We start from the raw sequence: 115,343 nt of genomic DNA on the forward strand, positions 1-115,343 counted from the left end.
CACAGTGGGCACGGTGGGCACGGTAACTCGAGCAGCGGCACGGTAACCACCGAAAACGCAGACACTGCGTTCCAGACCGGCCGCCGCGAAGGCCTCACTGGCACGCTTGAACTGGTACCGCCGAGTGAAGCAGGTCAGGCGTGGACCGTTAGTGAACCACGCCAAGCGTACAAGCTGCACAACGATGCGATCACCGTCGACGGGGAAACTGGCGCGGTCATCGACCGCCTTCCGTTTAGCTCCTGGCCCATCGCAGCACAGCTGACGAGCTGGATCATCCAGCTACACATGGGAACGCTGTTCGGCCTGATCAGCCAAGTTGCTCTGGCGCTGCTAGCGCTGGGAATCGGCACGATTGTGGTCTACGGCTACATCATGTGGTGGCGCCGGCGCGGCGGCAAGAACGGAGGCGCCCGCGTAAACCTCAGCGCACTGACCTGGAAGCACTGGGTGGCCTTGGCTGTCGTGCTGGGTGGCTATTCCCTGCTGGCACCGCTGTTTGCGGCCAGCGGCGCGATAATTTTCGCCATTGCCTGTGCACTGGACTTCTGGAAAGGCACAAAACCTGCCCCGCTACTCGACGAGACGGACGACGGGAAGAATAAGAAGGAGGAACTCGTCGCTCTCGAAAGTCATTAAAGAATATTCACATACTCCGATATAATCCACTGTATGAAACATAGCCACCCGCGCTCTCTGGCTCGTACAGTGGCCAAGGGCACCCTTGCGATCCTCCTTTCGGTATCGCTGGCGGCGTGTGTGACCAACGAGGAACTCGGCAACCCGGAAGGCTGGGAGCCAATTCTCCCGGCGACAAACCCCGAGCTCGCCGCCCTCGTGCCCAAGGACATTCAGGCCAAAGGGGCAATCACCGTCGGCACCAACCCACCCTATGCGCCCAACGAGTTCAAAGATTCCGACGGCAACATCATCGGCTTCGAGATGGACCTCATTCGCGCTGCAGGCTCCATGATGGGTCTAGACGTTGAGGTGCAACAAATGGACTTCAACCTGATCCTGCCCGCCATCAGCGCAGGATCAGTAGACGTTGGAGCCAGCGCCTTCACCGATACCGAAGACCGCCAAGCGAACTACGACTTTGTCGACTTCTACAGCGCCGGAATCTCCTGGGCCACACAGCCTGGCAACGAAGACACCCTCGACCCTGACAACGCCTGCGGCCTAAAGGTCGCCGTGCAAAAAGGCACTTACTCCGACACTGACGAGGTGCAGGGCCGCTCCGAAGAGTGCGAGGCCCAGGGAAATCCCCCGATTGAAAAGCTCGTCTATGAGAAGGCCGACGCAGCTGCCACCGCTACCATCCTGAAAAAAGCCGATGCGTATAGCTCCGACTCGCCAGTGATCGACTTCGCCGTCGCGCGATCGGAAGGCAAGCTGGTGCGGGTCGGCGAACCGTTTGATACTGCCCCGTTCGGTATGGGCGTCAAAAAGAAAAACCCGTTAGGAAAAGCCCTGGCCGCGACGATGCAGACCATGATGAATGACGGCACCTACGAGGCCATCCTCAAGCAATGGGAACTCGAAGACGGCGCGCTAGACGCCGTGACGTTCAACCTCAAGCCCTACCAACTGCCCCGCACGCTCAAATCGAAAGAAGGCACCAAGTGAGCACCCCGAACGCTTCCACCGCCTCTACCGCCACACAGCGTGGGCGCCCGACCGACAACAAGGCGATCCCGCTACGGCACCCCGGCCGCTGGATTGCGGCAGTGATCCTCCTGGTGCTCGTGGTGTGGTTCATCATCTCCGCAGCCCAAAACGAGGCATACCACTGGGATACCTACTTCCAGTACCTGCTGGATACGCGCATCGTTAAGGCAGCCATGCACACCATCGCGCTGACTATTCTGGCGATGATTATCGGTGTGGTCATCGGCGCGATCGTGGCAGTACTGCGCATGTCACCAAACCCGGTGCTGCAAGGCATTGCCTGGCTGTTCCTGTGGATCTTCCGCGGTACGCCGGTATACGTGCAGCTCGTGTTCTGGGGCCTGCTGAGCTCCCTGTACCAATCCATCAATGTAGGTATCGCCGAGATCGACCTAGAGACAGTACTGCAAAACGCCTTCGTGCTGGCCGTGTTGGGCCTGGGTCTGAACGAGGCCGCATACATGGCAGAAATCGTCCGCGCTGGCATCCAAGCAGTGCCGGAGGGGCAATCCGAGGCCTCGAAGGCGCTGGGCATGACCTGGAGCCAGAACATGCGCCGCACCGTGATGCCGCAGGCCATGCGCATCATCATCCCGCCGACGGGCAACGAATTTATCTCGCTGCTGAAAACAACCTCGCTGGTCATCGCAGTGCCCTACACCGCCGAGCTGTACGGCCGTGCCACCGACATCTCGAACTCACTGTTCCAACCCGTGCCCCTGCTGCTGGTTGCCGCCACGTGGTACCTGGTGATCACTAGCTTGCTGATGATCGCGCAGTTCTACGTGGAGCGTTACTTCTCTCGCGGGTCGTCGCGCCAGCTCACGCAGCGCCAACTCGCTGCTCTTGCGGACGCCGAAGGCGTGCCCCCGCGCAATGTCACCGTCGGGCCGAACGAAAAGAAAGACTAGGAACCACCATGTCTGACAACAACACACCGATGATCGCCATCAAGAACGTGTGGAAGCGCTACGGACGGCTGGACGTTTTGAAAGGCATCGACCTGGAAGTCCCCCGCGGCGGCGTGACCTGCCTGATCGGCCCCTCCGGCTCCGGAAAATCCACCCTGCTGCGCTGCGTGAACCACCTGGAGAAGGTAACCTCCGGCCGGATCGAAGTAGACGGCGAGCTCATCGGCTACCGCGAGAAAAACGGCAACCTCTATGAACTCACGCCGAAGCAGGCCGCCGGGCAACGCGTGGACATCGGAATGGTGTTCCAACACTTCAACCTTTTCACCCACCGAACTGTGCTGGAAAACATCATTGAAGCTCCCGTGCAGGTACGCCGCGAGGACAAGGACGCGGCTATCGAGCACGCCCACAAACTGCTGGAGCAAGTGGGGCTGGCGCACAAGGCCGACGCCTACCCAGTGCAGCTCTCCGGCGGCCAGCAGCAGCGCGTGGCAATCGCCCGTGCGCTGGCAATGCGCCCGAAGCTGATGCTCTTCGACGAGCCGACGAGTGCCCTAGACCCCGAGTTGGTGGGCGAAGTGCTAGGCGTGATGCGTCGGCTGGCCGATGACGGCATGACGATGCTGGTAGTGACCCACGAGATGGGGTTCGCCCGCGAAGTCGCCGACGAGGTGGCGTTTATGGACGGCGGCGTGATCGTGGAGCACGGGCCGTCCGCGGAAGTCATTGGAAACCCGCAGCACGAACGAACCCAAGAGTTCCTATCGAGCCTGCTCTAGGGGGTAAACGAGGGGGCGTCGATAAGAAGGGAGAGGGGGTGTCCGAGGCCGTGTGTAAGGTAAGCGGTGCTCGGACACAAAGGGGGCAAGAATGGATGCCGACGAGATGCGGCGAATGTGTAACAGGGTCGACGCGGCATATGCGTACAGCGTGATCGACGACCCGACCGTGGCGCGGATACAAGCACTACGGAAGGCGGGGACGGCAGATGCGATAGTGTTCGCGCATGCGGCACAGATACTCGCAGTGATGAACATGCTAGGGCTGGCTGCACTGAAAGCCGGAGTGATCGGCGTGCGGCACCTCGAGCAAGTGTGGCGCGTACGAAACGCCTATGCAGCACAGCTGACGGAGCCCGACGAGGCGGGTCAGGCGATCATGGACACGGAACAGTTCAACCGCTACCTGGAAAAACACGCGGTGGACTGCATCAGCGCACGCGAGGAAGGTCCAACAGCGAAGGAACTGGGCGAATACCTGTGCGAAGTGATTGCGCGGGACTTTCCCACACCATTTGCCGAAGGTGAGAAGGTGGCGGCGGAGGAACGCTCCGCGACGCGGAGTTCGGTGGCAACGCTGGGCGGAGCAGCGGAGTTTTCGCGCTGGACACTAAACATGCCGAAGGATCAATCGCAGCGGATGTGGGAGGCGGTGACCAAAAAGGCGAAAGTGCTGGCCGGGGAGCTAGACTGCGACCTCGCACAGGCACGGATGGATGTGATTGCAGGACTGATCGGCGGCGAGGAGACCAATACCGTGGTGCACGTGCACGTGTTCCGGTGGGAGCATGGGCCCGGGTTCATCCCCGGTGTTGGCGCAATCAGCACTGAGCAGGCCGATTTCTACGAGAGCTTTGCCACACGGGTAGATCGCGTGACGGTGCCGCCGGCCGTGGAACAGTACACCCCAAGCAGGGAGATGAAAGAGTTCCTGGTTGGAAGGGATGGAACGTGCCGATTCCCCGGGTGCGAACACCCGGCGCCGATGTGCGACAAGGATCATATTGTTCCGTACAACCACACGGAGCCTACGGAAGGCGGGCCGACTGATGTGCGAAATATGCAGTGTTTATGCCGGGCCCACCACAATCTGAAAACCAATGGCCAGTGGAGGGCGAGTACGCAGGACGGCGGCTGGACAATCAGTTGGGTGAACCACCACGGGGAAGAATTCACCACACACGCGAGGGGTGTTATACCGAAACCACAGTGACGTGCCACGGCACGCGGGGCGAACCGGGATCGTCGTGGACCTGACGCAAGATCGGCTCGGCGGGTTCCTTCTCGCGGGTTGTTAGGAGCTCCGCGAAATGCATAGCTAGACCGGAGACGGAGCCCATGTCGTAGCGAGCGACGTCGACAGTTAGCTCGGCACCCACGGCGGGGTCGCTGCCCTCGTCGGGACTCGCGCCGAAAAGCTCCACCCACGTCGTGACCAGTTCGGGGTCTGCAGGAAGCCCGGACTGGAGATTCAGCGTGCCCTCAAACGCTGCGCCGAGGGCAGAGATCATGGAACGGAAATCCTGCTCGATGGCGGCAAGCTGCTCCTGGTTGGCCAGCAGCCGAAAAATAATCTTTGGCATTCCCCTAGTCTGGCAGCACACAACGCATAACACCAAGCACGGTGTGGGGCTAGCGGTGCGATCGGCTGAACTACAAACCGACTAGAATGTGTGCCGTGATTGGTTCCCATGCTTCGCACCCCGCGCCCGTACCTCCTCTGACCACCCTGCCGGACGGAACGATCAAACAGGTCAATCCGTTTTCCGGCACTGAAGTGTGGACCGTACCCGGCCGCGGTAACCGCCCCATCGCCGAACACCGCCCAGAGGTGCGCACCGTCGCCGACCGCGACTCCGCCACCGCATTCGGCCTGAACCGCAAGTTAGACACCCCACCGGAAAAGGCGCGCCTGGTGCTGGATGAGGACGGGCAAGCGCACATCCTGCGCGGGCTACCCGTTAGCAAGCTGGAGGAAACCGAACCGCTGTTCCGCCGCGTGGCCAACCTCTTCGAGATCCTGACTTACGACTACTGGCTTATGAACTACGGCTACCGGATGAACCCTGCCGCCGCTAAGCACATGACCGACTACCTGGCCGAGGAGGCTGGCCAGGAACACGTCGAGCAGATCCTGCGCGCCAAGTGGTCCGCAGGAGGAACGACCCAGGAAGAACTCGACGAGCTGTTCTCCCCCGATAACCGACTGCAGACCCTCTACGACAAGAGCGCCGGGCTCTTCGCCGGTGGGCACGACGTGATCATCGCGCGTGACCACTACGTTCCTGGCGCAGAGACCACCGATCAGCTGGCTTCCAGTGGAACACTCGGCTGGGAAAACCACCGGCACTTCATCGCCTTCACCGTCGACGGTATGGATCGCCTCTACCGCGCTAACCGCTACGTGCGCTACGTCGCTGCCTTCCAGAACTGGCTGGCACCGGCCGGCGCCAGCTTCGAACACCTCCACAAGCAGCTCGTCGCCATCGACGAGCACGGACTGCAAAACGAGCTCGAGATCGCCCAGGTACGTGCCAACCCGAACATGTACAACGAATGGGCCGTTGACTACGCCGCCCGCCACAACCTGGTCTTTGCAGAGAACGACCATGCCATCGCCTTCGCGGGCTTCGGGCACCGTTGGCCGACGCTCGAGGTGTTCTCCAAATCCGCCACGACCGAGCCGTGGCTTATGTCCGACGCCGAACGCGATGCCGTCTCGGACCTAGTTCACGCCTGCCACGTCGCCGCCGGGCCTCACGTCTCCTGCAACGAGGAGTGGCTGCACCGTCCCCTCGACGTGGACGTGCCTATGCCCTGGCGAATAGTGATCAAGTGGCGTGTATCCACCATGGCAGGGTTCGAGGGTGGCACGAAGATTTACATCAACACCATTTCCCCGACGGATCTGAAACAGCGAGTGCTAGATGCCCTGTACACCGCCCAGGAAGAAGGCCAGTTGGCCCCGGGCATCCGGCTGGGCGAAGACTGCGCCACCCGCCCGAACATGCTGAAGTACAACCCAGCTATCCGCTAGGAAAGGACAGGAACGCTATGCACAGCCAAGCGAATACAGCGAATACCGCCAACCCAGCCAACATCGCCGAGTTCATCTCGAACCACGGAGTAGACCTCAGCTGGCAAGACAGCTTCTACCAGTGGATGCACGAAAATCCTGAACTGTCTCTGCAGGAGGAGCACACCGCGAAGCACATCACGGCGCGGTTGGCGCAGATGGACTGCGAGGTGACTACGGGTATCGGTGGCTATGGTGTTACCGCCGTATTCCGTAACCCGAGCAGCGAGGCGACCAGCGCAGAAGAGCCCACCATCCTCATGCGCGCCGATTTCGATGCCCTCCCAGTGCAGGAAACCACTGGCTTGCCTTACGCTTCGAAGAATGATGGCGTGATGCACGCCTGCGGCCACGACATGCACGCTACGGCGCTGATGGGGCTCTGCGCCGTATTGGACGAGCGCCGCGACGTCTGGCACGGTACCTTCATCGCACTGTTCCAGCCCGCGGAGGAGGTCACCGCCGGCGCCAGCAATATGATCAATGACGGTCTGGCACACAAGATCCCCACCCCGGATGTCTGCCTGGGCCAGCACGTTCTGCCTGGCCGGCTCGGTACCGTCATGTCTGCGTCCGGCCCGGTGCTGGCGGCGTGCGATACGATCACGATCACCCTGCACGGCAAGTCTTCCCACGGCTCCCGCCCGCAGGAATCTATCGATCCGACGTTCCTGGCTGCGATGATCGTGGTGCGTCTCCAGGGCATCGTCGGCCGCGAGGTCGCGCCATCTGACTTTGCCGTGGTCACCGTCGGCACGTTGTCGTCTGGCCACACCAACAACACCATCCCCGAAGATGCCACGCTAGTGTTGAACTGTCGCTTCTATGACACGGCGGTGCGAGACAAGACTTATGCCGCGATCGAGCGTGTTGTCCGCGCCGAGTGCGATGCCTCCGGCTGCGAGGTTCCTCCTGAGTTCGTGTATTCTGCCCGCGGCGAGCTCACCGACAACGACGCGGCCACTTTCGGGCATGTTCGTCCCGTGTTCGATGCGGTCTTTGGGGAGGATTCTATTGACGCCGAACCCTGGACAGCCTCCGAGGACTTCTCGGAAATTCCCCGCCACTTCGATGTGCCGTACCTATTCTGGACGGTCGGTACGACGGATCCGGAGCTGTGGGCCTCCGGCGAGCCGGTGCCCGGCAACCACAACGGAGCCTTCGCCCCGCGCATCGAGGCTTTAAGCACCTGCACGGACGCGGCGCTGGCCGCGACCCTGAGCTACCTCTTTCGCTCCTGACCCAGCAGGTGCACCTGGATCATGTTGGTGTTGCCGGAGATTCCGGGCGGGAGCCGGCGACAACAACCATCATGTCGTCGTACTTATACTGCGGCATGGTCAGCAGGTGGTGATCGACGGTATCCATCATCTCGTCGGTGGACTTCACGTCTTCGATGAGGAACGTCTCCACGCCCCACGTCAGCGCCAGCTGCGAGCGCACGGCCTGCGACGGGGTGAACACCAGCAGTGGAAGGTGGGAGCGCAGACGGGCCACACGCTTAGCAGTATCACCGGATGAGGTAAAGGCCACCAGGGCCTTAGCGTTTAGGCGCTCGCCGATATCCTTCGCAGCGTAGGAGATCACGCCACGGCGGGTGCGCGGGCGGTGCGTCAGGGGTGGCACTTCCCCATCGATCTCGGCGGCGCGCACGATGCGCGCCATCGTCTCGACGGTGGTGATCGGGTGCTTGCCCACAGAGGTTTCTCCAGAGAGCATCACGGCATCCGCGCCGTCGAGCACCGCGTTGGCCACGTCGGAGGCCTCGGCGCGCGTCGGGCGGGAGTTCTCGATCATGGAGTCCAGCATCTGCGTCGCCACAATGACCGGCTTCGCGTTCTCGCGGGCGATCTGGATGGCGCGCTTCTGCACCAGCGGCACATCTTCCAGCGGTACTTCCACACCCAGGTCACCGCGGGCGACCATGATCGCGTCGAAGGCCAGGATCACCGGCTCCAGCGCGTCCACAGCCTCCGGCTTCTCCAGCTTGGCAATCACCGGCACGCGGCGCCCGACCTCGTCCATGATGTCGCGCACCAGCTCCACATCGGAGGGGCTACGCACGAAGGACAGTGCGATGAAGTCCACGCCCAGCTGCAGGGCGAATCGCAGATCTGCGGTGTCTTTCTCGCTCAGCGCCGGCACGGAGATGTTCATGCCCGGCAGAGATACGCCCTTGTTGTTAGAGACGGGGCCGCCCTCGGTGACCTCGCACACGACGTCGTTGCCGTCTACTTCCTTGCACACCAGCGCGATCTTGCCGTCGTCGACCAGCAGACGGTCGCCGGGGCGTGCGTCGCGGGCCAGACCCTTGTACGTGGTGGATACGCGATCGTGCGTGCCCTGCACATCGTCCACAGTGATGCGCACGGTCTCGCCAGTTGCCCAGACGGTCGCCCCTTCTGCGAAGCGCCCCAGGCGGATCTTCGGCCCCTGCAGGTCAGCGAGCACGCCGACCGCCTTGCCGGACTCGTCGGTGGCCTCTCGAACCCAGTTGTAATTCTGCTCGTGGTCTGCGTGCTCGCCGTGGGAAAAGTTCAGGCGCGCAACGTTCATTCCTGCATCTACGAGTCCGCGAATCTGCTCCTTCGAAGCGACTGCGGGACCCAGGGTGCAAACAATCTTGGTTCTTCTATTCACGGGTTCGAGGATAGCCCCGTGCGGTAGTCCTCGCTACTTCGCTGGTTCTTTTTGGACGCCCACAGCCGTGCGCTCCTTCACCGTCCACCACACGAACAGCGCTGTTGCGGCCAGGAACACCACTGCCGAAACCACAACGTTGATGCGTATGTCCCCAAAGACGGTGGTGGCCGGGTCGGTGCGGATGTTTTCAACGAAGAAGCGGCCGAAGGTGTAGCCCATGACGTAGAGGGTGAACAGTCTGCCTCCGCCCACGCGCCACAAGCGCTCCGCCACGAGCAGCAGAACCACCACGAGCAGGTTCCAGATCAGCTCGTACAGGAACGTCGGCTGCACGGTGGCTAGCACCTCCCCGGTGGAGTGTCCGGTGATGGGGGCAGAGTAGCCATTGGCATCCACGCGGCGGTAGATCTCCAGCGCCCAGGGGGAATCGCTGGGCCCACCATAGAGCTCCTGATTAAACCAGTTGCCGAGCCTGCCGATGGCCTGTGCCAACGGGATGGTCGGCGCGACTGCGGCGGCGAACGTACCCAGCGGCAGCTTCTTCGCCTTGAACAGTATCCACACGGCCAGGGAGCCGAGCACGACTCCGCCCCAGATTCCCAACCCGCCGTTGGTGATGTTGAAGACTTGTGTTGGGTCTTTACCCTCGCCGAAGTACTTATCGTGATCGGTAATCACGTGGTATATCCGGGCTCCGATGATGCCCGCCGGAATTGCTACGAGAAGTGCGTCGACGGCCACTTCCGGGTCTCCGCCGAGCTTTGCGTAGCGGCGGCGCGTCCAGAAGTAGGCCACAATCACGCCGGTGAGGATGCACAGCGCGTAGGCCCGGATGGGAATGGGGCCTAGCTCCCAGACCCCCTGCGGTGGCGAAGGAATGGCCGCCGCGATCATGCGCGGACGCCCCGCGCCAGCTCTGCGGCCAGTTCGCCCAGCGTGCCTGCCGCGGCAGCCTGGATCAGTGCGGAGCCAACAATCACGCCGTCGGCGTAGGCGGCGATGTTCGCCGCGTGCTCGCCCGTCTTCACGCCCAGCCCCACTGCCACCGGCAGATCCGTGGCTTCGCGGACGCGAGCGACCAGCTCCTCGGCGGAGTGGGAAACCTCGTCCTGCGCACCCGTTACCCCCATGTGGGATGCGGCGTAGATGAAGCCATCGCCGGCGTCCACAGTAAGGGCCATCCGCTCGGGCGTAGTAGAGGGCGCGACAAGATATACCGGCGACAAGTCGTTGGCCTTGCAGGCTTCCGCCCACCGCCCCGCTTCCTCCGGCAGCAGGTCCGGAATGATGGACCCCAATCCCCCGGCAGCGGCCAGGTCCTCGGCGAATTTCTCGGGGCCGTACTGCAGGATCGGGTTCCAATAGGACATGATGACGGCCTTGCCACCGGCCTCGGTGACGGTGCGAACCACATCCATCGTGTCCTTCACTCGGAAACCATTGGCCAGAGCCTCATTGGCTGCATCCTGGATAGTGGGACCGTCCATCATCGGGTCGGTAAAAGGAACGCCTACCTCGATAAGGTCGGCGTGCCGAGCCAGCTCGGTGACAAGCTCCTTAGATTTAGCCACCGTGGGATAGCCGGCGGGGAAATAGGCCACCAGCGCAGCCCGCCCCTCGGCGCGGGCGTCGAGGAACACCTGGGAAAGTCGGGAGGTCATGCCTTAGCCATCCTTCTCGCTTGTCTGATCCAGAATGTCGAACCACTTCGCGGCGGTGTTGACGTCTTTGTCGCCACGGCCGGAAATGTTCACAATCAGCGTGGCGCCCGGCTTCTCCGCGGCTACCTTCACAGCAGCGGCAACGGCGTGGGACGACTCGATGGCGGGAATGATGCCCTCCAGGCGGGTCAGCTGCTTAAAGCCGTCCATCGCCTCTGCGTCGGTGATCGCCACGTAGCGGGCGCGCCCCTCCGCATGTAGCTGGGAGTGCTCCGGGCCCACGCCCGGGTAATCTAGCCCGGCGGAGATGGAGTGCGACTCGATGATCTGTCCGTCCTCGTCCTGCATGAGATCGGAGAACGCGCCCTGGAACACACCTTGCAGGCCCAGGTTGATCGGCGCGGCGTGGCGCCCGGTCTCCAGGCCGTCGCCGGCTGCCTCGGCGCCGACGATATCCACGCCCTCGTCCTCAATGAAGGGGTGGAACAGGCCTATCGCGTTGGACCCTCCGCCCACGCAGGCGATCACGGCGTCGGGCAGCTTGCCGGTTTCCGCCAGCAACTGCTGGCGGGCCTCCACGCCGATCACTCGCTGTAGGTCGCGCACCATCTGCGGGAACGGGTGCGGGCCGGCGGCGGTGCCGAAGCAGTAGTACGTGTCGTCGGCGTTGGATACCCAGAAGCGCATGGCCTCGTTAATCGCATCCTTCAGGGTGCGGGAGCCAATCTGCACTTCCTCCACGTGGGCACCCAGCAGGCGCATGCGAGCAATATTGAGGGCCTGCCGTTCGGCGTCCACAGCCCCCATGTAGATCCGGCAGTCAATGCCGAGTAGCGCACAGGCCGTAGCCGTGGCCACGCCGTGCTGGCCCGCGCCGGTTTCGGCGATCACCCGGGTCTTGCCCATGCGCTTGGCCAGCAGCACCTGGCCCAGCACGTTGTTGATCTTGTGCGAGCCGGTGTGGTTCAAGTCTTCGCGCTTCAGCCACACATCCGCGCCCACTGCCTCGGAGAAACGTGCGGCGTAGTACAGCGGCGAGGGGCGGCCGGTATAGGTGCGATGGAGCTCGTCGAGCTGATCCAGATAGGCCTGGTCGGACCGTGCCTTCGCCCAGGCGTCGGTGATCTCCTCGATCACCGCCATCAAGGCCTCGGGGACATAGCGGCCACCGTAGTCTCCCCAGTGTCCGCGTTCGTCGGGCTCGTGGTGGGTGGCGGTGCCCAGGATCTCGCCTACCGTCGGCAGTCGTTTACCCTGCGCGTCGGCGTTCTTGGAGGTCTTCTCGGTAGTCACAGTGTTACATGCTATCGGTTAGGAACTGTTCTGTGGGCAAGCAGGGTGTTTCCCTGCTGCAGCGAGGTCTCGGCACGCCTGTGCGGGGTTACCTGCGGTGACGAGCCCCTCGCCCACCAGTACTGCGTCCGCCCCCGCTGCGGCATAGGCGTTGAGGTCGTGCTTATTCTTGACGCCCGATTCTGCGATCTTCACCACGTCGTTTGGAAGCATCGGGGCGATCTTGCCGAACACCTCCGGATCGACGTCCAAGGTCTTGAGGTTTCGCGCATTTACACCGATGACTTTGGCCCCAGCAGCAACGGCACGCTCTGCCTCCTCGGCGGTGTGCACCTCCACCAGTGCAGTCATTCCGAGGGATTCACTGCGATCCAGCAGGGATTCCAGGCGCTGCTGGTCCAGGGCGGCGACGATCAGCAGGATGATGTCCGCACCGTGCGCTCTGGCTTCGTGGATTTGGTATGGGTTCACCATGAAGTCCTTGCGCAGCAGCGGAATATTCACCGCGCGACGCACCGCGTCGAAGTCTGCGAGGGAACCCTTAAAGCGGCGTTCCTCCGTGAGGCAGCTGATGGCGGTTGCACCGTTATCTTCGTAGGCCTTGGCTAGTACTTCGGGCTCGGCGATCTCGGCCAGGTGCCCCTTCGAGGGGCTGGCGCGCTTCACCTCGGCAATAAGGCTGACTCCCGGGGAGGCTAGCGCAGCGTGGGCATCGAGCGCCGGTGGAGCGTCCAGAGACATGGCCTTGATCTCCTTGTAAGGGATCTTGGCTTCCCGCTCGGCCTGGTCTTCTAGCACCCCGGCGATGATCTGGTCGAGAACAGTCATGTGTGTCACATCTATGAGCTTATCGCCCGCGCTTGGTGCGGGAGAAATCGGATTCTTCGGTCGGATCCACCCCCGCGTCCAGGGCATCCCACAGCACTCGGGTTGAATCGGGGTTCTCCGCCAAGTCCTCCTCCGCGTCGGCGCGGCGCACCTCGGGAGTCTCATAACGGCTGTGCCCCTTGGACTGCTGGCCGGGGCGCAGAATCAGAATCGCGCCCCCCACCACGCCCAGCGCCGCGGCGACGAGCACCAGCACAATGCCCAGTGAGTGGACCTGTCCACTGATCACCTGCGCCCACTCGGAGATCTGCACCGGATCGGATTCCTTCTGCGTGGCCGCACCACTGCTCAACAGGCTCTTAGCGCGGGCTAGATCCACGTCGCTGCTCAATAGCTGCACGGCACGGAAGCTGGCTATCGCCGACAGCGCAACAATTACCACGCCCAGTACTCGGCGGATCATGGGCTGCACGGCGATCGACAGGATCAGCGCGGCCACCATCGCCAGCGCAATCGGCACAAGTGCCGGGTCCCACACAGAACCCACGAGCTCCTTGGTGGAGGCCCCGGCCTTATCGTCGTCGACTGCCACGGTCACGAACTTCAGGCGGCTCGCGCCCCATAACCCCGCAGCGCTCAGCACCACGAACAGCAGCGCAATCTGGCGGATGCGCTTGGCCTTCTGGGTTAGGTCGCCAGCCTCTGGGCTGGACACTGGACCGGTCTCTAGCTTGCTCGCCGTACTCTTACTCAACTGCTTTACCCTTACACTCGGAAGCGATTGCCATCGTCTCTGCCGCCGCAACCGCCCGCAGCACCGCCGCGGCCTTGTTGCGGGTCTCCAGGTCCTCGGCTGCTGGATCCGAGTCGGCGACGATTCCACCGCCGGCCTGGACGTACACGGTGCCGTCCTTATACAACCCAGTGCGAATGGCGATAGACTGATCCGTGTTGCCCGAGAAGTCGAAGTATCCGACCGTACCGCCGTACACGCCGCGGCGAGTGTCCTCCAGCTCATCAATAATCTTCAACGCCGAGGGCTTCGGCGCGCCGGATAGTGTTCCCGCCGGGAACGTTGCATTAAACGCATCCACCGCCGTCTTCCCCGCTGCCAGCTTGCCGGTCACACCGGAAACCAGGTGCATCACCGCGGAATAGCGCTCCACGTGCCGGAAGTCGTGCACCTCCACCGTGCCCGGCTCGCTGACTTTACCGAGGTCGTTGCGTCCCAGGTCTACCAGCATCAGATGTTCCGAGTTCTCCTTCTCGTCATTGACCAATTCACGCTCGAAGGCGAAGTCCTGCTCCACCGTCTCGCCGCGCGGCCGGGACCCTGCGATGGGGAACGTTGTGACATTGCCGTCACGGACCTGCACCAGCGATTCCGGGGAGGAGCCGATGATGTGAAACGCTGTGGCGTCAAAATCCTCGGTAGGCACGTTGAGCAAGAACATGTACGGCGAAGGGTTCGATACGCGCAACATGCGGTAAATATCGATCGCGTCGACGTCAGTGTCCATCTCGAAACGCTGCGACAACACCACCTGGAACGCATCGCCAGCCTTGATATGCTCTTTCACCTTGCCGATGCGCTGACGGTGGTCGTCGTAGGTGCGCTGTCGACGGTAGTCGGGCGTGGGGTTGTGATAGGTGGTGACGCCCCCTGCTACTCCCGTGGCCAGCCGTTCCACCATGGCGTCGAGCCGTTCCACTGCCTCGTCGTATGCTTCGTCCACGCGCTCGTCGGAGTTATCCCAATTGATCACGCTAGCGATTAGCCAGATGGTGCCCTCGTAGTGATCCACGACGGCCATGTCCTCGACGAGGAGCTGCACCATATCGGGAATATTCAGATCATCGGTGCAGGTATCAGGCAGGGACTCGATGTAGCGGATCATGTCGTAGCCCATGTACCCCACCAGGCCACTGGTTAGCGGCGGCAGACCCGGCATCGGGGCGGTCTGCAGTTGGGTAAGGGTGCTGCGAATCGCCTCGAGGGGGTCGGTGCCCTCCGGAATGTCCACCGGGGGCTGGCCGATCCAGCGCGCCGCTCCGCCGTCCACGCTGCTCTTGACCATCAGTGCACAGCGGGCGCCCGTGCCGATGAAGGAGTAGCGATCCCACGACTGCCCGTGAGCCGCCGATTCCAGCAGGAACGTGCCGGGGCGGCCGTCGGCGAGCTTACGGTAAGCGGACAGCGCAGTCTCTCCGTCGGCGAGGACCTTGCGGACGACTGGCACCACGCGGTGCTTTGCCGCAAGCTCCCGGAAGGTCTCGCGGCTCGTCACGTCGCCGGTCAGGTGGCCGGTGGACTGGCTAGAAGTGTTGTCACCCATGTCTGTCATGTTAGGCCAAGCGGTCGGCGTCAAAACAAGTGCGGTTGCCGGTGTGGCAAGCCGCACCGGTCTGCTCGATTTTCAACAGCACTGTGTCGCCGTCACAGTCCAGGCGCACCTCGACGACGCGCTGGGTGTGGCCGCTCGTTTCGCCCTTGATCCAGTAGGACTGGCGGGAGCGGGACCAATAGGTGCCCTGCTTGGTCGCCAGAGTGTGAGCCAGGGCGTGGTCGTTCATCCAGGCCATCATCAGCACGTCTCCGTTGGTAACGTCCTGCACGATGGCGGGAACCAGGCCGTCCGCGTTAAAGCGGACGCGCTCGGCGATGGCGGGATCTAGCTCGTAGGTAGCTGGGTCGGTGTTGCTCACAGTCGTACCTCGTAGCCCGCGTCGGCCAGGTCCTGCTTGACCTCACGGATCTCCACCTCGCCGAAGTGGAAGATGGAGGCCGCCAACACGGCATCGGCGCCAGCCTCTACCGCAGGCGGAAAGTGCTCCGGGGCGCCCGCGCCACCGGAGGCGATGACGGGGATAGTCACGGCCTCGCGCACGGCCTGCAGCATCTCAATATCGAAGCCAGCCTTGGTGCCGTCGCCGTCCATGGAGTTCAAAAGGATCTCCCCCACGCCCAGCTCCTCGCCGGTGCGGGCCCACTCGACGGCATCCAGCCCGGCGGACTTACTACCGCCGTGGGTGGTGACCTCGAAGCCAGAGGGGTACTTGTCTACCTCTTCGGGGTTCTGCACGCGACGCGCGTCCACCGACAACACGATGCACTGCGCACCAAAGCGCTGCGACAGCTCGCGCAGGAGCTCGGGGCGGGCGACGGCGGAGGAGTTCACGGAAACCTTGTCGGCGCCGGCGCGCAAAAGGGAATCTACGTCCTCTTCACTGCGCACTCCCCCGCCCACGGTTAATGGAATAAACACCTGGTCAGCGGTTCGGCGAACGACGTCCAGCATGGTGCCCCGGCCGTCCTTAGAGGCGGAGACGTCCAGGAACGTCAGTTCGTCAGCGCCCAGTGCGTCATAGCGCTTGGCTAGCTCGACGGGATCCCCCGCATCGCGTAAGCCCTCGAAGTTCACGCCCTTCACCACCCGGCCGTTGTCTACATCCAGACATGGGATGACGCGCACGGTGACGCTCATCGGATGCCCCCTCGGTCGCGGATCTCCTGGGCATTGCGGGCAGCTGTGCCGATCGGCACGGCCTGGATGTGCTGCAGGAGGGTGGCGTGCACCTCCGGCTCGCCCGCGACCAGCCCGGACACGCCCGGGCGCCACGGGTTGCCCGCGAAGTCAGTGGCGATGCCGCCGTTTTCCTGCACCGCGAGGATGCCCGCGGCGTTGTCCCACAGGTTCGGACTGAAGGTCACCGTGCCGCCGAACACGCCGGCAGCGGTGAAAGCCAGGTCGATGCCCACCGAGCCGGTCACGCGCATGCGCGGGTAAGACTTACCAATCTCGTTCAACATGTCCTGGCGGTAGGAAATCGGCAGGTTACCCCTACGCTGGGAAAGAATAGAGCCGAAGCTGATCTGAGTAACTCCGGGATCCGACGGTGGCATAGCACGGGCCGGGTGGCCGTCCACCAACAGTCCCTCGCCACGCCGGGCAGTAATGCGCTTGCCCAGCAGCGGCATCTCGGTCACGGAAACCATGGTCTGACCCTGATGCACCAGAGAAACCAAGATGCAGGCAAAGGGGTTGCCCACCGCGTAGTTAGCGGTGCCGTCGATGGGGTCGACCACCCAAAACGTCTCCGGCAGCTCCTGGTCGCCAGCCTCTAGAGACTTGCGGCGCGGGCCGTCCAGGCCGTCCGCCATCGCATCGCTGGGGTTGGGCTCAGTGATGTTCTCTCCCGGGATTTCGCCGGGGCGCACGGTACCGAATTCCTCGCCGTGTACGGGCAGACCGGTGTACTGGGTCAGCAGTGTGCGCAGCTGACGTTCCACGGTCAGATCCGCCTCGGTGGCGAAGTCTCCGGGGGACTTAATAACCTCCGGCTCCGCGCCAACGGCGGCGGTAAACGTCGTCTCAGCCTCGTCCACTGCAGCCTCAGCGATAGCCAGCAGCGAGCGTGTATCCAGTTCCTCTGGGGACAGTCCGTGGAAGGCCGTCATTAGCTATCAGCCCCCCGTGCTGCTTCCAAAGCCTGCTCCAGGGTGAATTTGCCTGCGTATAGAGCCTTGCCCACGATCGCGGAGTCCACTCCCTCGTCTACTACTGCAGCCAGGGCACGGATGTCATCCAGGCTGGAAATTCCGCCCGAGGCCACAACCGGCGCGTCGGTGGCAGCCGCCACGTCGCGCAGCAGGTCGATGTTCGGCCCATTGAGCATTCCATCGCGGCTTACGTCGGTGACAACCAGACGGGAAACACCCTGGGAATCGAGGCGCTCCAGGACCTCCCACAGCTCGCCACCGTCGGACGTCCAGCCGCGGCCGCGCAAGCGCCATTCACCGTCGATCTCCCGGGTATCCAGGCCGATGGCTACCTTGTCGCCATAGCGGGAAATAACGGACTCGCACCAGTCCGGATCCTCCAGCGCAGCGGTGCCGATGTTCACGCGACGGCAGCCGGTGGACAGCGCGCGCTCCAGCGACTCGACGTCGCGAATACCACCGGACAGCTCCACGTTCACGTCCAGCTGGCCGGTGACCTCTTTCAGAAGCTCGAAGTTGCTTCCCCTGCCGAAGGCTGCATCGAGATCCACCAGGTGGATCCACTCCGCACCCGCATTCTGCCAGGCCAGGGCAGCCTCGATCGGCGCACCGTAGCTGGTCTCCGTACCCGCCGCACCCTGCACTAGGCGAACGGCCTGGCCGTCGGCCACATCGACGGCGGGAAGCAGGGTCAGGGCACGGGAATTATCAGTAGAAGCCATAGGGAGAATCCTAACGTGTATAGAGCTCGGCGACGCTTAAATGGTGGAAAACTAGTGCTATTTCTAGAGCTAGAGCGTCTCCACCCAGTTACGCAGCAGCTGCAGCCCCGCATCGCCGGACTTTTCCGGGTGGAACTGCGTAGCCCACAGCGGGCCATTTTCCACCGCCGCGACAAAGCGACTCCGCCCATGGCTGGCCCAGTGCACCAGCGGCGGCTCGGTACGACCGTCGGTCATCAGCTCCCACTCGCGCACGCCGTAGGAGTGGACGAAGTAGAAGCGCTCGGTCTCCTTGATCCCGGAAAACATTCTTGTCGGCTCGCTGGCGGGCTGACCTAGGGCGCTGGCCGAGGATCCATCACCGACCGCAACAGTGTTCCACCCCATGTGCGGCAGCACGTCGGCATCCAGCTTCTCGACGGTACCCGGCCACTCGCCCATCCCCTCCGTAAAGGCGGAAGAGCCCTCGTCCGCCCCCTCTGCGAACTCCACTCCCCGATCGAACAAGATCTGCATGCCCACACAGATGCCCAGCACCGGGCGCCCGCCGGCCAGGCGCTGGCCAATCAGGCGATCGCCGTACACACTGTGCAGCTGCTTCATGCACGCACTGTAGGCTCCCACGCCCGGCACCAGCAGTCCGTCTGCGCGCTGGACGGTCTCCGGGTCGCGGGTTACCTCGACCTCGGCGCCTGCCCTTTCCATCGCCCGCTGGGCGGAGCGCACGTTTCCGCTGCCGTAATCCAGGAGGGCGACATGTGGGCGTCGAGAAGAAAGAGAAGAAGTCATAGCTAGCTAGTCTAGCCGGACTTCCCCGGGCGCAATTCACGCTGTCGCACACGACGCAGCGTCTCGCGAACGTTGCCGTATTCGGTAACGCGGTGGCGCCCCACAAATCGGTCGAGAACCGCGACCACGAAGCCGAACAGGGCCACCGCACCGGCGGCGATGAAAGCCCCCTGGTACGTCAGCGCCCCCGCGACGAAGCCCAGCAAGATTGCGCCCACGCCGGTTCCGCCATCGAAGGTCATGTTCCACAGCGCCGAGGCCTTGGCGGACTCGGCTCGCGGCAGGCGATCGAACATCATCAGCAGCGCCTCGGTCTGGTTAATGCCGAAGCCTGCACCGAAGAACGCCGCCGACAGCAGCGACCAGATCAGTAGCAACCCACCGGTGGGATGCACGGCCAGCATGATCGCGGCCGAAGCCAACCCCACCACGCATAGCACCAGACCGATCGCGTTCAGTCGGCCTGGCTCGCCCACGCGGTCGGCGTACCAACCGCTGAACAGTCGCGAGCCGATCTGCATCAGCCCCACCACGCTGAGCGCCAGACCGGAGATGGTGGCGGCAACGCTCGCATCGATCTCGCCCGCGGCGGGCGCCAAGAACGTGCTGAATCCGGCGAAGCCAACGGCGGCCGCGCCGATGGACAGCCCCGGTACTGTGACCAACTTCCACGTAGCCACCCGCGGGGCGGCCGGCGTGTAGTCCGTCTGTGAGGTCGCGTTATCGGGAATGTCGGCAGCCACGCCGGGAGAATTCTCGCGATCCACCTTCGGCAACCGCAGCGCTGCCAGGGCGCCCACGGTGGAGTACACCGCCGCAGCCGTGCACACTCCCAACAGGCCGAAGCTGCCGTACAGCCACATACCCAGCGGGAAACTGATCAGCTGGGTCACGCCCACCGTCGCTCCGAATACGCCGGACGACCGCCCCACCAGGCGGGGTGGCACGAGCTCTGCGATCAGCGCGGCCTCCGTCACCGTCACCGCACCAAAGCCCACGCCACGCACTGCGGCGACGGCCAGCACCGTAGCCGCGGACATGTCCGCTACGTACACCAAAGCCGGGAAGCCCAGCAGCAGCGCTGCCCCCAGCATCACGGGCGCATAGCCCACGGCACGCAGCAGGCGCGGAGTGAAGGCCTGCGTCAGAACCGTGGCGGCCATGAACACACCCGTGGACAGGCCCGCCACGCTGTCAGTTCCGCCCCCATCGATCACGGCCAGGGGGATAACCGGCAGGAGTAGCGCCCAACCACCGAACGCACAAAAAACCGACACCAGTGTGGCGATCAGGCCCGGAGCCTGCCACACGGAATCGATCTTTTCGAGCTCTTCAATGGTCAGCGCCTTCGGGCGCGCCACTACAGCGCTCCCTTGGTCGACGGGACCCCACCCACTCGCGGATCGTCCTCTACGGCGGCACGCAGCGCGCGCGCCACGGCCTTAAACTCTGCCTCGGTGATGTGGTGCGGGTCGCGGCCGTATAGGCAGCGCACGTGCAAAGCGATGCGCGAGTTCAGTGCCAGCGTCTCGAAGAAGTGCTGGTTAATGACGGTGGCGTAGTGCCCCCCAATCACCGTGCTCAGCATCTGCTCTGGCTCTCCCACGCCCACGTAGTACGGGCGCCCCGAGACATCCACCGCAGCATGCGCGAGCGTCTCGTCCATCGGGATGAAAGCATCGCCAAAGCGGCGGATGCCCCTCTTGTCTCCCAGTGCCTCCGCCAAGGCTTGCCCCATGACGATGGCCGTATCTTCCACGGTGTGGTGAGCGTCGATCTCCACGTCGCCACGAGCGTGCACGGTCAGGTCGAAGGACCCGTGTGCGCCGAGGGCGGTCAGCATGTGGTCGAAGAACGGCACACCCGTATCGATGTCGGTCTGCCCGGTTCCGTCCAGGTTCCATTCGACCTGGATGTCTGATTCTTTGGTGGCGCGCTGGGCCTTCCCGATGCGCGGGGTGGGGTTCGTTGCCACGGTGGCTGTGTACCTACCTTTCCGTCTGTAATTTGTCTTTTCCTCTTGAAGTGTCTGCCTAATCGTCCATCATCTGGGCCGCGGCGGCAAGAAATGCGTCGTTTTCCTCCGGCAGGCCCACGGTGGTACGCAGCCAGCCGGGCACGCCGACGTCGCGAATCAGCACCTCTTGGTCCAGGAAGCGCTGCCACACTGTGTGCAAATCGCCCAGCTTCTCGAAGTTGCCGAAGAATACGAAGTTCGAGTGCGAGTCGATCACGTCGTAGCCCAGCTCGCGCAAGCGTCCGACCACCCGGTCGCGTTCCTCGCGCAGTTTCTCCACCGTCTGCAGCGTGGCCGCGGAGTTCTCCAGTGCCACCTCAGCCGCTGCCTGCGACAGCGTGGCCAGGTGGTACGGCAGGCGCACTAGCATCACAGCCTCGATAAAGGCCGGGTTCGCCACGAAGTAGCCCAGCCGCCCGCCGGCGAAGTCGAATGCCTTGGACATGGTGCGGGAAACGACCAGCTTGGCTGGGTACCGCTCCAGCAGGCCCACTGCACTGGGCTCATCGGAAAACTCCGCGTAGGCCTCGTCCACAATCACAATGCCAGGAGCCGCCTGCACGATCCGCTCAATGTCGGCCAGCGGAGTGCTGTTGCCGGTGGGGTTGTTGGGCGTCGTAATAAAGACAACATCGGGTGCGTTCGTGGCGATGGCTCCCAGGGCCTCGTCCACGTCGATGTCGAAGCGATTCTCGGGGCGGCGCTCGACCGTCACGAACTCCGTCTGCGTGCCCGCCGCCAGGATCGGGTGCATGGAATAGCTCGGTACGAAGCCCATCGCACTGCGCCCGGGCCCACCGAATGCCTGCAGCAACTGCTGCAAGACTTCGTTGGAACCGTTGGCTGCCCATACCTGTTCTTTAGTGACGCCCACACCCGTCTGCTGTCTCACGTACGCCGCTAGGGCCTTGCGCAAGCCGACCGCGTCGCGGTCGGGATAGCGGTTCAGCTGCTTACCCAGCTCAGCCACGCGCCGGGCGATGCCCTCGACGATCTCCGGCGACGGCGGATAGGGGTTTTCGTTGGTGTTCAGCTGGTTCGCAACAGTCAGCTGCGGGGCTCCGTATGCAGACTTGCCGCGCAGTTCCTCGCGCAGCGGCAGGTCGGCCAGAGAGATCTGCTTGTTCTGCTCAGCCATGGTTTAGGCTTCCGTTCCTTTGGTGTTTGCGGTGTTGGTGCGTGCTGTGTTTGTACGTGCACTGATGGCTTCGCCGTGGGCGGGCAAGCCCTCGGACTTCGACAGGGTGATTACCGTGTCGGCCACGCCCTGCAGGCCTTCTTCGTTGTAGTCGATGACGTGCACGGACTTCAGGAACGTCAGCGTGGACAGACCCGAGGAGTGCCGCGCCGTGCCGGAGGTCGGCAGCACGTGGTTGGAACCGGCGGCGTAGTCGCCCAGCGGCACCGGGCTGAAGCGGCCGATAAAGATCGCGCCGGCGTTGGTGATCCGCTCTGCGACCTCGTGGGCGCCCTCGGTGTGGATCTCCAAGTGCTCGGCGCCGTAAGCGTTCGCCGCGCGGATGCCGGCGGCAATGTCGTCCACCAGCACCACTCCGGACTGCTGGCCGTTTAGAGCCTCGGCCACGCGGTCGGAGTTCTGGGTGATGTGGTAGCGCTCGTTCATCTCAGCCACCACGTCGTCGGCCAGTTTCTCGCTGTCTGTGATCAGCACGGAGGCCGCCATCGTGTCGTGCTCTGCCTGACTAATCAGGTCGTAGGCGATCTCCACCGCATCGGCAGTGCCGTCCGCCAACACGGCGATCTCGGTCGGTCCCGCCTCGGAGTCGATACCCACCACAGAACGGCACAGGCGCTTGGCGGCGGTGACGAAGATGTTGCCCGGGCCGGTCACCATGTCCACCGGCTCCAGCTCCTCCCCGCCCTGGGCGGTGGAGCCGTGCGCCAGCACTGCTACGGCCTGGGCACCGCCGACAGCCCAGACCTCGTCCACGCCCAACAGCTTGCAGGCCGCCAACACGGTCGGGTGCGGCCAGCCGCCCTCCTGCGGCGGGGAGGCCACCACGAGGGACTCCACACCTGCCTCCTGCGCCGGCACGACGTTCATGATCACGCTCGACGGGTACACCGCGTTACCGCCCGGCGCGTACAGGCCTACGCGCTGGACAGGGATGAAACGCTCCGTCACCACGCCACCCGGCGCGACCTCCACCCTCTTGTCCTCAGGGCGAATGGCGGAGTGGAAGGCACGCACCCGCTTGATGGCCTCTTCGAGTGCCGCGATGACGTCGTCTGCCAATGTCCCCACAGCAGCGTCGATAACCTCGGCCGGAACCCGCACCGAATCCGGGGTCACGCCATCGAAGCGCTGCCCGATCTCCAGCGCCGCGCGTGCACCGCCCTCGCGCACCTGGTCAACGATTGGTGCGACGGTGGGGATCACCGAGTCCACATCCGTGCCACCGCGGGGCAGGCGATGGCGCAGCTCGGCGGTAGTCGGGGTCTGTCCCCGCAGGTCGATCCGGCTAAAGTCCAGCTGGGCGCTAGTCATCGTGTACGCGGCTTCCTTACTGAATGATTATGTGCGGTTATGTGCTGGGCTAAAGTTTACGCCATGGCTCAGACACTCCTTTCACTGCTCCACGAGAGCAGCGCTGCCGCGCGTTCCGGCGCTTCCGCGGCGACGAGTTGGCGCCTGGCCAGCGACTTCGCCCGGCAGTACTGGCTGGCGACCCCTGCTGAGGTGCCGGATGAGCTGGTGGGCGAGTTCTACAGCATGCGGGCCAGCGCCGCGGATCACCTGGGGCTGGCCGACGAGGCCATCGCTGCCCTGCGCGACCTGCGGGCATGGGCGCGCAGCCACAACAACCACGCATTGGCCCTGGAGGCTCTAGCCTTGCTGGCTCATCAGGCGCTGTCGATGGAAGATCGACGGGGTACCCTGGCCGAGCTGCACTCCCCGCAGGAAATGCTGGCACAGTTAGCGCAGGGATTCGCCGACTTCCGCCCGGATCCGGATTCCCCCACGCTGGCCGAAGCACCGCACATCACGCACCGCGACCTGCCCACGGCCGTTTCCGCACGTTTAACCTCGGCCGCGACAACGGGCTTTGCGGTGGCCACTAATCTTTCTGGTTCGTTTGGGAGCAGCGCCACGGCCTCACCCGTTGACTTCGCAGACACCTTCGCCCAACTGGTGCGCAGATTCGGCTCCAAACCCCCGAGCGCGGCCGACCGCCAGCTATGGTTCGCGCAGGAGGCTTGGTTCCGCGGACGGCACGAGGAGGCGTTCGAGCGGGTAACGGCCCTGATCGACAGGCTGGAGGAAGACAGTGCAGTTGGGTTAAACGGCACCGGTGCACAGACGGTTGCCCTCTACGAGGCGCATGACATGCTGGCGCACTTTGAGATGTTTCGGGCGACCGAAAACGCGGCGGCCACGTCCAGCACCAGCGAGGCCTCTCTGGCAGCTGTGGCGGAACACTGGGCGGTGTGCGTGCGCCTGGCCGACACACTGGGCGCGGGAGTGATCGCGCTGCAGAATGCAGGTCTGGCAGCGATGGCTCTGCTCGGCGAAGGCCGCGAAGGCGAAGCCTGGGAGCTTGCCAGCGTGGCGCTGGATGCTGCCGAGGGTTGCCCTTTGTCCCCCGCCATCCTTAATCTGCGCTACACCCTGGCCGAAGCCGCCCTGAACTGTGGGCTCTTCGACGAGGCCCTGGCTAACGCGCGACTGGTGGCAGAGTGGTCAGAGTTCAGCGCGGATGATGAACGCACCATCGGCGGTTACACCATGGCATTGGTGGCCGCCACGGAGCTGGGTTACGCAGAGATAGCCACGGAGCTGGACCAGCGCCGACGCGCGGCGCTGGATCGCTGGGAATCCTAATCCAGGCCGATGTCCAGCGCCCGCACGCTGTGGGTCAACCCACCCACGGCTACGGACTCCACGCCCGCGGCTGCGTAATCCCCGGCGACGTCCAGGGTAAGCCCGCCGGAAGATTCCAACAGCACCTGCGGGGCTAGCTGGTCGCGCAGCTCCACGGCCTTGCGCGTGTCCTCCACTGTGAAGTTATCCAGCAGCACCTGCGGCGGGTGAGGCTTGCCTTCCGCCAGCAGGTCGGAGAGTTGGTCTAGGGTATCCACCTCGACCTCCACCCACGTGATGGCGGCCTCCCCCAGGAAATCCCGCACCCGCGCGTACGCCTCAGCCGCGCTCGAAAGCTCCACGTGGTTGTCCTTGACCATCACCTGGTCGCCCAGGTTGTAGCGGTGCGGGTAGCCACCACCGTGGACTATCGCGCGTTTTTCCAGCATGCGCATGCCGGGCAGGGTCTTGCGGGAATCGCGGACCTTGCAGCCGCGCGGGCTGGTGGCCGTGGCCTCGACCGCATCGACCCACTCGCGGGTCTGCGTGGCGATGCCGGAGGCGTGGCTCAGGATATTCAGCAGGGTGCGCTCGAGCATGAGTATGTGCTGGATCTTGCCCTCCACCCGTGCGACCTCGACCCCGGCCTCCACGCGGTCACCGTCGGCGACCAGCGGGGCGAACTCGACGTGCCGCTGGTCGGCGACTTCCGCGACAATGGCCAGCGCATCCAGTCCGCTGATCACGCCCGCCTGCCGGGTGCGCATAACCTTCGTACCGGTGGCGTCGGCGGGCACGGTCGCCAGGGTGCTGACGTCCGCGCCATCGCCGAAGTCCTCCTCCAGCGCGACCTTGGCCATGCGCAGATAAGCGGCGCGGACACGAGACGAGTCGGTGAGCTGTGTGGGATAGGGAAGTTCCACTGCTACTCCCCGCTTCCCGGGTTACCGATGGCGATCATGCGCTCTACGGAACGGCGGGCCGCGGCGGCGGTCTCCTCGTCCACCGTCACCTCGTCCTCACCCAGCGCCAGGCAACGCAGCAGAGCCGCCGGGGTAATCATCTTCATATACTTACAGGCCGCGCGGTCGTTCACAGCACGGAAGTCCACCTCGGGGTTGGCCTGGCGCAGCTGGTGCAGCATGCCGACCTCGGTGGCCACCAGCACGGTGGACTGGTTGGTGGATTTGGCCTGCGAGATCATGTCACCGGTGGAGAGCATCTTCACCCGCTCCGGCTCCACAATCCCCTCGCCGGCCAGGTAGATGGCGGAGTTGGCGCAGCCACACTCAGGGTGGATGAACAGATCCGCCGCCGGGTTATTGTGCGCCTGTTGGCTCAGCTCCTGGCCGGAGATGCCCGCGTGTACGTGGCACTCGCCCGCCCAGACGTGGATGTTGTCCCGTCCGGTCTCACGGCGCACGTGGGCGCCGAGGAACTGGTCGGGTCCGAACAGCACCTCCTGATCCTCCGGCAGGCTGGCTACCACATCCACCGCGTTGGAGCTGGTGCAGCAGATATCCGTCAGGGCCTTCACGTCGGCGGTGGTGTTTACGTAGCTGACCACCACGGCCCCCGGGTGCTCGGCCTTCCATTCGCGCAGTTCGTCTGCGGTCAGGGAATCGGCCAAAGAGCACCCCGCGTTAGCGTCCGGAATAAGCACCGTCTTTTCCGGAGACAAGATCTTCGCCGTCTCGGCCATAAAGTGCACACCGCAGAAGACGATCACGTCAGCGTCCGTCTCCGCCGCGATGCGCGACAGCGCGAGGGAATCACCGGTGTGGTCGGCGATGTCCTGGATCTCCGGCAGCTGGTAATTGTGCGCCAGTATCAGCGCATTCTTCTCTTCTTTTAGTCGGCGAACTTCCGCGGCCCACTCGTCGGTGGAGATGCTATCCGGCATAGTCCAGAGGCCATCCACGCGAGTGATACTCTCTATGGTTTTGTTAAGCACTCCCCCACCTTAGTACCTAACAAGTCCATTGCAGCGCGTTTTGTTTCTAAAGCCCCCCACTTGTCCCCGGCTAGTCCCCAAAGTCCTCCGGGTTCGCAAAGGTCGCCGCAATCCAGTAAACAATCAGCGCCAGCGCCGGAGCTACTACCAGACCCACCGAGGGATTAACGGTCTCCAGGATGTGAAAAACATCGCCCGCCCGTGGGTTCTCCGGGATTGGGTCGGCGTGTAGCTTATCGGCCACACTGACACCCACCGTCCAGGCCGCCACGGTTCCCCACAGCACGGACAGAGCTGTCCACAGCATCATCAGCAACCCCCGCATGCGGGTGCGAAACGCCCACAGCGCCACAGCAATTCCGCCCAGCCCCGTCAGGCCTACGTAATAGGAGTAGGCGCGGAACGAAGCGTCCTCTGTGCCCGGCACCATATCCGCACCACCGTCCGCAGCCACTCCCAGTTCCGCAGTCGGGTGGATCGCGCCCCACAGCACCCCGAGCAGCAGAAAGCTTACGAGCGTAATAAAGAGAACCTGCGCCGCCTCCCCCACGGGGCGCGGGATCTTAGGAACTCCGCTCAACGCGCTAGCCCTGCTCGGCACCCTGCGTTCCGACACTGTGGCAGAACTTCCACTTTGCATCCTCACGCTTGAAGTACATGCGGTTGGTGTCGGTGCGCTCGCCTTCCGCGATGGAAACCATGGCGTGTGCGTTGTCGCCCTCGGCCATCACGTCCTGAATGTCGGTGATGTTTGGCGCCCCGCCCGGCTGCTCGTCGAAGTTGCCGCGGCCTGCGGAATCGTTGGCCTGCTGGCGCGCGGCCTCCTCCCCGCCTTGTTCGTCGATGTCGGCGCGGCAGGTGTTGTCGATGGTCCAGTGTAGGTACTCGTCCATCGGACGGGAGCCGTTGCTCAGCCCGTGCAGCAGATCGACGATCTGCTGTTTATCCTCGTCGCTGGCTGCGCTTTCGTAAACCGGCCCCTCCGGTGCCTTCTCTCCAGGCTCGTCAGCTGCTGCGCTTTCTTGGTTCGCCTGGTTCGATTCTCCACCGTCGCTCGCGTCATCGGATCCGCACGCTGTCAGCGCAAGGGGCAGGGTGCAAAGTACGGCAACACATGTCTTACGAATCTTCATGTGGATCACACTACGGCAATTGCGTCCACTACCCTTGAACACCGTGCAGTTAAACCGCAAGAAAATCGTGAGTACCGCCGTCGACATTCTGCAGCAGTACGGCCTTGCCGACCTCACGATGCGGCGGCTCGCCCGCGCCCTCGACGTCGCGCCCGGCGCCCTGTACTGGCATTTCCCCAACAAGCAGGCCCTCCTCGGAGGCATCGCCGAGTCGATCCTCACTGCCGTACCTGCTCGCCCCGGCAGCCCTGCGGATTATTGTACTTTTCTTTTCGACGCCCTCACCTCCCTGCGCGACGGTGCCGACATCACGCTCGCAGCCGTGGCCAGCGGCACGCTCGACCGGGATCTCGCCGCCGAACTCGGCGCCGAACTCAGCGCTCAACACACCCGGTATGAGGAAACTCACGAACCTGTCTGCAGCGCTGTAGACGACGCGAAGCTGCTGCTGAGATTTGTTTTCGGTTCTGCTCTGGAACTCCAAGCACGGCAAAGCGTGGCAAAGAATTTGGGCACGCCAGCGGACAAGCCGGAAATAATCGCGACGTCCCACAGCCACGCACGGCGGGAAGTAGTGCTGGGAGTAGAAACAATACTCCGCGGTTTTAGCCGTTAGAATGGTGCTCATGACTTTCGGACTGTCAGATAAAAGTGGATTGCGTGCGCCCGGCGAGCCTTTGGTGGGGTGGCCTGGAAAGCCCTACCCGCTCGGCGCCACCTTCGACGGCAATGGCACCAACTTTGCCCTATTCACCGAGGTAGCAGAATCCGTCGAACTCTGTCTTTTCGATAGCCAGGGCGCGGAGACTCGAGTGAAAATGGAAGAGGTCGACGCGGACATTTGGCACTGCTACCTGCCCGGCATTGTGCCCGGCCAGCGCTACGGCTACCGCGTATATGGCCCGTGGGATCCCGCCAAGGGGCTGCGTTGCGACCCCTCGAAGCTGCTGATGGATCCCTACGGCAAGTCTTTCGACGGTGACTTCGATGGCGATGCCTCGCTGTTCAGCTACGACATCAACGACCCGGATAATCCAGAGAAGCGCAACCAGGAAGATTCCGCCCCGCACGCCATGCGTTCGGTGGTAATCAACCCGTACTTCGACTGGCACCACGACCGCCGTCCGAACATTGAGATGCACAAGACCGTCATCTACGAGACCCACGTCAAGGGTCTGACAATGACGCACCCGGACGTCCCGGAGCACCTGCGTGGCACTTACGCTGGCTTGGGTCACCACTCCATCGTGGAGTACTTCAAGGACCTGGGCGTAACAGCCGTGGAGCTGATGCCGGTGCACCAGTTCGTCCACGACGACCGCCTGCGCGACCTTGGTCTGCGCAATTACTGGGGCTATAACACCCTGGGCTTCTTCGCCCCGCACCGCGACTACGCAGCCTCCCCGAGTGCCGAGGGTGCTATCGCCGAATTCAAGCAGATGGTTCGCAGCTACCACGACGCGGGCATCGAGGTGATCCTGGATGTGGTGTACAACCACACCAGCGAGGGCAACCACATGGGTCCCACCCAAAACTTCCGTGGCATCGACAACGCCGCCTACTACCGCCTGGTCGATGGCGACGAGGCGCACTACATGGATTACACGGGCACGGGTAACTCCTTGAACGTACGCCACCCGCATACCCTGCAGCTGATCATGGATTCCCTGCGCTACTGGGTGACGGAAATGCACATCGACGGCTTCCGCTTCGACTTGGCCTCTACCCTGGCTCGCGAGTTCCACGACGTCGATCGACTGTCCGCCTTCTTCGACCTGGTACAGCAGGATCCGATCGTCAGCCAGGTCAAGCTCATCGCTGAGCCGTGGGATGTCGGTGAGGGCGGCTACCAGGTGGGTAACTTCCCTGCCCTGTGGAACGAGTGGAACGGTAAGTACCGCGACACGGTTCGTGACTTCTGGCGCGGCGAGCCGTCCACGCTCGGCGAGTTCGCCTCTCGCCTGACGGGCTCCTCGGATCTGTACACGGGCCGCCGCCCGACCGCGTCGATCAACTTCATCACCGCCCACGACGGCTTCACGCTAAACGACCTGGTGAGCTACAACGAGAAGCACAACGACGCTAACGGTGAGGAAAACCGCGACGGTGAGAGCCACAACCGTTCTTGGAACTGTGGTGCGGAAGGCCCGACGGAGGACGAAGAGATCCTGCAGCTACGCAACAAGCAGCGCCGCAACTTCCTAACCACCCTGCTGCTATCCCAGGGCACGCCCATGATCTCCCACGGCGACGAGATCGGCCGCACCCAGGGCGGCAATAACAACGTCTACTGCCAGGACAACGAGATCTCCTGGATGGACTGGGAGAACAAGGATGAGGAGCTGCACGCGTTTACGCGCTACCTCATCCACCTGCGCCAGGCTCACCCGGTGTTCCGCCGCCGACGCTTCCTGGCGGGCGGCCCGCTGGGTCAGGACGTAGCCAAGCGCGACATTGCGTGGCTGACCCCGGATGGCTCCCTGATGTCCGACTCCGATTGGAACGCGGACTTCGGAAAGTCCCTGATGGTGCACCTCAACGGCATGGCCATCGAGGAGCCGGACCCGCAGGGGCGCCCGGTTGAAGACGATTCCTTCATGTTCTGCTTCAACGCCCACCACGAGCCGATCACCTTCACCCTGCCGCGTCGCCACAAGGTGATGCACGTTGAGCCGAGCGACGAGGAAAGCTGGACCGTCGTGGTGGATACCGCAGAGCCGACCGGCGTGCCGGAAGAAAACCGCACCCTCTTCGGCGGCGACACCCTAGAGGTGCCGGGCCGCAGCACCGTCGTTTTGCAGCGCCCGATCTCCACGGAGGTCAAGCTTTAAGCATGGCCGCTGGTTCCTTCCCCGCCCGCGGCGCGGAAGTCACCGTCTCTACCCAGGAGATCCGGGTGACCCGCTCGCCGCTGGCATCTTCGCTACACCCGGATGTGGTTCGTCCCGCTGACGAACTAATCGGCTGGTACAAACAGACGCCCGAAGGCTGTTCACCGGGGTATATCCAATTGCTTTTCCAGGCCGAACGCCCTCGCGTGAACTTTTCTCCGTCACAGGCCGACGAGTTCGCCGCACTGGATCGCCAGCTCACCAATCTGCAGGCGGGCTACCCTCTAGCAGAAGGCGCCACGGCTGCAGCAGGTGACAATCAGAAGATCTCTGCGGCTGACTGGGTCAGCTCCGCTGAGTCCGCGGTCCACGGGGACGAAGGGGCGTCACCAAAGAAGAAACAGAAGCGCGCTCCGGCGCCGTGGGCAAAGGTCGCAACCCCGGACGAGGTGCCGGAGGCGAACGAGGAAGCAGACATCGATGGCCCCATTTACGGGCAGACGGTGTGCGTGACCGGCGACGTAGAGCCTTACGACAAGGGCGACGTGTGGGACATGATTGCCTCCCGCGGCGGCGTGGTGGCCAAGAACGTGACGAAGAAGACGACCATGCTGATCGTCGGCGAATGGCCGTCCGTGACCTCGAAGGAAAAGCGTGCCCGCGAACTGCAGGGCAAGGGCCAGGAGCTACAGATCATTGGCTTCGACGAGTTCCTGCAGCTGATCAAGTAGGCAAGTAGCCTAGAGGGCATGTCAGCGACCTATCGCCTTCAGCTCCGCGGACCTGGATCCGACCCTGCCCAAGCCTTCACTTTCGCCGACGCGGAAGAGCACCTGCCGTACTTCTCGCGGTTGGGTGTATCGCACCTCTACCTCTCCCCGGTCATGCAAGCGCCGGAAGAATCTACCCACGGCTACGACGTGACCGATCCCTCGACCATCAACCCCGAGCTCGGCGGCCTCGAGGGGCTACGCTCCCTGGCTGAGAAGGCACACGCGGAGGGCATCAAGCTACTGCTGGACATCGTCCCGAACCACGTGGGCGTGGACGATCCGCAGCTCAACACCTGGTGGTGGGACCTGCTGAAGAAGGGCAAGGATTCCGAATACGCCGAGTACTTCGACGTGGATTGGTCTGCGGACAACGGCGCGGACGGGCGCCTGGGCCTGCCGGTACTGGGCAGCGAAGAGGACGTGGCGGAGCTAAGAATCGAACAGGGCGACGGCACGGACGGCGAGGGCGAGGGCGCGGAGCCGATGCTGTGCTACTACGACAACTGCTTCCCCATCGCCGAGGGAACGCTCGGCGGCACCCCGCAGGAGGTCCACGATCGCCAGCACTACCGTCTGATGTTCTGGCGCGACGGGGTAATCAACTACCGCCGCTTCTTTAGCATCAACGGCTTAGCGGGCTTGCGGCAGGAAGACCCGGTGGTGTTTGAACACTCCCACCGCATCCTCAACCAGCTGATCGCCGCGGACATCATCGACGGCGTGCGCGTGGACCACCCGGATGGTCTGGCCGATCCATTCAACTACTTGAAGCAGCTGCGCAAGCTGATCGGCGACCAGCGCTGGCTGTTGGTGGAGAAGATCCTAGGAGTCACCGAGCCGCTGGATCCGCGCCTCACCGTCGACGGCACCACGGGCTACGACGCACTACGCGAGCTGGACGGCGTGTTCGTCCACCGCCCAGCCGTAGGCACCATGGCCAACCTGGCGCTGGATATGACGGGCTCCAAGTGGGATGCAGAGGCATTCGAGGAGGCCGAATACGCGCTGAAGAACGAGGTCGCTCGCCAGGAGCTCGCGGCGGAGGTGCGCCGCCTAGCCCGCGCGGTACGCAGCGATAACTGGTCCACCTCCGGCGAAGCGGTCTCGGATGAGGAGCTACGCGAGACACTGATCGACCTGATCGCCGCGATGCCGGTCTACCGCGCGGACTACGAATCGCTATCCCGCGTAACCAGCACCGTGATCGCCCAGATGATTATCCGCTACCCGGAGCGTGCCGACGCGCTGGATCTCATCGCCACCGCACTGATCTCCCGCGGCGAAGCGAATGTACGCTTTGCCCAGGTCTGCGGCGCCGTGATGGCCAAGGGCGTGGAGGATACCGCCTTCTACCGGGGTTCCCGCTTGGTGAGCTTGCAGGAAGTCGGCGGAGCGCCGGGCCGCTTCGGCGTATCCCCCGCCGAGTTCCACCTGCTGCAGGCCGAGCGGGCGCGCCTGTGGCCGAAGGCCATGACCGCACTGACGACACACGACACGAAGCGCGGCGAGGACGTGCGCAGTCGCATTACCTGCATCACCGAATCCGCCGAGCGTTTCGCCGAACTCTGCGACAGCATCGAGTACATCGACGGCGGCACCTGCCACTTCCTACTACAGAACATGATCGGCGTGTGGCCGGTGGATGGCCACGTCACCGACGAGCTGCGCGAGCGCCTGCACGCCTACGCCGAAAAGGCCATGCGCGAGGCCGGGGTGCACACCACCTGGTTCGACGTGAACGAGGAATTCGAAACCTCCATCCACGAGTGGATCGATAACACGATCGACAACAACGGCGAGGAGATCACCTCCTTCGTCGCGCACATCGCCCCGGCTGCAGAGACGGTCTCGATTTCCAAGAAGCTGCTACAGATCATGGGCCCGGGCATTCCGGATATCTACCAGGGCACGGAGTTCTTTACCGACTCGCTGGTGGATCCGGATAACCGCCGAAAGGTGGACTTTTCCGAGCGCATGGAAGCCCTGGACCGCATTTCCCGTGGCGACGTGCGGGGCACCGACGACGAGCGCCTGTACGTCATCGCCACCGCCCTGCAGATCCGCAACCAGTTCGACCTGGACGAGGCCAGCTACCTGCCCGTCATGGCCACCGGAACCATGGAACGGCACGTGCTGGGCACCCTGCGTGGCAACGATGTGATCACCTTGGTCACCCGCCGTCCCCTGGATGTGCTCCGCGACGGCTGGGCCGACACGACCGTCGCCCTGCCCGAGGGCGTGTGGGAGGATCGCCTCTCCGGCAGCATGTGGGAGGGCGAGGTTCTACTGAGCAAGCTGTTTAGCGAGCGTGGCCAGGCTATCCTCACGCGCTTGGGAGCCTAATGGCGGCCACGTCAGCGCTGCAGGACTACGACGCCTGGATTCATTCCCACCCCACCGTCGCGGCCGACCTAGAGGCGCGCATCATTGATTTTCTTGATGACGCCGGCCTGACGTTTGACCGCGTGAGCGTCCGCATCAAGGACCGAACGAGCTTCGCCCGCAAACTATCCAACGAGGCCTACCCGGACTACCACTCGTTCACCGACGCGCACGACGTCATCGGCGTGCGCGTAATCACCTTCCACTCGACGGAGATACCGCAGCTCAAAGAGGCACTTTCCGACCTCTTCAAAGTGGTGCGAGTGATCGACAAGGCGGCGGAAACCGCCCGCGAAGGACGATTTGGGTACGCCAGCCAACACCTCATTGTCTCCGCTAAGGACGAGCCGTGGGCGGCTGAAAAAGGGGCGTCACCAAAATACATAGAGATACAGCTACGCACCGTGCTGCAGCACGCATGGGCCGAGTTCGAGCACGACGTGCGTTACAAGAACCTGGAACATCCAGACTCCAGCGCGCCCGAGGTGCAGCGAGCATTTACGCTGGCCGCGGGGCTGATCGAGCTGGCAGACGAACAGTTCGACAAGATCGCGGCGATCATCGACACCCCCGGGGAAGCCGTGGAAGGCACACTGGACGCGGCCTCGCTGCCGCGGGTGCTCTCCAGCATCGTGGGCGAAAAATACCCAGCCTCGCGCGTGGAGTACTACCGCTACGCCATCGACATGCTTGCCGCCCACGACATCTCGACGGTCGCGCAGCTGCGCGACCTGCTGGCACCGAAGCGGCTCAAGGCCCTGCGCAAGGCTATGAAATACCCTTACTACCCGGGCCAGGTGCGCTTGATCGACGACATGCTGCTGTTCGCCTACGGGCGCGAGCACATCCGCAAGACGGTGCACATCGGCGACAACGCGCAGTCGCGCCCCGGTAGGCTAGGTCACAGGTGGCAGCAGTTGGGGCAGAAGACGGGCTAAAATTCGCCGCGCTTAAAGCGTTCCAGCTGGCGGCGCTCCCGCTTCGTCGGGCGGCCCGCTCCCCTATCCCGGCGCGGCATCGCGGGAATCACGGGCGGGGGCGGCGAATGGTCAATGTAGGCCTTGCGCGCCAGCTCGGCGCCCACCCGCTTGGAAAGTAGCTGAGTGACCTCCACGACGTGCTCGCGGTGGTGGATCCACACGCGCACGGTATCCCCTACCACCACGGGCTGGGCGGGCTTCACGGAAACGTCGTTGATTTTCACGTGCCCGGCGCGGCAGGCAGCCGCCGCTTGAGAACGGGTCTTGCACAGTCGAACGGCCCACACCCAAACGTCGATGCGAACCTTGCTAGAAGTTGGGTTGTCCAACGGGGTACGTCACCACTGATCTTTGTGCTCGACGATGCCCTTGATCTTAAAGCCGCTGTAGGCGATGAACACCACGGCCAGGATCGGCACGACGACAGCAAAGAAGGTGGTGGGAAGGATCGTCAGGCCGCCGACGAGGCTGACTACACCCACGGCACCAGCGATTTGGATGTTGCGGGAATGCTTGCGTACCTCGGCCTTGCGCTGAGCTATAGGGTCGGCGCCCGGGCGGCGGGTGGGCAGGTTGCCGTAATTACTCATGGTTACCCAGTCTAGTTAATTGGCTACAGCGCGTCCTCGATCCACCGCTGCCCCTCCAGGTGTGGCTCCACCGCCCCGCTGGTAACGCTGGCTAGGAAGTCCGGCAGCGGCGCGCCGGGTTCGCAAGCGATGGATAGTTGCGCGGCGGCGCCGTAGTCCACGCCCACCACGGTGTACCCGGCGGCGCGAACCTCTGCCTCTACGCGCCCGGCATCCGCGTGTGGCACATCGCAGGTATATAGGTCCAGTTGGCGGCGCAGCGCCAGCGGCACGCGCTGCAGTGCCTCACGGGTAGCCTCCTGGTAGGCGCGCACCAGCCCACCGGTTCCTAGCTTCACCCCGCCGAAATAGCGCACGACCACCACGGCCACGTCCTGCAGCGGCTCACGGGTGTGCCAGCCCTTCAGGACCTCCAGCATCGGCTGGCCGGCGGTTCCGGCGGGCTCGCCGTCGTCGCTGGACCGCTCGATCGGCTGGGCAGCGTCCACGTGCACCACGAACGCGCTGCAGTGGTGGCGCGCATCCGGGTATTCGCGACGGATGGTGCTGATGAACTCGCGCGCCTCTTCTTCGTCCGTGCAGCGGCTGGCCAGTGCGATGAAACGGGAGCGCTTGATCTCTATCTCCGCGGTAAACCGGCCCAGCTGGGGGCGAACATATGGGGGTTCTGGATTTGGGGCGTTTTTTGGAGCGTTGTGTGGCTCAGTATCGGCGGGCATTCTCCCATTATCGCAGCTAGGGTGGAACCCATGTATTCCGTGTGGGCTCCTCTGGCCGAAAACATAGAACTAGTCCTGCGACCTGCAGAAACTGGCGCTGATTCCGGCGCCGAACAACGCATCCCCATGACCCGCGAGGCCGATAATTGGTTCCTAGCCGACGTGCCCGCCACCCCTGGCGACCGCTATGGCTTTTCCGTCGACGGCTCGCCGGTATTCCCCGACCCGCGCTCGAAGCGCCAGCCCGATGGCATTCACGGGTTGTCGGAGGTCTGGCAGATCGACGAGCCTCGCAAGCCGCTGGGGCGCCCGCTGCGCGGCGAGGTTCTCTACGAGCTGCACGTCGGCACGTTCACCGAGGAAGGAACGTTCGACGCAGCAATTGAAAAGCTTGACGAGCTGGCAGCTGTGGGCGTCACCGCCATTGAGCTCATGCCCGTGCAGCCTTTCGGCGGCCAGCGTAACTGGGGCTACGACGGCGTGATGTGGCATGCTGTCACCGACGTTTACGGTGGTCCGGACGGGTTGTTGAGGCTTATTGACGCCGCCCACGACCGCGACCTGGCCGTGGTGTTGGACGTGGTCTACAACCACTTCGGCCCCGACGGTAATTACACCGGGGTGTTCGGCCCCTACACCGCGGGCGGATCCACCGGCTGGGGTGATGTGGTGAATCTGCAGGGCCGGGATTCTGACGAGGTACGTACCTACATCCTGGAGGCCGTACGGCAGTGGACCCAGGAGTTCGGCGTGGACGGCCTGCGCCTGGACGCGGTGCATGCATTGGACGATACCGGCGCGGTGAGCATCATCGAGCAGATCCGCGACGCAGCCGAGCCCGCCTGGATCATGGCCGAGACCGACCAAAACGATCCCGTGTACACCGAGGGCTACAAGGTCGCGCAGTGGAACGATGACATCCACCACGCGATCCACACCGCAGCTTCGGGCGAGAACCACGCCTACTATTCCGACTTCGGCACGGTGGAGGTGCTGGCCACCACGCTCCAGCGGGTGTTCTGGCACGACGGCCGTTTTAGTTCCTTCCGCGGCCGCACGCACGGCCGTCCGGTAACAGACCCCGAGCCGTGGCGCTTCGTGACGTACACGACTACCCACGACCAAACCGGCAACCGCGCCGCCGGCGACCGGCCGAGCATGAACCTCTCGGTAAAACAGCAGCTGGCCAAGGCCACCTTGGTACTAACCAGCCCGTTTACCCCGATGCTGTTTATGGGCGAGGAATGGGGCGCCTCTACCCCATTCGCGTTCTTCGTGGACCACGAAGACGAGGAACTTAACCAGGCCACGCGCGAGGGGCGCATGCGCGAGTTCGCCCGCGCGGGGTGGAACCCGCAGGAGGTGCCTAACCCGGCGGCGAAGGAGACCTTTCAGGCCAGCGTGCTCAAGTGGTCTGAGCGCACGGAATCTCCGCACGATGAGGTTCTGCGCGGCTACACGGACCTGTTGGAATTCCGCCGCACCCACCGCCTGGCCGAGGCCGAGCTTGTAGACGTGAACTGGTGGGCGGACGGCGAAGACGCGGTCAGCGAGGAGCTGGCGGGAGTGAACCCGACGGTGCCACCGATCGATGCGGACGGCGAGCGAGCAGGCAGCACTCCGGGGCTCGCGCAGGGTCGCTGGATCGAGCTGACCTATCAGGCGCCGGACACCCTGGTGAAGGTTGCCGTGAACTTGAGCGACGAACCGCAGCAGGCGCTGGATCTGGGGCCGTGGGAAGCGCGCTACAGCGCCGAGTAGCAGCCGAGTAGCAGCCAACCAGCCGCAGGCTAGCGCCAGCTGCGCACGTGGTGCAGCAGCATGCGATTCTTACGCTGCGAGCGGTCCATCTTCGCGCCGATCTCCCGCAGAATCCCGATGGCCTCCGGGATGTGCGGCCCCTTGTTCAGCATGATGCACTCAGCGCGCAGCGCGAAGGCCACGTCGGTGATCTCCGCGCGCGTCGGCAGGCCGGACTTCGCCATGGATTCCAGCACCTGGGTTCCGACAATCAGCGGTACGTGCGCGGCCTCCACCATCGCCAGCACCTGCCCGGGCACCTCCGCCATGCGGGAAAAGCCCAGCTCCACGGCCAAATCACCGCGCGCCAGCATTACTCCGAACTTTGCGTGCCGCATGCCTTCCAGCAGGATGGTGGCTAGGTTTTCAAACGCTGGGATCGTCTCGATCTTCAGCACCAGCCCCAGGTCATCCGCGCCCAACTCGTGGAATCTATCCAGCACGTAGGACACGTCCTCGCGGGTGCGGATGAAGCTCACGGCGGCGATGTCCGCGTACTCGGCCACGAACTTCAGCGCGGCCTCGTCCTCGTCGGTCAGGCTCGGCAGCGGCAGGACGGTATCGGGCAGGTTAATGCCCTTATACTCGGCCAGCTTCGCGCCGCCGCGGGTGATCTCCAGCTCGGCTTCCACTGTGCTTTCCATGCCCGCTGTGTCCCCTGTGTCCTCTGTGTCCTCTGCTTCCCGAATCTCTACTACCTTCGCCGCGATCGCCCCGTCATCAAAGAGCACCTGCTGGCCCACCTGCAGGCTCTTCACGGCCTCCGGCAGCGTGCAGCTGATCGTCGGCACCCCTCCCGCCCGTGGGTCGCACTCCACGTCCGCGCTGGTCAGAATCATCCTTTCGCCGGTCTGTGGCCGCAGTTTTTGCAGCGTCGGCGGCACCGATCCCACCGCCGTGGTCGCTTGGCCCGCCCGCAGCTCCGCCCCGAGCTGCAGGTAGATGTTCTGTTGCCCCTCCGCCAAGGCACCTTCGCTCTCTTTATTTGTGACGCCCAGCTTCCGCCGCTTGCCGCGTGCATCCACCACATGAATCGTCTCCCCGACCTCGAGGGCATCGAAGAATGCCCGGGACACATGAACACTCACGATCGGTCGGCCTTCCGTGGTGGCGGCCATTGGCGCGTCGGCCAGTTCGCGATCTTCAGGGATCATCCACAGGCGACAGGGCTGAATCACCCTGCCCGCATCGTCGCGTTGCACACGCACGCGCACCACTGCCGGCCCCGGCGCGATGCGGCCAGTGCGGATCTTTGGCCCGGCCAGATCCATGCTGATGGGGATAGTCCGGCCTACGGCCTGGCCAGCTGCGCGGACGTTGTCGATCATCCGCTTCCACACCTCCGGCCCGTCGTGGGCGCAGTTGATACGCGCCAGCTCCATGCCCGAATCCACCAGGCGGGCCACGAGCTCCTCATCGACAGCGGCCTCGGCGGGCAGGGTGACCATGATGCGCGATGAGTCCCCTGGTAAATCCCGCTGTCCGAAGAGAGCTTCGGTGTGTTGTTCAAGCAGCTCATCGGCCCCCACGATGGCGTCTGCAACATCGTCCGCATCGAACTGTGGCGCGCGACCATCGAGGGCAGAGACCACGTTGTGCGCGGCCTGGAGGCGCGCCTTGACCGCTGGCTCGGCGGTGGATAGTCGCGTGGCTCCCAGGCTTTCCAGGTTGCCCTGCAGGCCTCGCCGGTCATGGGTGCGCAGCGTCATGTAGTGCACCAAGTTGCGGGCGCCGACAAAGTGCGTGGGTGCGGTGGAACGGATCTCGGGATACCAGTGCAAAGTCTGGCTATCGAGGTCGTCGAGGAGTTCCTCAATGGCTTCTAGGACCGCTTGCTTGTTGACCTGCATGGTGAAGAGGTGTCTCCTTGGGAAGTACGCAGCCGCGTAGACGAGTGCGCCGACGGCCGCGAAAATGTTGTGGCCCCTCTATCGTGACAGGTCGGCCGGGGTTATGCTCGGCGAGCCGACAGGTGGATGGTGGCGAATGTCCGGCTAGGAGAAGATCCCCTCCCACGTCGAAGCCTTGAGGGCGCCCATGAGCGACGGAGATTTGTTCACGCGCATTTCCGAGCCAAGCAGGAACTGGACTTCCTCCTCGCCATCGATGAGAGTCAGGTAAACGTCCGAATCGCCCTTGTTCTGGCTAAGCACGCGGCGCAGGTTGGCCATGTTGCCGGGCGTGGCCTGATCCACGCGGATGTTCAGCCGCAGCGGCACGCCAGAGCCCGCGCCGACGGTGAGCTCAGCGGATTTGAGATCCTGGCAGAACAGGCGCATGTCGTCTTCGCGGTAGTTGATCTTGGCCTTGGCCAGCACGATGTTGTCCTCGACGATCTGCGGGGCGACCATCTGGTAAGTCTTCGGGAATACCAGCAGCTCCACCTGCGCGCCGTGCTGATCCTCCAGCGTGGCGATTGCCCAGGGGTTGCCGTTGCGGTCGATGCGACGCTCAACGGCCGAGATGATGCCGCCGATCTTCAGATCCTTGTTGTTCGGCAGCTCGCCGGAAAGCACCGTAGTAAGCGGGGTATCCACCTGCGCATCCAGGGCGTCTTCAAACCCATCCAGCGGGTGGCCGGAGACGTAGAGGCCCAGCATGTCGCGTTCCAGTGCTAGCTGGTGTTTGCGCTCCCACTCCTGGTCGGGAACCTCTACGCGGAAGACGTCGCCCGCGCCCTCGTCCCCGCCCAAACCGGCGAAGAGGTCGAACTGGCCCTTGGCTGCGGCCTTCTTTGTGGCGGTAACGGCATCCACCGCGTCCTCGTGCACCAGCACCATGCCCTTGCGCGGATGACCCAGAGAATCGAAAGCACCGGCCTTGATGAGCGACTCGGTCACACGCTTGTTCGCTGCGGCGAGGTCGATCTTGTCCAGGTAGTCGGAGAAGTCGGTGAACGCGCCCTTTTCCTCACGGGAGGCGATGATAGAGTTCACCACGTCCTCGCCCACGTTACGCACTGCGCCCAGGCCGAAGCGGATGTCCTCGCCAACGGATTGGAAGGTGTAGCGCGAGTCGTTGACATCCGGCGACAACACGCGGATACCCAGGTGGCGGCAGTCGGCCAGGTAGATGGCGGACTTATCCTTCTTATCCGCCACGGACGTCAGCAGCGCAGCCATGTACTCCGGCGCGTAATTTGCCTTCAAGTAGGCGGTCCAGAACGAAACCAGGCCGTAGCCCGCGGCGTGGGATTTGTTAAACGCGTAGCCGGCGAACGGCAGAATCGTATCCCACAGTGTCTTAATGGCGTCGGCGGAGTATCCATTTGCCTTCATGCCGGACTCGAAGGTGACGAACTCCTTTTCCAGCACCTCCGGCTTCTTCTTGCCCATGGCCTTACGGAACCCATCGGCCTGGCCCGCCGTGTAATTCGCGACCTTCTGGGAGATCTTCATGATCTGCTCCTGGTACACGATCAGGCCGTAGGTCTCCTCCAAGATTTCGTGCAGCGCTTCTTCCAGCTCTGGGTGGATCGGCACGATGGGCTTGCGGCCATTCTTGCGGTCGGCGTATTCCCAGTGCGCGTCCACGCCCATGGGGCCCGGACGGTACAGCGCCAACGCGGCGACGATGTCGTTGAAGCCCGTGGGCTTCATGCGCTTCAGCAGCTTCTGCATGCCCGCGGAGTCCAGCTGGAACACGCCCAGCGTTTCGCCGCGCGCCAGCAACTCATAGGTGGGGTCATCGACCGTGTCGAGGTTTTCCAGATCGAGCTCGAAGTCGCGGTTGGTCTTGATGTTATCGAGGGCGTCGCCAATAACCGTAAGGTTTCTAAGCCCCAGGAAGTCCATCTTCAGCAACCCGATGGCTTCGCAGGCAGGGTACGGCCAGCCCGTGATCAGCGCGCCGTCCTGCTTGCGCTTCCACATGGGGATGCAGTCCAGCAGCGGCACGCTCGACATAATCACGGCACAGGCATGCACGCCCGCCTGGCGGATCACACCTTCCAGGCCGAGGGCATCCTTGTAGATCTTGGACACGTCCGGGTCGGTCTCGATCAGCTGGCGAACCTCGGCGGCCTCCGGGTAGCGCTCGTGCTCCGGGTCGGTAATGCCGTGCAGCGGAATGTCCTTGGCCATGATCGCCGGCGGCAAAGCCTTGGTGATCCGGTCGGCCATCTGGAAGCCCGCCTGGCCGTAGTGGGCGCGCGCGGAGTCCTTAATCGCCTGCTTCGTCTTCACCGTGCCGAACGTAATCACCTGCGCGATCTTGTCCTCGCCCCACCGGTCGGAGGCATAGCGGATCATCTCTCCTCGGCGGCGATCGTCGAAGTCGATATCGATATCGGGTGCCGACGGGCGTTCGGGGTTCAGGAAGCGCTCGAACAGCAGCCCGTGCTCCATCGGGTCGATGTTTGTGATGGTCAGGGCGTAGGCGACCAGCGCGCCGGCGGCCGAACCACGCCCCGGTCCCACACGGATACCCACGGAGCGGGCGTACTTAATCAGCTCAGCAACGATCAGGAAGTAGGACGGGTAGCCCTTCATGTCGATCACGCTGATCTCATATTTCGCGCGGTCGATGTACTCGGCGGGCACCTCCTTGCCGGGGAAGCGGTCTTCCAGCCCCTTCATCACCTCGTGGGTCAGCCACGTCGTGGGAGTGTGGCCCTCCGGCACGTCAGCGATGGGCATGCGGTCGTGCGGGTGCTCCTCCCAGATCTCGGAGTAGTCTTGCACACGCTCGGCCACCCACAGGGTGTTGTCGCAGCCCTTCGGTACTTCCTTGTCCCACTGCGCACGGATGTCCTCGGCGCTGCGCACGTAGTAGCCGGAGCCGGAGAACGCGAAGCGCTTACCTCCCTGGTCCAGGGTCGGCTCATCCAGGGTGGAGCCAGTTTGCACGCACAGCATCACCTCGTGCGCCGGGGCCTGCTGCTCCAGCACGTAGTGGCAGTCGTTGGTGACTAGCGGCGGCAGTTCTAGCTTGCGCCCGATCTCCAGCAGGTCGTCGCGCACCCGCTTTTCGATCTCCAGGCCGTGATCCATCAACTCTAGGAAGAAATTGTCTTTGCCGTAGATGTCCTGCCACATTCCCGCGGCTTCCAGCGCCTTGTCGAACTGCCCCAGGCGCAGGCGGGTCTGCACGTCGCCGGAGGGGCAGCCGGTGGTGGCGATAATGCCCTCGGAGTGCTGGGCGATCAGCTCGGCATCCATACGCGGCCACTTGCCCAGCTGGCCTTCGTAACTGGCCATCGAGGACAGGTAGAACAGGTTCCGCAAGCCCGTGGCGTTCTCCGCGATCATCGTCTGGTGCAGGTAGGCGCCGGAGGCCGACACGTCGTCAGACTTCTGCTCCGGCTTACCCCAACGCACGCGCTGCTGGTTAAAGCGAGATTCCGGGGCGATGTAGGCCTCGATGCCGATGATGGGCTTAACCCCCGCGGCGGTCATGGCCCGGTAAAAAGCGTCTGCTCCGTACATGTTTCCGTGGTCGGTCATGCCGACTGCGGGCATTCCCTGCCGCTCTACCTCTTTGGCCAAGAGATCGACCTTAGCCATTCCGTCGAGCATGGAGTATTCGGTGTGGTTATGCAGGTGGACGAAGGAGGAACCGCTCATGGTTGGCCATCATAGCGCGTCCTAAAAATCGCATTTTCCGGCACGCGGTAATCGTTATCGCTATAAAGTTACTTTTCATGAAGAAATATCTCCGTCGTGCAGTGGCGCACCTGGACGCACCCTTCGCAGTGCTGGATTTGGATGCCGCCAAAGCCAACGCCGAAAACATGGCGCACCGCTCCCGTGGTACCCCGATCCGGGTGGCCAGCAAGTCGCTTCGCATCCGGTCGCTGATCTCGGAGGTTCTCTCCCTCCCCGGCTATCGCGGAGTCTTGGCCTACAACCTCAACGAGGCGCTATGGCTATGTGAGGAACAGGTCACCAACGACATCCTCGTCGCCTACCCCTCTGCCCACCGCGAGGCGCTGCATCGATTGATCCACGATGCACGCGCCCTGCAGTGCGTCACCCTCATGGTCGATTCGGTTGCTCACCTGGACTTTATAGATGCCGTGGTGCCGCCCCACGAGCGCGGCGACATTCGGGTTTGTATTGATATTGACGCCGCATTGCGCGCCGGCCCCGTTCACATCGGCGCTTTGCGCTCCCCCCTGTACACGGTGGAGGAGGTTCGCGCCGTCGCGCGGCAGGTTCGCCAGCGCGAAGGCTTCCGCCTGGTCGGCCTCATGGCTTACGAGGGCCAGGTGGCCGGGACCACCGACACCTCCCCGGCGATCGCGGCGATGAAGGCGCTGTCCGTCCGCGAGCTTGCCAGCCGCCGCGCGAAAATCGTGGCCGCCGTGGCGGAAGAGCTGCGCGTGGCGGGGCTGCCTCCCCTGGAGTTCGTCAACGGCGGCGGCACCGGTTCCATCGAAACCACCAGCGCCGAGGCCGCCGTCACCGAGATCGGAGCGGGCTCCGGCATTATCGGCCCGGCTCTGTTTGACCACTACCGGCAGTTCCACCCCACCCCGGCGGAGTGGTTCGTGGTGCCGGTCGTGCGCCGCCCAGCAGAACAGACGGTGACAGTCGCCGGTGGCGGTCGCATCGCCTCCGGCCCGGCGGGCAAGGATCGTCTACCGGTTGTGGACTGGCCACGCGATCTAAAGATGGCGCCGCTGGAAGGCCCCGGCGAGGTACAAACCCCGCTGACCGGCCCGGCCGCCCGCAACCTACGGCTCGGCGACCACGTGTGGATGCGCCATGCGAAGGCCGGCGAAGCAACCGAATACATCGATAGCGTGCTGGTCGTCTCGGCCGGCGAAATCATCGCGGAATGGCCCACCTACCGCGGCGAAGGAAAGAGTTTTGTCTAATGACCACCACTAAAACCCGCAAGCCTGCCTACTACTCCCGTTGGGTCAACTGGTCCGGGGTCTCTACCGCTCAGCCGCGCAAGCGGATCTCCCCGCGCGACGAGGCGGAGTTGGTACAGCTGATTCAGCGCGCCGCCGCGTCCGGCGAAAAAGTCAAGCCGATCGGCGCGGGCCACTCCTTCACCAGTGTCGCAGCCACCGAGGGCATTCAGGTGAGCCTGGACAACCTGGCCGGGCTGATCCATTTTGACCGGCAGAAAATGACCGCCCGCCTGCGTGCCGGCACCCGGCTGCGGGACGTGCCGGGCATCCTCGCTCCGCTGGGCGTGGCGCTGGCCAACCAGGGCGATGTGGATCCGCAATCCCTGGCAGGAGCGATCGGCACCAGTACCCACGGTACGGGTCTGGGCTTCACCGGCTTCGCTGGAATGCTGCGGGCCTTCCGCATCATCACTCCGGACGGCCAGGCGCACGAGTGTTTCCCCGGTGCGGAAGGCATCGCCGGTGAACTCTACGACATCGCGCGCGTATCCCTGGGCGCCTACGGCATCATCACCGAAGTCGAATTGGACGTGGTGGAAACGTTCGTGTTGCACGCTGTGGAGCGAGCTGAGCCGAACGCGCCGCTGGTGGAAAGCTTCGCCGACCGCGCACGCCAGGAGGATCACCTGGAGTTTTACTGGTTCCCTGGTACCGACGTAGCCCACGTGAAGACGAACACCCGTCTTCCAGGCGACACTCCCACCCATCCGATCCCGCGGTGGAAAGAGGTGCTGGACGACGAACTGCTCAACAACGGCGCCTACCGGGTAATGAATGATCTAGCTCACCACTTCCCCAGCCTCACCAAACCTTTCGCCCACCTCAGTGCAAAGACCCTGGCGCAACGGGAGTACTCCAACGTTGCCCACGGCGTGTTCGTCAGCTCCCGGCGCGTGCGCTTCAACGAAATGGAGTACTCGGTGCCGTTGACGGATGCCCGCGAGGTCCTCCGCGAGGTCCAACGCACGATGAACACCTGCGGCGAACGCGTACTCTTCCCCATCGAAGTGCGCGCCACTGCAGCCGACGACGTGCCGCTATCCACAGCCAAGGGGCACGAATCCTGCTATATCGCCGTCCATCGATACAACAAGGACAGCCACCAGGCTCTGTTCCGCCACGTGGAGCCGATCTTCAAGGAGGCACAGTCAGGCCGTCCGCATTGGGGCAAGCTACACACCCTCACGCACGAGGATCTGCTGGAGCGCCACGAGGACCTAGCCCGGGCCTGCGAGGTTCGCGCAAAGGTGGATCCCCAGGGGATGATGCGCAACGCGATGATCGACCGCGTTTTCGGTCTGGCCTAGCTCTCTTCAGCCTTTATAAGCCTTTATACCGAGGCACCGAGCTTCTTCACCCGCCGCACCCGTGGCGGCCGGTGGCTCAGCAGGTCGATAACGAAGACGATCACGGCAATCCAGATCAGCACGAACCCGACCCAGCGGGCGGGCTCGATGTGCTCGCTGTTCACAAACACCGCCCACAGCATCTGGATCACCGGGGTGATGTACTGAACCATCCCCAGACTGGTCAGAGACATTTCTTGCGCCGCGCGCGCAAAGCACAGCAACGGCAGGGCGGTCACCACGCCCGCCAGCATCAGCAAGCCCGCGTGGCCAGCGCCCAGCTGGACGAAAGTGTTGGTTCCTTGGGATTGCAGGAACCCCAGATAAATCAGCCCTACCGGCGCCAGAACAAGAGTCTCGGCGGTGAGGGACTGAATGGGCGTCAAACTAACCTGCTTTTTGACCAGCCCGTAGAACCCGAAGCTAAAGGCCAGACCCAAAGAAATGATCGGCGGCTGACCTAGCGCGACCGTCAACACCACCACTGCGACAGTGGCGATGCCCACGGATACCAGCTGCAAACGGCGCAGCTTCTCCCCTAGCACGATCACCCCCAAAAGCACGCTGACCAGGGGGTTGATGAAGTATCCGAGGGCGGCGTCCGCGACATGGTGGTTGTTCACGGCGTAGATATACAACCCCCAGTTCACACTGATCAGCACCGCGGCGGCCGAAACAATCCACCACTGGCGGGCCGTGATGTTCCGTAGCTGCTTAAACCCGCGCACGGTGGCCAGCAGCACCAGCATAAATACGAGCGTCCACACAAAGCGGTGTGCCAGAATCTCCGTCGGCGTGGCCGACTGCAGCAGCGGGAAGAAGGCGGGGAACAGCCCCCACATCAGGTAAGCCGCCAACCCCCAAATCATCTATCTCACTCCTATCGGTCGGATTCCAATGCGGCCGTAGACCGCCCCCGGGTCCGCGGGCTCCACGGCGTAGGCACGTTGGGCGAGCACGCGGAGTTGCTCGGGCACAGCGTGAACCAGCACACCGTCAATCCGCAACTGCTCCGGTTCACTCTGCGCGCCACGAGCCATCCGCCCCACCGCTTGGTTAATCACGTCGGCACGAGTACGCCCCACCGCAGGCTCTGGCAACACCGCCTGCGCAGTCGCACCGAAATAAAGGGTACTCACGCGCGCGTCGATGCCCTGCAGCAACTCGATCACCTGCCGTGCATCCCACAGATGCGTGGGCTCTGGGGAAACTAGCGCCCAGCGAGGCTCGTCGCCGGACATCCGATCTAACTGCTCGCGGGCGTGGGCGCGGTACTGCGCCGGGGTGCCGTCGAAAGCCCCCAACTGGTCACCGTTGATGTTCGGCGGTTTGGCAGTCAGGTCTGAGGCACTCATGGCGATCACCCCGAACCCCATCGCGATGAGGCAGATGCCGGACAGCCACGCCACCCAGGCTGGCCGACGCGTATCTTCCCAATCCAGCTGGCGCTGCCGCTTCTTGTTTGCTTTCAGCCGCTGGGGGTTGCGCCCCTGATACTGCTGTTCTCTGCTCACGGATGCTTCCCTTCCCCGGCACCCGGTGCGGCAACGCCGTTGGCATCCCGCAGCCGGTCAAGAGCCTGCTGCAGATCCTCCGGGTATGACGAGCGGACGGTTTTCCACGACCCGTCGGGGTGCGGGAAGCCCAGTTCCACGGCATGTAGCCACTGGCGGTTAAGGCCCAGCCTCTCCGACAGCTTTGGGTCGCTGCCGTACATCGGGTCGCCACACAGCGGGTGGTGCAGGGCGGAAAAGTGCACGCGGATTTGGTGGGTACGGCCCGTCTGCAGCTTCACCTCAAGCAGGCTGGCCTGGCGGTGGGCCTCCAGCGTGTCGTAGTGAGTAATAGCGTGCTTGCCATCCTCGCGCACGCTGAAGCGCCAGCCCGCGGACGGGTGACGGCCAATCGGCGCATCTATAGTGCCCGAGGTTGGATCCGGGTGGCCCTGCACCAGCGCGTGATAGGTCTTTGAAACCTCCCGGTCGCGGAAAGCGTTCTTCAGTACCGTATAAGCCCGCTCGCTCGCGGCGACGATCATCACCCCAGAGGTGCCGACATCCAGACGCTGGACAATGCCCTTGCGCTCCGGCGGGCCAGAGGTGGAAATGCGGAAGCCAGCGGCGGCCAAACCGGACGTCACAGTGGGGCCCTCCCAGCCAACGGTAGGGTGCGCGGCCACGCCGACGGGCTTATTCACCACGATCACGTCTTCGTCGGAATAAAGGATCTCCATGCCCTCCACGTGGCGGGCGGGCTCGGCGGCTAGATCCCGCGGCGGGGCAGGCAAAGTCACGTCCAGCCACGCGCCCGCGACCAGCCGGTCGGACTTCCCCACTGGGGCTTGATCCTGCAGGATGTCGCCGTCAGCCGCTAGCTCCGCCACTGTGGTGCGGCTAAGTCCCAGCAGTTTGGAAAGGCCCGAATCCACGCGCATTCCCGCCAAACCGTCGGGCACCGGCATCACTCGATTCTCGCGGGTCACAGGCTCGCCTCCTCTTTGGCCTTGTCCGCCCGCTCTTCACGCACGTGATTCGCCGGCTCAACGAAGAATGCGTAGATAAGGTAGCAGACCACACCGACGGTAATGGCGGCGTCCGCAACATTAAAGATCGCGAAGCTACCGAAAGAAAGAAAGTCCACAACGTGCCCGTGCATACCTCCCGGCTCGCGAAAGATACGGTCCAGAAGGTTGCCCGCCGCGCCGCCACCGATCAGGCCGATCGGCAGTGCCCCGGCCATGTAGCGGGTGCGCAGGGCCAGCACGATGCACGCCGCGAAGGCGACCAGCTGGAAGATAGAGAAGACGATGGTGGCGTTTGTCCCCATGGAAAAAGCCGCGCCGGGGTTGCGCACCAGATAGAGGCGGAAGAACTCGCCGATCACGGGATACGCCCGCTGTGGCTCGAGGTTCTCGACGACCGCCCACTTAGTGATCTGGTCGACGGCGATGATCCCGAACATCAGGGTCAAGGCTGCGAAAGATGCACGTTTCGAAGTCACGCTTATTCAGTCTAATGTCCGCCTGTTACGCTGTGAACTTGTGGGTATTTCTAGCAAGTCCGCGCTGGCTGTCTGCAGCGCCATAGGCCTGGCCTTCACGGCCGTTGCATGCTCCGATTCCGAGCAGCCGCAAGCACAGCCGGCAGATGTCGCTGTGCCGGGCGTGAAGGTGGAGCTACTAAGCCGTGGCACCACCCCGCAGGAGCCGATCGCCTGGTTCTCGCAGGAGGGCAGCCAGGAAGTCACCTTCCACGCCACCCAGGGCTTCGCGCAGCACACCGTTGGTGCTGCGCGTGACTCAAAGGCCAACTCAAAGGCTAAGGATGACGCCACCACGTCGACCGCAGCAGCCTCAGAGACGGCGAAGGCTGACGAGCAGCCGGATGTTGCGGAGCTGGACTACGACGAAGTCACCATGAACCTCCCACTATCCGCCGAGGTGTCGACCGACGGCGTGGAGCGCCAAACCACGGTGACCGTCGGCACGCCCAGTGGCACCAACGACAAGAAGAACGAGGACATCGAGACGGCTGAGGGCTTTAAGATGACCACGGAGCAGGAGGTGGACGGACGAGCCACCTCCCGTAGCTACACCGCCCCCGACGGCGCCAGCCAGACCGCCCGCGCGAGTGTGGAATCCGCACTGAACCAGATGAACGACTACCCCCTGATCTTCCCCACCGACCCCGTGGGTGTGGGCGCGAAGTGGACCGTGGCCAACCGCGTGGACGGCGATATTTCGATGTCACAGAAGATCACGTACACACTGCTAGAGCGCCAAGGGCAGAGCGTCTCTTTGAAGGTGGAGGTCACCCGCACCCCGGCCGTGGGCACGCTGGCACAGACCGACCTGAAGGTGTTGGATGTCAGCACTCAATCGACCGGCCAGATCGCGCTGGATCTCAATAAGGTGCTGCCAACCCGGGGGCACATCAACGTGGAGACGAAGATCACCTACGGGCAGGACAACTCCCCGGTGCGTGTGGTGCAAACTACCACGTCGAAGTCTAAGTGGAGCCCCAAACAATAAAAGCGGCCCCCGGGGTATGGGAGCCGCTGGTTGAGAGTGGAGACTAGAGCTCCTTACACATCGGCGGTACCTGATCCGGCAGAACGTTTTCTACCAGGGTGCAGGCCCAGCCCTGGTCCAGCTTCCACTTGCCGTCCTCGTTGACGAACTCCACGTCGCTGACCACGTGCGGCTCCTGGTCAGGCACGGTCAGGTTCACGGTGGCGTTGACGTTGCCGGGGTTCAGGCTCGGCAGCACGGGCTCTACCACCTCAAGGGTCGCGCCGGATTCGGTGCGGGACTTCGTCAGGGCGTCAAAAAGTTCCGGCGCTTTGTCGCCGTTGACGACCGTGTCTACCTTCTCCTCCGTTGGAACCTTCGGGTCTACGGCACGGTTCAGCACAGCCGCCAACTCCTCGACCGTCGGGGTTTCGTCCTGCGCTGCGGTGGACTCTTCGCCGCTGCTCTGCGCTGCCGAGGAAGACGAGGAGGTGTTGTCGGAGGAATCGTCGTCGTTGCCACAGGCGGAAAGGGTCAGTCCGGCTGCCAGGGCGACGGAGACGGCCGTTGCGCGAGTAAAGACTTTATTACCGCGAGAGTTGCGCAGGAAAGAACGCACGAAAATGCTCCTTCAATGAATAGACATGGTTGGGCATGGATGGGACTATGTGGCGCTGATAAAGGTGTGTAGTCAGCGGTACAGCCCGCAAATAAAGGGGAACTAGTTGTCAACTATACAAGCCATGCTGTTGCAGATGTTATTTGTGTGACTTGCTGGAAGAGTATGCCTGTCCCTTCACCTTCACAACTATTCTGCGGTGTTCATGCGTTGCCGAGCAATCTGACAAATTAACGCCATCAAAGCTACGCCTGCCGCGGAAGCACAGAGAACGGTCGGCGTCGCGTGTACAGAAACAAGTAGCGACCCGAAAATGGCCCCCAGCGCGGATCCCAAGTAGTTGGCGGAAGCATTTGCAGCCACGGCTGTGGCACCGTCGGTCGGGTTCGTCTGCAGCAGGATATGTTGCTGGGGTGCGAGCGATGCCCACCCGCACATTCCCCAGACAAACAAGCTCGCGACCATGATCCAGGCGGTCTGACCTTGCGTCGTGCCAAGCAGCGCACACGTGAGGACCACGAGAATGACCACGCTCAGGCGAAGCGGGTCGCGTCGGTCCATAAGTCGGCCAATACCTAGCGCTCCCACTGCTCCCCCAATACCCCACACCCAGATCGCAAGAGTCTGGTGGGACGCGAGGCTTCCCGCTGACAAGATCACGGTCATGTACGTGTAAAGCCCCAGAGAAGCGACGCCAGTCAGCAGAGTAACGGTGACCGTGAGTAAGTTCTTGGGTCGCGCAATTGATCTCAGGCGCTTGCGGGCACCCGAAGCGGGGATCGCTGGCAGCTCAGTTCCGCGCAGAGCAGTTCCCGCTAGTGCGGCACCACCAATAGCTGCGATCAATAGTATGGCGGCTCGCCACCCCCAGTGCTGTGCTAGTGCCAGACCGGTTGGGACGCCAAATACGGTACCGACCGCCAAACCTGCAAGAACTAGCGCCAATGCACGTCCGCGATGCGCTTCCCCTGCGATCTCCGCCGCAACTGCGGATGACAGCGGTGAGTACACGCCCGCAGCTGCGCCAGCCACCACTCGGGTGGCTAGGAAAAACGCAATAGACGGCGAGAGCGCCGTGGCCAGGTTTGCCACGGTGAAGATCAGCAAGGACGCAATCAGACTCTGGCGTGACCGCCTCCCCGCATGTCCGGCCAGTAAAGGCCCTGCTATCGCATATGCCCCTGTGAAAGCCGCTACTCCCAGGCCGACAGTGGCCTCGCGCGCATCCAAAGATGCGGCGATAGTGGGAAGGAGACCCGCGACGACATAGGCGTCTAGTCCGAGCGCGACACTGCCCATTACAAATGGCCAGAGCCGCCCCATCATGCCTGTCCCTCCTCAGGGACAGCATTGGCCACGACAGCAGAAAGAAGACCAGGGAATAAGCGATCGAGGTCCTCACTCCTCATTCGGATTAGACATGCGCGACCTTCACCTCTGGTCCATGTAACCCCTGCCTCCCGCAACATTCGGGTGTGGTACGTCAGTGTCGACCGTGGCAGGTCGTCCGCAAGCTCGAGACTATCGTGCTCGCGCCCGTCAGCCAGACGACGAATCATTTCGAGACGCGTGGGGTCACTCAAGGCAGCCAGCACCCTGGCCAGGGTGATTTCATCAGTCTCTGGGTGGTGATATTTGCGAGGGGACATGGAACCTCCTTGGATCGTGCAGGAATACTTGCATGTTAATCATGCAAGTATTCTTGCACAACTCCATCCGTTTTAGCGGCCCGTAATCCACGCCTCCGGAGAGACACGCCTAGGCGTCGCGTACATTAGGCACATGACTTCCAGCGCCTCGCGAAATCGTCCACAGATCCCCGTCCTCAGCACCGGTGGCACCATCAGCTGCATTCACTCCCCCGACGGCGACCTTGTACCTTCGCTGACCTGCGCGGACATCATTGGTCAAGCTCATATTCCCCAGGAAGTCGAGCCCGTCGCGCACGACATCATGAGCATCGATTCCAGCTCGATCACCCTCCCCCAAATCGATGAGCTCATCGGCCACATCAACAGCTTCTGCTCCCCTGCCCCAATCGGCATTGTGGTGCTGCACGGCACGGACACAATGGAGGAATCCGCCGTCGCCGCTGCATGCGCACTGCGCCTACCGTGCCCCGTCGTGTTTACGGGCGCTCAGCGCCCTGGTGATGACGCCGCACCGGACGGGCCGGCCAACCTTTCCCGCGCGCTAGCAGCGCTGGCCACTGGGGAACTCGATCCGGGTGTTCATATAGTCTTTGGAGATTCCATCGTTGCCGCTCGTGGAGCCTATAAGGCTCACACCACTGCGGATACCGCCTTCCGTAATGCCCTGGCGGATTCCAACGTGGCGCAGGATTCAGCATCACGTCCTTTTAGGTCCTCCGGCGCACCGAATCCTCCGCGGATCGCCGGTCTGTTCGTGCCCATCATCACCACGTTCGCAGGTGATGGCGGCCAGCTTCTCCGTGCCTTGCACGAACGGGACACGAAAGAGGGCACTGTAGATGGTCTAGTTTTGGCCGCACTGGGGTCGGGCAATATTCCCACCGCCGTGGCCGAAGAGCTGGCGGCCTGGCGTGCCAGTCGACATGCGCTGAACCGCGCCGACCTGCCTGTGGTGGTATGCAGTCGCGTGCCCACGGGAGGGGTTTCCTTCGTCTACGGCGGTACAGGCGGCGGGGCACAGCTGGCGCGAGATGGCCTCCGAAGTGGAGGCGCATTGCGCCCCAGCCAGGCACGGATCGAGCTGCTATACGAGCTTGCTGCTACTCCTCCATCAGGCCGCTGAGATCCCACCCCAAGCTGTCCAGCGGGTCAGCAGGGCTAAGGTCCGCATCATCAATGCGGAAGGTGCGAGTCTTCCCCGGCCCGGTCGCAGCGGTTTCGAAGCGCACGCTGACCACCCCGTTGCCGGCTCCCTGCACCCACCCGTGCCCGAACTCCACGTGGGAAACATCCTGGGTGGCACGCCATTCGGGGCGGGCCGTGGTGGCGTCATCAGTAAAAGCAGCAACACCCGAATCAGTAGCCTGATCAGCGACGATAGGTACCGGCGGGCCGTCGAGTTCGGGGAACAGCAACTCCTGGCGATCGGCCACCAGCCCGGAGACGCTCACTCCGACCAGACGAAAAGCGCCGGCTTCCTCCGGACGGGGCATGAGGCGCTGGGCGAGGGCGAAGATCTTGTCGAAGTCTTCCGTCGGGGCGGGCAGCCCGGCGGACTTCGTGTGCAGTTGAAAGTCGGTGGTGCGCGTCTTGACGGTCACGGTGCGAGCAGCGCGGCCATCCTTCAGCAGGCGGCGGTGCATGGCCAGGGCAGTCTCGTGCAACACGCGCATGGCCTCAGCGGTGGTGCGCGCGTCTACCTGCAAAGTCCTTTCCGCACTGACCTGCTTGGCGGGCGCGCGGGGAGCGACGGGCCGCGGGTCGTCGCCGGCAGCCATGCGCTGCACCTCCACCCCAACCGAGCCCAGCGCGCCGCGCACGTCCGTGGTGTCGGCGGCGACGAACTGGCCGATCGTATCGATCCCCATCGTGTGCAGCTTGCCTTGAGCGACCTTGCCGATCCCCCACACGTCGCCGACGGGCCGGTCGGCAAAGACCTCCATGCGCGCCTCGGGCGGCACCACAAACACCCCATGGGGCTTGGCCAGGTCGCTGGCCATCTTCGCGTCCAGCTTCGTGGCGGCCATGCCAACGGATGCGGGAAGCCCCGTCTCCTCCTCCACCCTGGCCTGCAGCTTTTCCGCCCAGGCGCGGGCCTCCGCAGTGCTTTCCAGCCCCTGTGGTTCGGCGAAGCCCTCGTCTACGGACAGCTGCTCCACCACCCCGGTGTAAGCCCGAATGACCCGGAAGATCCGGCGGGAAGCGGCCGAGTACACCTCTTTGCGCGGAAGCACGACCACCGCGCGATGGTTGCATAGTCGCACGGCCTGGCCCATCGGCATCGCCGATCGCGCGCCGAAAGCCCGGGCCTCGTAGGATGCGCCTGCCACGACCCCACGCCCGCCCAGCCCGCCGACCAGTACCGGGCGACCGCGCAAAGTGGGCCGGGTGAGTTGCTCGACGGAGGCGAAGAACGCATCCATGTCGATGTGAGCCACCCAGCGCATCTGCGTACCCTGCGGGTTTATTTCTTTAAGACGCCACCGCGATGTCAGCCGAGCAACCGTCGGCGACGTCGTGGCTAAGCTGCTCGCCAACCACAACCTTCACGTCCGTGGCCAGCACTTCCTTGCCGATGGTGTCTGCGTGGGTGCGAGCCCACTCTTCCTTGTCCGCAGGCACGGAAAGGGTCAGGTGGATCCGGTCGCTTACCTGCAGATCGGCAGCCTTGCGGGCCTCCTGCACACCACGCACACGGTCAGCCGCCCAACCCTCGGCCTCCAGCTCCGGGGTGGTCTGGGTATCCAGCACCACCAGCCCGTCCTGGCCGGATACCTCGGCAGTGTGATCCGGGTCGGCGGCGACGAGTTTGCGGGAAAACTCCCCATCTTGCAGCTCGATGCCGTCTGCGGTGACCACACCGGCCTCATCGACGGTGTAGTTGCCAGACTTCACCGCCTTGATCACACGCTGCACGTCCTTGCCCAGGCGCGGGCCTGCCACGCGAGCGTTCACGACCACCTCGAAGCCGCCGACCTTATCCACGTCCTCGGTCAGCTCTACCTGCTTGACATTCACCTCATCGGCGATGATCTGCGTGAAGTCAGCCAGCGCATTGGCGTTTGGCAGGGCGACAGTCAGCGTCGGCAACGGCAGGCGGTTGCGCAGCTTGTGAGCCTTGCGCAGGGAGCTCGTCGCGGAGCTTACGGCGCGCACGGCATCCATAGCGGCGACCAGCTCGGCATCGGCGGGCAGGTCGTCTGCCTTCGGGTAGTCGGCCAGGTGCACGGAACGCTCGCCGGTCAGACCGCGCCAGATAACCTCGGTGGTCATTGGCAGCAGCGGCGCAGCGGCGCGGGACAGAGTCTCCAGCACGGTGTAGAGGGTGTTGAAGGCCTCGGGGTGCACGGTGTCGCCCGCCCAGAAGCGGTCGCGGGAGCGGCGGACGTACCAGTTGGTCAGTGCGTCGCAGAACCAGCGAATCTCGTCGCAGGCGGTGGCAATGTCCGTGTTGTTCAGCGCGTCGGTCACGCCCTGCACCGTGTCGCGCAGCTTCGCCAGGATGTAGCGGTCCAGCACGTTGGTGGAGGTCGTATCGTATTTCGCGGGCTGAGAGGCGTAGAGGCGCAGGAACGAGTAGGCGTTCCACATCGGCAGCATCGCCTGGCGCACACCCTCGCGGATGCCCTGCTCAGTGACGATCAGGTTGCCACCACGTAGAATCGGCGAGCTCATCAGGAACCAGCGCATAGCGTCCGAACCGTCGCGGTCGAACACCTCGTTGACGTTCGGGTAGTTGCCCTTGGACTTACTCATCTTCAGCCCGTCGTCGCCCAACACGATGCCGTGCGCGACGACCTTCTTAAACGCCGGGCGATCGAATAGCGCCGTGGACAGCACGTGCATGGTGTAGAACCAGCCGCGGGTCTGGCCGGAGTACTCCACAATGAAGTCCGCTGGAGAGTGGCTATCAAACCACTCCTTGTTCTCGAACGGGTAGTGCTTCTGGGCGAACGGCATAGAACCGGACTCGAACCAGCAGTCCAGCACCTCGGGTACGCGCCGCATGGTGGACTTGCCCGTTGGGTCGTCCGGGTTCGGGCGGGTCAGCTCGTCAATGTCGGGACGGTGCAGCGAGGCTGGCTTGCGGCCGAAGTCGCGCTCCAGCTCTTCCAGGGAGCCGTAAACGTCCATGCGCGGGTACTCCTCGGAGTCGGAGACCCACACCGGAATCGGTGCGCCCCAGTAGCGGTTACGCGAGATGTTCCAGTCGCGCGCGCCTTCCAGCCACTTACCGAACTGACCGTCGCGGATGTGGGAGGGCATCCACTCAATCTGCTCGTGGTTCAGCTCCACCATGCGGTCGCGAACCTTTGTCACGGCGACGAACCAGGACGGCAGCGCCATGTAGATCAGCGGCTCGCCGGAGCGCCAGGAGTGCGGGTAGGAGTGCTCGATCGTCTGGTGGCGCAGCACGCGCCCCGCTGCCTTCAGATCCTTAATGATCGCCTTGTTCGCGTCGAAGACCAGCTGTCCCTCGTACTCCGGAGCCAATGCGGTGAACTTGCCATCCATGTCCACCGGGATCTCCAGGTCGATACCCGCGGCCTCACAGGTGAACATATCGTCCTCACCGAAAGCCGGAGCCTGGTGTACCACACCGGTACCGTCGGCGGTGGTGACGTAGTCAGCGCACAGCACGCGGAAAGCGCCGGCCCGGCGCTGGCTGCCCTCGCCGCTACCCTCGTCGGCTACCTTCTCGCCCGCGCGCTCCGCAAAGTAGCCGAACAGTGGCTCGTAGGTCATGCCTTCCAGCTCCGCACCGGTGAAGGTACCCAGTACCTCGGCTTTCTCGCCAAGCTCCTTGGTGTATGCTCCGCGCAGGTCGTCGGCCAGCACCACGGTCTTGCCGTGCATGCCCTCTGCGCCGTCGGCACCGGCGGCGTCATCCCCAATCCGCACCGCCGCATAGGTCACCTCAGGGTGCACTGCTAGAGCAAGGTTCGCCGGCGTGGTCCACGGGGTGGTCGTCCAGCCGATAAACGCGGAATCGGCCAGCTCCGGGTGCTTCGCCAGGGTCTCTACCGAAGCCGTGCCTTCAGTAGCGCCGGTGATCGGGAAGGTCACCGTGATAGTCGGATCCTGGCGCATCTTGTAGGAATCGTCCAGGCGGGTTTCCTGGTTGGACAGCGGAGTGTGCTCGGCCCAGGAGTACGGCAGCACTCGGAAACCCTGGTAAATCAAGCCCTTGTCGTACAGGTTCTTAAAGGCCCACATGACGGACTCCATGAAGCCCGGGTCCATCGTCTTGTAGCCGTTGTCGAAGTCCACCCAGCGGGCCTGACGAGTGACGTATTCCTTCCACTCATCGGTATAGCGCAGCACGGAGGACGCGCAGTATTCGTTGAAGGAGCGCATGCCCATCTCTTCGATGCCGGCACGGTCCTTGATGCCCAGCTGCTTTTCCGCCTCGAGCTCGGCGGGCAGGCCGTGGCAGTCCCAACCGAAGACGCGGGCGACCTTCTTGCCCTGCATGGTCTGGTAGCGCGGGACGATGTCCTTGACGTAACCCGTCAGCAGGTGGCCGTAGTGCGGAAGGCCGTTGGCGAAGGGCGGGCCGTCATAGAAGACGTATTCTTCGTTGCCCTCGCGTGCGGCGACGGATTCGTTGAAGGTCTCATCCTTAGCCCAGTACGCCAGCACGTTTTCTTCGAGTGCGGGGAAGGCGGTCGAGCCGCCGTTGGACATATCGACGCGCGGGTAGGCGCCGCCTGCTGGGGTTGCTTCGCTCATGGTGGTTCCTGTTTCTTCGCTGTTATTGTTGACGCCCACAGCTCCGCTGCCGACGCTGTTGTGGCTAAAAACAGGGACGCATGGGATTTTAAAGGCCCTGCGCGGTACCACCCTGATTGGCGGGGATTCGCCCACTTCTTCACTTACGGCGATAACGTGCCGCGACTCCGCCTGGTTCTAGTAAGCACCCGGTACTCCCTTCAAGGAGGATAAATCGGCTGCCGTTCTTCCAGGAACGCTCCCCGGTGATGGCCGGATCTCAGCGTGTGTTTGACGGGGTTATTCAATTACGGCTCCTACCCTACACTTCAGCAGTCGGGCTAAGAGCGCTTGCCCCCTTGGGGATTATTTGCTGCGCCGCGAGCGCTTGCGGTGGCGGAGGAGGTCGTAGGCGAACAGTGCCACGCCGATCGCGGCCACAACCACGCATACCCAGGCCCAGGTAGTGGACCCAACGGCGAGGCTGACCACAAGGGCTGCAAAACCGACAACCGCCAGGAGGATCGCTGCGAAAAGCATCGTGGAATTCCTCCTGGCGGTCGTCGTAGAAGCGTTGGGGCTGGAGCTACTAGTTGTTCTCGCCCTCGACCTCGATGGAGCCGGCCGGTGCGGCGGTGCCGCGGCTGTTCAGCTCTTCCAGCTGAGACTCCAGGAAGGTCTTCAGGCGGGTGCGGTACTCGCGCTCGTAAGTGCGCAGCTCCTCAATGCGTGCCTCGAGGGTGGTCTGCTGCTTCTTCACCGTGTTCATGATCTCGGTGTGCTTGCGCTCTGCGTCCTGCTGCAAGGCATTTGCCTTCTCCTGTGCGGAGCGGATCTGCGCCTGGGACTGTGCAGTAGCGTCGGAGATCATGACCTCGGACTTCTGCTTGGCGTCTGCCAGCTGTGCGTTGGACTTCTCCTCGGCGTCGGCCAGCATCTTCTCGGAGCGGGTCTTCGCGTCGGACAGCTGAGCCTCGGAGCGCTTCTGCGCATCGGCCAGGGTGGTCTTGGAGCTGTTGTCTGCGTCGTCGATGGTCTTCTTGGCGGTGGCGCGAGCCTCTTCCAGCATGCTGGAGGACTCTGCCTTAGCGTCGCCGGTCAGGCGGTCAGCCATCTCCTGCGCCAGGGACAGAACGCGAGCTGCCTGCATGTGGGTCTCCGCGGTAGCTACGCCCGACTTGCCGTCGCCGGTAGCGGCGGCAGCGGAAGCCTGGACCGGTGCCTGCTTCTTAGCCTCCTCGGCCTGCTTCTCGGCCTTAGCAGCGCGCTCCTCGGCGGCCTTGAGCTTGGACTCGTAGTCGGCCTTGATCTTCTTTTCGATCTCGGCCACGTTCGGCTGACCAGCGCCAGCGCCGTGCGGCTGCGCGGAGCCCTGCTGCGCCTGCGCCTGCGCCTCTGCGCGGGCATCCTTGCGCGCCTGCTCCAGCTTGGTGGAATACTCGGAATCGAACTGGCGGCGCAGATCAGACTCGATCTGGCGGCGCAGTGCAGCCTCGTCTACCTGAGCACCAGCAACACCTGCACCGGCGCCCGCGGCACCGGCACCGGCAGCACCGGCCGCGTTAGAGGAGCCGGACTCCAGCTGCTCGACCTTCAGCTTGAGGTCGGAGTTCTCGTCCTGCAGTTCCGCAAGAGTGTCCTCCACGAGATCCAGGAACTGGTCGACCTCGTCCTCGTTGTAACCACGCTTGCCGATCGGCGGCTTGCTAAAAGCTACGTTGTGCACATCAGCCGGAGTGAGTGGCATAGGTTGTCCCTTTCCCTTTCGGATTGCCTCAAAGTGCTAGAAGGCGTTCGCAACAGTAATGAACTATTGATGGTTTATGAAACAGATACAAAGCATACCAGCAACTGCTGGGTCAGTCTCAACTTTAGATCGAGATTTATCCCATAGCTCAGCTTTAACGTTAGTTTACTTCTGCCACATCAGCACCACAGAGAGAACTTCACCCCCCCTTTTTCACCCCCACCGAGGGTTAATTCCAGCTATTACACCGGAGGACGTAACGCCCGACCCTCACCAACGATGTAACAAGTGACGGATAGAGAAAACCGCCACCAGCCAAGACCCACATTCTCGACCGGCAGCGGCTTTCGTCACTACACACGACATCTCCGCAGCCTCACTCACTTACCGCGAAGATGTCTCTATATTAACGTCATGAACAGGTATTCACAACAGTTGATTGAATATCCGTTACATCTCTCCCCCACCAGCTACCCCCTTAGTTTTATAGCTTTAAGAAAGGCGCTGGAAGTAGCCTCAATAGGGAACTTTACTTCACCTCTGCAACTCGATGGGGCTATGTGGAAACGACTCACGGGCAGCTGGTTTGTCACCCAACTGCCCGCGCTTTCCCGCGATTCGTTTTCGCTTTATTAGCGAATAAGTCCCCCCAAAACCATGCTCAACAACTGCAGACCAAAGAAGAGCACCAGTACGGAAACATCCAATCCCACTCCCCCGAGTTGCACCGGCGGAATGAGCTTACGCAGTGCCTTAACTGGCGGATCCGTCACCACGAACAGCGGTTCGGCAACGATACTGAACCAACGCTGCGGTCGCCAATTGCGGGAAAACGACTGAACCATCTCAATGATGATGCGCAGAATCAGAATCAGCACATAGAAGCGAATCAGCCATATCAGCAGAAGCAGGATCTCGTTCACTTAAAAAGCTCTCTCCACCTCATAGAGCCCCCGGTCGTTCAATTCCGACGCGGACTCTTAGAAGGTCACTAACGGTTAGCGGCGTTGTCTAAAAAGATACCGAGCGGCTACTAGATGGTCTCCGCAATGGCATCCAGCTGGTCCTGCGCCAGGGTCACGCCCTTCGGAAGCAGAATGAAGTTACGTACACCCTTCAGCTTCTTTAGCTGTGCATCCAGGCCTCGGCTCAGACCGGCGGCGAAATCCAGCACGCGCTTAGCCTCGCCCTTTTCCATACCACCCAGGGAGAAAACAACTACCTCACGAGCCTTGAGGTTCTCGACGAGCTCACCGGCCTGGGTGTAGGAGCTCAGAGTGAAAGACACAAAGGCCGAAGGATCCTTGTCCTCGGCGATAGCGTCGGCGTGAGCGGAAGCGTAGCGGGACTCATAAGTGGCGTCCGAACCAGAAAGGCTGGAGCCACGAGAAGAGAAACGATCCTCGCGGTCGCCGCGGTCCGCGCGGTCAGCGTACTCGGAACGGCCGTAGCGGTCACCCCGGTCGGCACGGTCGGCACGGTCCCGCTGAGAGCGGTAGGAAGGCTCGCGGTCATCGCGCTCAAGACGGTCGGCACGGTCAGCACGGTCGCGCTCGCGGGAGGCGTAGCTATCGCTGTAGTAATCCGCATCGTAGGATTCCACGGGATCAAAACCGAAGAAACGCTTGGTCTTGTCCATAAAGTTGTCTGCCATTGCTCTAAAGGAACCTTCCGTTGCTTGATTTTCTCAGGGTGATTTATAGACTACGTGGTTTAAAGTACTGGTCGCGCGCCCATGATATCCGTACCGACACGCACCAGCGTGGAGCCTTCCGCGATGGCAATCTCCAGGTCGCCGCTCATTCCCGCGGAGTAAACAGGAGCACCCATCACGCGGTCGGTGATGCGTTCAACGAGCTGCCGTCCGCGTGCGAACACGGCGGCCGGGTCGGCTTCCAACGGCGGCACCGTCATTAGCCCGCGCAGCTCGAGGTTCTCCGCCGCGGCCACGGCATCGGCCAGCTCGTCTATATCAGACTCCACGGCCCCACCACGCTGCGGGTCGCCGTCAGCGCTGAATTGCAACAGCACCGGCAGTGGTACCTCTCGATCGCCGCGTTCCAGGGCCAGCCCCGCACCACGATCCAAGGCCTGCAGCAGCTTTAGGGAATCCACCGTGTGCACCGCGGCCGCCCAGCGCGCCACGGAGTTCGCCTTCTTTGTCTGCACCTGCCCTACCATGTGAAACTGCAGACCCACATCCGCCAAGGTCGCGTGCTTGTCGCGCGCTTCCTGCTCGCGGTTTTCGCCGACGGCGGAAACACCCAATTGGGCCAACAGTGCCACATCCTCCGCAGGGTGGAACTTGGTGATCGGCAACAGATCTGCTCCCCCGGCCACCGCGATGCGGCGACGCACACTAGCTAGGTTGTCCGCGATTTCCTGTGCGCGGGGGCTGAGATCTGCCGCGCCACCGGGCAGATCGTTCTGCTCCTGGTTGTCGCTTGTCTGCTCAGTCATGGCATCCACACTACGCCCGCCTGGCGGCCGGTCGTTCCCTCGCGGCGATAGGAGAAGAAGCGCTCGTAGTGCTCCGGTGCGATGGTGCAACGCGGGTCAGCATCGATACTGCGCACCCCGAGGGAGAGCAACTGTCGGGTTAAACCAGCACGAATGTCCAACCCGTGGGTGCCCTTGGCTGTGGTGGTTGCTGAACCCGGAAGCTTGGCCTCCACGTCTGCCGCCATAGACTGCGGCACCTCGTAGTTCTCGCCGCTGGCGGCGGCGCCGAGCAAAGCGTGAATGTTGCTGGGTACTGCTCCCAAATCTTCCATGCGGGCAACGGTACGGCGCAGGATGCCATTGCGGGCGCCCATGCGGCCGGCATGGACGGCCGCGATCACCCCTGCGTGTTCATCAGACAGCAAAACCGGAACGCAGTCTGCGGTGAGGACGATCAGGGCGGTGCCGCGCAGGGTGGTGATCAAGGCGTCGGTGGCCTCGATCACCGGGGAGGAACCGGCCGACAGGTGGTCGGCCGTGACTTCTGTGACATTCGGCGAATGGATCTGCTCCATAAACACTAGGTGTTCCACGTTCAGGCCCAGCACATCAGCGAGTCGTTGACGGTTCTGAGCCACCGCCGCCGGATCGTCGCCTACGTGGTCGCCCAGGTTGAACGACGCGTACGGGCCGGTGGATACCCCTCCATTACGGTCGGTAAAGACCTTCCGCACCTTGGGGCTCTGGTCGTGGCTCAAAGAGATCTTCTCCTAGTGGGGGTGCTTCCTGCCGGTGCTTAGTTGAAGTCCGGCAGATCCAGGTCGTCCTCGTCCTCCGTCAGATCCACACCAGTGTTGCCGTGGGCCTGCGGCTGCTGCGAAGCGGAAGTGAACAACCCGCCGCCCTGGTTAGCCTGCGGCTGGCCCGGCTGAGCCTGCTGGGTGTGCTGCGGCATGGTGCCTCGACGCTGCGCGAAGCTGGACTGTGCGCCAGCCTGCTGTGCCGGGTCGGCCTGTACCTGCTGCGCCTGGCCAGCCTGCGCGGCCTGGGCTCCGCCCGTCTGCGGGATCTGCTGACCCTGAACTGCATACTGGGAGCTCTGGCCCGCCTGCGGGGCATCCTGACCACCAAACAGATTAGTCGGCTGGGCGGCACCGGCTGCAGTAGCGTCGGCGCCCTCCGGAGCACGGTGAGCACCGGTGCGCTGGTTAGCAGAGGTCGCAGACGGCGAATCGTCGAATCCGGTAGCGATAACGGTAACGCGAACCTCGTCGCCCAGCTGGTCGTCGATGATGGTACCGAAGATCAGGTTGACGTCCTCGTCGGCCTTCTCCTCCACCAGGTCGGCAGCCTGGGACACCTCGAGCAGACCCAGGTCGGAACCACCGGCAAAGGACAGCAGCACACCCTTGGCGCCTTCCATTGTGCTCTCCAGCAGCGGAGAGTTGATGGCGGCCTGGGTGGCCTTCACGGCACGCTGGTCGCCACGGGCGGTGCCGATACCCATCAGGGCGGAGCCGGCGTCGGTCATGACGGAGCGCACATCGGCAAAGTCCACGTTGATCACACCCGGGGTGGTGATCAGCTTGGTGATTCCCTCAACACCGCTCAGCAGCACCTCGTCGGCCTTGCGGAAGGCCTCCATCATGGACAGCTGCTCCTCTGACATCTTCAGAAGCGAGTCGTTCGGGATAACGATTAGCGTGTCGCAGACCTCGCGCAGAGCCTCGATGCCCTCCATGGCCTGCTTGCTGCGGCGGCGACCTTCGAAGCCGAAGGGGCGGGTCACCACACCGACAGTCAGTGCGTTCTGCTTCTTGGCAATGTTAGCCACAACCGGGGCTGCACCTGTACCGGTGCCACCACCCTCACCTGCGGTAACGAATACCATGTCCGCACCGGCCAGGATCTCTTCGATCTGATCTTTGTGATCCTCGGCAGACTTGCGGCCGACATCCGGGTTTGCGCCGGCGCCCAGGCCGCGGGTCTCCTCGCGACCGATGTCCAGCTTGATGTCGGCGTCGGTCAGCATCAGAGCCTGTGCATCGGTGTTGATCGCGATGAACTCCACGCCCTGCAGCTGCTCGTCGATCATTCGGTTGACGGCGTTTACTCCGCCGCCACCGACACCGACCACCTTGATCTCGGCGAGGTGGTTTCCAGGATTCGTCATGTGCGTTTGTCCGCCTTCCTAAAGAATTTTTGTGCTTTGCGGTTTACCGGTTTGCTGTTGCGTCCATCTTCCTAGCCGTCAAGCATTTAGCGGTGCACATTTTTGGTGGCGTGTCGTATCCTTAAAGTTCAACTTAAAGCTTAAGCTGGGGTTTCTCCCCTACTTCAGCCCTTCCTGACAGTGGGCATAGCGGGGTTCGAGACGTTCCAATTGCCCTCGCGCCCCAGCACAATACGGGTCGCCTCAGCCTTCTCGTCCGCCCTCTCGGAGGAACCCCAATACACAGCCTGATGAGGGAAAAACAGCCGAATACTATCCGCCGTTTCGGCCTCGATGCCTTCCAACTTGCCACGCAGATCGTCCGGCAGCGCGGTTAGCACCTTCGTCGCAGAATCGATGGCCCGCGCGTCGTCCGCCTTGGTCTTCTTGAACTCTAAAGCGCCTTCGGGCTTCACACCCGTCAGGAACACCTGCCCATTTTCATTCACCACGTGTGGCGTGTCGCCGTCCATCACATAGCCAATGGGCTGGTGTTCAGTCACGTCGACCGTCACGGTCGTGGGCCAGGAACGCTTCACCGTCACTTTCTCTACCCACGGCACCCCGGACACACTCTGGGCGGCCCCGGCCATGTCCAAGCGCAGCATGTTATCGCCCGCGTTGATGGTGCTGGCCTCACGGATGGCCTGCGGATCAGCGTTCGTCGTGCCCTGCACGTCGATCTGCGAAACCTTGATAATCGGCACCGCGTACACCAACACCCCGAGCAGCACCACCAGCGCCACCAGCCCCGCGACGAGCCATTGCAGGCGCTTCTTGGGCGCCCCGTTGCCCTTCTTGCGCGGCCCGGTGTTGCCCTTCTTTATTCTGGACGCCCTACTCACCCGCGATCACCGTGATCCAACTGCAGCAAAATCTCGTCCGCCAGCATCGTCACGGTACCCGCACCGATGGTCAGCACCATGTCACCCGGCTGCGCCAGGTTGGCTACTACCCCCGCCACGGCGGAAAAGTCGGGCTCAAAAACCCACTCCGTAGAGGCGTCGATCTTGTCGCCGATAATGCGAGAGTCCACGCCCTCGACCGGTTCCTCGCGGGCTCCGAAGATATCCAGCAGTACCACCTGGTCTGCCAGCGACAGTGCCTCCGCGAACTCGGAAGCGAAGTTCATCGTGCGGGAGTACAGGTGTGGCTGGAAAACTGCCACAATGCGCCCGCCCCGAGCCTGCACGCGCTGGCGCGCAGCCGACAGGACTGCCGCCACCTCGGTCGGATGGTGGGCGTAGTCGTCGTAAACCTCCACATCCCGGCGGGTGCCGTGGAATTCGAAACGGCGACGCACGCCGTCGAAACCGCTGATGCCCGCGATGACTTTCTCCACGTCCGCGCCCAGCAGCACGCTGCCCAACACAGCCGCGGTGGCGTTGAGAACCATATGGATCCCGGGGATGGCGACACGCAGGGAATAAGTGCCCGCGATCTCTCCGGCAGCCTCATTGACCCCCTCGGTGAGGCGCAGCGTAGAAACAGTCCCCTCGGCGGTCACCTCCGTGTTTTCGATAATCGCTGCTGGGGGCACGGAAGAGTGGGTTCCGCAAGCCTCGGCAGTGCCATAACCCACAATGGTAAAGGGCAGGGACTCGCCATCCGCCGCGGTGGCCACAAGCCCCTCGGCGAGCGCAGCCGAACCCGGATCGTCTAGGCAGGCGACAAGGTAACCACCCGGGACAATGCGATGCGCGAACTTCTCGAAGACCTCCCGATAGGCCGCCTCGGTCTTGAAGTAATCCAGGTGATCCGGCTCGATGTTCGTGACCACCGCAACCTCGGGTGAGTAGGACAAAAAGGAGCCGTCGGACTCGTCAGCCTCGGCGACGAAGATCTCGCCCGTGCCGTGGTGGGCGTTCGTGCCCGCACGGTTCAGCTGGCCGCCGATGGCAAAGGAAGGGTCCTGGCCGGCGGACTGCAATGCCGCCACGGCCATCGAGGTCGTCGAGGTCTTACCGTGGGTGCCGGACAGCAGGAAGGCGCGGCGGTCTTGCATCAGTAGTGCCAACACATCGGACCGGCGAATCACCGGAATGCCAGCGTCACGCGCGCCGACGAGCTCCGGGTTGTCCTGCGGGATGGCGGCGAAGGAAGTAACGACCACCGTCGGCATCTTCCCCGACAAGCGCAGGTTGTCTTCCGAGTGCCCGACCTGAATCCGTGCGCCACCGGCGCGCAAAGCCATCACGCTCCGGGATTCCTTCATATCCGAACCGCTGACCTGGTAGCCGCGATCCAACAGAATACGGGCGATGCCGGACATGCCGGCACCGCCGATGCCCACCATGTGCACGCGGGTGAGGTCCGTGGTCTGGGGCTGCTCGCTCATCGGGGAAGAAGGTGCCTTTCTAAGAGGTGTGGGCTGAATCGGTGAGTGTCAGTGGGTGTCGGTGGGTGTCAGTGCGCCTCGGCTGCCGCGATGACCTTCGCGGCAATCTTTTCGGCGGCATCGCGGTGCCCGGCAGCAAGAGTTGCCAGGCTGGCGGCCTGCCAGCGCGTTTCGTCGCGTAGCAGCGGAATAACCTCTTGGGCCACGCGGTGCTCGGTGAGCTCGGCATCCTTGATGATCACACCGCCTCCAGCGTGGGTGATCGGTCGGACGTTCAGCTCTTGCTCGCCGTTGCCGTGCGGCAGTGGCACGTAGATGCCTGGCAGACCGACGGCGGAGACCTCGGCGACAGTCATCGCGCCCGAGCGACACAGGATGGCATCGGCTGCAGCCAGCGCTAGATCCATGCGCTCGATGTAGGGCACCGCGACGTACGGGGGCTGGCCTTGCTGGACTTCCTTGGGCAGCTCAACCGTATTCTTTTTGCCGTAGGCGTGGAGCACGCCGATCCCCGCATCCTGCAGGGTCTTTGACGCGTTTACAACCGCGGTGTTGATACTGCGCGCACCCTGGGAACCGCCGGTGACCAGCAGCAGCGGCGCGTCCGGGTCCACGCCGAAGAACTCACGGGCCTCGGCACGCAGTGCTTGGCGGTCCATCTTCAGCACGGCATCGCGCACGGGGATGCCCACGACTTCGGCCTCCAGACCGGAATCTTCTACAGCTGCCAGCGCCGTGCCGCCCATCTTTACACCCAACTTGTTAGCCACACCCGCGCGGGCGTTAGCTTCGTGAACAAAGAACGGGATCTTTAGGGAACGCGCGGCCATATATGCCGGGGCAGAGACGTAGCCGCCGAAACCGATGACTACGTCGGCCTCGACCTCCCGCAGTACCCGTTTGGTCTCCTTCAGAGCCTTGCCCAAACGTAGGGGCAGCGTGGCCAGATCCTTATTGACCTTGCGAGGAACCGGTACCGGTGGGATTAGCTGCAGATCGAAACCGCGTTTAGGCACCAAGTTGGTCTCTAGCCCACGAGATGTGCCAAGTGCGGTTATGCGCGCTTCGGGGCGCTGCACGCGAATGGCCTCGGCCACGGCCATGGCGGGTTCAATGTGCCCGGCTGTACCGCCGCCGGCAACGACGACTGATAGCTTCCGGTCGGCTTCTGGCTTCGGATTCACTTTGGCTAGCGCCTCCTGTGTCTATTATCAAGGGTTCTGCGAGTCTTGCGGGCTCTTCCTTGCCCGGCCTCGTCCGTCCGGCGGTGGCTACGCGGTATCGGCTTCGGGGTGGCCGTAGGCGGAAGGTCCTGCCTTCGTACCCCATCGTAGCCACGCAAACGCGACTCGCCGCCGACGCGGCGAATGGACTGCTCCACCCGGTCGCGTTCGCGGCGAACGTCCTGGCTGCCGCGGCCTGCGCTCGCCCGCTGGCGAGTAACCGGCTCGCCGTAGCTGTAGGCGGTCTCGCGGCGCTCGTTTCGGCGCTGCTCCCCCGCCCTGTAGCCCTGCGGCTCCGGAAGCATCAGAATGCGGTCGATCAGCGGACGGCCTTCATGCTGCATCGAGGAGACGGTCTCCGGCTCGTTGCGTGCACAGTTACACAGCAGCCCCATGGAAAGCAGAGTGATGATTGCCGATGAACCACCAGCGGAAATCAACGGCAGCTGGATGCCCGTCACCGGCAGCAAACCCACAACGTAACCGATGTTGAAGAAAGCCTGCACGGAAATACCGATTGTCAGCGTTCCGGCCAGCAGCCGCAAGAATGGATCCTTTTGCGCCAGCGCGGTTCGCGTACCGAACCAGGCCAAAAAGCCGAACAGCAACACGACGAATACCGCGCCGAACAGACCCAATTCCTCGCCCACAATGGCGAAGATAAAGTCGTTTTTCGCCTCCGGTAGGTAGAACCACTTCGCGCGGGACTGCCCCAGGCCGGTTCCCATAAGCCCGCCGTCGGAAAGCGAGAGAATGCCCTGGTGGGATTGGTAAGCCGCTCCCTGAGTAGTCGTGTCGCCGAAGTTCAGCGTCAGTGCGTCCCTCCACGTCGTAATACGCGCTCCGCGGAAGCTTTGCCGGAAGATCGCCAACACGCCAAGGGCGGCGATCACGCCGAGCATGGTAACGAAGACCTTGCGCTTCACGCCCGCGAAGAACATCAGCGCGGCAACCACAATGCCCACGGAGAACATCATGCCGAGGTCCTTCTGCAGCAGCACCAGCACCAGGATGATGGCGCTCACGGCAAGGAACGCACCCATCCCGCTATTCAAACGCTGCGTGGCACGTGCACGATAGGAAACGGTCGCCGCGCCCCACACAGCCAGCGCCAGCTTCGCTACCTCGGAAGGCTGCACACCGATCGGGCCGATTCGGATCCACGAGTTGGAACCGACCTCATCGCCACCGACACCCACCCCGGGGATCAGGACGGCCATCAGCATCAAAATGGCGAACACCAGTAGCCACGGGGAATATTTACGGATCGTCTCCGGGCGCATGCGCAGCGCTACCCACATCACCACCAGGCCGATGACCACGACCATGGCCTGCTTGATGAACTCGCCGAACACACTCGCGCCACTGGCGTAGGAAGTCACCATGGACGACGAAAGCACCATCACCAGGCCAAGACCAGTCAGGCAAAACGTCACCACAAGTAGCACCTTGTAGTCCAACTGCGGGGTATCTAGCTGTGCCTTGACCTTGCGGTGCAGCGAGCTCAGGCCACGCTCGTCGCCCGCTTCCTGCGGTGCCTTCCGGGGTGCTTCTCGTGTCGACCGCTCGCCTTGCGCGTCGTCATTCACAGTCCCGGGTATGCGACCGCGCTTCGGGTTGGACGACCTCGAGCTGGCCGACCTCGAACCGGCCGACCTCGAGTTGGACGGCTTAGAGTTGGACGTCGGAGTAGACATCGCGTGAACCTACCCCCTTTCCTGTGTCGCTTGCTCGGCCTCAGCATAAGCCACTGCGTACTGGGCGAACAGGTCGCCACGCTGACTCATACCGGTGTACATGTCTAGCGACGCTGCCGCCGGGGCTAGCACGACACTATCGCCCGGCTCCGCCAGCCCATGGGCGGCTTGCACGACGGCGCGCATTGCTTCTTCTGGATCGGTGGCGTCAATAACAGTGACCGGCAGGTCGGGCAACTGCCGCGAAACTTCCGCGACAAGTTCGGCGCGATCCACGCCGAGGGCCACCACCGCTTTCAGGGCACCGCCGATCGCGCGGATCAGGCCGTCCACCGCGGCGCCCTTGAGCTGCCCACCGGCAACCCAAATGACGTTGCGCTGGCCGCGCAGCGCTGCTTCGGCGGCATGCGGATTCGTTGCCTTGGAGTTGTCGATCCAGACCACGCCCTCGTGCTCCAGTACGACCTGCCCGCGGTGAGCCTGCACCTTAAAGCCCGCCAGCGCTGCTTCGATGGCCTGCGGCGCCACGCCCAACGCACGCGCCATCGCCGCGCTCGCCGCTGCATCCGCCAAGCCCGCCGGCCCGGGAGGGCTGATTCCCTGCACCGGGGCCAAGTTTGTGGTCTGGCTCGGGTCGCCAACGACGATCTCGACCAGCCGCCCGTCGCGCACGCCGACTACTCGCTGTTTGTCTTGGGACGCCACCTTTTCCGGGTCCTGAATCGTGTATCCGCGTGGCGAGACCACGTGGCGGGCGCGTGCGGTATTTCGCACATGGGCATCGTCCAGCGCCAGCACCGACTCCGGCGCGGTCAAGACCTGTGCCTTGTCCGCACAATAGTTCTCGTAGCTCCCGTGCCAATCCAAATGATCCTCTGCAAGGTTGAGAATGCAGCCAACGGTGGGCACAAACATCGGCGCCCAGTGCAGCTGGAAGCTGGAAACTTCAGCGACGAAGACGTCGGAGCGGGGCTCGCCTCGATGCTGGGCGGCAAGAGCTGCCGCGGGGGCGATGCCGATGTTGCCGACTGCCAGCGCGGCGCGCCCATCCGCAACCAGCATGGAGGTCAGCATCGCCGTGGTGGTCGTCTTGCCGTTAGTGCCGGTAACGGCCAGCCAGGTGCGCGGCTCGCCGAAGGCGCCGGCCTGGTCGGCCAGCCATGCTGCGGCAATATCGCCAATGACGGGAATGCTGAGTTCCGACGCGCGGGCCAGCAGCGGAGACTCGGGTTTCCAGCCCGGGGAGGTCACCACCAACTGCGGTTGCCACACGTCGAGTGTGTCGATGGCCTCTGCCACGCTCAGCAACCGCAGCTCCGTTTTCCCTCCATCGGCAATGTGGCTCAAGGCCTGCGCGTTATCGTCGGCAACAACAACTGACGTGGCGCCGAGGGCGCAGAGCATGGAAATCACACCCCGGCCAGCCACGCCAGCGCCCGCGACCAAGATGGTCTGGGTACGCATGGTTTCTAGGGCGTCTGCGGGTTGAAGTGCGTGTGTGGGTTCCACGGCTGAGGTGTCCTTACAGTACTTGCGGTATTTACAGTGCTAATCGGCTACTTGTTTGTGGGCTGTGTGTGCTTACCAGCTGGCGGCGTTGAGCCACTCTCCGTAGAAGATTGCGAAGCCGGACATCGCCGCTACTCCGGCAAGCAGCCAGAAGCGAATGACAACGGTTGTCTCTGCCCAACCCTTGTTCTCAAAATGGTGGTGGATCGGGGCCATCCGGAACACGCGCTTTCCGGTGGTCTTAAAGGAGACCACCTGGATCACCACAGAGGCTGCCTCAATGACGAAGATGATGCCGACCAGGATCATCAGCAGCTCGGTCTGAGTGGTAATGGACAGTCCCGCCACCAGACCACCCAGGGCCAGCGAACCAGTGTCTCCCATGAAGATCTTCGCCGGGGCGGCGTTCCACCAGAGGAAGCCCAGGCATGCGCCGAGGCCTGCGGAGGCGAGCATCGACAGGTCTAGCGGGTCCCGTACCGCGTAGCAGCCGGCCTGCGCGCCCACGGCACAGGAGTTGCGGAACTGCCAGAAGGTGATCAGCACGTAGGTGCCCATCGCCATTGCGGTCACACCACCGGCTAGACCATCGAGGCCGTCGGTCAGGTTCACGGCGTTCGACCAGGCGGAGATCACCAGGTAGATGAAGATCAGGAACAGAACCATGCCCACGACTGCCGGGCCGATGGCGATGTCGAAGGTAGCGATATCGCGGATAGCCGACAGGTGAGTGGAGCCCGGAGTAAGGCCCTGCGCATTCGGGAACTGCAGGATCAGCAGACCAAAGATGATCGCGGTGGCCAGCTGTCCAACTAGCTTCGCCTTGGCATTCAGCCCCAGGTTCCGCCCCTTGACCAACTTGATGTAATCGTCGGCGAAGCCCAATCCGCCGAGGGCGAGGGTAAGCCCCAGCACCAGCCAGCCGCTGGCACCTGGCCCTGCGCCGGTGGTGAGCAGCCCCACCAACACGGCCACTAGGTAGCCAAATGAGATGCCCGCCAATACGGCAATGCCGCCCATGGTGGGGGTGCCGCGCTTTTTAAAGTGCGACTTCGGGCCTTCTTCGCGGATTTCCTGACCCAGCCCCTCGGCAGAGAACCAACGAATCAGCACCGGGGTCAGCCCGACGGACACGATGAAGGCAACCGCACCCGCGATAAAGATTTGCAACATGGGTCTTTTAAGCTCCTTGGTTCTCGCCGATCAGCAGTCCTTCTGCCACGGCCCATAGTCCGTCCGAATACGATGCCTTGATGAGCACCACATCCTGCGGGTTCAAACTGATATCCAGGTAGTTCACAGCGCCGTCGATGTTCTCGACAGTCTGCGTATCCACCCCACTATCGCGTGCCGCGGTGGCCAGCGCATGCTGGTTCACCCCGTTGCCCACGATCACTGCGTGGTCGATGCGCCGCTGCGCCAGCACGCGGCCCAGTTCAGCGTGCTCGTCGGTGGCGTCCTCGCCGAGCTCCCCCATCTGCCCCAGCACGGCCCAGCTCTCCGCCTCGCGGCGGCCCTTAGCGGTGAAGGCCAGCGCGTCGATTCCGGCGCGCATGGATTCGGGGTTGGCATTGTAAGAATCGTTGATGATCGTCACCCCGTCGGAAGCGCGCGTGCGCACGTCCATGCGGTTTACGCTAGCGGCGACATGAGAGCTCAGCAGGGATGCAACCTGTGCGGCGTCGATACCCATCTCTATCCCCACCGCCGCGGCAGCGAGCGCGTTAGACACCTGGTGGGCGCCGAACACGGACAGTTCCACACGCACCGGCTCGCCCTTCGGGTGGTGCAGCATAAAGCTGGCGCGGGCTACCGCATCCAGCTCGATGTCGGTGGCAAAGTAATCGGCCTGCACGCCGGCGGCACCCGTCGCACCCTCCGTGGAGAAACGCACCACGCGCGCGGCGGTGCGCTTGTCCATCGCAGCGACCTTGTCGTCGTCGGCATTCAGCACGGCTAGGCCACCGTCGGTGCCAGCAGGTAGTGCCTCCACCAGCTCACCCTTTGCCTGTGCGATCGCCTGGCGGGAGCCAAACTCGCCCAGGTGAGCGCTGCCGACATTCAACACCACGCCCACGCGTGGCGGGGTGACGGTCGTCAAGTGCTGGATGTGGCCCACACCGCGGGCAGACATCTCGCTAACGAGGAAGCGGGTGGTACGGCCCGCACGCAGTGCGGTGTACGGCAGGCCGATCTCGTTGTTGAAACTGCCGGGCGGGGCCACGGTCTCCCCTGCCTCGCGCAGCACGGCGCCAATCAGATCCTTCGTGGAGGTCTTACCTGCCGATCCGGTCACGCCGACGACAACCATGCCCTCCTCGGCGGCCAGCACGTCGGTGTTGTAGCGTGCCAGCTTATCCACGGCGGCCAGAACAGCGGCTCCGTGGCCTTCCGCGTCGTATTCGAAGGCGGTGGCGTTGGAGGTCTGCTCATTGGTCTGCACTGGCTGGGCCAGCAGCGCGGGGTAATCCACCGGGCGGCCGACGATCAGCAGTGCAGCGCCGTTTTCCAGTGCAGATTTGGCGAAGTCATGGCCGTCGGCGCGTGCACCGGGCAAAGCCATGAAGATCGCACCCGGGGTGATCTTGCGCGAGTCGAACTCCGCCGGGCCAGACACCACGGCCCGCGGATCTGCGCCACCGATGAGCGTGCTACCGGTCACCTCGGCGATCTGCCGTGTAGTTAATTCAATCATCGCTGGTCACTGCCTTCGCTGTGTGTGCTGTGTGTGCTCTGTGCGCTGTGTGCGCGGTGTGTGCTGTGTGTGCTCTGTACGCGCTGTTGTAGCGCTGCGGTTAGTTCCGCGACGTCGTCAAAGGGGTGCATCGTACCCGCGACAAGCTGACCCTTTTCGTGCCCCTTGCCTGCCACGACAACTGCGTCGCCGGGTTTGGCCCACGCCACGGCTGCGGCAATGGCCTCGGCGCGATCCGGCACCACCTCACATACGGTCTCGCCGCCCGGCTGCTGTTGCTGTTTTTTGTGGACGCCCTCACGCGCCCCCGCGTAAATAGCCTCCCGGATGGTAGAAGGTTCCTCGTCTCGGGGGTTGTCGTCCGTGATGAACACGGCATCTGCCAGCTCTGCGGCGATGCGGCCCATGATGGGGCGCTTGTCGTGGTCGCGGTTTCCACCGGCTCCCAGGACGATACCGATGCGAGCCTCCGGGGCCGGTAGATAATCGTGGAGGCTGCTCAGCACAGCCTGCACCGCACCCGGCTTATGTGCGTAGTCCACCATGGCCAGGAACTCCTGCCCCTCCTCAACCAGCTGCATGCGGCCAGGCACCTGCACGTCCGCCAAAGCCTTCACGGCCGCGCTGTCAGAGGACAGCGGTTCGCCCGTGGCAGCCTCGATGCAGGCCAGGGCGACCAGGCTGTTCGCCTGGTTAAAGGAGCCCGCCATGCCGATGCTGTAATCCAGCTCGCGGGCGGCTCCGTCCCCGCCAGTGACGGAGAGTCGGATGTTCTGGCGCCCGCTGGGAGTCACCTCCGTGTCGGCAATGGACCACGTCGGCGCACCTTGCTCGCCCGCGTGGGAGCCACCCTGCGGGTACAGCGCCACTGTTGGCGAATGCTTCGCGGCAATTGCGCGCATCCGCTCGCCCCATTCGTCCTCGCAGCAGATCACTGCAGTTCCTGGCTGCTGCCCGTCCTCCGTGCGCTCGAAGAGTAGCGCCTTAGCCTGGAAGTAGTCCTCCATCGTCGGGTGAAAATCCAGGTGGTCTTGGCTCAAGTTCGTAAAGGCCACCACGTCAAAGTGCACGCCGTGCACGCGGCCGAGTTGCAGCGCGTGGCTGGAGACCTCCATCACCAGATGCGTAGCCCCCTCGGAAACCATGCGCGCCAACAGTGCCTGCAGGGTCGGCGCTTCCGGGGTGGTCAGCGAAGTCGGTATCGGGTTGCCGTTAATGCGGGTACCAGTGGTACCGATCAGGCCCACCTTTTCTCCGGAATCCAATAGGGCCTTTTCCACCAGGTAACTGGTGGTTGTTTTGCCCGAGGTGCCGGTGATACCGATGGTTTTTAGCTGGCGCGCCGGGTGATCGTAAATCTCTGCAGCCACCGGGCCCATCCACGTGCGAACATCGTCGACGACGATGCACGGTAGCGGCGTGGGGGCGTCGTCAATAATGCGCTGACCTGCTGCATCGGTGAGCACGGCAGCGGCCTTGCTGTCCGCAGCGAAGGACGCACCGTGTGCCTTCAAGCCCGGAACGGCACAGAACAAACCGCCGGGTTGCACATCAACTGAACCAATCGCGGCCGAGGTGACCTCCACTCCCTCCCAGGGGCCGGTCAGCGTTCCCCCGCAGATCTCAGCGAGCCGTTCTACAGATGTCATTCCTTTGCCTCCAACATCAGCTTCGGTCCTGCCTCCTTGGACAGCGGCACATTGTAGTGGTCGAGCATCCACGCCATGATGTCGTGGAAAAGCGGTGCAGCACTACCGCCCGCGCCGCCATCAGTTCCGCGCTGCGGGTTATCCAGCATGATGCCCACAACGAAGCGAGGCTGATCTGCAGGGGCGATACCCGCAAAGTTAATCCAGTACGCGGAGTTTGAATAGGCTCCCGTATCCGGATCGATCTGCTGGGCGGTACCCGTCTTGCCCGACACCTGGTACCCCTCGATCGCGGCGGGCGCGCCGGAGCCCTGCTGCACGCCAGTCTCATCCTTCTGGGTGACGGCGCGGAACATATCCACGGTCGTGCGGGCGGTCTCAGGAGATACCACGCGCGTTTCCTTTGCCGGATCCGTGGCCAGTTCCGCGCCGTCAGAGGACGTGATCTTGTTAATCAGGCGGGGTTCCACACGCACGCCGTCGTTTGCCAGTGCTTGGTAGATGCTCGTCATCTGCAGCAGGCTCATCGACATGCCCTGGCCGATCGGCAAGTTGGCGAAGGTACCGCCGGACCACTGATTCAGTTCCGGCATGTAGCCGGCGACTTCGTACGGCAGACCCACGCCCGCGGCCTGACCCACGCCGAATTTGCGGAAGTACTCGTACATCTTCTCTTCGCCCACACGCTCCGCGAGCATCAGCGTGCCGACGTTGGACGACTTACCGAAAACACCGGTGGTGGTGTACGGAACCTCTCCGTGTTCCCAGGCGTCCTTCACCGTTACACCGGCCATGTCGATGCTGCCAGGTACCTTAAGCACCTCGTCCGGGGTCGTCTTGCCCTCTTGGATGGCCGCGGCGGCTGTCATAATCTTGGCCACGGAACCCGGCTCGAAGGAATCTGCCGTGGCACGGTCGCCGAAGACCTTTTTACGCTTCAGCTGCTTTTCAATGTCGCCGTTCGGGTCAACGGAATCGCTGGAGCCCATGGCGACGATCTCGCCGGTTTTTGAGTCCATCACTACCGCCGAGGCAGACTTGGCACCCGACTTCTCGCGGGCCTGCTGCAAAGCTTGCTGTACGTAAGTCTGTGCATCCAGGTCGATAGTCAGCTCGTAAGAATCACCATTGACGGCGGGGTGAACGTCGCGGGTGGAGCCCGGAATCAGATATCCATCACCTGCCACATCGACCGTGCGGGAACCATTGATTCCCTGCAGGCGGGCATCCTGAGATAGCTCCAGGCCGAATTGGCCCTGGTTGTCCGTGCTGATCTTGCCAATCATGTTCTGCGCGATCGCGCCGTTAGGGTACTGGCGCAGGTCTTGACGTTCAGCGGTGATCTCGGGGAATTCTTCTGCCACCTTCTCGGCGACATCCGGGTCCACGTTGCGAACCAACACCTCGTAGTTTTTGTCGCTGGTCAGCTTTTCGCGGATGTCGTCTTCTTCAATGTCGTCGCCCTCTTTGTTAATCATCTCGGGCAGGCGCTTGGCGATGTCCTCGATGCGCTGTTGGGGCTCCGGCACGCCGTCGGGGTCTAGTTCATGGCGCTCCTGCATGAATTCCTCAAGTTTGTGCGGGTGCACCGACAGGCTGCGCGCGTCCATGGTGTAGGCCAGAACTTGGCCATTCCGATCGGTAATACCGCCGCGCAAAGCCGGCTCGGTAATCACGGACGTGCGCTGCAGCTGGGCTTGGTTCGACAGCGAGGGGCTGGCAACCAATTGCACCCACACCAGGCGCAATACCAGCGCCAAGACGGTGAGGAAAATAACGAGGAACACAAGGCGAACGCGCTTGTTGAAGCGCGCGAAGGAGGTATCCAGGATCAACCACGAGTTCTGCTGCACCGCCCTCGGCGAGCGGGGATCGTGACTGTTCGGCACGTGGTTGTCCTCCTTTCTATTCACTCTTGGTTATTCTCCCCTCAAAATACGAAAACAAGCCGGGGTTGGTCCCGGCGTGTCTGAAGTTTTCGTTCCAAGCGGGCTGGGCTCGCACTAGTCCTAACGCGGGGCGGGCGCTGGAGCAGCCGGAGCGGGTGCAGGTGCTGGAGCAGCCGGAGCGGGTGCAGGTGCGGGCGCTGGAGCTGGAGCCGGTGCGGGCGCTGGAGCTGGAGCCGGTGCCTGCCCCGCCGGGCTACCGGAGTACGGCAGGCCACCATTGCCTTGCGCGTTCCCCGAGGCACTAGCGTTGACGTCCGGAGCACGGTCGCCAGCGACGATTGGGTTGTTCGGGTGCAGCCCCTCCACGCGGTCGGTTTTCTCCGGGTCACTGGTTGCGCCGCGGCGCTTGGCGTTGCCGTTGACATCCACGACCTCCTTGCCACCTTCAGCATCGGCCGGACGAGTTTCCTTGATCTTCCCGCCGCGGTCCTCCAAGATGCCGGACTGCTTCGGGGCGACCATGCCCATCTCGCTAGCTTCCTTGGCAATGTTCGCGGAGGACTTCGCGTTGGCCACGTCGCGGTTCAAGCTTTCGATCTCATTGTCCAGGGTGGTGCTGCGGGACTGCGCCTCAGCTATCTGGAACGACTGCTTGGTTGTCACTGCAGACAGAGCCATCACGGAAACCACGCCGAGCACGAACACCATGACGGCCAGGACTATGCGGCGGGTCAGCTGTGGGTTGCCGCGCTCCAGGGCGATAATGCGACGGCCGCGAACCGATACCTGCTGGCGCGACCCCACGCGGCTGCCGCCGAAACGGCGGGCGGTGCGCTCTACCGTGTTGGTGCGGTTGGTGCGCAGGGTCCGCGATGCTCCCGAATCGCTTCCCCGACGGGTGCGCTCGGCGGTGCGCAGGCCAGAGCGAGCCGGGCGGGTGCCGGAATCGGAACGGTCGGCAGCGTCCCGGCCGGCGACGGTGGTGCGATCGCGGTCGGTGTGCTGACGACGGGTGCGGATGGTGCCTGGTGCGGTCATGTGGTTCCTTCCGAAGTTTCGGAGGTTCGGATCTGTTTTTATCAGTGGTACTTGGGTGTTTTGTTTAGCTAACTGGGCGTGTCCAGCGGAAATGTTGTTTTTCCTCTGTCGCTGACCCGACTGAAGGCCCTCACCCTCACGGGCGCAGCCCGGGAATTCTGCTCGATCTCGGCCTCGCTGGCCTTCTCTGCTCCGCGTGTGCGCAGCTCGAACTCGGCCTCCATACCAGGCAGCTCCATCGGCAGCCCCGGTGGGGTCTTCGACGAACTGAGCTGCACCAATGCCTTTTTAACGATCTTGTCTTCGAGCGATTGGTAACTCATGAACACACCCACGGCGCCGATGTGCAGCCATCGGGAGATCTCGGGAATGAGGTTTTCTAGCGACTCCAGCTCGGCGTTCACCTCAATGCGCAGCGCTTGGAAAGTGCGCTTGGCCGGATGCCCGCCGGTGCGGCGTGAGGCCGCCGGGATCGTTGCGTACAGCAGCTCCACCAGCCGGGCAGAGTTCTCGAAAGGCTGCTTGTCGCGTTCGCGAACGATGGCGGAGGCAATCTTGCCAGCGAATCGTTCGTCGCCGTAGGTCTTCAGGATGCGCGCTATGTCGCCGTGACTGTACGTATTGAGGATCTCGGCGGCAGTCAACGGGCTACTCGGATCCATGCGCATATCCAGCGGGGCATCGACCGAGTAGGCGAAACCACGTTCCGGCTGATCCAGCTGCATAGAGGACACGCCGAGGTCGAACAGGAACCCGGAGATGCCATGCTCCTGCACGCTTTCAGGCAGTGCGCCCTGTTCCATCAGGTCTTGGAGCGCGTCGGTCACCCCGTCGAAGCGGGTCTGGTAGGAAACGAATCGGTCGCCGAAACGTGCCAGACGCTCGTTGGCCTCCGCCAGCGCGTTTGGGTCGCGGTCCAGCCCCACCACGGTTGCGTGGGGAAAGGCGTTTAGAAAAGCCTCGCTGTGTCCCCCGGCGCCGAGGGTGCCATCGACGATAACGGGGCGGGCGGGCGCGTTGTCGCTACGTACGCCCAAGCCTACGAGTTCGACCATGCGGTCGCGCATCACCGGGATGTGCCCGTGCTGCCTGTGCTTTCCTTCGCTCATCGATGTTCCCTCCTCTCTTCGTTGCGATCCCTAGTGTTTCCTCAACCTTTTTGAGGTTTCATGTAGTTCATGTGCCACATAGATACTGATGTGACTCAAAAGTTAAAGGAGTGCACATAGGGCCTCACCTGCGTGGGTGCGGGCTTGACATTGGGGAAGTACGTCAAGGTTCCGCGTCGTCCACGCAGGTAAGGGCCTGCGCACACTCCAATTCCACTATTTATTTATTGCCCACCGATCCGAATACCAGACCTTCGCACCTCGAAGCCCAAGAGAATCTTCAGGCTCTAGAGGAAGGACGCCAGCACCTCGTCGTCGCCGTCAGAGAAGTCCTCTTCGTGCTCCGCGCTGTACTCCGCCCAGCTATCGGCATCCCAGATCTCAATGAAATCGACATTGCCGATCACTACGCACTCTTTGGATAGACCCGCATAGTTCCGGTGCAGGGCCGAGACTGAAATCCTGCCCTGCGAGTCCAGCGCCTGCTCGTCGGCACTGGCCGCCAAGTTGCGCACAAAAGCACGAGCCTTGGGGTTCGTACGAGACGCCTCCGCAGCCTTCTTCGCACGTACCAGAAACTCGGCCTTGGGATATACCGCCAGGCTGCGATCCTGCCCTTTCACGACCATGAGCCCTTCGCCAAGCTCTTCCCGAAACTTCGCTGGCAGAGTCAAGCGACCCTTGTCGTCCAGCTTCGGCGTGAAGGTGCCGAAAAACATGTCATCGGCCCCTTTCCCGTTTTGAGCTCTCGCGTTGTGTATGCCGTTTCTATCGTGATTGGCGGACCGAATTGCAGCCCTGACCAGTGGTTTCGCTATGAAGTTTGAGGTTGTTGGCACAGCTTCGCCCCAACGATCCCCACTTTACCCCACTCTCCCCCACAAACTCCACAACACGAAGCCTGTTGCGTGGCTTTTTCTCAACTTTTTTCACTCTAACAACGCGCTAGCTGGCCTTTAGCGCAACCCCTCCCCTCTTTCACCGTCACTTTCCGCGCTCTTTCTCTTTAGGACGCCACCTCCTCCCCCACATCCACACCTCCACCCAACCGTGACATATACGCAGATCAACACACTTCCAACACACATCGAGACGCTCGCTCAAACCACCTAGAACGGCAAGTAGGGGCGGAAGTGGGGAGAAGTGGGGATACTTAAGCGCGCATCAGCGCAAAACCAAGAAGCACCAGCAGATCCCCCTCGCGTTAATGGATATTCACATAGAGAAGCCGCCGACCCCCTACAAAAGGAGGCCGGCGGCTTTTTGCCTCTAGCCGTCTGAACGCTCGGCTCTAATCTGAGCGCTCGGCTCTAACGCTGGCTTCTAGCGTTCGAAACGGCGACGGAAGCTATCTTCCATCTTGTCGCCAATACCGCCGGAACGCCCACTCCCTACACCCCGAACGGCTCCCGCTTTACCCGGCTTACCGGACTTCGAGCGCTTAATGGCCGCGGTCTCCGGGTCGTCAGTCGAACGGAAAGCCAGCATGCCCCCGCCGAACATGATCAAGAATCCAACCACACTGAGCGCCACGAACCACAGCGACAGCTGAGCAGCAGCAATGCCGCCAACCATCACCGCCAGGCCAAGAACAATGAGTGCGATGGAACGGATGTTGAAGTTCATCGACTGCTCATTATTGGTGGAAGCCTGCTTCGCCAAGCGCGGATCCTCGGCAATCAACGCCTTTTCGATCTCCGCGAGCATCCTCTGCTCTTGCTCCGATAGAGCCATCGCGACCTCCCAATTCTTTGCGGCTACTTTCCACAACGCCTACGGCGTGAGAAAAGTTTCCAGCCCGGGCATGTTCCACCCGCGTTTCACCCCATCTACCCTACAGCAACCTGCGGTTTTGGAACAACGAAAAGGCATTTCACAGCCCATCATTTACAGCCCTGCTCCGCCCACGTCATCCGATATTTTTTGGGGGGTTAAGCAACCTTCGGCAAGTAGTTCACCGCGCCGCGGGCCAGATCCACCAAATCGCACGCATCATGGTAGATGGTGCCACGAGCATTCTCCGGAATTCCCCGGCTAAGCCCCAGGCCTGCGCGGCTGGCCACGCGCGCATGCGCTTCAAACTTCTCCACCCAGTCCCCCAAATCCGGGCGCAGAACCCGCAACTTCGCCCACGCGCTACCGGAGGGACGTCGCTTTCGGCTAGCCATCTCCCACTCGATCAACGCCCCCGCTGCCCGAAGCCCAGCACGGTAGGCGTAAACAATCGCCTCTGGCTCGCGCAGCTCTGCCCTCGATAGCTGCAGCTGCCGCTCCGCCTCATCCAGAAAACCCCGAGCACCCAGGGTTCGACTGTAGCGTGCCCGCGCTCCCAATTGTTTCGCTTGTGCCGCCATGGTCTCAAAGCCCCCTTTGCTGCTTATTCCAACTACTGAGGCTTACTGTAGAAAGCCATCTGGACATCCCCGACGCAACAAACCCCAAATTAGAACATTTGTTCTAATTTGGGGTTTTTGTACCCATCCCCGTCAGGAACCTTCCGATCAGTGGCACTATTAACCCCATGCGCGTTTCCGTCGTCCCCACCACTAACCGGCAGTTCATCGCCCGGCTCGATGAGCTCATCGATATCCACCTGGCTGCGATGGACTACCCAAAGGAAACGCACTCCCAGCGTAAATCGCTGTGGTTCTACAACGCCTCCCAGCCAGACTTCACCTGCAGCATGGCGCTACTACACCGCGCAGAAGAACACCCGGACCCAGACAACTCCCGCCAGCGCTGCGTAGGCATCGGCTTTACTTTCCGTGGATCCCCAAACACTTGGTGGTACCGCCAAGTAGCCCGTGGCCTCGCCCTGGATGGACACTCCCGCGCAGATATCGCGCGGATTCTGCACGCCTACGCCGAACTTTCCGAGATTCACGTCCTACCAGCGGCGCAAGGTGAGGGCGTCGGCACCAAAATCCTCAACGACCTCCTCCAACGAACGCCGCAGAACACAGTAATGCTCTCTACGCCAGAGGTAGACAGCGAGGCGAATGCAGCCTGGCAACTGTACCGGAAGGCCGGGTTCACCGACGTACTGCGCCACTTCCAGTTCCCGGCGGACCCGCGCCCCTTCGGAATCCTCCAGCGAAAGCGCCACTAGCGCAGCTAACCCGGCTACCCCGGCTAACCCGGCTAGCGCACCATATCGTGGCCCAGCCCCGGCCCCCACGCCGGAGCCATGCCCAGGTTATGCAGGACTTCCTGAGTTGCGCGCACGTTGTTCATCGTCATGAAGTGCAGGTCCGGAACCCCCTCGGCAATGAGTCGCTCAGCCATCTCGGTAGTCACTTCAATACCAACTTCGCGGATCGCGTCGCGGTTGGCTACCTCGTCGCCCGCTGCAGCATCGAGCAGCCTCTCCTCCAGCTTGGGCGGCAACGCAGCACCGGCCAGCTCCATCTGACGGCGCACACTGCGCAACGAGGTGATCGGCATGAGCCCCGGAATGATCGGCTTCTGCCCGTGTTCCGGATCCGCCTTGGCCAAACGGTCGCGCAAGCGCAGGTAGTGGTCTACGTCGAAGAACATCTGGGTAATCGAGTACTGCGCCCCGGCACGCAGCTTGGCCAGCGTGTACTCCGTGTCCTGTTCCAGCAAACCGGTGCGGTAGTGGCCTTCGGGGAAACTGGCTATGCCGATGTCGAAGTCGGCACATTCGGGCATCTCGCGGATCAGGTCAATAAGCTCACTGGCGTAGTTCAGCCCACCCGGTGTGGCCACCCATTCAGCGTTCGGGTCCCCCGGCGGGTCGCCACGCAAGGCCAGCAGGTTTGTGAGCCCCAGCGAGGCGTAACTGCGCAGCATCTCTTGCAGCTCCTCCCGAGTGTGCTGCACCAACGTCATGTGCACCAACGTGGTCAGCGGTTTAGTGCCCAGGCGTTCGGCGACACGTAGGGTGCGCTCGCGAGTACTTCCACCAGCACCGTAGGTCACGGAGGCAAAGCTCACGCCGAGGTCGTGGAAGGCCTCCGCTGCGTTCCACAGGCGCTCCTCGGCTGCGTCGTCGCGGGGCGGCATGAACTCAACAGAGAACGGCACGCGGCCCGGAGTGTAGAGCGAAAGGGACTGGGATACGGCAACCTGCCTGCGGATACTAGCCATACCCAAAGATCATATAGACAGAGCTGTCCATTTCAAGACTTATGCCCACATTCAGCATTTCTCTTGCGCATGGCCACCCCCGCGGTGGGTTCGCGAGCTTGCCATGTACACCCCCGTCCCCACTGTCGCGCCGCCCCAGCACGACCGCTGCACGCACTTGTCGCGCGAGCCCTTAGAATAGAGAGCCATGAGTACCGATGAGCAGGCAGCGCACCCCTGGTGCCTCGATTCCCCACTGTCCGCGGTTCCGTCCGCCGTCGATGCCCAGCTACAGGAATACCTAAGCCGCTCCCAAGAAGAATTCTCCCACATCGGATCCCTCGTCGGCGGCGCTATCACGGTGCTGCGAGACTTCATCGTCAACGGCGGCAAACGCGTTCGGCCGACCTTCGCGTGGGCAGGCATCCGCGCGGCACTCGAAGGCGGCGGCGGGTCGTTGCATGCTCTGGGTGGGAAGGGGGAAAACGCCCCGTCGTCCCCCGCCGCAAGTCTCGACCCACGCGCCATCTTGAATGTGCTATCTTCCTTCGAGTTCATCCAGGCCTGCGCCCTCATCCATGACGACATCATCGATCGTTCCGATACCCGGCGCGGCTTCCCCACCGCCCACCGCACCTTCGAGTCGAAGCACCGCGACCGCGGCTGGCGGGGCTCCTCGGAGCACTACGGCGTAAGCCAAGCGATCCTCATTGGCGACCTTGCCTTCGCTTGGGCGGACGACATGTACAACTGTTCCGGCCTCAGTAACGCCGCGCTGGACCGTGCCCGTCCAGCGTGGCGCGCCATGCGTACAGAGGTTATCGCGGGCCAGATCCTGGACATCGCCGTAGAGGCCAACGGTAGTGAAGACGTCGCCGACTCCTTCGCCGTCATCAAATACAAGACGGCCTCCTACACCGTCGCTCGCCCGCTCCACATTGGCGCGGCGCTGGCGGGGGCCAGCGAACAGACCCAGACAATGCTGCGCAGCGTGGGGCAGGATATCGGCGAAGCGTTCCAGCTGCGCGACGATCAGCTGGGCGTATTCGGCGATCCGTCGGTAACCGGCAAGCCCTCCGGCGATGACCTGCGCACAGGCAAGCGCACCACCCTCATCAACGAAGCCTTGCGCCGGGGCGATGCCGCACAGGTCGCCGCCTTGCGCGAAGGCTTGGGGCAAGGCGGGGAATCTACAAAGGGTGACATCGAACGGCTCCGCGACATCATCCACGACACTGGCGCGCAAACCGAGGTGGAAAAGCTGATCGAGGCACGCACGCAGCGAGCCATCGAATCGCTCCGCACCGGTGGCTTGGGCGCGGACATCACCGCGGAACTGACCCAATTGGCGGACCAACTGACGCACCGGAGGTTTTAAATGAAGCTATCCACCCGCTCCGCCGATGGGCGGCGCCACCTGAGCCTGCCAAGCCCCTTGGTACCCATGACTCGCCCTACATTGCGCCGGCGCCTGCCGGGCAACGGCGAGCGCGTAGTCGTCATTGGCGCAGGCCTGGCCGGGCTTTCCGCCGCCTTGCGCCTGCGTTCCGCGGGCCGCGAGGTCACCGTCATCGAGGCCGCCAGTGCCGTAGGCGGTCGCTGCCGTAGCGAGCAGCTGACCAGCGCCCACGGGGACTTCGTGGCCGATACCGGTGCCACCGTGCTGACGATGCCCGGGTTGGTCGAATCTGCCGTGGCTTCCATCGGCATCGACCTGCGCGCTAACTCCGCCGCCAAACAACTGGGTCTCAACCGCCCCTGGGCTCCCCGGCGCCTGGCTCCGGCCTACCATGCGCAGTTCGCCAGCGGTCGCCACGCCGAAGTATTCGCCGACCGCGACGCGATGGTGGCCGAGATCCGCCGCTTCGCCGATACCAAGGGGCTGGATCGCGAAGCCACGGACGCGCTGGCCGCTGGGTATCTAAGCCACCGCGAATGGTCGCAGAACGTTTTCGGCGCCAGCTTCGAAAATTTCTTGGCGGCTGACTTTGACGGTGCTCTGGATCTTCTGTCCACGCCGGCTGCGGCCTCGGACCTCAGCCACCTCGGCTCCCTCGGCGCCTTCGGCAGTCTCGGCAAGACGGCGGCACGGCACCTTCCCGATGCTGAGCTGCAGCGGCTATTCACCTTCCAGGCGTTGTACGCGGGCGTGGCACCGAAGGATGCACGCGCGGTGTACACCGTCATTTCACACATGGATACATCCATGGGCGTGTTCTACCCGGGCTATTCCATGAGCGACGTTCCAGAAGTCATGGCCGCAGCGCTGCGTGCAGCCGGCGGGCGCATCATCACTGCGGATGCGGTCGAGCACGTGGATTTCTCCGAAGACCTCATTCGGGGAGTGCACACCCGCTCCGGCGAGCACATCGCCTGCGATGCTGTCGTGGCCACCCCAGATTTACCCGAGGTGGGCAAGCTGCTCACGCAGTCCGGCCGGGCCAGCGCGCTGGTCTCCCGATCCTTCGCCCGCCGCCTGTGGCGCAAGCTCGCCCCACTACGCTGGTCCCCTTCCGCCGTGGTGCTCCACGGCAGCATCCCTACCGCCGTATCCAGCCAGTGGTCTTCGCAACGCCACCACACCATCAGCTTCGGCGAAGCATGGGACGAAACTTTCCGTGAGATCACTGCCACACACGGCCGCGGATCTCTGATGAGCGACCCCTCACTGCTGCTGACGCGCCCGGCGCGCACGGTGCCCGATCGCTGTTTTGGGAACGACGCCACATCTGCGGGCGCTGGAGCCTACGAACCCTTGAGCATCCTCGCCCCGGCCCCGAATCTGCGTTCCGCACACATCGACTGGGACAACGTCACGGAACCCTACGTGCAGGAGCTGCTGGGTGTGCTGGAGGCCCGTGGCTACACCGGCATCTCCGAACACTTCCGTGCTGCGCGGGTAGATACCCCGGCCACGTGGCAGGCGCAACACGGCTTTGGTGCCGGTTCGCCATTCGCATTGGCGCACTCCTTTACCCAAACCGGCCCGTTCCGCCCGCGCAACGCCCGGGCGTTTGGGGTGGATAACCTGGTGCTTGCTGGGTCTTCGACCACACCGGGCGTGGGCGTGCCGACGGTCATCCTCTCCGGCGCGCTGGCCGCTCGCCGCATTACCGGCGGTGGCGTACTGTGACGGCCGCGGAGGGCTTCCTAGACAAGGCCCGCACCTGGCTACAGTCCATCAGCTACAGTCGCGCGGTGTGGATGGGGTTGGTCGGCAGCATCGTATTGACAATCACCTCGCACAGCGTCGGTGCCGTACGTGCCCGCGGCGGCATCATGCAGGTCATCGGATTGAGTTCCTTCACCTTCGGCCACGCCGCGGGAATGGTCACGGTGGTGATGTGGTGTGCGCTACTAGCGATGGTGCTGAGCTGGATCGTCGTCGGTCGGCACATCCTCGTCCACGACCAACCGCTGCGCCGTTCCGCGATTGCCGCCTGGATTGCGCCGCTCACGCTGGCAGGGCCACTGATGTCGCGTGACATTTACTCCTACCTCATGCAAGGCACCCTGGCCCGCGATGGCTTCAACGCCTACGAGGTCGGCGCAGCGGCCAACCCCGGCCCGCTACTGTTCGAAGTCAGCGCCGACTGGCGCAACACCACCACGCCCTACGGCCCACTGCACATGGGGCTGGGCAAAGCCATTACCTCCGTCACCGGCGACAACATCACCGCAGGCATCTTCGCTTTCAAATTGGTTTCCATCGCATCGGTACTGGTGATGGCCTGGGCGGTGGCACAACTGGCCAGGCACATGGGCATTCGTCCGGACGTGGCCGTGTGGCTCGGAGTATTCAATCCGCTGAGCGTGTTGCACCTCGTCGGCGGCATGCACACCGAGAACCTAATGATGGCCCTGGTGCTTCTGGGCTGCCTGAGCGCCATGAAGCTGCGCCCCGTCCCCGGCGGCCTCGCTGCCGCGGCTCTGATCGGCGTGGCCGCCGCACTGAAGGCCACGGCGTTCATCGCCCTCCCCTTCACTGTGTGGATCATGGTGGCCCGGGTGGCAGGCGCTCTTCCCTATCGCGCGGATAAGAGTCGTTGGCGGAACCTCGCCGACACGTGGCGCCGCTTCGGCACCCTGGTGTGGACTGGCCTGCTTAGCGTCGCCGCGTGCCTCGGAGTGTTGGCACTCGTGACCGTTGTGACGAACCAAACGTGGGGCTGGGTCACTGAGGTTACGGGCAACTCGAAGGTCATCAACCCCCTGGCACTGCCGTCGTTCGTGGCCTCCACACTGGAGCCCCTACTTTCACGCATCAACGACAGCTTGACCTTTAACGTGCTGGTAGACGCGATCCGCCCCGTCAGCAGCGCCCTCATGCTGCTCGGCTTGGTAATCACGTGGTGGCTTTTCCGCCACGACGAGCGCACCGCTTTTGCTGGCATGGCCATCGCCTACGCCATCACCTGCGTGTTCAATACGGTGACGCTGCCGTGGTACTACACCGCGCCCCTGGCGCTGGTGGTGCTTGCCAGCCAATCGCGCCTGGTGGTTTACCTGACCAGTGTGTTCTGCATGTGGATCACCTTCATGTTCGATGGCGGTGGCAACAACGGCCTCTACGCGCTGTGGTGGGTGCTCGCCTTCGCAGTAATCTTCGCTTGGGTTGCCCAGGCCTGCCTGGACTTCCCCGACCGAAGCCAGCAGGTTGGGAAGAAAAACAGCAAGCACACCAGCAATCTGGCCGACGATCCTGCTACAGAATCGCCATCGCCTGCGCTCGACGCATCACCTCGCGGGCAAGATGCCCGTGCAGAGCATCCACTGGCCGACCAGGAAGAGAGTCATCCTCGGTAAACAGGTAATCCAGAATCTCCGCATCGGAGTATCCGCCATCGCTGAGCAAGGCGATGGCTCCGGGGACGAAGCGGTTTAGCTGCCCGTCCTCGCCCAGGAAGCGAGCGGGTACGTGCCGCACGCCGTCGAGTTCTACGGCCAGCAGCTGCTTCTTGCCCAGCATGTCCATCACTTTCGTGACGACCAAGTTCATTCGCTCGGCTAGATCTGGTAGGGTCAATACCTCTTCACCTGCGGGAACGCCGTTCACAGGTTCTGCGAGGATGCGGCCCTCCCCCTCCCCGGCCGAACGTGCGGAAGTGCCGTAGTTGTCTGCGTGCTTGTTTTGTTTACTCACGGTGGCCACTGTAGCGCGTGGGCGTCAATAAGAGTCAACAAGAAACGAGTAGGGCGCGCACCAGGCTAAACGTATAATGACACGAGTACCACTAGAATAATTGCGTAACACTGTACACATTCGCACCTGATTTAACCCCTGTCCAACGATCGACCCGACCGTTAAGAAAACGAGGCTGAGACTAGACGTGAACGAGTTACACCCGGGAGACCTGCTGGAGTGGCGCTACCGCATCGGCGCCCAGATCGCCCGCGGCGGCATGTCCACAGTCTATGCAGCAATCGATACCCGCCTGGACCGCGAGGTGGCGGTGAAGGTCATGGACCCCACTCTGGCCCGCGAGCCTGCATTCCGCACCCGCTTCGAACGCGAGGCCCGCGCAGTGGCGAAGCTGAACGACCCGTCGCTAGTTAACGTCTTCGACCAGGGCGTGGATGACGACTACGTCTTCCTGGTGATGGAGCTGGTGGAAGGCGGTTCTCTGCGCGAGCTGCTGAAGGAACGTGGCCCTATGCCACCCCACGCTGCCATCGCAGTGATGCGTCCAGTGTTAAACGCGCTATCCATCGCGCATGCCAAGGGCATGATCCACCGCGACATTAAGCCGGATAACGTGCTGATCAGCGACCAGCATCAGGTAAAGCTCGCCGACTTCGGCCTAGTGCGCGCCATCAACAACGCGATGAGCGACGCGACGAACGCAACGACCTCCGTCAACGGGCAAGTCATCGGCACCGTCGGATACCTCTCCCCCGAACAAGTCCGCGGCGAGCACCTGACCCAGGCCAGCGACGTCTACTCCGCCGGCATCCTACTTTTCGAGCTTCTCACCGGACGCACCCCATTCAAGGGCGGCACCTCCATCGAGACGGCGATGGCACGCATCAACCACCCCGTGCCCGCGCCCAGCACGCTGATGCCGAGCATCCCACCGGAGGTCGACGAACTAGTTCTGCGCGCGTGTCACCGCGACCCGAGCCAGCGTTTCTGCGATGGCGCGGAGTTCCTCAGAGCGGTCGAGCACACCGCCGAGTACTTAGACATTCCTGACTTCGAAGTGCCCGCACCCACTCACTCCGCCGTACGCACTGCGCTGGCGGGAACCGACTTCGGCGAGCGCACCCCGTGGGATGACGAATCCATGGCCACCCGAGCCGTCGTATTGCCAGCCGAGGAGCACGCCCGCCCAGAGGCACACCACACCGCCGTCACCCGGTACCAACGGGCAGGTCAGCCGGGGTATCCGGCCCGGCCGAGCGACGCGGCGGCTACTCCGACCACCAACCCGGCGCACACGCAACACCAACCACCGCAGCACCTGCAGCACCGTCCCGCAGTAGCGCCGCCCGCCCCGGCGCCGCAGCGCGCAGGGACGGCGCGTCCGGCGCCGAAACTCAGCAACAAATCGCCTGTGGCCACGATCGTCTGGATCGTCATCCTCATCGCGCTCGTCATCGGCGTGGCACTGGGCGGATGGTGGTTCACCACGGGTCGCTACGGTGAAATCCCGACGGTCATTGGCATGGACAAGGCCACTGCGCAGGCCACGGTCGAAGAGGCCGGCTTTAGCTCAACGCTGGACGAACGCTACGACAACCAGGCGGAAAAGAACACGGTCATGGGAACCGACCCCGCCACGGGGCGCCGCGCGATTCGCGGATCCGAGGTCGCCGTGCTGCTCTCTCTGGGCAAGCCAACAGTGCCGGATCCGGGCACGAACTCGAGCCTGCAGTACTACACGAGCAAGCTCACCGACCGAACCCTGAAGTTGAAAAAGGGCAACGATGTCTACTCCGACGACATCGCCAAGGGCCACGTCGCAGAGGTTCAGCCCGCCGCCGGGACAGAAGTCCAGACGGGCTCTACCGTCACGGTGCGCATGAGCAAGGGTAAGCGCCCCGTCACCGTGCCGGGGGTGAAGGGCCAAAAGCACGACCGTGCACAGCAGACCCTAGAGAAAGCCGGGCTAGAAGTCACGGAGGAAACCGAAGAGTTCGACGAAGACATCCCCGCAGGCCAGGCAATCCGCACCGACCCGGAGGAGGGCGCGGAGGTCGGATCCGGCACCGCAGTAACCCTGGTTCTGTCCAACGCGATCGAGGTGCCGGACTTGCAGGGTCTTTCTGTTGAGGACGCCCGCACGGCTCTGCGCGAGGCCGGCCTCAACCCGGTCGACGGCGAGCCCGTGGAGGACTCTTCCGAGGATTCCGGCAACGTGGCAGAGCAGTCCCCCGGCGCGGGCGAGCTGGTGGATCCGTCGAAGAATACGGACGTGGAGATCCGCGAGTCCACATCTCAGCGGGTGCCATGGGTGCTGGGGCTGACGGCCGAGAGGGCGCGGAAAAAATTGGAGGACGCGGGTTTCGAGGTGGAGATCAAGGGAGACCCCGACGGCTTGGTTTTGGGGCAATCCCCCGGCCCCAGCTCCCGCAGCCACCGGGGTGCCGTGGTCACGCTGACCACGGTCTAGTGGCTAGTTGCGCAGCATTTCTGCAACCAGGAACGCCAGCTCCAGCGACTGTTGGGTGTTGAGGCGCGGGTCCACGGTGGTGGCGTAGCGCTCCGGCAGGTCCAGGTCGGTGATGGACTGGCCACCGCCGACTACCTCGGTGACGTCCTCGCCGGTCAGCTCCACGTGGATGCCGCCCGGGTGCGAGCCGATCTTGCGGTGCACCTCGAAGAAGCCCTGCACCTCGTCGATGATGCGGTCGAAGTCGCGGGTCTTGTAACCGTTGTTGGAGGTGTAGGTGTTGCCGTGCATCGGGTCGCACTGCCAGATGACCTTGTGGCCAGTGGCCTCCACGGCCTCCACGATGGGAGGCAGCACCGTGCGGATCTTGTCGTAGCCCATGCGGGTGATCAACGTCAGGCGTCCCGGGGTGTTGTTCGGATCCAGCTGGCGAACATAGGCGACGGCCTCCTCCGGGGTGGTCGTCGGGCCGATCTTCACACCCACCGGGTTGGCAATCAGGGAGGCGAAGCGAATGTGCGCATCGTCCAGGCCACGGGTGCGCTCGCCGATCCACACCTGGTGTGCGGAAAGGTTGTACAGCGCGTCGTTACCCTCCTCGTCGTGCGCCAGACGCAGCATCGCGCGCTCGTAGTCCATTACCAGCGCCTCGTGAGACGCGAAGATGTCGGCAGAACGCAGAGTCTCCGAGGTCACGCCGCAGGCGGACATGAACTCCAGGCCACGGTCAATCTCGGTGGCCAGGGCCTCGTAGCGGGCGCCCGCCGGGGAGTTCGTCACGAACTCGCGGTTCCACTCGTGCAGCTTGTACAGGTCGGCGGTGCCGGAGTTCGTCAGTGCACGAACCAGGTTCATTGCCGCAGAAGAGTTAGCGTAAGCACGAACCATGCGGGACGGGTCGTGGGCGCGGGCCTCCTCGGTGGCCTCCACGCCATTAACCAGGTCGCCGCGGTAGTTCAGCAGGCCGTTGGAATCGCGGTCCGCGGAGCGCGGCTTTGCATACTGGCCGGCGATGCGGCCCATCTTCACCACGGGGGTGGAAGCGCCGTAGGTCAGAACAACCGCCATCTGCAGCAGGGTCTTAACGTTGCCCCGCAAGTGCGGTTCGGTGTTCGTCTCGAAGGTCTCGGCACAGTCGCCGCCCTGCAGCAGGAATGCCTTGCCGAGGGCTACGTCGGCCAGCTGCTTCTTCAACTTCTTAACTTCCGGGGCCACCACGATTGGCGGTACGGATTCCAAGATCTTGCGCACGCGGCCTGCGTGTTCCGGATCCCAACTGGGCTGCTGCTTTGCGTCGCGGGACAGCGCATCTTCTAATTTCTCGGCCATGTCCGCGGGCAGCGGCGGCAGGTCGGGCAGTTCGTCTAGCGGTGCATCAATAGTCCAAGCCATAGACAGAGCATACTGTACTCAGCCACTGTGTTTGGCATTCAGGTCTTTTTCAGGTGCACCGAGGTGCCGTTGAGCTCAGCCGCGCGAGGTGTGCAGAGCTTCTATGGAAAGCCGGTACTTGACCACATTAAAGCGAGCGTCCGCCAAAGCGTCGTGAGCATTGCTGGGACTTTCGGGCAGCCGTGGGCGCCCGGCCATCTCCCACAGCTGCTTGAGTTCATGGGTGAACCGCGGCAGGTCGGAGGGCAGCCCCGTCATGTCGCCCCACAGTTGTGCCAGCGCCACGTGGTCGTAGGCGCCAACCCAGGCCCATAGCTCGGGGCGGTCGCTGGGCTTTCCACGGCTGCGCGTAGCGCGCCCGGGCACTAGAAACTCGTGCAGTTTAGTGCGCATCGTTGCGCGGTCCATCCACGCCTTGTCGGAGCGCGGCGGCAGCTGCGGCAGCACATTCTTTTTCACCCACTGCCCTGCCCGGTGCTCGTTGAATTCGGTGGAAACCGCATAGAACTCGCGGCCGTCCTCGGCTACCACGCCGATGGAGATCAAGTCGATCGTGGTGCCGTCTTCAATGAATTCTGTGTCGTAAAAATAGCGCACGGTTGTCCAGTCTAGAGACCCCGGCCGTGCCCTAGGCCGACGGGGCTGGTTCGCCGCTGCGCCGTGCGCTGGTGCCCGGTTGTTGCCGTTTTTCTTGTGGACGCCGCAGTGCCGGCGGGAAAAGCGTCCAGCCCAGGTACGGGGTCTTGCCGATGACGTAGCCCACTGCAGAGGCCACGACACAGGCACCTATGCCCCACCACAGCTGCCCCGCCAAGGTGCCCAGGAAGGCCAGCGACTCCGGGTGTGCCTCGGCCAGCGATCCGGCAATGCCACCGAGCAGGAACAAACCCAGCGGATGGAAGACATAGACTTGCAGGGTGTTGCGGCCAACGAAGAGGAACAGACGGCGCACGTAAGGGATGGCGCAGATCCAGACGGAGACCACAATCGCAAACGGCAAAGCAGCCAAAGAACGTAGCAGATCGGTGCCGAGTGTCAGGGCCGCAACGGTGGGCGTCCAATCGCTAAAGAGTGTCGTGGACAGCGTGCGCATCAGGTATTCGGAGCCGAAGAACAGGGCCGCGCTCCCCACAACCAACCAGGGGCGGAAGGCATTGCGAGCCAGGCGGAAGAAAAGGTCACGGCCGTGAAGGCCGATGAAGAACATCGGGGCGAACGTTAGTACGTGGCGGAAGAAGATTTCCTGGCCGGCACCCAAGAAAGCACCCACGATGAGCGGAATGCAGGAGACCATAATCGCCAACCACGGCGGCTGCTTGCGTAGCGTCCAGGCGAAGATGTTGTAAAGCACCAGTGCGTAGAGGAACCACAGACCCACATTGCCCAGCACCATGGCTTTGGCCAGGTTGAGCATCGAGAAGTTGTTGTCGATTCTCATGCGCGTCAGCGCGTGAAAGGGGTTGTAGACCAGGTAAGGCACCAGCAGGAACCACAGGCGGCGGTACCAGAGGTCGGTGAAGGAGCGTTCCAAGATGCGGTGGGAAAAAAGCCCCGAGACCAGAAAGAACAGCGGCATGCGCAGCGGGTCGAGGAAGCCGGAGAAGTGGCCGAGGGCGGTGTCCGTCCCGCCCGGAACGCCAGTGACGACGTGCATGATGCACACGCCGATGATGGACAGACCTTTGGCAGTATCCGCCCATTCGACTCTTTGTTTCGATCGCGACCTAGGCCGTCCCGCTTGCCGATCCACTTTCGCCATGATTCTTACTACAGAATCAGGTTCACACCTGTTTAGTCAAACCACCACAGGCGAAAACCGCAGGCTAGCAGCAAGTTACCACCGCGCTAGCTGCGGGGCTCGGAACCGGCCGGGTAGCCGTTTCCTGCCTCGAGGGACTTCTTTACATCGGCTGCGTAGAAGTCCTTCACGTATTCCTGACCAGAGAGCTCCTGCAGAGCCTCCATGATCGCGTTAGTCAAGGCCCTGGCCTGCGCATAGTCATCGCCAGCATCGCGGAAATCTTTAGGGTCGATCGGGTCTCCGACGTACACGCCGCAGCGGCGCGGGCGCGGGATCCAGGTGCCGATCGGGTTGACCTTGTCCGTGTTGATCATGGCCACCGGGTAAACCTTTACTCCGGAATCCAGGGCGATGCGGGCCAGGCCGGTCTTGCCACGGTACAGGCGACCGTCCGGGGAGCGGGTGCCCTCCGGGTACATACCCAGCAGGTCGCCACGCTTCAGCACCTTGAGGGCCGTGCCCAGGGCGGCGTTCTGAGATTCCTTGTCTTCGCGGTCGATCGGCACCTGACCGACAGAACTAAAGAAGAATTTCTGGATGCCACCGACCAGCCCCGGGGTGGTGAAGTATTCCTTCTTGGCCAGGAAGGTCAGCTGGCGCTTGGATACCAGTGGCAGGTAGAAGGAGTCCATTACTGCCAGGTGGTTAGAGGCCAGGATGCCTGAGCCCTCCTCCGGCAGCTTCTCCAGCCCCTTGGTGTAGGGACGGTTGTACACGCGCAGCCACGGGCCGATGAGGATGTACTTGAAAAACCAATACGCCTTGTTCTGCATGTTCTAAAACCTACCGTCCCTTTTCTGACTACCCTGCTCCGCGCCATGCTCCAGCTGTGTGCGCGCTAATAATGCCACGCCGATCATACCGGCATCGCCTCCCAGCTGCGCGGTCTTCACGCGCGCCACCGGGCGGTGGCCGGCGCCGACGATGCTGTAGTTCAGCATGGATTCCGCTTGATCCAGGAACAAGTCCGCGTCGGAGCTCACTCCCCCGCCGATCACGATCAGCTCTGGATCCAGCACGTCTTGCACCAGGGACAATCCGCGCCCCAGCCACAGCCCCATGTCTTCGATGGCCGCCCGCGCCAGCGGGTCGCCTTCCCTGGCCAGGCGCACGACCGCCCTGCCGGAGATCTCCTCGGGGTGTTGCGCAAACTCGCGGGTAATAGCGGAATCCGGAAAGCGGCCGGTGGCTATCAGGTCCTGGGCCGTCAGCGGCAGTGCCGAGCCCGAACAGTAGCGCTCTAGGCAGCCCTGCTTGCCGCAGGGGCAGGCCCGCCCGCCGGGCATCACCGTCAGGTGTCCGAACTCCGGAGCCGTGCCGAAGGCACCGCGGTAGATCTCGCCATCAACCATCACAGCGCCGCCAATGCCGGTACCCAGCGCGAAGAGCACCCACGTACCGGCTCCCTGCGCGGCGCCGAGGTAATACTCCCCGAGGGCAGCCGAGTTCGCGTCGTGCTCCAGCTCCACCGGCAGTCCCAGCTTCGCGCTTAACCGCTCGGTGACCTTCGCATTGCGCCAGGGCAGGTGCGGGGCGAAGCGCACAGTATCCCGCTGGGAGTTGATGAACCCCGCCACGGCCAGACCAACCGCACCAATCCCCTCGTTGCGGCGCTGCAAGCAGCCGATGGCGTGCACCAACGCGGTTTCCAGGGCGTACACGTTGGAGGGGGTCGGCAGCTTTTCTATATCCAGGATCTGCCCATCCGCGTCCACCACAGCGGCGCGCAGGTTGGTACCGCCGATGTCCACGCCTACGGTCAAGCTCCCAGTCACGCGGCGATCCACCCTTTCTTGTCCCTTGTGCTTTTCCTTCTGTACCGATTAACCCCACCATTCTAGCCAGCGACCGGCGGCATTAAAATTTTCCCGGTCGCTCCCCCATCCGGCCAGGTGCACTTCGGTTGCTCGGCAGTTGCTAGGCGAAGCTGTGGCGCGGCGGAATCTCGCCACCACCTGTCATCACGGCACGGCACTGATACCCCAGGACTTCCCAGGTCCACTTCTCCGTCACGTTCTGCCTCGCTGCGGTCGCTAGACGCTGGCGCGTGGGGGCGTCGCCAAGCAAAGAAGAGATACGCCCCGCTACGTCGTCCAAATTCCGCGAATCCACGACCAGCCCCGTCTCTCCATCGATCACGGTTTCGGGCGCGCCGCCGCCATTGCCGGAGACCGTTGCCACACCCGTGGCCTGTGCTTCGAGGAACACAATGCCCAGCCCCTCAACCGACAGTCCACCGAATTGTGTGCGCACCGGCAACGCAAACACGTCACCGACCACGAAGTGGCCAGGTAGCTCTTCTACCTCGACGGCCCCGGTGAAGGTCGTATTCTTTGCGACGCCCAGCCGACGCGCCAGCTTCTCCAACTTCACGCGGTAGGTGCCGGGCCCGACGATAAGCAGATGCGCATCCGGGTGCTTGCGCAGGATCGCTGGCATGGCCTTGACCAGCGTGTCTTGGCCTTTGCGCGGAACCAGGCGGGATACGGCGACGATGACTTTCTTGCCTTCGAGGCGGTAGCGGGCGCGCAGATCCTGGCGCATAGCGGGATCAGGGCGGAACAGGTCGATGTTCACGCCACCGGGCATCGGCTCCCAGGCCACGGTCGGGCCGAAGGCGGCAGCCATGCGGTTGCGGGCATAGTGCGAGACGTAGGTCAGGCAGTCTACCGATCGGCCGATCTTCCCGAGCACCTGGCGGGAACCGGGGAACATGGACCAGCCGACCTCGTGGCCGTGGGTAGAGGCGACCACGCGCCGGGCTCCAGCGGCGCGGGCTGCCGTGGCCATCAACGCCAGCGGTGCGGCGGCGCCGAACCAGACGGTGTGAATGTCGTGCTCACGGATCAGCTGCTGCATCTTCCGCGCGGTGGCGGGGGTCGGCAACATTACGCTCCGCGGCCAGCGGATTACCCGATATGCCTGCTTATCGTCGAAAGCGCGTGCGTCCTCGTTGTGTTGGGTGGAGGCGAAGACGACCACGCTGTCTGGATCCAACGTTGAGAGGTAGTCGCGGACGTACGTTTGAATACCACCGAACGTGGGCGGAAAGTCGTTGGTGACGACGAGGACGCGCGGGTGACTCTGCGGAGCCTGCTGGCTCTGTTCACGCTGCTGTCGGTGATAATCTTCGTTGGACATACGCTATGGATGCTACCGCACACACCTCGCTTTCGAGGCGGGGAGCATCTAGTAGCGGGCTGCGCCCGAGATCGGCATGGAATCCACCGGGACTACCTGAACCGGGATTCCGTAGTCGGAGGCGTGGACGATCTTGCCGTCACCAATGTACATACCTACGTGTGTCACACCCGGGTAGTAGCCGACGATGTCGCCCGGCTGCAGGTCGTTGATAGACACGGACTGGCCACCAGCAATCTGGGCGGACGACGTGCGCGGGATGGACTTGCCCTGCTGCTGGTAAGACCAGAACATCAGGCCGGAGCAGTCGAAAGCACCCGGACCAGTGGCGCCCCAGGAGTACGGAGAGCCCAGCTTGGACATGGCAGCGGCAACCACGCCGGTGGCGTTTACCGGGGCGTCGGAGCCCGCATTGTCCTTGAGGTCGCCCAGGAACTGCTCCACGTTGACGTCAATCGGACCATTGCGGTCGATCCAGCGCTGGCGGTCCTCGGGGCTGAGGCCATCGACGGCCTTCATTACCTTGTCCTTTAGCTCACCGAGCTGCTTGTTGCGATCGTCCAGATCCTTCTTACGATCGTTCAGAATACGCAGCTGGAAATCGGCACTGGCCTTGGATCGGCTGGCCTTGTTCTTTTCCTTAGCCGCCTTTTTCAGCTGGTCGCTGAGCGTAGTGACGGTCTCGGCGCGCCTATCACCAATGGAGGCCAGGTAGGAGGAACGCTCGACGGCGGCCTGCGGCCCCTGCGAACCGACGAAAGCCGAGACCGGATCCACGGTCGCACCGCGGTACATTGCCTGGGAAACGCCGGTGACGTTCTCGCGGGAGACCTTAACGTCCGAGTTGAGCTTGTCGGCCTTCTTCTGCGCGTCGTCGGCGGCCTTCTTGGCCTTATCTAGGTTGCCCTTGGCCTGATCGATGTCGATCTTCAGCTGCTCGACCTCGTCGGAAGTCTCGGAGGCGTAGCCAGAGATCTTGTCCACGTGGTCCAACAGGCCGTCGACGTCCTTGGGGATCGGAGCATCCAGCAGGCGGCGGATCTCGTCGGCGCGCTTCTGCTCCTCCTTCTTGACGTCCTTCTCCCCGTCCCGCGCCTCATCCTGCGGCGCAGGGTTGCCCTGCTGTGCATCCTGCGGGTCAGCTGCAGCCTGCGGGAGGGAGGATCCAACCGCGAGGGAGAGCAGCGCCGCAGTGGCGACCTTGGCGACGGTACGGGTGCCGACGAGGCGATCACGGGAAGAGGAAGACAACACGTTCACGACTAGACTTTCTTTAATTCTCACTAATTTTGGGCCACGCAGCGGTCACGCGACATTTACCGCAGCGGCCGAGTGGCACTCATCAACGTTTATCAACATTCGATAACGATAGACATTTTGCCATATCAAAGAGCAAAAGTGGGACTGACCTTGAACAGGCTTCAGTCCCACTTCTCACACCATCACCAGTCGCAACACAAGCCCCTAATGTAACTCTCGAGCTGGTGAAACGGTAAGGCGGCGTAATTAATAATTTTAGAAACGAACCGCGTTGTACACCGGCATCATGTGCAGGTTGTCGATACGCACCGGGTTGGAGGAGTTCAGCGCGTGGACGATCTTGCCACCACCGATGTAGATAGCAACGTGGGAGGCGCCACCGTAGTAGGAGATGACGTCGCCCGGCTGCAGAGCATTCAGGGAAACCTTCTTGCCCGCAGAAGCCTGTGCGGAGGAGGTACGCGGGATGGACTTGCCAACCTGGCGGTGCGCCCAAGAGGTCAGGCCGGAGCAGTCGAAAGCGTTCGGGCCAGAGGCGCCCCAAGAGTACGGTGCGCCAACCTTGGACTTAGCGATGTTCGCAATGCGCTGACCGACAGAAGAAGAGGATGCCTTCTTAGCCTTCTTCGCAGCCGGCTTAACCGCTGCCTTGGCCGGAGCCTTAGCGCGTTCTTCAACAGTCAGGTTAGCCTGCTTGAAGTAGGGCTTGATGGTCGGCAGCAGGTGGTCCGGAACCTCAACAGTGAAGCCGGACGGGGTGTGGGTAACCGGAGCAGCCTGGACTGCAGCGGGGTTCAGTACAGCGGCGCCCACACCGACAGCGGCAATCATCGCTGCGTTGCGGGGTGCGTTGTTCTTCTTCAGGCTGTGCTTGCCCATATGAGTCCTCAATTACCTTTCAATCCGTTGTTTGGGGTGCGGAGCTTTTCCATATCCCCTCACCCGGTAGCTCTCGGTAACTACCGCGGTCTGGTGAGCTCTTTCTCGCTCACCTGTAAGGTCTCGAAAAGATTACGAAATGAGCACAAGTCGTGTCCAGTTCTTAGCCAAATTTCGCACCTAAAACGCCCGGACGTGCCAATGTTATGAAACCGAGATTTTTGAAACTCTAAAGCCGTCCATGAAAGTTATCAAAGCTTTATCTTCGCTCGACCAGGGATTTTGGATCGCGCCCGGTGAGATAACTTGCCCGCTATATACTCAGGAAAATCAAAGAAACATATTTTTGTGATCCTCGTCACAAAGTGGGTGCAAGGCGTGTTTTCGATGCCTCACTCGCCTCCGTAACCACCCAACCCAGTCCCCCTGTTGGAGCTGCCGACTAGAATTTCTCCTGTGTCCACTACCCCAGCTACCCCTCCATCAGAAGAACAGAGACAGCAGCAATACCTGCTGCGTGTAGACCTACAGCGAGCGCTAGAAGACTGCATAGTCATCGATATCGAGACCACTGGCCTGCGTCCGCAGGAGGAGCGCATCATCGAGATAGCTGCACTGCGAATCTCTGACGGCGTAGTGAGGGAGCGCTTTACTTCTCTGCTTAATCCACAGAGGGCAGTTCCGGAGGAGATTACGGACCTCACGGGCATCTCAGACGGCCTGTTGGCAGATAAACCCACCTTTTCGGACATCCTGCCCGATCTGTTGGAGTTCTTGCACCCAGTTCCTGTACGTTCCCAGCGCGCTAGTCCACGTCTGGTGGGTCATAACGTTAGCTTTGACTTCTCCTTTTTGACCCACGAGATCCTCCGAACCCAGTTGGCCAGTGCTGAGGACATGACGGACGTCGGTCCTTACACTCCCCGCCTGGTGTGTACTGCGGAAGCTTCGCGCGCGCTGATTCCTCGAGAGGCGGTCGGCCGCTATCGGCTGGGTAACGTCGCACGATACCTCCAGGTCCCCCACCGCCCCCTCCATCGCGCGATGAGCGACGCTCTGGCGACCTACGACGTTCTCCGAGCCCTGACAGCTCAGTAGCAGTTGGCCCCGCCATCGCGCGGCTTATCGGCGCTGGGTTGGCGACGCCGAGTTTGCGTGGCTGGGTTTGCGAGGCGTGAGCGTGCGCATCGACAGCAAAATCCCGCCCACCGTGTGGTGGACGGGATTTTCTCGAGCCTTAAGTGAGAGCAGTTGAGTTAGCTCGAGTGGAGGTTACTTGCCGAGCTCCTCGTGGCGTCGACGGTTCTCCTCGTTCAGACGCTCGAACATTTCCTTCTGCTCTGCGTGGTTGGCGTGCTCGATGCGCTCCGCCTTCTCTGCGATCTCCGGGGAGTCCGGGGAGAAGAAGCCACCGCGACCCGGGTGGCCGGCAGCGCCGAGCTCATTCATGGTCTTCGGAACGTAGGCACCCTGGTACTCCAGCGGGATTGGGTGGCCGTGCTCGTCGACCGGACCCAGCGGCTGGTGAACCTCGATGAAGCCACCGGAAGGCAGCTGGCGAATGGTACCGGTCTCGATGCCGTGCTCCAGAACCTCACGGTCAGAGCGCTGCAGAGAGACGCACAGGTGGTACGTGATGAAGTATGCGATCGGCGGCAGCAGCACCAGGCCGATACGGCCCAGCCACGTCATCAGGTTCAGCGAGATGGTGAAGTGCAGAGCCAGCAGGTCGTTACCACCGGAGATGGTCAGCAGCACGTAGAAGACCAGTGCCATGACACCCAGGGCAGTGCGAACCGGCACATCGCGCGGGCGCTGAAGCAGGTTGTGGTGGGCGTCGTCACCCGTCATCTTCTGCTCGATCCACGGGTAGGTGAACAGCAGCACTACCAGGATACCCAGCAGCAGCGCTACCCAGAACACGGCCGGGATAGTGTAGTTGCCCAGGTAAAGCTCCCATGCAGGCATAACACGTGCTGCACCATCAGTCCACAGCATGTAGATATCCGGCTGGGAACCAGCGGAGACCTGAGACGGGTTGTACGGACCAAGGTTCCAGATGGCGTTGATCTGGAACAGACCGGCCATCAGCGCGACAACGCCGAAGGTAATCAGGCCGAAGGACGCAGCCTTCAGGCCGAAGACCGGCAGAATACGCACGCCGACAACGTTGTTCTCGGTACGACCCGGTCCAGGGAACTGGGTGTGCTTCTGGTACCAAACCAGTGCCAGGTGAGCGGCGATCAAAGCCAGCAGGATGCCCGGGATCAGCAGTACGTGAGCGATGTACAGGCGAGGAATGATGATCTCACCCGGGAAGTCGCCAGCGAACATGATCCAGTGCAACCAGGTGCCGATGATCGGCAGGCCCACCATGATGGCGGACATAATGCGCAGACCCACGCCGGACAACAGGTCGTCCGGCAGAGAGTAGCCCATGAAGCCCTCGGCCACGGACAGCAGCAGCAGAACGCAACCGATAACCCAGTTGGCCTCGCGCGGCTTGCGGAACGCACCGGTAAAGAAGATGCGCAACATGTGAACCATGATGGACACCGCGAACAGCAGGGCGGCCCAGTGGTGAACCTGGCGGATGAACAGGCCACCGCGAACCTCGAAGGAGAGGTTCAGGGCGGTCTGGTAGGCGGCGGACATTTCCACGCCGTTGAGCGGTGCGTAGGCGCCGTCGTAGATCACCTTCGACATGGAGGGATCGAAGAACAGCGTCAGGTACACACCGGACAGAATCAGGATGATGAAGGAGTACAGCGCGATCTCACCGAGCATGAACGACCAGTGAGTCGGGAATACCTTGTTGATTTGCGGGCGGATCAGGCCGGAGGCTGTGTACCGCTCGTCGATGTTGTTGGCCGCTTTAGCAGCGCGGCTCTGTTGTTTAGTGGTCATGAACGACGCTCCCAGAATGCCGGGCCGACAGGCTCGATGAAGTTGCGGTCGGCGTACATGTATCCCTCTTCGTCAACCGAGATCGACAGCTCGGGCAGTGCGCGGGCTGCCGGTCCGAAAAGCGGCTTACCGTGCTGCAGTGCATCGAACTGCGACTGGTGGCACGGGCAGAGGATGCGGTTAGTTTGCTGCTCATACAGGGACGTAGGGCAACCGATGTGAGTACAGATCTTGGAGTAGGCGAAGTAGTCGCCGTAATGGAAGTCCTCCTGGCCTTCGCGCAAGATCGCCTTTGCGGCGTCTGCCTGGCGCAGGCGAATCAACATCACGGCGTTACGCGGACCGTGGATGGAGTGCATGTGCTCCTCGTAGACGTCGCGGTTCTTGTCGAACTTGTCGCCGTCGTTGACCATCTCCTCGGTCAGCGGGAACACGGTCTCCATCGACGCTGCGTCCAGATCCTCCGGACGCATGCGGATCAGGCGGGAAACACCCTGGGTGCTGTAGTGGCCGTTGTGCTCTTCGGCAATAGCGCCAGTATCGCGGCCCAGGTAAACCTTTTCGCCCTGCTCCACCAAAGTCCAGCCGGTGGTCCACAGGGTGCCGTCACCCTGGATGCCCATTGCCTTGGCCTTCCAGGGGTTCTTCACAATGCCGCCCAGCGGCAGAGCGATCGTCAGACCAGCCAGCACCGCACCGGTACCGGCCAGGCCGGCGATAACCGGACGGCGACCCAGGGTGGAAGTCTTCCAGGAGTCGTTCAGAAGAGCGACCAAGGTACGACGATCGACTTCCTCAGACGGGCCGTCGTGGCGGGTCTGCACCGAGATCTCTTCCGGAACGAAGTTCTTGGTGTAGGAAACAATAGCCGCGCCAAGCAGGATGATGCTCAGGCCGGAGGTAATACCCAGCAGCGGGGTGTAGATGGTGTACAGCCACACACCGTCTTCTGCCAGGTGCTTGTACTCCCACGGCCAGAACAGGTAGATGCCAATGAAAGCAATGGCGAACAGTACCGACAGGGCCAGCATGATGGTGACCTTGCGGCTTGCACGCTTCTCAGCGGGGTCGTTGGCAATCGGGTGGCGCTCCTTGCGGTAGGCAACCGTCACGCCGTCGAGCTCGGTACCCAGGCGGGCCAGCTCGTCGTTGTTCATCTTCGACAGCTCTTCGTTGCTGTACTTCTTGGTGTTCTCACTCATGACCGCGATCCAATCCACATAGCGAAGGCAACGAGAACCACGATGCCGATAAACCACATGACCATGCCCTCAGTTACCGGGCCGATACCGCCCAGACCGAAGCCACCTTGGTTCGGGGTCTCCTTGGCGGACTTGATGTAGGCAATGATGTCCTTTTTCTCGTCAGCAGTCAGCTGGCGATCGGAGAACTTCGGCATGTTCTGCGGGCCGGTCAGCATGGCCTGGTAAATCTCCTGCTCGTTGGCCGGAGCCAGCGGCGGGGCGTACTTACCACTGGACAGTGCGCCACCCTTACCGGTGAAGTTGTGGCAGGATGCACAGTTCAGGCGGAACAGATCGGAACCGCGGGCAACGTCAGCCGGATCAATCTCGCCGTTCTTGTTATTGGAGCCGCGCAGCGACTCCATGGCGATCTCACCGTTGGCGTCGCGGACAATGCCCGGGCCGCCACCGTTAGCGTTCACGTATGCAGCCAGTGCCAGTGCCTGCTGCTCGGAGTAACGCGGAGCCTTGCGGGCTGCCTGCGCCTCGTTGCGCAGCATCGGCATGCGGCCGGAGTGCACCTGGAAGTACACAGCGCCCTCACCGACACCAATCAGGGAAGGACCGCGATCCTTCACGCCCTGCAGGTTGCCACCGTGGCAGGTGATACAAGCAACCTCGTAGATTTCCTTACCCTGCTTAGCCAGATCCTCCGTGCTCTGTTCTGCAACGGCGTTCTGTGCATCCGGGGTCAATGCGTTGGCGAGGAAGCCCGCGCCCGTAAGCGCGAACAGCAAAGCCAACGCGCCGGCGAAGGCCTTGCGGACCTTCCGGCGGCGGCGTGCCTTTACGGCACTGCCCTTCGAACCACTGGGGGCCTGCCCCGTGGTTGCGTTGGTGGAGTTGATATCCATCTTGTTCCCTTATTTGTTAGTCAATGGAATTGCGATGGGCTGTAGGCCGACTCTCTTCCTAAAAGAAGAACCGACCTGGCCGGCCTACTGAATGAAGTAAATGGTGATCCACAGGCCAATCCACACGACGTCGACGAAGTGCCAGTAGTAGGACACAACGACGGCGGCGGTGGCCTGTGCCGGGGTGAACTTCGACTTCGCGGTCCTCAACAGCACCACGATAAAGGCGACAACACCGGCGAGAACGTGCGCGCCGTGGAAGCCTGTGGTGATGAAGAAGACCGATCCGTAGACGGATCCGGGAATCGTGGTTCCGTGCTGCACCAGGTGGAAGTACTCGTAGCCCTGGCCGATAAGGAAGATGGTTCCCAGCAGCGCGGACAGTGCATACCACTTGCGTAGCGCGAAGACGTCACCCCTTTCCGCCGCAAAGACGCCCCACTGAGCGGTGAACGAAGAACTGATCAGGATAACCGTGATCGCTGCCGCGAACGGCACGTTCAGCTCGGTGGGCTCGGACGGCCAATTGCCGCCAGAGTTGGCCTTGGACACGAAGTACATCGCGAACAGGCCAGCGAAAAACATCAATTCCTGAGACAGGAACACAATCGTGCCGACACTGACCATGTTCGGTCGGTTCAGTGTCGCAACACGTTGTGGTGCTGCCATACCTGGGTTTTCAACTGCGCTCGTCACGCATAACAGTATGGCCGTTTAAACCCCGTTAGTCGATTCACTCGGCCAGTTTTCTGGAAGCAATCTGTAAAATCGCAGGTGAAACCTTGGATAAAGCTGAAAGCCCACCCCGTTAGGGGTTAGCGGGAACTTTTCCACACCTCTATCCGACGAGTCACATAACGACAGGTCAATCCCTACTTCCGTCAAGAGCTGACACACCAGCCACCCCACGATGGGGGCTGCCACACAGCGGCACCGGGTACCCCCGTGGAAACTGCTGGAAACTTCCTCGAGGGGGCGTCACTACAAAAACACCCCACATCCGCACCCGCCTAATAGACTGATTAGTACAGTTAGCAGAAGCCCAGCATGGCCCACCATGGCCTAGCATGGCCCATCAGGGCCAGTTGGGCTCATATTTTTCCAGCCAGAGAGGTGCGTCTAAGCAACCATGTCCCCCACTACCCCACGCCCCGCAGAATCTAGCGGCCTATCCCCCGAGCAGCTTCCCCCGAGCTACTTCACCTGGCCAGGCGTGCTGGGGCGCCTGGGCCACGGGCAGGAGCTTAGCGAATCGCAGGTCAGCTGGGCCATGAACGAGATCATGGAGGGAAACGCAACCGACGCGCAGATCGCTGCCTTCGCCTTCGGCATTCGCGTTCGTGGAATCACCGCCGCCGAGCTCGCCGCTGCAGCAGACACCATGCGCAGCTTCGCCACTCCGGTTGATTTCTCCGACGTGCCGAACTGCGTGGACATCGTCGGTACCGGTGGCGATGGCCACCATACCGTGAACATCTCCACCATGGCCTCCTTTATTGTCTGCGCCGCGGGCGTCCCCGTAGTCAAGCACGGCAACCGCGCCGCAAGCTCCAAGTGCGGGGGCGCCGACATGCTGGAGGCTCTGGGGCTAGATATCGAACGCTCCCCCGAGGCCATCCGCAAGGATGCGCAAAATACGGGCTTTGCGTTCATGTTCGCCAAGACTTACCACCCGGCCATGCGCTTTGCGGGGCCGGTGCGCAGCCAGCTGGGAGCGCCCACGATTTTCAACCTGCTGGGTCCGATGACCAACCCTGCAGCCCCTAGGTTCGGCCTCATCGGCTGCGCGTTCAAGGAGTTCATGCCGATCATGGGCGGCGCCTTCGCCCACCAAGGTAGCCGTGTGCTCGTGGTGCGGGGCATGGATGGGATGGACGAAATCTCTGTGTGCACCCCTACCGAGGTTGTTACTGTGGACGCCCTCGGTCGCACCGGTGAAGAAGTCATTAACCCTCGCTCTATCGGCCTCGACTTTTATGAGGACGGCAGCCTGGCAGGAGGCGACGCTACCTATAACGCAGACGTGGCCGTACGCCTGATGAAAGGCGAGATCACCGGGGCGATCAAGGATGCCGTCTTGATCAACGCCGCTGGAGCTCTGACGGCGGTGAAGGGCTGGGAAGATAAGGGATTCCAGGAGACCCTGGCGGAGCAGGTGCAGGTCGCTCGCGAAGCTTTGGAATCCGGCGCCGCCCTGCAGCAGATGGAACGGATCGTTGGCCGCAAGTTTTAGGCATGGGCGCCTGTAGGGGGCGTCCATAAAAAAATCCCCCCCTTCCTTGCACAACCTCTATCGGTTGGCGGGAGGGGGGTTAGTGAAGTGTGAAGTTTTAGTGCTTCTCCGGCGGCAGCCCGTACTGCAGGTTCAGCATCGTGCTGGCCCAGATCAACATGACTGCACCGAAGGCGACCAGCCACAGGTGCCACCATGCCAGACCGGCGCCCATCACGACGATGGAGACGGTCATCCAGAAGGGCCAGATGGAGCTTGCGGAGAAGAAGCCCAGCACGCCAGCGCCGTCTTCGATCTCTGCCTCTTCCCAGTCATCCGGGCCAATGTCGGTCTTGTTGGAGGTCAGGTGGAGGTAACCACCCAGCATGAAGGCCAGCAGGGTAGCCATCACCAGGCCGGTGCCACCAGCCCACTCAACGCCCATGACGTTACCGGCATCGTTCACGGAATGAGTGACGATGAAGTAGAACACCGTGACGACAGAAAAGAAAGTACCGATTGCGTAGAAAAGCTTTGCACCAGAAGTCATTTGCTTGTCTCTCTTCCTTTAACCTTGCGCCTCCGCTTTACGCGGCGTTGCGGTCCTTGTAGTTCTCGTTCGGGGTACGAGTACCGGTGCGGTCAGACTCGAACGGGTGGGTGGAGGTTGCGTACGGCTCCTCGCCGATGGACTTCAGAGCCTCGGAGTTCGGAGCCTCCGGGTTGTCCTGGCGGAACTTGATGTACTGCTCGAACTTCTCCGGGGAGACGACGCGTAGCTCGAAGTTCATCATGGCGTGGTAGGTACCGCACATCTCAGCACAGCGGCCCACGAATGCGCCTTCCTCATCGATGGACTCGACCTGGAAGCGGCGCTCGGAGCGGTTCTCATCCGGGTGCGGGAAAACGTCGCGCTTGAACAGGAACTCCGGGATCCAGAAGGAGTGGACAACGTCGGCGGATGCCAGGTTGAACTCGATCGGGGTGCCGGACGGGACCACCAGAACCGGGATCTCCTGGGTGGTGCCCAGGGTCTCGATCTTGTTGAAGTTCAGGTAGCTGTAGTCATCCTTAGCGCGACCGTGGATCGGACCCGGAACCTGGTGGCCGTGCTCGTCGAGCTCCTCGGCCGGCTTCTTGGAATCTTCTGCACGAGCCTGAGCTTCCTTGTCGGCGCCCTTGTACTCCTTGCCACCGTTCAGCTCGGCTGCAATCTCGTTATAACCGAACTTCCAGTTCCACTGGTATGCGGTGACGTCCACGGTGACCTTCGGGTCCTTGTCCAGAGCCGTTGCACGATCCTGAGCCTGAACGTTGAAGAAGAACAGGCCACAGATAATCAGAACCGGCAGCGTGGTCAGAACCAGCTCCAGCGGAACGTTGTAACCGGTCTGGCGCGGGAACTCGTCCTCGCCGCGCTTAGCAGCCTTCTTGGCGCTCGAGCGGCCCAGGTTGACGAACAACAGAACCCACATGATGATGCCGACGATCCAGGCGACAACCCAGACCCACACCCACAGGTTGCCCATTTCCTTGGACTCCGGGGTAATGCCCTTCGGCCAGCCGAAGCGCAGCAGCTCGAAGAACTTGTTCTCCGGCGGGGCGACAGTACAGCCAGTCAGCACCAGGCCAGCTAGACCCAGTACACCGGCGAGGCCAATACGGCGAGTCAAACCGTGCTTATTTCGCTGTTCCACGCGAGTTTGCCTTCCTCATTCACACGTCACTTGCGTTGTAGATCCGGGCTCTGTCGCGCACCTGCAGTGCGCGCGCGATAGATAGACCTACAACCACTTCACTTAAAGAACCTTAGACCATTGACAGGACATTGCCACCATCACGGAACGTGAATTTCCCTTTTCGGGGTTGGCAGCTACCCACATTGCCCCCACACGGGTTAGGCGGGAGCCCGCGTACTGCGTGACTCCCGCCTGGGGTTGGGTTTATGCGGCACCCTGAGGGCGCCCACTCCCCCTGTTTAGAGCTTGTTAATCTCAATCACTCCGGCTCCGCCAATGTTGCGCAGGTTGGCGCGAGCCAAATCCACCATGCGACCCACGCCGCCCTCAAAGACGGTACGGGTGGCAGAGCGGGAGAAGCCCATCATCATCTCCCAGGTGATGTTCGGCGGCAGGCTCAGAGCGTTCGGGTCAGTGACCACGTCGACCAGCACCGGACCGTCGTAGGCCAGGGCTTCCTTGATGCCGCTCTCGACATCCTCCGGGTCTTCAATGCGGATCGCCTTGATACCAATGGCCTCGGCGATCTTAGAGAAGTTCACGTGCTCATGGTCGGTCTCGTGCTCCGGCAGACCGGCGACCATCATCTCTAGCTTCACCATGCCCAGCGAAGAGTTATTGAATACCACGATGTTTACGGGTAGATCGTGCAGCTTGGCGGTGAGCAGCTCACCCATCAGCATGCCCAGACCACCGTCGCCGGAGAAGGAGATCACCTGGCGGTTGCGATCCGCAGCCTGTGCGCCCAGCGCCTGCGGCAGAGCGTTGGCCATGGTGCCGTGACGGAAGGAACCGATCTCCTCGCGCTTGCCGTTCGGGGTGATGTAGCGAGCACCCCAGACGTTGCACATGCCGGTGTCGACGGTGAACACCGCATCCTCGGCAGCCAGGCGGTCAATCGTGTCGGCTACGTACTCCGGGTGGATGGGCTTCGACTTGCCGGCCTTCTTGGTGTACGCGTCCACCACGTGGTTCAGTGCACGCGCGTGGTTGCGCAGCTGCTTATCCAGGAAGCTGCGGTCGGTCTTTTCCTCAACGTGCGGCAAGATCGTGTCGATCACGGCTCCGACGTCGCCGACAACTGGGTAGTTGATAGTGGTGCGGCGGCCAATGTGGGAGCCGTCGATGTCCACCTGCGCCACGTTGCCGGTCGGCAGGAAATCGTTGTACGGGAAGTCGGTGCCCAGCAGGATCAACAGGTCAGCGTCGTACATAGCTTCGCGTGCTGCACCGTAACCCAGCAGGCCGGACATGCCCACATCGAACGGGTTGTCGTACTGGATGTGCATCTTTCCGCCGAAGGCGTGCCCCACCGGGGACTTGATCTTTTCTGCCAGCGCGAGCACCTGTTCGCGAGCGTTCTTGACGCCCTCACCGCAGAACAGCGTTACGGTCTTGGCATCGTTAATGGCCTTGGCCAGGCGGGCTGCTTCTTCGGCATCCGGGTACATAACGGGGCGACCCTTGGCGTAGACCGAGTCGATAAAGCCCTCCTCCTGGATCTCCTGGGAAGAGACGTCGCCAGGGATAACCAGCACGCTCACTCCGTTGCCGGCGAGGGTGGACTGGATGGCGTTGTGCAGCACCTTCGGGCCCTGTGCGGACGAGTTAATCATCTCGCAGTAGGCGGAGCACTCCTGGAAGATCTGCTCCGGGTGGGTCTCCTGGAAGAACTGGGTGCCGATCTGCACGCTAGGAATGTGGGAGGCGATAGCCAGCACCTTCGCACCGTTGCGGTGAGCATCGTAGAGACCCTGGATTAGGTGGGTATTGCCCGGACCACACGAGGCGGCACACACGGAAAGTTCGCCGGTAACGAGGGATTCTGCCTCGGCGGCGAAGGCTGCCGATTCCTCGTTGCGCACGTGGATCCATTCGATGGACGACTGTCGAACCTCGTCGACGATTGGGTTGAGGCTATCGCCCACCAATCCGAAGATTCGCTTAACGCCCTGCTTTTCTAGGGTCTTTACCAATTGAGATGCGAAGTTTTTTGCCATGGCTTCAAGGCTACGCGGAGCTAGCAAATAGTGCACTGCATGCTGCGGAGACTCACAGAATCGCAAATGTGTAATGCAAATCACCCCCTTCGTGGCGTGGTCGCGGTGCCACAGGGTAATGATTGCGGCGCCACAAGGTAAACCGCCTCTTCCCCGCCGTGGCAACTAGCCCACCTCCACCCCACCCGCGTAAAGTTTGAACGCATGTGTGGATTGCTAGGAATCATTGCGGCGAACGGCGCCGCAGAAAACTTCGTTAATGCAGTAGAGGGCGCCCTCCCCTGCATGCACCACCGCGGCCCGGACGATAGCGGCACGTGGCACGACCAAGATGTCGTCTTCGGCTTCAACCGCCTATCCATCATCGACCTGGAGCACTCGCATCAGCCACTGCAGTGGGGGCCGGAAGGCGAACCCGACCGCTACACACTGACCTTCAACGGCGAGATCTACAACTATGTGGAACTCCGCAAGGAGCTCTCCCAGGCGGGCTATACCTTTAATACTGAGGGTGACGGCGAGACCATCGTGGTGGGCTTCCACCACTGGGGTGCCGACGTGGTAAACCACCTCCGCGGCATGTTTGGCTTCGCCGTGTGGGACTCGAAGGAAAAGAAGCTTTTCCTGGCTCGCGACCAGTTCGGCATTAAGCCGATGTATGTCGCCACCACCGAAGCGGGCACCGTTTTCGCCTCGGAGAAGAAGTGCATCCTGGCTATGGCCGAGCAGCTGGGGCTGAACCTAGACCTGGACGTCCGAGCTATCGCCCACTACACAGACCTGCAGTACGTGCCGGAGCCAGAGAGCCTGCACAAGCACATTCGCCGCCTGGAATCCGGCAGCTATGGCTTCGTGACACCCGGTGGCCAAATCGAGGAAACTCGCTGGTTCGAGCCCCGCTTCCCCGTGAAGAAGGTTGCTGCCGGCGACGAAGAGGCCGTCTTCCAGCGCATTGCGGAGGCCCTGGAGGATTCCGTAGCCAAGCACATGCGCGCGGATGTGACCGTCGGCTCCTTCCTTTCCGGCGGTATTGATTCCACCGCCATCGCCACGCTGGCCAAGCGTCACAACCCCGACCTACTGACCTTCACCACGGGCTTCGAGCGCGAAGGCTACTCCGAAGTCGATGTGGCCGCGGAATCCGCCGCGGCTATCGGCGCCGAGCACATCGTGAAGGTCGTCAGCCCGGAAGAGTACGCGGAAGCGATCCCGAAGATCATCTGGTACCTGGACGATCCGGTAGCCGACCCCTCGCTGGTTCCGCTGTATTTCGTGGCGGCGGAAGCTCGCAAGCACGTCAAGGTTGTGCTCTCCGGCGAGGGGGCCGACGAGCTCTTCGGTGGCTACACCATTTATAAGGAGCCGCTGAGCCTGGCGCCTTTCGACAAGATCCCCTCTCCGCTGAAGCGCGTGCTGGCCAGCGTGGGCAACGCGCTACCCGAGGGCATGCGTGGCAAATCTCTGCTGCAGCGTGGCACCATGCCGATGGAGGATCGCTACTACGGCAACGCGCGCTCCTTTAATTACCAGCAGCTGGAACGAGTTCTCCGCGAGATCCGCCCCGAGTGGGATCACCGCGAGGTCACCGCGCCGATCTACGCGAAGTCGCAGGATATGGACCCGGTCGCCCGAATGCAGCACCTGGATCTTTTCACCTGGATGCGCGGCGACATTCTGGTGAAGGCCGACAAGATCAACATGGCTAACTCTCTGGAGCTGCGAGTGCCGTTCCTGGATAAGGTCGTGTTCGACGTGGCGGAGACCCTCCCCCACGAACTGAAGATCTCCCACGGCACCACCAAGTACGCGCTGCGTAAGGCGCTGGAGCGCATCGTTCCCCCGCACGTTCTGCACCGCAAGAAGCTGGGCTTCCCGGTGCCGATGCGCCACTGGCTGGCGGGCGACGAGCTCTACGGCTGGGCGAAGGAAAACATCGAGGCCTCCCAGACTGACCACCTCTTCAACAAAGCAGAGGTGCTAAAGATGCTGGACGAGCACCGCGTGGCGATGAACACCGGCTCCGGCCCGGACCACTCCCGCCGACTGTGGACCGTCATCGCGTTCATGATCTGGCACGGCATCTTTGTTGAAGATCGCATCGACCCGCAGATCGACCAACGCCAGTACCCGATCAACCTGTAAAGACCCAAAAACGCCCCCGAGGAAAGGGATCCCTCGGGGGCGTCCTTTATTAAAAGGGCTAAACCGCTTAGCTAAAGGAATCGCCGCAGGCGCAGGAGCCGGTGGCATTCGGGTTGTCGATGGTGAAGCCCTGGGATTCGATGGTGTCCGCAAAGTCGATCTTCGCACCCATCAGGTACGGGGAAGACATGCGGTCGACTACCAGGTTCACGCCGTCGTACTCGTCAACCAAATCGCCGTCCAGGGAACGATCATCGAAGAACAGCTGGTAGCGCAGGCCGGCGCAACCGCCCGGCTGCACTGCGATACGCAGGGAAAGATCGTCGCGGCCCTCCTGTGCCAGCAGTGCGCTGGCCTTCTGCTGAGCGGCCTCGGTCAGCTCCACACCGGTGACCTTCTCCGGAGCAGTCATATTGGTCCTCCTCATCTAACGACCGAATAAAAGTTGTTATTCAACAAGCTACGCTTCATTGTTTCACAACGCCACCGGCTGCCCGCCTTATTCCCGCCTTTATTTTCCGAGTTTCAGGTTTTGTTCCTTTGTGCGTCTGCTCTAGCCTGTTACATGTGAAAATGCCATGGACAAAGCAGGAAAAGGCCACTGCGACCGCTGATGTGAACAGCGACGCAAACGCGGGCGTCGATAAGAAGGCCGCAGCAGAGGCCCCAACAGTGGCCGCAGAAGACGTCGCCGAGGATAAGGCGCAAGAAAAGACTTCCAAGGCCTACACGCCGAAAAAGGGGAAGGCCACCCCGAAGCGCAACGAGCAGGAGCGCAAGCACGGCGTGCGCCGCAGCGCCTACACTGCCCCCAGTACTCCGGGCGAAGCGCGGAAGCAGCGCAAGGAGCTCAAGGCCTCCATGTCCAAGGAAGAGTACAAGGCCATGAAGCAGCGCAAGAAGGACGAGGCGAACCGCGAGCGCCGCCGCGCTAACGAGCGCATGATGGCCGGCGACGAGAACTACCTCATGGATCGCGACAAGGGCGAGGAAAAGCGTTTCGTCCGCAATTGGGTAGATTCCCACCGCTACATGATGAACTTCTTCCTGCCGCTGGCCTTCCTGGTGATCGTCATTATGATCTTCGGCATGTCCAATCCGGCCGTGGCCAACATGGCCTCCATCGTGATGATGTTCGTGTTCCTGATCATGATTGCCGAGGGCCTGTGGCTCGGCCGCCGTGTAAACCGCGAGGTCAATGAGCGCTACCCGAACAACCCGCACGGCAAGTTCAGCCTGGGCATCTATGCCTTCACACGCGCAACGATGATCCGCCGCCTGCGCACCCCTGCTCCGCAGAAGCAGATCGGCGACAGCGTCTAAACAGCATCTAGACTAAAACTCATGGCTTCTTCGACCAGCACCCCGACCTTCCCGTCCATCGTCCCGCCGGACGAGGCCACGCGTAGTCGCGCCGAACAGCTCCGCACCACTGCGCCGACGAGCGCGGGCATTCCGGCCGGTTCGCTGGGAAGACTGGAAGACGTCGCCACCTGGATTGCCTCCTGCCAGGGTTCCGCCCCCGCTACCCCGCTGGATGCGGCGGGACTGATCCTGGTCACGGGCGAGCACGGGGTTGCCGAGGCGCACCCGGAGATCTCTGCCCTGCCGACCGACTTCAACGCGCAGGTACTCCAGGCTCTGGCCGATGCGACAGCCCCGGTTGTAGATGCCTGCCGGGCGGCACGGGTATCTCTTTCTATTATCGACGCCACGCTGGGTAAGCCCTCCGGCCCCATCGACACCGCCGACGCGTTGAGCCCTGAAGACTACGAAAAGCACCTGGCACGCGGCATGCGGTTTGCCGACCAGGAGGCGGACAAGGGCACGTCGGTGCTGTTGCTGGGCGATCTGGGTCGCGGGCTGACCACGGTGGCGGCCGCCGTCATCGGCAGCGTGTGCAGTGTGGAGCCGGTGAAGATCATTGGCCGGGGATCCGGCATCGATGACGAGGCGTGGAAGACAAAGGTCGCGGTGATCCGCGACGCGATGTTCCGAGCGCGGGACGATAAGGCGGTCGCCGAGCGTGTGCTGCAGCAGATCGGCTCGGCGGACCTCGTGGTGATGGCGGGAATTCTGGCGCAGTCGGCCGTGCGCCGCACGCCGGTGATCTTCGACGGCGTGGGAGCCATCGCGGCGGCGCTATGCGCGCAGATGCTGGCGCCAGGTGCGGCCGCGTGGTGGCTGGCGGCCTCGGCGGGTACGGAGCCCGCTGCCCTCCCCGCACTCAACGCGCTCGGGTTGGAGCCGCTATTGGATGTGCGCCTGGGCGCCGGCCAGGGGCTCGGCGCCGTACTGGCGCTGCCGATGGTTCGCTACGCGGTGGCGGCCTGCTCCACCAGCGTGTAAAGCCAGCCGTGCTCGTCGGCGATACGGCCGTTCTGGATACCCGTCAGCTGCTCGCGCAGGCGCATGGTCACCGGACCGGTCTGGCCGCCGTTTA

General features: G+C 62.8%; 102 protein-coding genes and 1 pseudogene (2 of these 103 cut by a window edge). 28 read left to right on the forward strand and 75 right to left on the reverse strand.

Features of this window, described 5'->3' with window-relative positions:
- The 5 genes from ACKFRT_RS04510 to ACKFRT_RS04530 all read left to right on the forward strand — a co-directional run.
- Positions 1-639, forward strand: partial view of a PepSY-associated TM helix domain-containing protein gene (locus ACKFRT_RS04510; RefSeq protein ID WP_408925908.1) — the final stretch only. It extends 777 nt beyond the left edge of the window; 639 of the gene's 1,416 nt are visible here — the last part of the coding sequence; the start codon falls outside the window, past its left edge; its stop codon occupies positions 637-639.
- Positions 640-672: 33 nt separating this feature from the next.
- A complete protein-coding gene (locus ACKFRT_RS04515) occupies positions 673-1,629 on the forward strand; it encodes an ABC transporter substrate-binding protein (RefSeq protein ID WP_408925909.1) in 957 nt (318 codons plus the stop codon).
- Complete coding sequence (locus ACKFRT_RS04520; protein WP_408925910.1) at positions 1,626-2,582, forward strand: amino acid ABC transporter permease; 957 nt, start codon at positions 1,626-1,628, stop codon at positions 2,580-2,582. The genes ACKFRT_RS04515 and ACKFRT_RS04520 overlap by 4 nt, the downstream gene beginning before the upstream one ends.
- An 8-nt stretch (positions 2,583-2,590) precedes the next feature.
- Complete coding sequence (locus ACKFRT_RS04525; protein ID WP_408925911.1) at positions 2,591-3,364, forward strand: amino acid ABC transporter ATP-binding protein; 774 nt, start codon at positions 2,591-2,593, stop codon at positions 3,362-3,364.
- A 91-nt stretch (positions 3,365-3,455) separates the two neighbouring features.
- The gene (locus tag ACKFRT_RS04530) at positions 3,456-4,577 is read left to right on the forward strand and encodes an HNH endonuclease signature motif containing protein (RefSeq protein ID WP_408925912.1); all 1,122 of its coding nucleotides are present in this window, start codon (positions 3,456-3,458) and stop codon (positions 4,575-4,577) included.
- Here ACKFRT_RS04530 and ACKFRT_RS04535 read toward each other — a convergent pair.
- Positions 4,558-4,947, reverse strand: coding sequence for a hypothetical protein (locus ACKFRT_RS04535; protein WP_408925913.1), 390 nt, complete (start codon positions 4,945-4,947; stop codon positions 4,558-4,560). The genes ACKFRT_RS04530 and ACKFRT_RS04535 overlap by 20 nt on opposite strands.
- 86 nt (positions 4,948-5,033) lie before the next feature.
- Here ACKFRT_RS04535 and ACKFRT_RS04540 point away from each other — a divergent pair, with 86 nt between their 5' ends.
- Positions 5,034-6,401, forward strand: coding sequence for a DUF4921 family protein (locus ACKFRT_RS04540; protein WP_408925914.1), 1,368 nt, complete (start codon positions 5,034-5,036; stop codon positions 6,399-6,401).
- Between the two features lie 17 nt (positions 6,402-6,418).
- Entirely contained in the window at positions 6,419-7,681 is a 1,263-nt protein-coding gene (locus ACKFRT_RS04545; RefSeq protein WP_408925915.1) for an amidohydrolase, read from the forward strand.
- Here ACKFRT_RS04545 and pyk read toward each other — a convergent pair.
- The 16 genes and pseudogenes from pyk to hisD form a co-directional block, all read right to left on the reverse strand.
- Positions 7,663-9,080: pseudogene (pyk, locus tag ACKFRT_RS04550) on the reverse strand (pyruvate kinase). The gene ACKFRT_RS04545 and the pseudogene pyk overlap by 19 nt on opposite strands.
- A gap of 33 nt (positions 9,081-9,113) precedes the next feature.
- Positions 9,114-9,977 carry a prolipoprotein diacylglyceryl transferase gene (gene lgt, locus ACKFRT_RS04555; RefSeq protein WP_408925916.1) on the reverse strand — a complete coding sequence of 288 codons (864 nt, stop codon included), beginning with the start codon at positions 9,975-9,977 and terminating at the stop codon, positions 9,114-9,116.
- Positions 9,974-10,744 (reverse strand): tryptophan synthase subunit alpha, encoded by a 771-nt coding sequence (gene trpA, locus ACKFRT_RS04560; RefSeq protein WP_408925917.1) that lies wholly within the window; start codon positions 10,742-10,744, stop codon positions 9,974-9,976. The genes lgt and trpA overlap by 4 nt, the downstream gene beginning before the upstream one ends.
- Positions 10,745-10,747: 3 nt before the next feature.
- A complete protein-coding gene (gene trpB / locus ACKFRT_RS04565) occupies positions 10,748-12,037 on the reverse strand; it encodes a tryptophan synthase subunit beta (protein WP_408925918.1) in 1,290 nt (429 codons plus the stop codon).
- An 18-nt stretch (positions 12,038-12,055) separates the two neighbouring features.
- Positions 12,056-12,865 (reverse strand): indole-3-glycerol phosphate synthase TrpC, encoded by an 810-nt coding sequence (trpC, locus tag ACKFRT_RS04570; RefSeq protein WP_408925919.1) that lies wholly within the window; start codon positions 12,863-12,865, stop codon positions 12,056-12,058.
- A 19-nt stretch (positions 12,866-12,884) separates the two neighbouring features.
- A complete protein-coding gene (locus tag ACKFRT_RS04575; RefSeq protein ID WP_408925920.1) occupies positions 12,885-13,619 on the reverse strand; it encodes a TIGR02234 family membrane protein in 735 nt (244 codons plus the stop codon).
- Complete coding sequence (locus tag ACKFRT_RS04580) at positions 13,612-15,210, reverse strand: anthranilate synthase component I (RefSeq protein WP_408925921.1); 1,599 nt, start codon at positions 15,208-15,210, stop codon at positions 13,612-13,614. Before ACKFRT_RS04580 ends, ACKFRT_RS04575 begins: the two co-directional genes overlap by 8 nt.
- A 1-nt stretch (position 15,211) precedes the next feature.
- Positions 15,212-15,571, reverse strand: coding sequence for a phosphoribosyl-AMP cyclohydrolase (hisI, locus tag ACKFRT_RS04585; RefSeq protein ID WP_408925922.1), 360 nt, complete (start codon positions 15,569-15,571; stop codon positions 15,212-15,214).
- Positions 15,568-16,350, reverse strand: coding sequence for an imidazole glycerol phosphate synthase subunit HisF (hisF, locus tag ACKFRT_RS04590; protein ID WP_408925923.1), 783 nt, complete (start codon positions 16,348-16,350; stop codon positions 15,568-15,570). The genes hisI and hisF overlap by 4 nt, the downstream gene beginning before the upstream one ends.
- The gene (locus ACKFRT_RS04595; protein ID WP_408925924.1) at positions 16,347-17,324 is read right to left on the reverse strand and encodes an inositol monophosphatase family protein; all 978 of its coding nucleotides are present in this window, start codon (positions 17,322-17,324) and stop codon (positions 16,347-16,349) included. Before ACKFRT_RS04595 ends, hisF begins: the two co-directional genes overlap by 4 nt.
- Positions 17,324-18,088 (reverse strand): bifunctional 1-(5-phosphoribosyl)-5-((5-phosphoribosylamino)methylideneamino)imidazole-4-carboxamide isomerase/phosphoribosylanthranilate isomerase PriA, encoded by a 765-nt coding sequence (gene priA / locus ACKFRT_RS04600; RefSeq protein WP_408925925.1) that lies wholly within the window; start codon positions 18,086-18,088, stop codon positions 17,324-17,326. Before priA ends, ACKFRT_RS04595 begins: the two co-directional genes overlap by 1 nt.
- A 69-nt stretch (positions 18,089-18,157) precedes the next feature.
- Complete coding sequence (gene hisH, locus ACKFRT_RS04605; RefSeq protein ID WP_408925926.1) at positions 18,158-18,877, reverse strand: imidazole glycerol phosphate synthase subunit HisH; 720 nt, start codon at positions 18,875-18,877, stop codon at positions 18,158-18,160.
- Between the two features lie 11 nt (positions 18,878-18,888).
- Positions 18,889-20,238 (reverse strand): MFS transporter, encoded by a 1,350-nt coding sequence (locus ACKFRT_RS04610; RefSeq protein WP_408925927.1) that lies wholly within the window; start codon positions 20,236-20,238, stop codon positions 18,889-18,891.
- On the reverse strand, positions 20,238-20,852 hold the full coding sequence (hisB, locus tag ACKFRT_RS04615; protein ID WP_408925928.1) for an imidazoleglycerol-phosphate dehydratase HisB: 615 nt from the start codon (positions 20,850-20,852) through the stop codon (positions 20,238-20,240). The genes ACKFRT_RS04610 and hisB overlap by 1 nt, the downstream gene beginning before the upstream one ends.
- 58 nt (positions 20,853-20,910) lie before the next feature.
- Entirely contained in the window at positions 20,911-22,032 is a 1,122-nt protein-coding gene (locus tag ACKFRT_RS04620) for a histidinol-phosphate transaminase (protein ID WP_408925929.1), read from the reverse strand.
- Positions 22,033-22,035: 3 nt separating this feature from the next.
- A complete protein-coding gene (gene hisD / locus ACKFRT_RS04625; protein ID WP_408925930.1) occupies positions 22,036-23,403 on the reverse strand; it encodes a histidinol dehydrogenase in 1,368 nt (455 codons plus the stop codon).
- 63 nt (positions 23,404-23,466) lie between these two features.
- On the opposite strand from hisD, the gene ACKFRT_RS04630 reads away from it, so the two are divergent.
- Positions 23,467-24,738 (forward strand): hypothetical protein, encoded by a 1,272-nt coding sequence (locus tag ACKFRT_RS04630; protein ID WP_408925931.1) that lies wholly within the window; start codon positions 23,467-23,469, stop codon positions 24,736-24,738.
- Here the strand turns inward: ACKFRT_RS04630 and nadC are convergent.
- The 4 genes from nadC to ACKFRT_RS04650 form a co-directional block, all read right to left on the reverse strand.
- Positions 24,735-25,577, reverse strand: coding sequence for a carboxylating nicotinate-nucleotide diphosphorylase (nadC, locus tag ACKFRT_RS04635; protein WP_408926059.1), 843 nt, complete (start codon positions 25,575-25,577; stop codon positions 24,735-24,737). The genes ACKFRT_RS04630 and nadC overlap by 4 nt on opposite strands.
- A gap of 65 nt (positions 25,578-25,642) precedes the next feature.
- The gene (nadA, locus tag ACKFRT_RS04640; RefSeq protein WP_408926060.1) at positions 25,643-26,647 is read right to left on the reverse strand and encodes a quinolinate synthase NadA; all 1,005 of its coding nucleotides are present in this window, start codon (positions 26,645-26,647) and stop codon (positions 25,643-25,645) included.
- Positions 26,648-26,741: 94 nt separating this feature from the next.
- On the reverse strand, positions 26,742-27,251 hold the full coding sequence (locus ACKFRT_RS04645; protein ID WP_408925932.1) for a hypothetical protein: 510 nt from the start codon (positions 27,249-27,251) through the stop codon (positions 26,742-26,744).
- A 4-nt stretch (positions 27,252-27,255) separates the two neighbouring features.
- The gene (locus ACKFRT_RS04650; RefSeq protein ID WP_408925933.1) at positions 27,256-27,804 is read right to left on the reverse strand and encodes a hypothetical protein; all 549 of its coding nucleotides are present in this window, start codon (positions 27,802-27,804) and stop codon (positions 27,256-27,258) included.
- A gap of 43 nt (positions 27,805-27,847) precedes the next feature.
- Here ACKFRT_RS04650 and ACKFRT_RS04655 point away from each other — a divergent pair, with 43 nt between their 5' ends.
- Genes ACKFRT_RS04655 through ACKFRT_RS04675 form a run of 5 tightly spaced genes read left to right on the forward strand, consistent with a single transcriptional unit; the run spans position 27,848 to position 34,728 of the window.
- The gene (locus ACKFRT_RS04655; protein WP_408925934.1) at positions 27,848-28,420 is read left to right on the forward strand and encodes a TetR/AcrR family transcriptional regulator; all 573 of its coding nucleotides are present in this window, start codon (positions 27,848-27,850) and stop codon (positions 28,418-28,420) included.
- A gap of 10 nt (positions 28,421-28,430) precedes the next feature.
- Positions 28,431-30,635 carry a glycogen debranching protein GlgX gene (glgX, locus tag ACKFRT_RS04660; RefSeq protein WP_408925935.1) on the forward strand — a complete coding sequence of 735 codons (2,205 nt, stop codon included), beginning with the start codon at positions 28,431-28,433 and terminating at the stop codon, positions 30,633-30,635.
- A 2-nt stretch (positions 30,636-30,637) separates the two neighbouring features.
- The gene (locus tag ACKFRT_RS04665) at positions 30,638-31,366 is read left to right on the forward strand and encodes a BRCT domain-containing protein (protein ID WP_408925936.1); all 729 of its coding nucleotides are present in this window, start codon (positions 30,638-30,640) and stop codon (positions 31,364-31,366) included.
- A gap of 18 nt (positions 31,367-31,384) precedes the next feature.
- The gene (gene treY / locus ACKFRT_RS04670) at positions 31,385-33,751 is read left to right on the forward strand and encodes a malto-oligosyltrehalose synthase (protein ID WP_408925937.1); all 2,367 of its coding nucleotides are present in this window, start codon (positions 31,385-31,387) and stop codon (positions 33,749-33,751) included.
- Entirely contained in the window at positions 33,751-34,728 is a 978-nt protein-coding gene (locus ACKFRT_RS04675) for a GTP pyrophosphokinase family protein (RefSeq protein ID WP_296213457.1), read from the forward strand. The genes treY and ACKFRT_RS04675 overlap by 1 nt, the downstream gene beginning before the upstream one ends.
- Here the strand turns inward: ACKFRT_RS04675 and ACKFRT_RS04680 are convergent.
- The 3 genes from ACKFRT_RS04680 to ACKFRT_RS04690 are packed head-to-tail and all read right to left on the reverse strand — an operon-like array spanning position 34,725 to position 36,079.
- A complete protein-coding gene (locus tag ACKFRT_RS04680; RefSeq protein ID WP_296213460.1) occupies positions 34,725-35,099 on the reverse strand; it encodes an RNA-binding S4 domain-containing protein in 375 nt (124 codons plus the stop codon). The two genes, ACKFRT_RS04675 and ACKFRT_RS04680, sit on opposite strands and share 4 nt — an antisense overlap.
- Before the next feature lie 9 nt (positions 35,100-35,108).
- Positions 35,109-35,360 carry a hypothetical protein gene (locus ACKFRT_RS04685; RefSeq protein WP_296213462.1) on the reverse strand — a complete coding sequence of 84 codons (252 nt, stop codon included), beginning with the start codon at positions 35,358-35,360 and terminating at the stop codon, positions 35,109-35,111.
- A gap of 23 nt (positions 35,361-35,383) precedes the next feature.
- Positions 35,384-36,079 (reverse strand): IMPACT family protein, encoded by a 696-nt coding sequence (locus ACKFRT_RS04690; RefSeq protein WP_408925938.1) that lies wholly within the window; start codon positions 36,077-36,079, stop codon positions 35,384-35,386.
- Positions 36,080-36,109: 30 nt separating this feature from the next.
- On the opposite strand from ACKFRT_RS04690, the gene treZ reads away from it, so the two are divergent.
- Positions 36,110-37,840: a malto-oligosyltrehalose trehalohydrolase gene (treZ, locus tag ACKFRT_RS04695; protein ID WP_408925939.1), complete on the forward strand. Its 1,731-nt coding sequence runs from the start codon at positions 36,110-36,112 to the stop codon at positions 37,838-37,840.
- Positions 37,841-37,869: 29 nt separating this feature from the next.
- Here treZ and ACKFRT_RS04700 read toward each other — a convergent pair whose 3' ends face one another.
- Positions 37,870-39,729, reverse strand: coding sequence for a pyruvate kinase (locus tag ACKFRT_RS04700; protein WP_408925940.1), 1,860 nt, complete (start codon positions 39,727-39,729; stop codon positions 37,870-37,872).
- 144 nt (positions 39,730-39,873) lie between these two features.
- A complete protein-coding gene (gene dnaE, locus ACKFRT_RS04705; RefSeq protein ID WP_408925941.1) occupies positions 39,874-43,443 on the reverse strand; it encodes a DNA polymerase III subunit alpha in 3,570 nt (1,189 codons plus the stop codon).
- Between the two features lie 77 nt (positions 43,444-43,520).
- Between dnaE and ACKFRT_RS04710 the strand changes: the two genes are divergently transcribed.
- Entirely contained in the window at positions 43,521-44,699 is a 1,179-nt protein-coding gene (locus ACKFRT_RS04710) for an amino acid deaminase/aldolase (RefSeq protein ID WP_408925942.1), read from the forward strand.
- On the forward strand, positions 44,699-46,048 hold the full coding sequence (locus ACKFRT_RS04715) for a D-arabinono-1,4-lactone oxidase (RefSeq protein ID WP_408925943.1): 1,350 nt from the start codon (positions 44,699-44,701) through the stop codon (positions 46,046-46,048). The genes ACKFRT_RS04710 and ACKFRT_RS04715 overlap by 1 nt, the downstream gene beginning before the upstream one ends.
- A gap of 23 nt (positions 46,049-46,071) precedes the next feature.
- Here the strand turns inward: ACKFRT_RS04715 and rarD are convergent, their stop codons facing one another.
- From rarD to lspA, 4 genes are read right to left on the reverse strand one after another with little or no spacing between them, the layout of a single operon-like run.
- Positions 46,072-46,956 carry an EamA family transporter RarD gene (gene rarD, locus ACKFRT_RS04720; RefSeq protein WP_408925944.1) on the reverse strand — a complete coding sequence of 295 codons (885 nt, stop codon included), beginning with the start codon at positions 46,954-46,956 and terminating at the stop codon, positions 46,072-46,074.
- Positions 46,957-47,601: a hypothetical protein gene (locus ACKFRT_RS04725; RefSeq protein WP_408925945.1), complete on the reverse strand. Its 645-nt coding sequence runs from the start codon at positions 47,599-47,601 to the stop codon at positions 46,957-46,959.
- The gene (locus tag ACKFRT_RS04730) at positions 47,598-48,548 is read right to left on the reverse strand and encodes an RluA family pseudouridine synthase (protein WP_408926061.1); all 951 of its coding nucleotides are present in this window, start codon (positions 48,546-48,548) and stop codon (positions 47,598-47,600) included. The genes ACKFRT_RS04725 and ACKFRT_RS04730 overlap by 4 nt, the downstream gene beginning before the upstream one ends.
- A 17-nt stretch (positions 48,549-48,565) precedes the next feature.
- Positions 48,566-49,087, reverse strand: a complete 522-nt coding sequence (gene lspA, locus ACKFRT_RS04735; RefSeq protein ID WP_408925946.1) for a signal peptidase II — start codon at positions 49,085-49,087, stop codon at positions 48,566-48,568.
- A 40-nt stretch (positions 49,088-49,127) separates the two neighbouring features.
- On the opposite strand from lspA, the gene ACKFRT_RS04740 reads away from it, so the two are divergent.
- Positions 49,128-50,117 carry a DUF6263 family protein gene (locus ACKFRT_RS04740; protein ID WP_408925947.1) on the forward strand — a complete coding sequence of 330 codons (990 nt, stop codon included), beginning with the start codon at positions 49,128-49,130 and terminating at the stop codon, positions 50,115-50,117.
- Between the two features lie 43 nt (positions 50,118-50,160).
- On the opposite strand, the gene ACKFRT_RS04745 is transcribed toward ACKFRT_RS04740, so the two are convergent.
- From ACKFRT_RS04745 to ACKFRT_RS04755, 3 genes are all read right to left on the reverse strand, one after another.
- Positions 50,161-50,715, reverse strand: coding sequence for a hypothetical protein (locus tag ACKFRT_RS04745; RefSeq protein WP_296213491.1), 555 nt, complete (start codon positions 50,713-50,715; stop codon positions 50,161-50,163).
- Between the two features lie 189 nt (positions 50,716-50,904).
- Positions 50,905-52,041 carry an MFS transporter gene (locus tag ACKFRT_RS04750; protein ID WP_408925948.1) on the reverse strand — a complete coding sequence of 379 codons (1,137 nt, stop codon included), beginning with the start codon at positions 52,039-52,041 and terminating at the stop codon, positions 50,905-50,907.
- Positions 52,038-52,364 carry a helix-turn-helix transcriptional regulator gene (locus ACKFRT_RS04755; RefSeq protein WP_293791321.1) on the reverse strand — a complete coding sequence of 109 codons (327 nt, stop codon included), beginning with the start codon at positions 52,362-52,364 and terminating at the stop codon, positions 52,038-52,040. The genes ACKFRT_RS04750 and ACKFRT_RS04755 overlap by 4 nt, the downstream gene beginning before the upstream one ends.
- A gap of 133 nt (positions 52,365-52,497) precedes the next feature.
- Between ACKFRT_RS04755 and ACKFRT_RS04760 the strand changes: the two genes are divergently transcribed.
- Complete coding sequence (locus ACKFRT_RS04760) at positions 52,498-53,490, forward strand: asparaginase (protein WP_408925949.1); 993 nt, start codon at positions 52,498-52,500, stop codon at positions 53,488-53,490.
- On the opposite strand, the gene ACKFRT_RS04765 is transcribed toward ACKFRT_RS04760, so the two are convergent.
- From ACKFRT_RS04765 to ACKFRT_RS04875, 23 genes are all read right to left on the reverse strand, one after another.
- The gene (locus tag ACKFRT_RS04765; protein ID WP_296213496.1) at positions 53,468-54,814 is read right to left on the reverse strand and encodes a DNA polymerase IV; all 1,347 of its coding nucleotides are present in this window, start codon (positions 54,812-54,814) and stop codon (positions 53,468-53,470) included. The two genes, ACKFRT_RS04760 and ACKFRT_RS04765, sit on opposite strands and share 23 nt — an antisense overlap.
- A 25-nt stretch (positions 54,815-54,839) precedes the next feature.
- Positions 54,840-58,100 (reverse strand): isoleucine--tRNA ligase, encoded by a 3,261-nt coding sequence (gene ileS, locus ACKFRT_RS04770; RefSeq protein ID WP_408925950.1) that lies wholly within the window; start codon positions 58,098-58,100, stop codon positions 54,840-54,842.
- 345 nt (positions 58,101-58,445) lie between these two features.
- Positions 58,446-58,619: a hypothetical protein gene (locus tag ACKFRT_RS04775; RefSeq protein ID WP_296213501.1), complete on the reverse strand. Its 174-nt coding sequence runs from the start codon at positions 58,617-58,619 to the stop codon at positions 58,446-58,448.
- 49 nt (positions 58,620-58,668) lie between these two features.
- On the reverse strand, positions 58,669-59,826 hold the full coding sequence (locus ACKFRT_RS04780) for a DivIVA domain-containing protein (protein ID WP_296213502.1): 1,158 nt from the start codon (positions 59,824-59,826) through the stop codon (positions 58,669-58,671).
- A 632-nt stretch (positions 59,827-60,458) separates the two neighbouring features.
- Positions 60,459-60,749, reverse strand: coding sequence for a YggT family protein (locus ACKFRT_RS04785; protein WP_296213504.1), 291 nt, complete (start codon positions 60,747-60,749; stop codon positions 60,459-60,461).
- 110 nt (positions 60,750-60,859) lie between these two features.
- Complete coding sequence (gene sepF, locus ACKFRT_RS04790) at positions 60,860-61,480, reverse strand: cell division protein SepF (protein WP_408925951.1); 621 nt, start codon at positions 61,478-61,480, stop codon at positions 60,860-60,862.
- A 59-nt stretch (positions 61,481-61,539) separates the two neighbouring features.
- Positions 61,540-62,286: a YggS family pyridoxal phosphate-dependent enzyme gene (locus tag ACKFRT_RS04795; protein ID WP_408925952.1), complete on the reverse strand. Its 747-nt coding sequence runs from the start codon at positions 62,284-62,286 to the stop codon at positions 61,540-61,542.
- Positions 62,283-63,026: a peptidoglycan editing factor PgeF gene (gene pgeF / locus ACKFRT_RS04800; protein WP_408925953.1), complete on the reverse strand. Its 744-nt coding sequence runs from the start codon at positions 63,024-63,026 to the stop codon at positions 62,283-62,285. The genes ACKFRT_RS04795 and pgeF overlap by 4 nt, the downstream gene beginning before the upstream one ends.
- 38 nt (positions 63,027-63,064) lie before the next feature.
- Positions 63,065-64,441, reverse strand: a complete 1,377-nt coding sequence (ftsZ, locus tag ACKFRT_RS04805; protein ID WP_296213512.1) for a cell division protein FtsZ — start codon at positions 64,439-64,441, stop codon at positions 63,065-63,067.
- A 164-nt stretch (positions 64,442-64,605) separates the two neighbouring features.
- A complete protein-coding gene (locus tag ACKFRT_RS04810) occupies positions 64,606-65,325 on the reverse strand; it encodes a cell division protein FtsQ/DivIB (protein ID WP_408925954.1) in 720 nt (239 codons plus the stop codon).
- A complete protein-coding gene (gene murC / locus ACKFRT_RS04815) occupies positions 65,322-66,818 on the reverse strand; it encodes a UDP-N-acetylmuramate--L-alanine ligase (protein WP_408925955.1) in 1,497 nt (498 codons plus the stop codon). The genes ACKFRT_RS04810 and murC overlap by 4 nt, the downstream gene beginning before the upstream one ends.
- A gap of 68 nt (positions 66,819-66,886) precedes the next feature.
- Positions 66,887-68,002 carry an undecaprenyldiphospho-muramoylpentapeptide beta-N-acetylglucosaminyltransferase gene (murG, locus tag ACKFRT_RS04820; protein WP_408925956.1) on the reverse strand — a complete coding sequence of 372 codons (1,116 nt, stop codon included), beginning with the start codon at positions 68,000-68,002 and terminating at the stop codon, positions 66,887-66,889.
- A gap of 5 nt (positions 68,003-68,007) precedes the next feature.
- Entirely contained in the window at positions 68,008-69,630 is a 1,623-nt protein-coding gene (gene ftsW / locus ACKFRT_RS04825; protein WP_408925957.1) for a putative lipid II flippase FtsW, read from the reverse strand.
- A 117-nt stretch (positions 69,631-69,747) separates the two neighbouring features.
- Positions 69,748-71,247, reverse strand: a complete 1,500-nt coding sequence (gene murD / locus ACKFRT_RS04830) for a UDP-N-acetylmuramoyl-L-alanine--D-glutamate ligase (protein ID WP_408925958.1) — start codon at positions 71,245-71,247, stop codon at positions 69,748-69,750.
- 72 nt (positions 71,248-71,319) lie between these two features.
- Positions 71,320-72,420, reverse strand: a complete 1,101-nt coding sequence (gene mraY / locus ACKFRT_RS04835; protein ID WP_408925959.1) for a phospho-N-acetylmuramoyl-pentapeptide-transferase — start codon at positions 72,418-72,420, stop codon at positions 71,320-71,322.
- 7 nt (positions 72,421-72,427) lie between these two features.
- Positions 72,428-73,942: a UDP-N-acetylmuramoyl-tripeptide--D-alanyl-D-alanine ligase gene (gene murF / locus ACKFRT_RS04840; protein WP_296213532.1), complete on the reverse strand. Its 1,515-nt coding sequence runs from the start codon at positions 73,940-73,942 to the stop codon at positions 72,428-72,430.
- A complete protein-coding gene (locus ACKFRT_RS04845) occupies positions 73,939-75,591 on the reverse strand; it encodes a UDP-N-acetylmuramoyl-L-alanyl-D-glutamate--2,6-diaminopimelate ligase (protein ID WP_408925960.1) in 1,653 nt (550 codons plus the stop codon). Before ACKFRT_RS04845 ends, murF begins: the two co-directional genes overlap by 4 nt.
- A complete protein-coding gene (locus ACKFRT_RS04850; protein ID WP_408926062.1) occupies positions 75,588-77,426 on the reverse strand; it encodes a peptidoglycan D,D-transpeptidase FtsI family protein in 1,839 nt (612 codons plus the stop codon). Before ACKFRT_RS04850 ends, ACKFRT_RS04845 begins: the two co-directional genes overlap by 4 nt.
- 174 nt (positions 77,427-77,600) lie before the next feature.
- Positions 77,601-78,518 carry a hypothetical protein gene (locus ACKFRT_RS04855; protein WP_408925961.1) on the reverse strand — a complete coding sequence of 306 codons (918 nt, stop codon included), beginning with the start codon at positions 78,516-78,518 and terminating at the stop codon, positions 77,601-77,603.
- Between the two features lie 68 nt (positions 78,519-78,586).
- Positions 78,587-79,627 carry a 16S rRNA (cytosine(1402)-N(4))-methyltransferase RsmH gene (gene rsmH, locus ACKFRT_RS04860; protein ID WP_296213541.1) on the reverse strand — a complete coding sequence of 347 codons (1,041 nt, stop codon included), beginning with the start codon at positions 79,625-79,627 and terminating at the stop codon, positions 78,587-78,589.
- A 287-nt stretch (positions 79,628-79,914) separates the two neighbouring features.
- Positions 79,915-80,346, reverse strand: a complete 432-nt coding sequence (mraZ, locus tag ACKFRT_RS04865; RefSeq protein WP_296213544.1) for a division/cell wall cluster transcriptional repressor MraZ — start codon at positions 80,344-80,346, stop codon at positions 79,915-79,917.
- Between the two features lie 604 nt (positions 80,347-80,950).
- On the reverse strand, positions 80,951-81,361 hold the full coding sequence (locus tag ACKFRT_RS04870) for a DUF3040 domain-containing protein (RefSeq protein WP_296213547.1): 411 nt from the start codon (positions 81,359-81,361) through the stop codon (positions 80,951-80,953).
- 197 nt (positions 81,362-81,558) lie between these two features.
- Entirely contained in the window at positions 81,559-81,981 is a 423-nt protein-coding gene (locus ACKFRT_RS04875; protein WP_296213550.1) for an SAV_6107 family HEPN domain-containing protein, read from the reverse strand.
- 167 nt (positions 81,982-82,148) lie between these two features.
- Between ACKFRT_RS04875 and ACKFRT_RS04880 the strand changes: the two genes are divergently transcribed.
- Positions 82,149-82,736: a GNAT family N-acetyltransferase gene (locus ACKFRT_RS04880; RefSeq protein ID WP_296213553.1), complete on the forward strand. Its 588-nt coding sequence runs from the start codon at positions 82,149-82,151 to the stop codon at positions 82,734-82,736.
- A 32-nt stretch (positions 82,737-82,768) separates the two neighbouring features.
- On the opposite strand, the gene metF is transcribed toward ACKFRT_RS04880, so the two are convergent.
- Positions 82,769-83,737 carry a methylenetetrahydrofolate reductase [NAD(P)H] gene (gene metF / locus ACKFRT_RS04885; protein WP_408925962.1) on the reverse strand — a complete coding sequence of 323 codons (969 nt, stop codon included), beginning with the start codon at positions 83,735-83,737 and terminating at the stop codon, positions 82,769-82,771.
- Positions 83,738-83,924: 187 nt separating this feature from the next.
- Here metF and ACKFRT_RS04890 point away from each other — a divergent pair, with 187 nt between their 5' ends.
- Genes ACKFRT_RS04890 through ACKFRT_RS04900 form a run of 3 tightly spaced genes read left to right on the forward strand, consistent with a single transcriptional unit; the run spans position 83,925 to position 88,522 of the window.
- On the forward strand, positions 83,925-85,094 hold the full coding sequence (locus ACKFRT_RS04890; RefSeq protein WP_408925963.1) for a polyprenyl synthetase family protein: 1,170 nt from the start codon (positions 83,925-83,927) through the stop codon (positions 85,092-85,094).
- Entirely contained in the window at positions 85,095-86,849 is a 1,755-nt protein-coding gene (gene crtI, locus ACKFRT_RS04895; protein WP_408925964.1) for a phytoene desaturase family protein, read from the forward strand.
- Complete coding sequence (locus ACKFRT_RS04900) at positions 86,846-88,522, forward strand: alpha-(1->6)-mannopyranosyltransferase A (RefSeq protein WP_408925965.1); 1,677 nt, start codon at positions 86,846-86,848, stop codon at positions 88,520-88,522. Before crtI ends, ACKFRT_RS04900 begins: the two co-directional genes overlap by 4 nt.
- Here the strand turns inward: ACKFRT_RS04900 and ACKFRT_RS04905 are convergent.
- Entirely contained in the window at positions 88,422-88,787 is a 366-nt protein-coding gene (locus tag ACKFRT_RS04905) for an Rv2175c family DNA-binding protein (protein ID WP_296213761.1), read from the reverse strand. The two genes, ACKFRT_RS04900 and ACKFRT_RS04905, sit on opposite strands and share 101 nt — an antisense overlap.
- Before the next feature lie 259 nt (positions 88,788-89,046).
- Between ACKFRT_RS04905 and pknB the strand changes: the two genes are divergently transcribed.
- The gene (pknB, locus tag ACKFRT_RS04910) at positions 89,047-91,329 is read left to right on the forward strand and encodes a Stk1 family PASTA domain-containing Ser/Thr kinase (RefSeq protein WP_408925966.1); all 2,283 of its coding nucleotides are present in this window, start codon (positions 89,047-89,049) and stop codon (positions 91,327-91,329) included.
- 3 nt (positions 91,330-91,332) lie between these two features.
- Here the strand turns inward: pknB and ACKFRT_RS04915 are convergent, their stop codons facing one another.
- The 8 genes from ACKFRT_RS04915 to ACKFRT_RS04950 form a co-directional block, all read right to left on the reverse strand.
- Positions 91,333-92,721 (reverse strand): class II 3-deoxy-7-phosphoheptulonate synthase, encoded by a 1,389-nt coding sequence (locus tag ACKFRT_RS04915; RefSeq protein ID WP_296213571.1) that lies wholly within the window; start codon positions 92,719-92,721, stop codon positions 91,333-91,335.
- A gap of 75 nt (positions 92,722-92,796) precedes the next feature.
- Positions 92,797-93,318, reverse strand: a complete 522-nt coding sequence (locus ACKFRT_RS04920; protein ID WP_408925967.1) for a polyadenylate-specific 3'-exoribonuclease AS — start codon at positions 93,316-93,318, stop codon at positions 92,797-92,799.
- A 31-nt stretch (positions 93,319-93,349) separates the two neighbouring features.
- Positions 93,350-94,480 carry an acyltransferase family protein gene (locus tag ACKFRT_RS04925; RefSeq protein ID WP_408925968.1) on the reverse strand — a complete coding sequence of 377 codons (1,131 nt, stop codon included), beginning with the start codon at positions 94,478-94,480 and terminating at the stop codon, positions 93,350-93,352.
- Positions 94,481-94,566: 86 nt separating this feature from the next.
- Complete coding sequence (locus ACKFRT_RS04930; protein ID WP_408925969.1) at positions 94,567-95,295, reverse strand: lysophospholipid acyltransferase family protein; 729 nt, start codon at positions 95,293-95,295, stop codon at positions 94,567-94,569.
- A 3-nt stretch (positions 95,296-95,298) separates the two neighbouring features.
- The gene (locus tag ACKFRT_RS04935; protein ID WP_408925970.1) at positions 95,299-96,297 is read right to left on the reverse strand and encodes an ROK family protein; all 999 of its coding nucleotides are present in this window, start codon (positions 96,295-96,297) and stop codon (positions 95,299-95,301) included.
- A gap of 142 nt (positions 96,298-96,439) precedes the next feature.
- A complete protein-coding gene (locus ACKFRT_RS04940) occupies positions 96,440-97,663 on the reverse strand; it encodes a glycosyltransferase family 4 protein (protein ID WP_296213587.1) in 1,224 nt (407 codons plus the stop codon).
- A 48-nt stretch (positions 97,664-97,711) separates the two neighbouring features.
- Positions 97,712-98,923, reverse strand: coding sequence for an NlpC/P60 family protein (locus ACKFRT_RS04945; protein ID WP_296213589.1), 1,212 nt, complete (start codon positions 98,921-98,923; stop codon positions 97,712-97,714).
- A gap of 255 nt (positions 98,924-99,178) precedes the next feature.
- Positions 99,179-99,802 carry a C40 family peptidase gene (locus ACKFRT_RS04950; RefSeq protein ID WP_408925971.1) on the reverse strand — a complete coding sequence of 208 codons (624 nt, stop codon included), beginning with the start codon at positions 99,800-99,802 and terminating at the stop codon, positions 99,179-99,181.
- A 456-nt stretch (positions 99,803-100,258) separates the two neighbouring features.
- Here ACKFRT_RS04950 and ACKFRT_RS04955 point away from each other — a divergent pair, with 456 nt between their 5' ends.
- Complete coding sequence (locus ACKFRT_RS04955; RefSeq protein ID WP_296213595.1) at positions 100,259-100,900, forward strand: PolC-type DNA polymerase III; 642 nt, start codon at positions 100,259-100,261, stop codon at positions 100,898-100,900.
- Positions 100,901-101,074: 174 nt separating this feature from the next.
- Here ACKFRT_RS04955 and ACKFRT_RS04960 read toward each other — a convergent pair whose 3' ends face one another.
- From ACKFRT_RS04960 to ACKFRT_RS04975, 4 genes are all read right to left on the reverse strand, one after another.
- Positions 101,075-102,709, reverse strand: coding sequence for a cytochrome bc complex cytochrome b subunit (locus ACKFRT_RS04960; RefSeq protein ID WP_296213597.1), 1,635 nt, complete (start codon positions 102,707-102,709; stop codon positions 101,075-101,077).
- Positions 102,706-103,911 carry a ubiquinol-cytochrome c reductase iron-sulfur subunit gene (locus tag ACKFRT_RS04965; protein WP_296213600.1) on the reverse strand — a complete coding sequence of 402 codons (1,206 nt, stop codon included), beginning with the start codon at positions 103,909-103,911 and terminating at the stop codon, positions 102,706-102,708. Before ACKFRT_RS04965 ends, ACKFRT_RS04960 begins: the two co-directional genes overlap by 4 nt.
- Complete coding sequence (locus ACKFRT_RS04970; RefSeq protein WP_296213605.1) at positions 103,908-104,807, reverse strand: c-type cytochrome; 900 nt, start codon at positions 104,805-104,807, stop codon at positions 103,908-103,910. Before ACKFRT_RS04970 ends, ACKFRT_RS04965 begins: the two co-directional genes overlap by 4 nt.
- An 84-nt stretch (positions 104,808-104,891) precedes the next feature.
- Positions 104,892-105,503: a heme-copper oxidase subunit III gene (locus ACKFRT_RS04975; protein ID WP_296213608.1), complete on the reverse strand. Its 612-nt coding sequence runs from the start codon at positions 105,501-105,503 to the stop codon at positions 104,892-104,894.
- Positions 105,504-105,936: 433 nt separating this feature from the next.
- Between ACKFRT_RS04975 and trpD the strand changes: the two genes are divergently transcribed.
- On the forward strand, positions 105,937-107,040 hold the full coding sequence (gene trpD, locus ACKFRT_RS04980; RefSeq protein WP_408925972.1) for an anthranilate phosphoribosyltransferase: 1,104 nt from the start codon (positions 105,937-105,939) through the stop codon (positions 107,038-107,040).
- Between the two features lie 97 nt (positions 107,041-107,137).
- Here trpD and ACKFRT_RS04985 read toward each other — a convergent pair whose 3' ends face one another.
- The 3 genes from ACKFRT_RS04985 to ACKFRT_RS04995 form a co-directional block, all read right to left on the reverse strand.
- Positions 107,138-107,569: a cytochrome c oxidase subunit 4 gene (locus ACKFRT_RS04985; protein WP_408925973.1), complete on the reverse strand. Its 432-nt coding sequence runs from the start codon at positions 107,567-107,569 to the stop codon at positions 107,138-107,140.
- A gap of 37 nt (positions 107,570-107,606) precedes the next feature.
- Positions 107,607-108,716, reverse strand: coding sequence for a cytochrome c oxidase subunit II (locus ACKFRT_RS04990; RefSeq protein ID WP_296213619.1), 1,110 nt, complete (start codon positions 108,714-108,716; stop codon positions 107,607-107,609).
- 281 nt (positions 108,717-108,997) lie between these two features.
- On the reverse strand, positions 108,998-110,758 hold the full coding sequence (locus ACKFRT_RS04995) for a pyruvate dehydrogenase (protein WP_408925974.1): 1,761 nt from the start codon (positions 110,756-110,758) through the stop codon (positions 108,998-109,000).
- A gap of 204 nt (positions 110,759-110,962) precedes the next feature.
- Between ACKFRT_RS04995 and asnB the strand changes: the two genes are divergently transcribed.
- A complete protein-coding gene (asnB, locus tag ACKFRT_RS05000) occupies positions 110,963-112,900 on the forward strand; it encodes an asparagine synthase (glutamine-hydrolyzing) (protein ID WP_408925975.1) in 1,938 nt (645 codons plus the stop codon).
- 67 nt (positions 112,901-112,967) lie between these two features.
- Here asnB and ACKFRT_RS05005 read toward each other — a convergent pair whose 3' ends face one another.
- The gene (locus ACKFRT_RS05005) at positions 112,968-113,312 is read right to left on the reverse strand and encodes an iron-sulfur cluster assembly accessory protein (RefSeq protein WP_239201315.1); all 345 of its coding nucleotides are present in this window, start codon (positions 113,310-113,312) and stop codon (positions 112,968-112,970) included.
- 161 nt (positions 113,313-113,473) lie between these two features.
- Here ACKFRT_RS05005 and ACKFRT_RS05010 point away from each other — a divergent pair, with 161 nt between their 5' ends.
- Positions 113,474-114,223: a DUF3043 domain-containing protein gene (locus ACKFRT_RS05010; RefSeq protein WP_408925976.1), complete on the forward strand. Its 750-nt coding sequence runs from the start codon at positions 113,474-113,476 to the stop codon at positions 114,221-114,223.
- Positions 114,224-114,244: 21 nt separating this feature from the next.
- On the forward strand, positions 114,245-115,249 hold the full coding sequence (locus ACKFRT_RS05015) for a nicotinate-nucleotide--dimethylbenzimidazole phosphoribosyltransferase (protein WP_408925977.1): 1,005 nt from the start codon (positions 114,245-114,247) through the stop codon (positions 115,247-115,249).
- On the opposite strand, the gene ACKFRT_RS05020 is transcribed toward ACKFRT_RS05015, so the two are convergent.
- Positions 115,216-115,343, reverse strand: the 3' portion of a protein-coding gene (locus ACKFRT_RS05020; protein ID WP_408925978.1) for a branched-chain amino acid aminotransferase. It continues 1,042 nt past the right edge of the window; the window shows 128 of its 1,170 coding nt (coding positions 1,043-1,170); the start codon falls outside the window, past its right edge; it ends in the stop codon at positions 115,216-115,218. The genes ACKFRT_RS05015 and ACKFRT_RS05020 overlap by 34 nt on opposite strands.

It is taken from the genome of Corynebacterium jamesii (genome assembly GCF_046097395.1).
Taxonomy (GTDB): domain Bacteria; phylum Actinomycetota; class Actinomycetes; order Mycobacteriales; family Mycobacteriaceae; genus Corynebacterium.

Bases quoted from the DNA above. Each gene is read 5' to 3' on its own strand.
- murF (WP_296213532.1), bottom strand. From the start codon at position 73,942: ATGATTGAATTAACTACACGGCAGATCGCCGAGGTGACCGGTAGCACG.
- ACKFRT_RS04530 (WP_408925912.1), top strand. From the start codon at position 3,456: ATGGATGCCGACGAGATGCGGCGAATGTGTAACAGGGTCGACGCGGCA.
- mraY (WP_408925959.1), bottom strand. From the start codon at position 72,420: ATGTTGCAAATCTTTATCGCGGGTGCGGTTGCCTTCATCGTGTCCGTC.
- ACKFRT_RS04870 (WP_296213547.1), bottom strand. From the start codon at position 81,361: ATGGCTCTATCGGAGCAAGAGCAGAGGATGCTCGCGGAGATCGAAAAG.
- ACKFRT_RS04525 (WP_408925911.1), top strand. From the start codon at position 2,591: ATGTCTGACAACAACACACCGATGATCGCCATCAAGAACGTGTGGAAG.
- ACKFRT_RS04960 (WP_296213597.1), bottom strand. From the start codon at position 102,709: ATGACCACTAAACAACAGAGCCGCGCTGCTAAAGCGGCCAACAACATC.
- ACKFRT_RS05005 (WP_239201315.1), bottom strand. From the start codon at position 113,312: ATGACTGCTCCGGAGAAGGTCACCGGTGTGGAGCTGACCGAGGCCGCT.
- ACKFRT_RS04685 (WP_296213462.1), bottom strand. From the start codon at position 35,360: ATGAGTAATTACGGCAACCTGCCCACCCGCCGCCCGGGCGCCGACCCT.
- ileS (WP_408925950.1), bottom strand. From the start codon at position 58,100: ATGAGCGAAGCAACCCCAGCAGGCGGCGCCTACCCGCGCGTCGATATG.
- hisF (WP_408925923.1), bottom strand. From the start codon at position 16,350: ATGAGCGTCACCGTGCGCGTCATCCCATGTCTGGATGTAGACAACGGC.
- priA (WP_408925925.1), bottom strand. From the start codon at position 18,088: ATGGCTTCTACTGATAATTCCCGTGCCCTGACCCTGCTTCCCGCCGTC.
- hisH (WP_408925926.1), bottom strand. From the start codon at position 18,877: ATGACTTCTTCTCTTTCTTCTCGACGCCCACATGTCGCCCTCCTGGAT.
- ACKFRT_RS04795 (WP_408925952.1), bottom strand. From the start codon at position 62,286: ATGACTGAGCAGACAAGCGACAACCAGGAGCAGAACGATCTGCCCGGT.
- ACKFRT_RS04855 (WP_408925961.1), bottom strand. From the start codon at position 78,518: ATGACCGCACCAGGCACCATCCGCACCCGTCGTCAGCACACCGACCGC.
- ACKFRT_RS04915 (WP_296213571.1), bottom strand. From the start codon at position 92,721: ATGGCTTGGACTATTGATGCACCGCTAGACGAACTGCCCGACCTGCCG.
- murC (WP_408925955.1), bottom strand. From the start codon at position 66,818: ATGAGCGAGCAGCCCCAGACCACGGACCTCACCCGCGTGCACATGGTG.
- ACKFRT_RS04775 (WP_296213501.1), bottom strand. From the start codon at position 58,619: ATGCTTTTCGCAGCGATCCTCCTGGCGGTTGTCGGTTTTGCAGCCCTT.
- ACKFRT_RS04995 (WP_408925974.1), bottom strand. From the start codon at position 110,758: ATGGCAAAAAACTTCGCATCTCAATTGGTAAAGACCCTAGAAAAGCAG.
- ACKFRT_RS04930 (WP_408925969.1), bottom strand. From the start codon at position 95,295: ATGCAGAACAAGGCGTATTGGTTTTTCAAGTACATCCTCATCGGCCCG.
- metF (WP_408925962.1), bottom strand. From the start codon at position 83,737: ATGGCTAGTATCCGCAGGCAGGTTGCCGTATCCCAGTCCCTTTCGCTC.
- ACKFRT_RS04665 (WP_408925936.1), top strand. From the start codon at position 30,638: ATGGCCGCTGGTTCCTTCCCCGCCCGCGGCGCGGAAGTCACCGTCTCT.
- ACKFRT_RS04780 (WP_296213502.1), bottom strand. From the start codon at position 59,826: ATGCCACTCACTCCGGCTGATGTGCACAACGTAGCTTTTAGCAAGCCG.
- ACKFRT_RS04545 (WP_408925915.1), top strand. From the start codon at position 6,419: ATGCACAGCCAAGCGAATACAGCGAATACCGCCAACCCAGCCAACATC.
- rarD (WP_408925944.1), bottom strand. From the start codon at position 46,956: ATGATTTGGGGGTTGGCGGCTTACCTGATGTGGGGGCTGTTCCCCGCC.
- mraZ (WP_296213544.1), bottom strand. From the start codon at position 80,346: ATGTTTTTCGGCACCTTCACGCCGAAGCTGGACGACAAGGGTCGCTTG.
- ACKFRT_RS04925 (WP_408925968.1), bottom strand. From the start codon at position 94,480: ATGGCGAAAGTGGATCGGCAAGCGGGACGGCCTAGGTCGCGATCGAAA.
- ACKFRT_RS04535 (WP_408925913.1), bottom strand. From the start codon at position 4,947: ATGCCAAAGATTATTTTTCGGCTGCTGGCCAACCAGGAGCAGCTTGCC.
- ACKFRT_RS04875 (WP_296213550.1), bottom strand. From the start codon at position 81,981: ATGGCGGCACAAGCGAAACAATTGGGAGCGCGGGCACGCTACAGTCGA.
- ACKFRT_RS04985 (WP_408925973.1), bottom strand. From the start codon at position 107,569: ATGACTTCTGGTGCAAAGCTTTTCTACGCAATCGGTACTTTCTTTTCT.
- ACKFRT_RS04715 (WP_408925943.1), top strand. From the start codon at position 44,699: ATGACCACCACTAAAACCCGCAAGCCTGCCTACTACTCCCGTTGGGTC.
- ACKFRT_RS04690 (WP_408925938.1), bottom strand. From the start codon at position 36,079: ATGCCCGCCGATACTGAGCCACACAACGCTCCAAAAAACGCCCCAAAT.
- ACKFRT_RS04650 (WP_408925933.1), bottom strand. From the start codon at position 27,804: ATGAAGATTCGTAAGACATGTGTTGCCGTACTTTGCACCCTGCCCCTT.
- ACKFRT_RS04965 (WP_296213600.1), bottom strand. From the start codon at position 103,911: ATGAGTGAGAACACCAAGAAGTACAGCAACGAAGAGCTGTCGAAGATG.
- treY (WP_408925937.1), top strand. From the start codon at position 31,385: ATGTCAGCGACCTATCGCCTTCAGCTCCGCGGACCTGGATCCGACCCT.
- treZ (WP_408925939.1), top strand. From the start codon at position 36,110: ATGTATTCCGTGTGGGCTCCTCTGGCCGAAAACATAGAACTAGTCCTG.
- ACKFRT_RS04700 (WP_408925940.1), bottom strand. From the start codon at position 39,729: ATGCAGGTCAACAAGCAAGCGGTCCTAGAAGCCATTGAGGAACTCCTC.
- ACKFRT_RS04890 (WP_408925963.1), top strand. From the start codon at position 83,925: ATGAGTACCGATGAGCAGGCAGCGCACCCCTGGTGCCTCGATTCCCCA.
- ACKFRT_RS04750 (WP_408925948.1), bottom strand. From the start codon at position 52,041: ATGATGGGGCGGCTCTGGCCATTTGTAATGGGCAGTGTCGCGCTCGGA.
- trpC (WP_408925919.1), bottom strand. From the start codon at position 12,865: ATGACTGTTCTCGACCAGATCATCGCCGGGGTGCTAGAAGACCAGGCC.
- ACKFRT_RS04730 (WP_408926061.1), bottom strand. From the start codon at position 48,548: ATGCCGGTGCCCGACGGTTTGGCGGGAATGCGCGTGGATTCGGGCCTT.
- trpA (WP_408925917.1), bottom strand. From the start codon at position 10,744: ATGACCTCCCGACTTTCCCAGGTGTTCCTCGACGCCCGCGCCGAGGGG.
- glgX (WP_408925935.1), top strand. From the start codon at position 28,431: ATGACTTTCGGACTGTCAGATAAAAGTGGATTGCGTGCGCCCGGCGAG.
- ACKFRT_RS04950 (WP_408925971.1), bottom strand. From the start codon at position 99,802: ATGGGCAAGCACAGCCTGAAGAAGAACAACGCACCCCGCAACGCAGCG.
- ACKFRT_RS04755 (WP_293791321.1), bottom strand. From the start codon at position 52,364: ATGTCCCCTCGCAAATATCACCACCCAGAGACTGATGAAATCACCCTG.
- ACKFRT_RS04845 (WP_408925960.1), bottom strand. From the start codon at position 75,591: ATGACATCTGTAGAACGGCTCGCTGAGATCTGCGGGGGAACGCTGACC.
- dnaE (WP_408925941.1), bottom strand. From the start codon at position 43,443: ATGAGCGGTTCCTCCTTCGTCCACCTGCATAACCACACCGAATACTCC.
- ACKFRT_RS04765 (WP_296213496.1), bottom strand. From the start codon at position 54,814: ATGCGCTGGGTGGCTCACATCGACATGGATGCGTTCTTCGCCTCCGTC.
- ftsZ (WP_296213512.1), bottom strand. From the start codon at position 64,441: ATGACGAATCCTGGAAACCACCTCGCCGAGATCAAGGTGGTCGGTGTC.
- ACKFRT_RS04595 (WP_408925924.1), bottom strand. From the start codon at position 17,324: ATGACGGCCTTCCACGGACTGTCCCCAGAGGAACTGGATACACGCTCG.
- ACKFRT_RS04710 (WP_408925942.1), top strand. From the start codon at position 43,521: ATGAAGAAATATCTCCGTCGTGCAGTGGCGCACCTGGACGCACCCTTC.
- sepF (WP_408925951.1), bottom strand. From the start codon at position 61,480: ATGGCAGACAACTTTATGGACAAGACCAAGCGTTTCTTCGGTTTTGAT.
- ACKFRT_RS04880 (WP_296213553.1), top strand. From the start codon at position 82,149: ATGCGCGTTTCCGTCGTCCCCACCACTAACCGGCAGTTCATCGCCCGG.
- ACKFRT_RS04940 (WP_296213587.1), bottom strand. From the start codon at position 97,663: ATGTCCAACGAAGATTATCACCGACAGCAGCGTGAACAGAGCCAGCAG.
- nadC (WP_408926059.1), bottom strand. From the start codon at position 25,577: ATGGCCAAGGTCGCGCTGGAGGAGGACTTCGGCGATGGCGCGGACGTC.
- asnB (WP_408925975.1), top strand. From the start codon at position 110,963: ATGTGTGGATTGCTAGGAATCATTGCGGCGAACGGCGCCGCAGAAAAC.
- ACKFRT_RS04675 (WP_296213457.1), top strand. From the start codon at position 33,751: ATGGCGGCCACGTCAGCGCTGCAGGACTACGACGCCTGGATTCATTCC.
- ACKFRT_RS04515 (WP_408925909.1), top strand. From the start codon at position 673: ATGAAACATAGCCACCCGCGCTCTCTGGCTCGTACAGTGGCCAAGGGC.
- ACKFRT_RS04760 (WP_408925949.1), top strand. From the start codon at position 52,498: ATGACTTCCAGCGCCTCGCGAAATCGTCCACAGATCCCCGTCCTCAGC.
- ACKFRT_RS04630 (WP_408925931.1), top strand. From the start codon at position 23,467: ATGGCTCAGACACTCCTTTCACTGCTCCACGAGAGCAGCGCTGCCGCG.
- ACKFRT_RS05015 (WP_408925977.1), top strand. From the start codon at position 114,245: ATGGCTTCTTCGACCAGCACCCCGACCTTCCCGTCCATCGTCCCGCCG.
- trpD (WP_408925972.1), top strand. From the start codon at position 105,937: ATGTCCCCCACTACCCCACGCCCCGCAGAATCTAGCGGCCTATCCCCC.
- ACKFRT_RS04620 (WP_408925929.1), bottom strand. From the start codon at position 22,032: ATGGCTGAGCAGAACAAGCAGATCTCTCTGGCCGACCTGCCGCTGCGC.
- crtI (WP_408925964.1), top strand. From the start codon at position 85,095: ATGAAGCTATCCACCCGCTCCGCCGATGGGCGGCGCCACCTGAGCCTG.
- hisD (WP_408925930.1), bottom strand. From the start codon at position 23,403: ATGACTAGCGCCCAGCTGGACTTTAGCCGGATCGACCTGCGGGGACAG.
- ACKFRT_RS04540 (WP_408925914.1), top strand. From the start codon at position 5,034: ATGTGTGCCGTGATTGGTTCCCATGCTTCGCACCCCGCGCCCGTACCT.
- rsmH (WP_296213541.1), bottom strand. From the start codon at position 79,627: ATGAGCGAAGGAAAGCACAGGCAGCACGGGCACATCCCGGTGATGCGC.
- ACKFRT_RS04580 (WP_408925921.1), bottom strand. From the start codon at position 15,210: ATGACAGACATGGGTGACAACACTTCTAGCCAGTCCACCGGCCACCTG.
- ACKFRT_RS04970 (WP_296213605.1), bottom strand. From the start codon at position 104,807: ATGGATATCAACTCCACCAACGCAACCACGGGGCAGGCCCCCAGTGGT.
- lgt (WP_408925916.1), bottom strand. From the start codon at position 9,977: ATGATCGCGGCGGCCATTCCTTCGCCACCGCAGGGGGTCTGGGAGCTA.
- ACKFRT_RS05010 (WP_408925976.1), top strand. From the start codon at position 113,474: ATGCCATGGACAAAGCAGGAAAAGGCCACTGCGACCGCTGATGTGAAC.